Origin of the sequence: Micromonospora sp. SH-82, from assembly GCF_051132485.1 — a bacterium.
Taxonomy (GTDB): Bacteria; Actinomycetota; Actinomycetes; order Mycobacteriales; family Micromonosporaceae; genus Micromonospora.
The window spans coordinates 1,083,754-1,195,937 of sequence record NZ_CP148049.1 but is presented as its reverse complement, the minus strand read 5'-3'; the positions used below and the strand labels follow the sequence as shown (position 1 = coordinate 1,195,937).

General features: G+C 71.3%; 112 protein-coding genes, 2 tRNA genes and 1 riboswitch (2 of these 115 only partly in view). Of the genes, 47 read left to right on the top strand and 67 right to left on the bottom strand.

What is annotated here, in order from left to right; genetic code table 11:
• A protein-coding gene (locus WHN02_RS05550) for a DUF368 domain-containing protein (protein ID WP_434742358.1) crosses the window boundary here: on the top strand, positions 1–487 show its 3' portion. Its footprint begins 470 nt before the window's first position; only the last 487 of its 957 coding nucleotides appear in the window; its start codon lies beyond the left edge, outside the window; its stop codon occupies positions 485–487.
• A 72-nt stretch (positions 488–559) separates the two neighbouring features.
• On the opposite strand, the gene WHN02_RS05545 is transcribed toward WHN02_RS05550, so the two are convergent.
• The 14 genes from WHN02_RS05545 to clpB form a co-directional block, all read right to left on the bottom strand.
• Positions 560–937 (bottom strand): ArsR/SmtB family transcription factor, encoded by a 378-nt coding sequence (locus tag WHN02_RS05545; protein WP_007454255.1) that lies wholly within the window; start codon positions 935–937, stop codon positions 560–562.
• A gap of 57 nt (positions 938–994) precedes the next feature.
• Positions 995–1,534, bottom strand: a complete 540-nt coding sequence (gene pyrE, locus WHN02_RS05540) for an orotate phosphoribosyltransferase (protein WP_350896742.1) — start codon at positions 1,532–1,534, stop codon at positions 995–997.
• A 157-nt stretch (positions 1,535–1,691) separates the two neighbouring features.
• Entirely contained in the window at positions 1,692–2,501 is an 810-nt protein-coding gene (locus WHN02_RS05535) for an SDR family NAD(P)-dependent oxidoreductase (protein ID WP_434742357.1), read from the bottom strand.
• 86 nt (positions 2,502–2,587) lie between these two features.
• Complete coding sequence (locus tag WHN02_RS05530; RefSeq protein ID WP_434742356.1) at positions 2,588–3,169, bottom strand: hypothetical protein; 582 nt, start codon at positions 3,167–3,169, stop codon at positions 2,588–2,590.
• 138 nt (positions 3,170–3,307) lie between these two features.
• Positions 3,308–4,123: a hypothetical protein gene (locus WHN02_RS05525; RefSeq protein WP_434742355.1), complete on the bottom strand. Its 816-nt coding sequence runs from the start codon at positions 4,121–4,123 to the stop codon at positions 3,308–3,310.
• A 71-nt stretch (positions 4,124–4,194) separates the two neighbouring features.
• Positions 4,195–5,790, bottom strand: a complete 1,596-nt coding sequence (locus WHN02_RS05520; protein WP_434742354.1) for a polyamine aminopropyltransferase — start codon at positions 5,788–5,790, stop codon at positions 4,195–4,197.
• Positions 5,787–6,818, bottom strand: a complete 1,032-nt coding sequence (locus WHN02_RS05515; RefSeq protein WP_434742353.1) for a hypothetical protein — start codon at positions 6,816–6,818, stop codon at positions 5,787–5,789. The genes WHN02_RS05520 and WHN02_RS05515 overlap by 4 nt, the downstream gene beginning before the upstream one ends.
• Complete coding sequence (locus tag WHN02_RS05510) at positions 6,818–7,240, bottom strand: DUF350 domain-containing protein (RefSeq protein WP_434742352.1); 423 nt, start codon at positions 7,238–7,240, stop codon at positions 6,818–6,820. The genes WHN02_RS05515 and WHN02_RS05510 overlap by 1 nt, the downstream gene beginning before the upstream one ends.
• 40 nt (positions 7,241–7,280) lie before the next feature.
• Positions 7,281–7,712, bottom strand: a complete 432-nt coding sequence (locus WHN02_RS05505) for a DUF4247 domain-containing protein (protein WP_434742351.1) — start codon at positions 7,710–7,712, stop codon at positions 7,281–7,283.
• On the bottom strand, positions 7,709–8,212 hold the full coding sequence (locus tag WHN02_RS05500) for a DUF2617 family protein (RefSeq protein WP_434742350.1): 504 nt from the start codon (positions 8,210–8,212) through the stop codon (positions 7,709–7,711). Before WHN02_RS05500 ends, WHN02_RS05505 begins: the two co-directional genes overlap by 4 nt.
• A gap of 3 nt (positions 8,213–8,215) precedes the next feature.
• Positions 8,216–8,848, bottom strand: coding sequence for a DUF4178 domain-containing protein (locus WHN02_RS05495; protein ID WP_434742349.1), 633 nt, complete (start codon positions 8,846–8,848; stop codon positions 8,216–8,218).
• An 84-nt stretch (positions 8,849–8,932) separates the two neighbouring features.
• Positions 8,933–9,832, bottom strand: coding sequence for a hypothetical protein (locus WHN02_RS05490; RefSeq protein ID WP_434742348.1), 900 nt, complete (start codon positions 9,830–9,832; stop codon positions 8,933–8,935).
• A gap of 92 nt (positions 9,833–9,924) precedes the next feature.
• The gene (locus tag WHN02_RS05485; RefSeq protein ID WP_434742347.1) at positions 9,925–10,323 is read right to left on the bottom strand and encodes a VOC family protein; all 399 of its coding nucleotides are present in this window, start codon (positions 10,321–10,323) and stop codon (positions 9,925–9,927) included.
• 113 nt (positions 10,324–10,436) lie between these two features.
• The gene (clpB, locus tag WHN02_RS05480) at positions 10,437–13,028 is read right to left on the bottom strand and encodes an ATP-dependent chaperone ClpB (RefSeq protein WP_434742346.1); all 2,592 of its coding nucleotides are present in this window, start codon (positions 13,026–13,028) and stop codon (positions 10,437–10,439) included.
• A 179-nt stretch (positions 13,029–13,207) separates the two neighbouring features.
• On the opposite strand from clpB, the gene WHN02_RS05475 reads away from it, so the two are divergent.
• From WHN02_RS05475 to WHN02_RS05465, 3 genes are all read left to right on the top strand, one after another.
• Positions 13,208–13,708, top strand: a complete 501-nt coding sequence (locus WHN02_RS05475; RefSeq protein ID WP_350896729.1) for a cation:proton antiporter regulatory subunit — start codon at positions 13,208–13,210, stop codon at positions 13,706–13,708.
• A 1-nt stretch (position 13,709) separates the two neighbouring features.
• Positions 13,710–14,915 (top strand): cation:proton antiporter, encoded by a 1,206-nt coding sequence (locus WHN02_RS05470; RefSeq protein WP_434742345.1) that lies wholly within the window; start codon positions 13,710–13,712, stop codon positions 14,913–14,915.
• A 184-nt stretch (positions 14,916–15,099) separates the two neighbouring features.
• Positions 15,100–15,531, top strand: a complete 432-nt coding sequence (locus WHN02_RS05465) for a hypothetical protein (protein WP_434742344.1) — start codon at positions 15,100–15,102, stop codon at positions 15,529–15,531.
• 11 nt (positions 15,532–15,542) lie between these two features.
• On the opposite strand, the gene WHN02_RS05460 is transcribed toward WHN02_RS05465, so the two are convergent.
• The 5 genes from WHN02_RS05460 to dnaK form a co-directional block, all read right to left on the bottom strand.
• Positions 15,543–15,944 carry a hypothetical protein gene (locus WHN02_RS05460; RefSeq protein WP_434742343.1) on the bottom strand — a complete coding sequence of 134 codons (402 nt, stop codon included), beginning with the start codon at positions 15,942–15,944 and terminating at the stop codon, positions 15,543–15,545.
• Between the two features lie 129 nt (positions 15,945–16,073).
• A complete protein-coding gene (locus WHN02_RS05455; protein WP_434743826.1) occupies positions 16,074–16,460 on the bottom strand; it encodes a heat shock protein transcriptional repressor HspR in 387 nt (128 codons plus the stop codon).
• A 91-nt stretch (positions 16,461–16,551) separates the two neighbouring features.
• A complete protein-coding gene (gene dnaJ, locus WHN02_RS05450; protein WP_434742342.1) occupies positions 16,552–17,739 on the bottom strand; it encodes a molecular chaperone DnaJ in 1,188 nt (395 codons plus the stop codon).
• A gap of 79 nt (positions 17,740–17,818) precedes the next feature.
• The gene (gene grpE, locus WHN02_RS05445; RefSeq protein WP_434742341.1) at positions 17,819–18,571 is read right to left on the bottom strand and encodes a nucleotide exchange factor GrpE; all 753 of its coding nucleotides are present in this window, start codon (positions 18,569–18,571) and stop codon (positions 17,819–17,821) included.
• A 48-nt stretch (positions 18,572–18,619) separates the two neighbouring features.
• Positions 18,620–20,518 (bottom strand): molecular chaperone DnaK, encoded by a 1,899-nt coding sequence (gene dnaK / locus WHN02_RS05440; RefSeq protein ID WP_434742340.1) that lies wholly within the window; start codon positions 20,516–20,518, stop codon positions 18,620–18,622.
• Positions 20,519–20,714: 196 nt separating this feature from the next.
• Here dnaK and WHN02_RS05435 point away from each other — a divergent pair, with 196 nt between their 5' ends.
• From WHN02_RS05435 to WHN02_RS05425, 3 genes are all read left to right on the top strand, one after another.
• Positions 20,715–22,628: an ABC transporter gene (locus tag WHN02_RS05435; protein WP_434742339.1), complete on the top strand. Its 1,914-nt coding sequence runs from the start codon at positions 20,715–20,717 to the stop codon at positions 22,626–22,628.
• A gap of 37 nt (positions 22,629–22,665) precedes the next feature.
• Positions 22,666–24,366, top strand: coding sequence for a GTPase (locus tag WHN02_RS05430; protein ID WP_434742338.1), 1,701 nt, complete (start codon positions 22,666–22,668; stop codon positions 24,364–24,366).
• Between the two features lie 74 nt (positions 24,367–24,440).
• Entirely contained in the window at positions 24,441–25,664 is a 1,224-nt protein-coding gene (locus WHN02_RS05425; RefSeq protein WP_434742337.1) for a hypothetical protein, read from the top strand.
• A 69-nt stretch (positions 25,665–25,733) separates the two neighbouring features.
• Here WHN02_RS05425 and WHN02_RS05420 read toward each other — a convergent pair whose 3' ends face one another.
• Positions 25,734–26,426 carry a hypothetical protein gene (locus WHN02_RS05420; RefSeq protein WP_434742336.1) on the bottom strand — a complete coding sequence of 231 codons (693 nt, stop codon included), beginning with the start codon at positions 26,424–26,426 and terminating at the stop codon, positions 25,734–25,736.
• A gap of 467 nt (positions 26,427–26,893) precedes the next feature.
• On the opposite strand from WHN02_RS05420, the gene pdhA reads away from it, so the two are divergent.
• From pdhA to WHN02_RS05385, 7 genes are all read left to right on the top strand, one after another.
• Positions 26,894–28,087: a pyruvate dehydrogenase (acetyl-transferring) E1 component subunit alpha gene (gene pdhA, locus WHN02_RS05415; RefSeq protein WP_434742335.1), complete on the top strand. Its 1,194-nt coding sequence runs from the start codon at positions 26,894–26,896 to the stop codon at positions 28,085–28,087.
• Complete coding sequence (locus tag WHN02_RS05410) at positions 28,087–29,076, top strand: alpha-ketoacid dehydrogenase subunit beta (protein ID WP_434742334.1); 990 nt, start codon at positions 28,087–28,089, stop codon at positions 29,074–29,076. The genes pdhA and WHN02_RS05410 overlap by 1 nt, the downstream gene beginning before the upstream one ends.
• Positions 29,073–30,578, top strand: a complete 1,506-nt coding sequence (locus WHN02_RS05405) for a dihydrolipoamide acetyltransferase family protein (protein WP_434742333.1) — start codon at positions 29,073–29,075, stop codon at positions 30,576–30,578. The genes WHN02_RS05410 and WHN02_RS05405 overlap by 4 nt, the downstream gene beginning before the upstream one ends.
• A 245-nt stretch (positions 30,579–30,823) precedes the next feature.
• The gene (locus WHN02_RS05400; RefSeq protein WP_350898103.1) at positions 30,824–30,961 is read left to right on the top strand and encodes a hypothetical protein; all 138 of its coding nucleotides are present in this window, start codon (positions 30,824–30,826) and stop codon (positions 30,959–30,961) included.
• Between the two features lie 346 nt (positions 30,962–31,307).
• The gene (locus WHN02_RS05395) at positions 31,308–34,499 is read left to right on the top strand and encodes an LppU/SCO3897 family protein (RefSeq protein ID WP_434742332.1); all 3,192 of its coding nucleotides are present in this window, start codon (positions 31,308–31,310) and stop codon (positions 34,497–34,499) included.
• Positions 34,500–34,941: 442 nt separating this feature from the next.
• Positions 34,942–35,508 carry a hypothetical protein gene (locus WHN02_RS05390; protein WP_434742331.1) on the top strand — a complete coding sequence of 189 codons (567 nt, stop codon included), beginning with the start codon at positions 34,942–34,944 and terminating at the stop codon, positions 35,506–35,508.
• A 186-nt stretch (positions 35,509–35,694) separates the two neighbouring features.
• A complete protein-coding gene (locus tag WHN02_RS05385; RefSeq protein ID WP_434742330.1) occupies positions 35,695–37,533 on the top strand; it encodes an NHL domain-containing thioredoxin family protein in 1,839 nt (612 codons plus the stop codon).
• A 455-nt stretch (positions 37,534–37,988) separates the two neighbouring features.
• On the opposite strand, the gene WHN02_RS05380 is transcribed toward WHN02_RS05385, so the two are convergent.
• From WHN02_RS05380 to WHN02_RS05370, 3 genes are read right to left on the bottom strand one after another with little or no spacing between them, the layout of a single operon-like run.
• Positions 37,989–38,738, bottom strand: a complete 750-nt coding sequence (locus WHN02_RS05380; RefSeq protein WP_434742329.1) for a LamB/YcsF family protein — start codon at positions 38,736–38,738, stop codon at positions 37,989–37,991.
• Positions 38,722–39,609 carry a biotin-dependent carboxyltransferase family protein gene (locus WHN02_RS05375; protein WP_434742328.1) on the bottom strand — a complete coding sequence of 296 codons (888 nt, stop codon included), beginning with the start codon at positions 39,607–39,609 and terminating at the stop codon, positions 38,722–38,724. Before WHN02_RS05375 ends, WHN02_RS05380 begins: the two co-directional genes overlap by 17 nt.
• Entirely contained in the window at positions 39,606–40,226 is a 621-nt protein-coding gene (locus WHN02_RS05370) for a 5-oxoprolinase subunit B family protein (protein WP_434742327.1), read from the bottom strand. The genes WHN02_RS05375 and WHN02_RS05370 overlap by 4 nt, the downstream gene beginning before the upstream one ends.
• Positions 40,227–40,370: 144 nt before the next feature.
• Between WHN02_RS05370 and trhA the strand changes: the two genes are divergently transcribed.
• Positions 40,371–41,048, top strand: coding sequence for a PAQR family membrane homeostasis protein TrhA (gene trhA, locus WHN02_RS05365; protein WP_434742326.1), 678 nt, complete (start codon positions 40,371–40,373; stop codon positions 41,046–41,048).
• A gap of 80 nt (positions 41,049–41,128) precedes the next feature.
• Here trhA and WHN02_RS05360 read toward each other — a convergent pair whose 3' ends face one another.
• A complete protein-coding gene (locus tag WHN02_RS05360) occupies positions 41,129–41,416 on the bottom strand; it encodes a DUF6458 family protein (RefSeq protein ID WP_350898092.1) in 288 nt (95 codons plus the stop codon).
• Positions 41,417–41,532: 116 nt separating this feature from the next.
• Between WHN02_RS05360 and WHN02_RS05355 the strand changes: the two genes are divergently transcribed.
• A complete protein-coding gene (locus WHN02_RS05355) occupies positions 41,533–42,150 on the top strand; it encodes a SixA phosphatase family protein (protein WP_434742325.1) in 618 nt (205 codons plus the stop codon).
• A 27-nt stretch (positions 42,151–42,177) separates the two neighbouring features.
• Here WHN02_RS05355 and WHN02_RS05350 read toward each other — a convergent pair whose 3' ends face one another.
• The 3 genes from WHN02_RS05350 to WHN02_RS05340 all read right to left on the bottom strand — a co-directional run bounded on the left by WHN02_RS05350 (position 42,178) and on the right by WHN02_RS05340 (position 45,843).
• A complete protein-coding gene (locus tag WHN02_RS05350) occupies positions 42,178–42,447 on the bottom strand; it encodes a DUF6458 family protein (protein ID WP_350898090.1) in 270 nt (89 codons plus the stop codon).
• A gap of 281 nt (positions 42,448–42,728) precedes the next feature.
• Positions 42,729–44,585 carry an acyl-CoA dehydrogenase gene (locus tag WHN02_RS05345; protein WP_434742324.1) on the bottom strand — a complete coding sequence of 619 codons (1,857 nt, stop codon included), beginning with the start codon at positions 44,583–44,585 and terminating at the stop codon, positions 42,729–42,731.
• 130 nt (positions 44,586–44,715) lie between these two features.
• Entirely contained in the window at positions 44,716–45,843 is a 1,128-nt protein-coding gene (locus tag WHN02_RS05340) for a PP2C family protein-serine/threonine phosphatase (protein ID WP_434742323.1), read from the bottom strand.
• A 146-nt stretch (positions 45,844–45,989) separates the two neighbouring features.
• Here WHN02_RS05340 and WHN02_RS05335 point away from each other — a divergent pair, with 146 nt between their 5' ends.
• Entirely contained in the window at positions 45,990–46,553 is a 564-nt protein-coding gene (locus tag WHN02_RS05335; RefSeq protein WP_434742322.1) for a phosphoribosyltransferase family protein, read from the top strand.
• A 12-nt stretch (positions 46,554–46,565) separates the two neighbouring features.
• Here the strand turns inward: WHN02_RS05335 and WHN02_RS05330 are convergent, their stop codons facing one another.
• Positions 46,566–47,447 (bottom strand): LLM class flavin-dependent oxidoreductase, encoded by an 882-nt coding sequence (locus WHN02_RS05330; RefSeq protein ID WP_434742321.1) that lies wholly within the window; start codon positions 47,445–47,447, stop codon positions 46,566–46,568.
• Between the two features lie 83 nt (positions 47,448–47,530).
• On the opposite strand from WHN02_RS05330, the gene WHN02_RS05325 reads away from it, so the two are divergent.
• Entirely contained in the window at positions 47,531–47,932 is a 402-nt protein-coding gene (locus WHN02_RS05325) for a pyridoxamine 5'-phosphate oxidase family protein (RefSeq protein WP_434742320.1), read from the top strand.
• Here the strand turns inward: WHN02_RS05325 and WHN02_RS05320 are convergent.
• Entirely contained in the window at positions 47,921–48,202 is a 282-nt protein-coding gene (locus tag WHN02_RS05320) for a hypothetical protein (RefSeq protein ID WP_434742319.1), read from the bottom strand. The two genes, WHN02_RS05325 and WHN02_RS05320, sit on opposite strands and share 12 nt — an antisense overlap.
• A gap of 365 nt (positions 48,203–48,567) precedes the next feature.
• On the opposite strand from WHN02_RS05320, the gene WHN02_RS05315 reads away from it, so the two are divergent.
• The 6 genes from WHN02_RS05315 to WHN02_RS05290 all read left to right on the top strand — a co-directional run bounded on the left by WHN02_RS05315 (position 48,568) and on the right by WHN02_RS05290 (position 51,244).
• Positions 48,568–48,795, top strand: coding sequence for a GntR family transcriptional regulator (locus WHN02_RS05315; protein WP_434742318.1), 228 nt, complete (start codon positions 48,568–48,570; stop codon positions 48,793–48,795).
• Positions 48,796–48,906: 111 nt separating this feature from the next.
• Positions 48,907–49,104: a DUF397 domain-containing protein gene (locus tag WHN02_RS05310; RefSeq protein ID WP_434742317.1), complete on the top strand. Its 198-nt coding sequence runs from the start codon at positions 48,907–48,909 to the stop codon at positions 49,102–49,104.
• Positions 49,105–49,116: 12 nt separating this feature from the next.
• Positions 49,117–49,602 (top strand): hypothetical protein, encoded by a 486-nt coding sequence (locus tag WHN02_RS05305; RefSeq protein WP_434742316.1) that lies wholly within the window; start codon positions 49,117–49,119, stop codon positions 49,600–49,602.
• A 43-nt stretch (positions 49,603–49,645) separates the two neighbouring features.
• Positions 49,646–50,065, top strand: a complete 420-nt coding sequence (locus WHN02_RS05300) for a DUF6924 domain-containing protein (RefSeq protein ID WP_434742315.1) — start codon at positions 49,646–49,648, stop codon at positions 50,063–50,065.
• A gap of 126 nt (positions 50,066–50,191) precedes the next feature.
• Positions 50,192–50,560, top strand: a complete 369-nt coding sequence (locus WHN02_RS05295; protein ID WP_434742314.1) for an ArsR/SmtB family transcription factor — start codon at positions 50,192–50,194, stop codon at positions 50,558–50,560.
• Positions 50,561–50,593: 33 nt separating this feature from the next.
• Entirely contained in the window at positions 50,594–51,244 is a 651-nt protein-coding gene (locus tag WHN02_RS05290) for an SRPBCC family protein (RefSeq protein WP_434742313.1), read from the top strand.
• Between the two features lie 109 nt (positions 51,245–51,353).
• Here the strand turns inward: WHN02_RS05290 and WHN02_RS05285 are convergent.
• A tRNA-Gly gene (locus WHN02_RS05285) sits at positions 51,354–51,427 on the bottom strand.
• A 186-nt stretch (positions 51,428–51,613) separates the two neighbouring features.
• Positions 51,614–52,168 carry a pyridoxamine 5'-phosphate oxidase family protein gene (locus tag WHN02_RS05280; protein ID WP_434742312.1) on the bottom strand — a complete coding sequence of 185 codons (555 nt, stop codon included), beginning with the start codon at positions 52,166–52,168 and terminating at the stop codon, positions 51,614–51,616.
• A 111-nt stretch (positions 52,169–52,279) separates the two neighbouring features.
• On the opposite strand from WHN02_RS05280, the gene dcd reads away from it, so the two are divergent.
• A complete protein-coding gene (gene dcd / locus WHN02_RS05275) occupies positions 52,280–52,858 on the top strand; it encodes a dCTP deaminase (RefSeq protein WP_434742311.1) in 579 nt (192 codons plus the stop codon).
• Between the two features lie 254 nt (positions 52,859–53,112).
• On the opposite strand, the gene WHN02_RS05270 is transcribed toward dcd, so the two are convergent.
• The 4 genes from WHN02_RS05270 to WHN02_RS05255 all read right to left on the bottom strand — a co-directional run bounded on the left by WHN02_RS05270 (position 53,113) and on the right by WHN02_RS05255 (position 58,429).
• A complete protein-coding gene (locus tag WHN02_RS05270) occupies positions 53,113–54,111 on the bottom strand; it encodes an NlpC/P60 family protein (RefSeq protein ID WP_434742310.1) in 999 nt (332 codons plus the stop codon).
• 63 nt (positions 54,112–54,174) lie between these two features.
• A riboswitch (cyclic di-AMP (ydaO/yuaA leader) is annotated at positions 54,175–54,315 on the bottom strand.
• Between the two features lie 193 nt (positions 54,316–54,508).
• The gene (locus WHN02_RS05265; RefSeq protein ID WP_434742309.1) at positions 54,509–55,522 is read right to left on the bottom strand and encodes an NlpC/P60 family protein; all 1,014 of its coding nucleotides are present in this window, start codon (positions 55,520–55,522) and stop codon (positions 54,509–54,511) included.
• Positions 55,523–55,739: 217 nt separating this feature from the next.
• Complete coding sequence (locus tag WHN02_RS05260) at positions 55,740–57,911, bottom strand: (Fe-S)-binding protein (protein WP_434742308.1); 2,172 nt, start codon at positions 57,909–57,911, stop codon at positions 55,740–55,742.
• A 251-nt stretch (positions 57,912–58,162) separates the two neighbouring features.
• Positions 58,163–58,429, bottom strand: coding sequence for a cell division protein CrgA (locus WHN02_RS05255; RefSeq protein WP_434742307.1), 267 nt, complete (start codon positions 58,427–58,429; stop codon positions 58,163–58,165).
• A 229-nt stretch (positions 58,430–58,658) separates the two neighbouring features.
• On the opposite strand from WHN02_RS05255, the gene WHN02_RS05250 reads away from it, so the two are divergent.
• Genes WHN02_RS05250 through WHN02_RS05235 form a run of 4 tightly spaced genes read left to right on the top strand, consistent with a single transcriptional unit; the run spans position 58,659 to position 62,467 of the window.
• Entirely contained in the window at positions 58,659–59,465 is an 807-nt protein-coding gene (locus WHN02_RS05250; protein WP_350900140.1) for a DUF881 domain-containing protein, read from the top strand.
• The gene (locus WHN02_RS05245; protein ID WP_434742306.1) at positions 59,462–61,516 is read left to right on the top strand and encodes a class E sortase; all 2,055 of its coding nucleotides are present in this window, start codon (positions 59,462–59,464) and stop codon (positions 61,514–61,516) included. Before WHN02_RS05250 ends, WHN02_RS05245 begins: the two co-directional genes overlap by 4 nt.
• A gap of 4 nt (positions 61,517–61,520) precedes the next feature.
• On the top strand, positions 61,521–61,811 hold the full coding sequence (locus WHN02_RS05240) for a hypothetical protein (RefSeq protein WP_350900414.1): 291 nt from the start codon (positions 61,521–61,523) through the stop codon (positions 61,809–61,811).
• Positions 61,812–61,816: 5 nt separating this feature from the next.
• Positions 61,817–62,467, top strand: coding sequence for an aminodeoxychorismate/anthranilate synthase component II (locus WHN02_RS05235; RefSeq protein WP_434742305.1), 651 nt, complete (start codon positions 61,817–61,819; stop codon positions 62,465–62,467).
• Between the two features lie 34 nt (positions 62,468–62,501).
• Here WHN02_RS05235 and pknB read toward each other — a convergent pair whose 3' ends face one another.
• Genes pknB through WHN02_RS05200 form a run of 7 tightly spaced genes read right to left on the bottom strand, consistent with a single transcriptional unit; the run spans position 62,502 to position 71,638 of the window.
• Complete coding sequence (gene pknB, locus WHN02_RS05230; RefSeq protein ID WP_434742304.1) at positions 62,502–64,361, bottom strand: Stk1 family PASTA domain-containing Ser/Thr kinase; 1,860 nt, start codon at positions 64,359–64,361, stop codon at positions 62,502–62,504.
• The gene (locus WHN02_RS05225) at positions 64,358–65,845 is read right to left on the bottom strand and encodes a protein kinase domain-containing protein (RefSeq protein ID WP_434742303.1); all 1,488 of its coding nucleotides are present in this window, start codon (positions 65,843–65,845) and stop codon (positions 64,358–64,360) included. The genes pknB and WHN02_RS05225 overlap by 4 nt, the downstream gene beginning before the upstream one ends.
• A gap of 1 nt (position 65,846) precedes the next feature.
• Positions 65,847–67,352: a peptidoglycan D,D-transpeptidase FtsI family protein gene (locus WHN02_RS05220; RefSeq protein ID WP_434742302.1), complete on the bottom strand. Its 1,506-nt coding sequence runs from the start codon at positions 67,350–67,352 to the stop codon at positions 65,847–65,849.
• Positions 67,349–68,836 (bottom strand): FtsW/RodA/SpoVE family cell cycle protein, encoded by a 1,488-nt coding sequence (locus WHN02_RS05215; RefSeq protein ID WP_434742301.1) that lies wholly within the window; start codon positions 68,834–68,836, stop codon positions 67,349–67,351. Before WHN02_RS05215 ends, WHN02_RS05220 begins: the two co-directional genes overlap by 4 nt.
• Positions 68,837–68,864: 28 nt before the next feature.
• Complete coding sequence (locus WHN02_RS05210) at positions 68,865–70,325, bottom strand: PP2C family protein-serine/threonine phosphatase (RefSeq protein WP_434742300.1); 1,461 nt, start codon at positions 70,323–70,325, stop codon at positions 68,865–68,867.
• Entirely contained in the window at positions 70,322–70,807 is a 486-nt protein-coding gene (locus WHN02_RS05205) for an FHA domain-containing protein FhaB/FipA (RefSeq protein WP_434742299.1), read from the bottom strand. Before WHN02_RS05205 ends, WHN02_RS05210 begins: the two co-directional genes overlap by 4 nt.
• A gap of 6 nt (positions 70,808–70,813) precedes the next feature.
• The gene (locus WHN02_RS05200) at positions 70,814–71,638 is read right to left on the bottom strand and encodes a DUF3662 and FHA domain-containing protein (RefSeq protein ID WP_350898311.1); all 825 of its coding nucleotides are present in this window, start codon (positions 71,636–71,638) and stop codon (positions 70,814–70,816) included.
• 259 nt (positions 71,639–71,897) lie between these two features.
• Here WHN02_RS05200 and WHN02_RS05195 point away from each other — a divergent pair.
• From WHN02_RS05195 to WHN02_RS05175, 5 genes are all read left to right on the top strand, one after another.
• Positions 71,898–71,983 (top strand) — tRNA-Leu (locus WHN02_RS05195).
• A 115-nt stretch (positions 71,984–72,098) separates the two neighbouring features.
• The gene (locus WHN02_RS05190) at positions 72,099–73,172 is read left to right on the top strand and encodes an NAD-dependent epimerase/dehydratase family protein (protein WP_434742298.1); all 1,074 of its coding nucleotides are present in this window, start codon (positions 72,099–72,101) and stop codon (positions 73,170–73,172) included.
• Complete coding sequence (locus tag WHN02_RS05185) at positions 73,169–73,969, top strand: WecB/TagA/CpsF family glycosyltransferase (RefSeq protein ID WP_350898313.1); 801 nt, start codon at positions 73,169–73,171, stop codon at positions 73,967–73,969. The genes WHN02_RS05190 and WHN02_RS05185 overlap by 4 nt, the downstream gene beginning before the upstream one ends.
• A 75-nt stretch (positions 73,970–74,044) precedes the next feature.
• The gene (locus WHN02_RS05180; protein WP_434742297.1) at positions 74,045–74,215 is read left to right on the top strand and encodes a hypothetical protein; all 171 of its coding nucleotides are present in this window, start codon (positions 74,045–74,047) and stop codon (positions 74,213–74,215) included.
• An 18-nt stretch (positions 74,216–74,233) separates the two neighbouring features.
• On the top strand, positions 74,234–74,860 hold the full coding sequence (locus WHN02_RS05175) for a hypothetical protein (RefSeq protein WP_434742296.1): 627 nt from the start codon (positions 74,234–74,236) through the stop codon (positions 74,858–74,860).
• Here WHN02_RS05175 and WHN02_RS05170 read toward each other — a convergent pair.
• The 3 genes from WHN02_RS05170 to WHN02_RS05160 all read right to left on the bottom strand — a co-directional run bounded on the left by WHN02_RS05170 (position 74,828) and on the right by WHN02_RS05160 (position 76,562).
• Positions 74,828–75,232 (bottom strand): hypothetical protein, encoded by a 405-nt coding sequence (locus tag WHN02_RS05170; RefSeq protein WP_434742295.1) that lies wholly within the window; start codon positions 75,230–75,232, stop codon positions 74,828–74,830. The genes WHN02_RS05175 and WHN02_RS05170 overlap by 33 nt on opposite strands.
• A 257-nt stretch (positions 75,233–75,489) precedes the next feature.
• On the bottom strand, positions 75,490–75,711 hold the full coding sequence (locus tag WHN02_RS05165) for a DUF397 domain-containing protein (protein ID WP_434743825.1): 222 nt from the start codon (positions 75,709–75,711) through the stop codon (positions 75,490–75,492).
• On the bottom strand, positions 75,681–76,562 hold the full coding sequence (locus tag WHN02_RS05160) for a helix-turn-helix domain-containing protein (protein ID WP_434742294.1): 882 nt from the start codon (positions 76,560–76,562) through the stop codon (positions 75,681–75,683). The genes WHN02_RS05165 and WHN02_RS05160 overlap by 31 nt, the downstream gene beginning before the upstream one ends.
• Positions 76,563–77,214: 652 nt before the next feature.
• Here WHN02_RS05160 and WHN02_RS05155 point away from each other — a divergent pair.
• Entirely contained in the window at positions 77,215–77,505 is a 291-nt protein-coding gene (locus tag WHN02_RS05155; protein ID WP_434742293.1) for a hypothetical protein, read from the top strand.
• A 106-nt stretch (positions 77,506–77,611) separates the two neighbouring features.
• Positions 77,612–78,064, top strand: coding sequence for a hypothetical protein (locus WHN02_RS05150; RefSeq protein WP_434742292.1), 453 nt, complete (start codon positions 77,612–77,614; stop codon positions 78,062–78,064).
• 6 nt (positions 78,065–78,070) lie between these two features.
• On the opposite strand, the gene WHN02_RS05145 is transcribed toward WHN02_RS05150, so the two are convergent.
• On the bottom strand, positions 78,071–78,976 hold the full coding sequence (locus WHN02_RS05145; RefSeq protein WP_434742291.1) for a PASTA domain-containing protein: 906 nt from the start codon (positions 78,974–78,976) through the stop codon (positions 78,071–78,073).
• 171 nt (positions 78,977–79,147) lie between these two features.
• Here WHN02_RS05145 and WHN02_RS05140 point away from each other — a divergent pair, with 171 nt between their 5' ends.
• Complete coding sequence (locus tag WHN02_RS05140; RefSeq protein WP_434742290.1) at positions 79,148–80,629, top strand: hypothetical protein; 1,482 nt, start codon at positions 79,148–79,150, stop codon at positions 80,627–80,629.
• A gap of 149 nt (positions 80,630–80,778) precedes the next feature.
• On the opposite strand, the gene WHN02_RS05135 is transcribed toward WHN02_RS05140, so the two are convergent.
• A complete protein-coding gene (locus tag WHN02_RS05135; RefSeq protein WP_350898320.1) occupies positions 80,779–82,260 on the bottom strand; it encodes a glutamate--cysteine ligase in 1,482 nt (493 codons plus the stop codon).
• 237 nt (positions 82,261–82,497) lie between these two features.
• The gene (locus WHN02_RS05130) at positions 82,498–83,079 is read right to left on the bottom strand and encodes a YceI family protein (RefSeq protein WP_434742289.1); all 582 of its coding nucleotides are present in this window, start codon (positions 83,077–83,079) and stop codon (positions 82,498–82,500) included.
• Positions 83,080–83,179: 100 nt separating this feature from the next.
• On the opposite strand from WHN02_RS05130, the gene WHN02_RS05125 reads away from it, so the two are divergent.
• Positions 83,180–83,677, top strand: a complete 498-nt coding sequence (locus WHN02_RS05125) for a MarR family winged helix-turn-helix transcriptional regulator (RefSeq protein WP_434742288.1) — start codon at positions 83,180–83,182, stop codon at positions 83,675–83,677.
• A 165-nt stretch (positions 83,678–83,842) separates the two neighbouring features.
• Entirely contained in the window at positions 83,843–85,354 is a 1,512-nt protein-coding gene (locus WHN02_RS05120; protein WP_434742287.1) for a M48 family metallopeptidase, read from the top strand.
• Here the strand turns inward: WHN02_RS05120 and WHN02_RS05115 are convergent, their stop codons facing one another.
• From WHN02_RS05115 to WHN02_RS05070, 10 genes are all read right to left on the bottom strand, one after another.
• On the bottom strand, positions 85,355–86,509 hold the full coding sequence (locus tag WHN02_RS05115) for an acyl-CoA dehydrogenase family protein (protein WP_434742286.1): 1,155 nt from the start codon (positions 86,507–86,509) through the stop codon (positions 85,355–85,357).
• A gap of 28 nt (positions 86,510–86,537) precedes the next feature.
• On the bottom strand, positions 86,538–88,067 hold the full coding sequence (locus WHN02_RS05110) for an acyl-CoA carboxylase subunit beta (RefSeq protein WP_434742285.1): 1,530 nt from the start codon (positions 88,065–88,067) through the stop codon (positions 86,538–86,540).
• A gap of 255 nt (positions 88,068–88,322) precedes the next feature.
• Positions 88,323–89,249, bottom strand: a complete 927-nt coding sequence (locus tag WHN02_RS05105; RefSeq protein ID WP_434742284.1) for a hydroxymethylglutaryl-CoA lyase — start codon at positions 89,247–89,249, stop codon at positions 88,323–88,325.
• Between the two features lie 268 nt (positions 89,250–89,517).
• Complete coding sequence (locus WHN02_RS05100) at positions 89,518–90,216, bottom strand: hypothetical protein (RefSeq protein ID WP_434742283.1); 699 nt, start codon at positions 90,214–90,216, stop codon at positions 89,518–89,520.
• The gene (locus tag WHN02_RS05095; protein ID WP_434742282.1) at positions 90,213–91,445 is read right to left on the bottom strand and encodes a globin domain-containing protein; all 1,233 of its coding nucleotides are present in this window, start codon (positions 91,443–91,445) and stop codon (positions 90,213–90,215) included. The genes WHN02_RS05100 and WHN02_RS05095 overlap by 4 nt, the downstream gene beginning before the upstream one ends.
• A gap of 3 nt (positions 91,446–91,448) precedes the next feature.
• The gene (locus tag WHN02_RS05090) at positions 91,449–92,609 is read right to left on the bottom strand and encodes a nitric oxide synthase oxygenase (protein WP_434743824.1); all 1,161 of its coding nucleotides are present in this window, start codon (positions 92,607–92,609) and stop codon (positions 91,449–91,451) included.
• Between the two features lie 460 nt (positions 92,610–93,069).
• Positions 93,070–94,407 (bottom strand): acetyl-CoA carboxylase biotin carboxylase subunit, encoded by a 1,338-nt coding sequence (locus WHN02_RS05085; protein ID WP_434742281.1) that lies wholly within the window; start codon positions 94,405–94,407, stop codon positions 93,070–93,072.
• Between the two features lie 90 nt (positions 94,408–94,497).
• Complete coding sequence (locus WHN02_RS05080) at positions 94,498–95,535, bottom strand: hypothetical protein (protein WP_434742280.1); 1,038 nt, start codon at positions 95,533–95,535, stop codon at positions 94,498–94,500.
• A gap of 23 nt (positions 95,536–95,558) precedes the next feature.
• Positions 95,559–96,611, bottom strand: coding sequence for a hypothetical protein (locus tag WHN02_RS05075; RefSeq protein ID WP_434742279.1), 1,053 nt, complete (start codon positions 96,609–96,611; stop codon positions 95,559–95,561).
• Positions 96,612–96,701: 90 nt separating this feature from the next.
• A complete protein-coding gene (locus tag WHN02_RS05070; RefSeq protein WP_434742278.1) occupies positions 96,702–97,310 on the bottom strand; it encodes a TetR/AcrR family transcriptional regulator in 609 nt (202 codons plus the stop codon).
• A 211-nt stretch (positions 97,311–97,521) separates the two neighbouring features.
• Here WHN02_RS05070 and WHN02_RS05065 point away from each other — a divergent pair, with 211 nt between their 5' ends.
• Complete coding sequence (locus WHN02_RS05065) at positions 97,522–97,950, top strand: DUF7144 family membrane protein (protein WP_434742277.1); 429 nt, start codon at positions 97,522–97,524, stop codon at positions 97,948–97,950.
• Here the strand turns inward: WHN02_RS05065 and WHN02_RS05060 are convergent.
• The 5 genes from WHN02_RS05060 to WHN02_RS05040 form a co-directional block, all read right to left on the bottom strand.
• Positions 97,919–99,562 carry a hypothetical protein gene (locus tag WHN02_RS05060; protein ID WP_434742276.1) on the bottom strand — a complete coding sequence of 548 codons (1,644 nt, stop codon included), beginning with the start codon at positions 99,560–99,562 and terminating at the stop codon, positions 97,919–97,921. The two genes, WHN02_RS05065 and WHN02_RS05060, sit on opposite strands and share 32 nt — an antisense overlap.
• Before the next feature lie 154 nt (positions 99,563–99,716).
• A complete protein-coding gene (locus WHN02_RS05055) occupies positions 99,717–100,619 on the bottom strand; it encodes a sulfurtransferase (RefSeq protein ID WP_434742275.1) in 903 nt (300 codons plus the stop codon).
• Positions 100,620–100,722: 103 nt separating this feature from the next.
• Positions 100,723–101,538: an SGNH/GDSL hydrolase family protein gene (locus WHN02_RS05050; protein ID WP_434742274.1), complete on the bottom strand. Its 816-nt coding sequence runs from the start codon at positions 101,536–101,538 to the stop codon at positions 100,723–100,725.
• 129 nt (positions 101,539–101,667) lie between these two features.
• The gene (locus tag WHN02_RS05045; RefSeq protein WP_434743823.1) at positions 101,668–101,991 is read right to left on the bottom strand and encodes a hypothetical protein; all 324 of its coding nucleotides are present in this window, start codon (positions 101,989–101,991) and stop codon (positions 101,668–101,670) included.
• Positions 101,991–102,161, bottom strand: a complete 171-nt coding sequence (locus WHN02_RS05040) for a hypothetical protein (RefSeq protein WP_434742273.1) — start codon at positions 102,159–102,161, stop codon at positions 101,991–101,993. The genes WHN02_RS05045 and WHN02_RS05040 overlap by 1 nt, the downstream gene beginning before the upstream one ends.
• 160 nt (positions 102,162–102,321) lie before the next feature.
• Here WHN02_RS05040 and WHN02_RS05035 point away from each other — a divergent pair, with 160 nt between their 5' ends.
• From WHN02_RS05035 to WHN02_RS05015, 5 genes are all read left to right on the top strand, one after another.
• Positions 102,322–102,903: a helix-turn-helix domain-containing protein gene (locus WHN02_RS05035; RefSeq protein ID WP_434742272.1), complete on the top strand. Its 582-nt coding sequence runs from the start codon at positions 102,322–102,324 to the stop codon at positions 102,901–102,903.
• On the top strand, positions 102,891–103,076 hold the full coding sequence (locus WHN02_RS05030) for a DUF397 domain-containing protein (RefSeq protein WP_434742271.1): 186 nt from the start codon (positions 102,891–102,893) through the stop codon (positions 103,074–103,076). Before WHN02_RS05035 ends, WHN02_RS05030 begins: the two co-directional genes overlap by 13 nt.
• A 109-nt stretch (positions 103,077–103,185) precedes the next feature.
• Complete coding sequence (locus tag WHN02_RS05025) at positions 103,186–103,611, top strand: CBS domain-containing protein (protein ID WP_350896981.1); 426 nt, start codon at positions 103,186–103,188, stop codon at positions 103,609–103,611.
• A gap of 18 nt (positions 103,612–103,629) precedes the next feature.
• A complete protein-coding gene (locus WHN02_RS05020; RefSeq protein ID WP_434742270.1) occupies positions 103,630–104,061 on the top strand; it encodes a SufE family protein in 432 nt (143 codons plus the stop codon).
• A gap of 67 nt (positions 104,062–104,128) precedes the next feature.
• Complete coding sequence (locus tag WHN02_RS05015) at positions 104,129–104,764, top strand: DsbA family oxidoreductase (protein WP_434742269.1); 636 nt, start codon at positions 104,129–104,131, stop codon at positions 104,762–104,764.
• A 63-nt stretch (positions 104,765–104,827) separates the two neighbouring features.
• Here WHN02_RS05015 and WHN02_RS05010 read toward each other — a convergent pair whose 3' ends face one another.
• Together WHN02_RS05010 and WHN02_RS05005 are read right to left on the bottom strand one after the other, a co-directional pair.
• On the bottom strand, positions 104,828–105,379 hold the full coding sequence (locus tag WHN02_RS05010; protein WP_434742268.1) for a YbaK/EbsC family protein: 552 nt from the start codon (positions 105,377–105,379) through the stop codon (positions 104,828–104,830).
• Positions 105,380–106,370: 991 nt separating this feature from the next.
• The gene (locus tag WHN02_RS05005; protein WP_434742267.1) at positions 106,371–106,565 is read right to left on the bottom strand and encodes a hypothetical protein; all 195 of its coding nucleotides are present in this window, start codon (positions 106,563–106,565) and stop codon (positions 106,371–106,373) included.
• Positions 106,566–106,724: 159 nt separating this feature from the next.
• On the opposite strand from WHN02_RS05005, the gene WHN02_RS05000 reads away from it, so the two are divergent.
• Complete coding sequence (locus tag WHN02_RS05000; protein ID WP_434742266.1) at positions 106,725–107,252, top strand: RICIN domain-containing protein; 528 nt, start codon at positions 106,725–106,727, stop codon at positions 107,250–107,252.
• Here WHN02_RS05000 and WHN02_RS04995 read toward each other — a convergent pair.
• Both WHN02_RS04995 and WHN02_RS04990 read right to left on the bottom strand, forming a co-directional pair.
• Positions 107,245–108,615, bottom strand: a complete 1,371-nt coding sequence (locus WHN02_RS04995; RefSeq protein WP_434742265.1) for an MFS transporter — start codon at positions 108,613–108,615, stop codon at positions 107,245–107,247. The genes WHN02_RS05000 and WHN02_RS04995 overlap by 8 nt on opposite strands.
• Before the next feature lie 57 nt (positions 108,616–108,672).
• Complete coding sequence (locus WHN02_RS04990; RefSeq protein WP_434742264.1) at positions 108,673–108,933, bottom strand: hypothetical protein; 261 nt, start codon at positions 108,931–108,933, stop codon at positions 108,673–108,675.
• 154 nt (positions 108,934–109,087) lie between these two features.
• On the opposite strand from WHN02_RS04990, the gene WHN02_RS04985 reads away from it, so the two are divergent.
• Positions 109,088–112,184: the 5' portion of an HAD-IC family P-type ATPase gene (locus WHN02_RS04985; protein ID WP_434742263.1), read on the top strand. It continues 1,385 nt past the right edge of the window; 3,097 of the gene's 4,482 nt are visible here — the first part of the coding sequence; it begins with the start codon at positions 109,088–109,090; its stop codon lies beyond the right edge, outside the window.

Here is a 112,184-nt window from a genome sequence, read left to right as displayed (position 1 = left end):
CACACCGCACCCGCTCATCCTGCTGGTGGCTGCGGCAGTGGCGGTCTGCGCGCTGGTGATGCCCGGGGTCTCCGGGTCGTTCCTGCTGCTCACCGTGGGTCTGTACGAACCGACCATCACCGCCCTCAACGAGCGGGACCTCGGCTACATCGCAGTGTTCGGGACCGGCATGGTGATCGGCCTGGCCTCGTTCGTGAAGCTGCTCCAGTGGCTGCTGGACAAGCACCGCCGGATGACCCTGGCCGTGATGGCCGGGGCACTGCTCGGCAGCCTCCGCGCCCTGTGGCCGTGGCAGACCGAGGACCGGACGATGATCGCCCCCGGTGACAACCTGCTGCCGATCCTCGGACTCTTCCTGCTCGGCCTGGCCGTCGTCAGCCTGATGTTCGTCGCCGAACAGCGCCGCCTGCGCCGGGCCGCCGACACCCTGGCCAGGGAGTCGACGTACGAGCCGCCCGCGTCCTACCGGACGCCGGTCAACCGCTGACCCACGGACCGGCTGACGCCGCGTCCGGCCCCGGTGCCCGGCGTCAGCCGGTCACCGGGGTGACGGACACCGTCAGCGAGCCTTCTTGGTGGCCCGCTTACGCGGCGGGGTGAGCAGATCGGCGATCGTGGCGATCGCCGACGGCACCAGCCGGTAGTACGCCCACACGCCGCGCTTCTCCCGCTCCAGCAAGCCGGCCTCGGTGAGGATACGCAGGTGGTGACTGACCGTCGGCTGCGAGAGGCCGAGGGGTGCGGTCAGATCGCAGACGCACGCCTCTCCCTCCGGAGCCGACTGGATCAGACTGAGCAGCCGCAACCGAGCAGGGTCGGCGAGGGCCTTGAGCACCCCGGCCAGCCGCTCGGCATCGGCACGTTCGATCGGCTCGCCGGCGAGCGGCGAGATCTGAGGCATGGTCATTTCAGCCAACGCAGTTCCCACGTATTCCATCCTTCCACCAGCAGCATCGATCCGCCTGCATATCAGCAGATCCGAATCGGCAGACTTTTACGCCAGAAGGCCGAGGTCAGCCAACGTGTAGGCGGCTCGATACGGCAGTCCCGCGGCTCGTACCGCGTCCCCAGCGCCTCGATCAACAATAACCGCCACACCCACCACCTCGGCCCCAGCCTCACGCAACGCCTCGACTGCGGTCAGCACGCTGCCGCCCGTCGTCGAGGTGTCTTCCACCGCAAGAACCCGTCGTCCGGCCACGTCGGGTCCTTCGATACGGCGTTGGAGGCCGTGCGCTTTGCCTGCCTTGCGAACCACGAACGCGTCCAACGGCCGATCGGTCGTGGACGCGGCGTGCAACATCGAGAGCGCGACCGGATCCGCGCCCAGGGTCAGCCCACCTACTGCGTCGTACTGCCAGTCGGCAGTCAGGTCGAGCAGTGCCCGACCCACCAACGGCGCCGCCTGGTTATGGAGCGTGACGCGCCGCAGATCGACGTACCAGTCTGCCTCCCGGCCGGAGGAGAGCACTACCCGGCCGTGCACGACAGCCAGGTCAGTGATGAATTTACGCAGGTCGTCGTGGTCCCCCATGGGGGTAGAGGGTACTGCGCAAGTCTGGGAGCCGAGTGCAGGGTCCACCGGGATCAACCGAGCGGGCGACCGACGGCCGACTATGTATGGGAACTCTGAGTAATCAGAGTCTGCCTGTACGGGCGCGGGGGTCGGCGTACACCGTCGGCTTGGAGGCTCAGGCGGCGTCTCGGCGCAGGCGACCCCGAGTGTCGCGGGTCACGGCCTGCAACAGACGCCGGGGGGCGTGCCGCAACGCGGCGACGGCCACCTTGTACCGCCACGACGGGACACTGACGAACTTGCCTTTATGCAGGTCACGCAGGGAATCGGTGACGACGTCGTCGGCCTGCAACCAGGCCCAACCGGGCAGGCCGGAGGTGTTGATGCCGGCTCTGGAGTGGAATTCCGTCCGGGTGTAGCCGGGGCAGACAGCCATCACGCGGACGCCGAACGGACGCACGGACTGCCCGATCGACTCACTGAAGTTGGTCACCCAGGCCTTGCTCGCCGGGTACGTCGATCCGGGCATGATGGGCGCGAAACCCGAGACGGAAGAGACATTTATCACTGCCCCCCGACCTCGTTGCGTCATCGGGCGCAGCGCAGCGAGGCTCAGTCGCATCACGGCGTGCACGTTGAGCCGCAGCAGCCGGGTCTCCACCTCGGCCGTGGACTGCACGAACGACCGGTTGGCGCTGTGCCCGGCGTTGTTGACCAGCAGCTCCACCGGCGGCTCGGCGGAGAGTCGACGCTCCACCGCCGCACAGCCGTCCTCGGTGGACAGATCGGCGGGGATCACCTCGACCCGACGACCGTGTCGCCCGGTCAGGTCGGCGGCGACCGTGTCGAGCCGTTCGGCGTCCCGGGCCACCAGGACCAGGTCCCACCCGTCCGCAGCGAGCCGCCGGGCGTAGGCGGCACCGATTCCGGCCGTCGCCCCGGTGATCAGGGCCGACCCCGGCGACGGGCGCTGCTCTGACGACACTGGCGGGATCCTCACGGACGACGGACGGACGCGTTGTTACCGCACAGTACCGAACCTCGGTCGATGGGGACAGCACCGGACAGGAGTCATCTCCTGCGCAGGAAACGACGGGCGGCGGGGGTGGCGAGCAGGGCGACGGCGAGCAGGTAACCCAGCACCTGACCGACCGACAGGCCTGCGTTCAGCGGCAACCACCAGGCCGGATAGGCGTCCGACACGGCGGCCAGCAGCACCGCGTCCGCCGGGCGGTCACTGTCGACGGGCAGCGGCACGACACGCTGACCGACCAGTACGGCGACCGAGCAGCAGCCGCCGACGAGTCCCAGGCCACCGACGACCCAGACGGCCGTACGGGCACCGGGACGACCGGCGCGCAGCCCGACGGCGAGCCCCACGAGCAGGATCGACACCAGGACTGTCAGCAGGGCGGAGGACCAGACGACGGCACGTACCAGGGTCACCGCCGCGCCGACCTCGTCCGGGCCGGCCGCCGTACCGACGTCCGACCGGAACCGGTCCACGACGCCGGGCAGGCCGACCAGGGTGACGACAGCGGACCCGATCGCTGCCACCGCCATCACCAGCAGCACCGTCGCGGCCACCGTGACGGTGCCGGGCCGACGGTCCGTCGGGTCCGTCGGGGCGGCTGCCGGATCGGGGTACGACACGACTGATCCCTCCGATAGGTCTCGGACTGCAACCTATCGGAGGGATCAGTGACGGGAGGTGTCATCCGGTGGCGACTCTCCGCCGCCGGTCGTACCCCCGGGTGCCCTGGTGGGCGTCGCCCGCGTACCGGCTCCGGGTCAGGAGGGCCGGTCGGACGGGCCGTGCCCCTCGGTGCCGGACGCCGGCGGCTCGCCCGGCTGCGGGCCGGAGTGCGGCGGACCCGCCTGGCCGGACCCGAACTCACCCGGGGCCGACTGGCCGGGGGTGCCGGGGGTCTGCGGGTAGCCGGGGGTGGCCGGGTAACCCGGGTTCGCCGGGTAGCCGGGCTGACCCTGGCCGCCCGGGTACGACGAACCGGGCATCGGCGGCTCCCAGCCGCCGCCCTGCGGCTTGCGGAAGAACTCGTTGGCAGCCGGCAGGGCCAGCAGGACCAGTGCCCCGATCAGCGCGAGGAGGCCGATCACGCCCAGCGCGATGGTGAGGCCGTTGAGCCAACCGGGCACCGCCTCGGCCAGCCGACGCTCCAGCTCGGCGGTGTCCAGGTCCGGGCTGGACTGGTTGCCCATCCCGGCGGCACCGCTGATCAGGTTTCCGCCGGTGCAGCAGATCATGATGCCGCCGACCACCCAGGTGGTGATCCGCGACCAGTTCTTGCCCCGGTTGTTGAGCATCGCGAGGACGAAGAGCCCCACCGCGAGGAGCACCAGGAAGATGCTGGTGCCGATGGCCACCGCGATGCCCACGGTGGCGACGGCGCTGCCCACCTCCGGGTCGGGTCCGGTGTACGCCGCCTCGAAGGCGTCCCGGATTCCACCGATGGTGGTCAGGGACGCGATCATGCTGATGACCTGCGTGACGGCGAACAGGATGAGCAGATAGCTGGAAATGGTTACTACGCCTGGCCGGGTACGGGCGGGCGTGTTGTGGGGCTCGGCCACGGTACTCCTCTCCATGGATCAGGACACACCGTAGCCACTACCCACCACCCGAGCACGGCAAGCGCTCAAACGACCCGCCGCAGTGATCAATATCCGCGCCACTCGGTGCGGGCGTACTCCAGGAGCCGGGGGTTCAGCAGGGTGTTGGGCGGCACGTCGACCCGGCTCCGGTCGGCCGGAAACGTCTGGGCCGCCCGCAGCGTCGCCTCGTCGAGGAAGCGCAGACCGGGCACATCGTCCGGCAGGCCCAGCCGAGGGGGGTCGGCACCCGCCGTGGCGAGGTGGAAACCCCAGTTGCCGAAGGACGGTACGTCCACGTGGAACGGCACGCTGACGAGACCGGCCTCCTTCAGCGACGCCTCGATCGACCAGTACGACCGGGGCGCGAAGTACGGCGAACCGCTCTGCACCACCACCCGCCCGCCGTCGGCGAGCACCGCCCCGATCAGCGTGTAGAACTCGACCGTGTAGAGCTTCGCGGTCGCCGTCTCGTTCGGGTCGGGAAGATCCACCACCACCGCGTCGAAACGGTACGGGGCGTCCCGTAGCCAGGTGAAGGCGTCGGCGTGCACGACCCGTACCCGGGGATCGGTGAACGCGTCGCCGTTGAGCTCACGCAGCTGCGGTTTGCTGCGGGCCAGCGCGACCACCGCCGGGTCCAGGTCCACCACCGTCACCCGGCGTACGTCGGGGTATCGGAGCACCTCCCGCACCGCCAGGCCGTCCCCGGCCCCGAGGACCAGCACCTCGCCCCGGCTTCCGTCGAGCGCCGGATGCACCAGGGACTCGTGGTACCGGTACTCGTCGATCGAACTGAACTGGAGGTCGCCGTTGAGGAACATCCGCAGGTCGGTGACGTTCCGCCCGGGTTCGGCGACCGACCGGGTCAGCACGATCTCCTGGTACCTGCTGCGTTCGGCGTGCACCACCGGGTCGCGGTAGAGCTGCTGTCGGGCCGTCACCTCGAAGTCCTTCGCGGTGAACCAGGCGTACCCCAGGCAGAGGAAGACCACGACGGTGCCGGCGGAGAGGCCCACCAGGGCCCGGCGGCTCAGGTCCCGGCGGAACACCGTGAAGATCAACGCCACCCCGGCCACCGCGTTCACCGCCCCGACCACCAGTGCCCCCTTGAGCTGCCCGAACAGCGGCAGGAGGAGGAACGGGAAGGCAAGTCCGCCGAGCAGCGCCCCGACGTAGTCGGCGGCGAACAGGTCGGCGACAGCGCTCCCGGCCGCCTGCTGCCGGATCCGTTGCAGCAGCACCATCAGCAGCGGGATCTCCGCACCGATCAGCAGGCCGAGGACGAAGGCGGTGGCGACGAGCGCCGGACCGTACAGGTCGAGCCAGGCGAACGCGGCGTACAGGCCGAGCACGGAGAGGCCACCGAGCAGGGCGAGGGCCAGCTCGATCGCGGCGAAGACGGCGGCGGCCCGGTTCTGGAAGGGCTTGGCGGCCAACGCCCCGACGCCCATCGCGAAGACCATCACCCCGAGGACGATCGACGCCTGGCCGACGGTGTCCCCGACCAGGTAACTGCCGAGGGCGACGAGGGCGAGTTCGTAGACCAGACCGCAGGCCGCGCAGACGAAGACGGCGAGCAGCACCGCCGAGCGGGCCAGCCGCCAGTAGGGCCGCGGTGGTGTCGACTCCTCGACCACCTGCGGCGTGTCCGACACCGTCATCGACGCCCCGGCGGAGGGTACGGCCCCTGGCCGGGCGGCGGCACCTGCCCGGGTGGATCCGACTGCCGGTATCCCGGCGGAAGGATCAGACCCTGCGGCGGATGCGCCTGACCGGGGTGCGGGGGCGGATGCTGACCCGGTGGCGGCACCCAGCCGGGTCCGGGCCGCCCGGCGCCCGGTGGCGGCGGGCCTCCCGGCGGAGGCGTCTGCCTCGGCGGGCGTTGACGGTGTCGCTGGACCAGACCGACGACTATCAGCACGACCGCCACCAGCAGGAGGCCCGCCACCGTCAGCAGCTGCCCCCACCGGTCCCGCCACAGGTCGTTACCCGCCTCCGCCAGCGGCGGCACCTGCTCGGCGGGGACCGGGGAGGTGGTGGCCAACGGCTCGACCAGGCCGGTCTCGGCGACCAGCAGCGGCAGCATCGTCGCCGCCCGGGTCACCGCCCAGCCGGGGTCGTCGACGAAGACGTCGGGGCTCAGCCCGAACCGGTCCAGTCCGGCCCGCAGCGACGACACGCGAAGGTCGTCGAGGGTCGGCGAGGCGATGACCCGTACGCTCGCCGAGTCGGAACGCTCGCTGCTGGACGGGGTGTAGTCGACGTCGGCCTCGACCACCACCCAGCGCGGGCAGTCGGCACCCTCGTCGGCGGCCCGGCCCTCGCCCAGGTTGGAGCCGACGCTGACGGTACGGCTCCCGTCGACGAGCTTCCAGCCGTAGCAGATCCCGTGCTGCTCGGCGGCCCGGGCCAGGATCGGCACGGTGGCCGAGCTCTCGACATCGGCCGGGGGCGGCACGACCGTCGAACCGTCGTCCCGGTTGATCATGCCCAGTACGCAGCAGCCCACCACCACGCCGGCTATGACGGTCCACAGGACGACCGCCTGCGTCGCCGTGTTCTTGCCCCCGGCGGACGGCTGCGCCGTGATCCGGGCCCCCGGCTGCCGGGGCCGGCCACCCGCCTGCCGGGGCGGACGCCCCCCGTGCCGAGGCCGACCACCCGAGGGGCGTGGCCGCTTCGCCGCCATCAGATGATCGCGGCTGCGACGATCGCACCGACGGCGAGGTGGACGGTCGCCGAGACCCAGACCGCAGGGTGCGGCTCCGGGTCGACCAGGATCGCTCCGAGCTTGCCCGGGGTCGCCGCGTCCAGCAGCAGGAACGACACCGACATGATGACCAGCCCGAGGAGGCCGTACGCGCTGGCACCGATGATGCCCAGCACGAAGTCGTGCGAGCTGGCCACGATCGCGGCGACCACGATCGTCCCGACCCCGAGGAGGTTCGAGGCGAGCAGGACGGCGGCGTTGCGGTTGCGGTGGGTCCAGATCAGCTCGTTGAGTCGGCCGGGGGTGGCCACGTCGACGAGCACGTAGCCGATGGCCATCAGCACCGTACCGACCACGCCGTAGGCCAGCACGACCAGCAGGTCGTTGAGGAGGTTCTGCACAGGGGGCTCCAGGGTGAGGGTGTCGTGGGTCTTGCCGAGCTCACTTGCCGCTGCCGGGGCCGCCGCCCCGTACGGTGCTGCCGCTGGTGCCGCCCCAACCCCAGCCCCCACCCACCGTCGAGTGGTAGCGCGGGTAGGCGGTCCTCATCCGCTCCAGCAGGATCACCGAACCGGCGGCGATCGGCAGGATCACCACCGAGTCGTTGTCGTAGCGCAGGTAGACCCCGCTGCCGTCGACGTACTGGTCGGCCGGCCGCCAGGCGTCGGTGACCTCTTTGGCGACCTGGCTGGGCGGCCGGTTCGAGGTGTACGCCAACGCGTCCCGCCCGATGTCCCGGCTCGCCGCCCTCGCGTACCGGTCCTCGACGAACCCGCGTGCCGAGAAGTTGCCGAAGAACAGGGAGAACCCGGCGACCAACGCGCCGACCAAGGCGACGGCCACCCCCATCACGAACCAACGCCGGTACGTCATCGCAGTGTCACCACCGTCTCGGTCAGGACCAACTCACCGGTCTGCGGGTACGCGTGCCAGGTCCGCCACCCGACCGCCCCGTCCGTCGGCGCGGGGCGTACCGCCAACGCGGTCACCGCGTCCAGGTCGGACCCGAAGACCCCCACCAGGGCGTACGGGTCACCGGCGAGCGTGTCGCGCAGTTCGGTCACCCGCTCGGTGAAGGCGTCCGGGTCGAGCCGGAGCACCGAGGCGGTGAACCGGTGCCCGGCCGCCTCGTCGTACGCCACCGGCGGCAGCTGCGACCGTCCGGGCAGGCAGGCCACCGTCTCGCTCAGCTCGCCCCCGGCACTGCGCATGATGACCTGGTGGGAGGCGCCGAGGAGCCGCAACCGCAGCCCGACCGGGCCGGGCAGGGTCAGGTCGAGCACGTGCAGGGCGGGGCGCTCGGGGTCACCGACGGCGAGGCTGAGGTCGGCTGCCCGGGTGTCCACGTAGGGCGTGTCGAGGGTGACCAGCACGCCTCAGCCCACCTTCCCGGGTTCCCCCTGCGGGTAGATCATGACCTCGCCCCGGTGCAGCAGCTCGCCCTGGGCCGCCTCCCAGGCGGCGCCGTACGCCTCGAAGGAGAGCCGCGCCGGGCCGGGACCCCGGTAGTCGTGGTAGCGCATGGTGCCGTTCGGGTCCAGGCCGGTGCTCCCGACGGCGGTGAACCGGGCCTGGCCGGTCTCCTCCCACGTGTACCGGACGCCGCCGAAGTCGATCGTCGGCGCGCCCGGGGTGATCCCCTCGGCCGGTACCGCCGCCCAGAGCACCAGCTCCAGGTCGGGGTCCTCCTCGACCGAGACCCACCGCTTGACGCCCTGGGCGTCGTCGAGGAGGTGCTCGGCCCAGCTCCAGCTGCCCTCGACGAGGTGGATCGAGCCTCGGACGGAGTACGAGACGCCTCGCACCTCGACGACGTCCCCGGGGCGGAGCCTGCGCGGGTCGCCGCGCAGCGCGTCGGAGTCGCGGTCGCGGAACGGGTCGGCCCCCGCCCACTGCGCCGGCTTCTGCTTCTGCTTGGACTTCTGCAGCGCGACGATCGCGATGACCACACCGGCCACTGCGACAAGGCATCCCGCCGCCGTCAGCAAATACGCTACGGAACCGTTCATTTGCGACCACCTCCCCAGGTGCACCGGCGGTGACGGTAACAACCCCGCGCCAGCAGGAGAAACACCCAGGTGCCGAGTAATCGTTCAGGTACGGGGTGTCGCCTCGCCCGGCTCCTCGGGCGGCCCGTGCGGCGGTGCGGGGAGGTGCAGAGTGGGGTCGGGGCAGATCAGGTACCCCGGCGGTACGACCGGGCCGGGGCCGGGTCGGGAATGGTGCGTGAAGCCGGAGCCGGGGTGGTGCGGAAGGCCGGAGCCGGGGAACGGGTACCCGGGCCGGACCGGATGGGCGACCGGGGGTGCGGGGGTCCGGGTGGTACCGAAGAACCGCCCCGCCGGGGGCACCGTCAGGAGCAGGACGACGGCCACGGTCAGGACGGCCACGAGCAGGAGAACCAGGGCGAGGAGCGGGCCGAGGACCGCACCCAACGGATCCGGACTGCTGTAGAGGACCTCCGCGAACCTCGACTCCGCCCACACCTGGTCGTCGACCGACGGGTCCCCCGCCACGCCCTCGGGCGACTCCTCCCAGGGCTCGCCGAAGCCGAACACGAAACCGACGAAGAAGACCGTCAGGACGGCTCCGCCGAGCAGCGGCCCGCAGTAGAGCAGCGCCTGGAATCCGGCGGCGACCAGGAACAGGGTCCGGGCGAGGGGTTTGCCCCGGCGTACCCCCGGGGCGGTGCCCGCGATCCAGGCGGCCAGGATCAGCCCGAACGCGCCGGGCAGGACGGTCCCGACGACGTTCCAGGTCCGCTCGCCGCGTACCTCGTCGGGGTCGGCCTCCGGGACCAGCCGCACCGTCTGGTCGATCTTGGTGTTCCAGTCGACCGCGTGCCAGATCATCAGCCCGACCAGGACGACCAGGAGCCCGGCCGCGACCAGTTGCAGCCAGGACGCGACGGTCACCGACAGGGGTCGGGGTGGTCGCGGGGGCGGGGGCGACGGGTCCGGTCCCGCCCCACCGTCCTCAACGGAATCGATCACGGCCATGACGGTACGGCCGGACCTCCGGCACCGGCAGGTCCGATCAGCCGGACCTGCCGACGGGTCCGGCCGGGGCGTCCCCGGTGACCGGCTCAGCCTGCGACGGGCTCCCGGCGGTAGCTGGCGATCTCGATCAGGTTGTCGTCCGGGTCTCGGACGTAGAGGCTGGTCATCGGCCCCATCGCCCCGGTACGACGGATCGGCCCGGCCTCGACGGCGATACCCGCACCGCGCAGGTGTTCCTGCACCTCGGTCAGGGGTGTGTCGGTGACCAGACACAGGTCCCCGCTCCCGGGGGTCGGTCGGCCCGCCTTCGGGTCCGGCTCGTGCCCCGACGCGTACAGGTTGATCTTCTGTCCGCCGAAGGCGAGCGCCCGACGCCCCTCGTCGAACGCCTCCGCCCGCATGCCCAGCCCACGGGTGTAGAAGTCGACAGTCCGGTCGAGATCCGCCACTGTGAGCACCAGGTGATCGATCCGCTGGATTCGCATGCGTACATGCGTATCGCACTTCGTCCCGTCGGGGGCGACAAATCCGGATTGCGCGGTGTCGCCGCCCCCGTCCGATCCGACGGAGGCGGCGACACCCGAGGTACGCCCGATGGTCAGCCCGCGACGACCGACAGGCCGTCCTTGTCGTCGGCGAGATCGACACCGACCGTGTTCCCGTCCCGGATCTCACCGGCCAGCAGAGCCTTGGCGAGCTGGTCACCGATCGCCGACTGGACCAGCCGACGCAGCGGACGGGCCCCGTAGATCGGGTCGAATCCGTGCTCGGCGAGCCAGGTCCGGGCCGCGTCGGTGACCTCCAGCTCCAACCGGCGATCCGCGAGGCGGCTGCGCAGCCGGTCGAGCTGGATGTCGACGATGGCCCGCAGCTGTTCGCCCTGGAGGGTGGCGAAGACCACGATGTCGTCGAGACGGTTCAGGAACTCCGGCTTGAAGTGCGACCGGACCACCGCGAGGACCCCCTCCCGGCGCTGCTCCTCGGCCAGGGTCAGGTCGCTGATCATCGAGGACCCGAGGTTGGAGGTGAGGATCAGGATCGCGTTGCGGAAGTCGACTGTCCGACCCTGGCCGTCGGTGAGTCGACCGTCGTCGAGCACCTGCAACAGCAGGTCGAAGACGTCCGGGTGGGCCTTCTCCACCTCGTCGAGCAGGATCACCGAGTACGGGCGGCGGCGGACCGCCTCGGTGAGCTGTCCACCCTCCTCGTACCCGACGTATCCGGGCGGGGCACCCACCAGCCGGGCGACGGAGTGCTTCTCACCGTACTCGCTCATGTCGATGCGGACCATGGCCCGCTCGTCGTCGAAGAGGAACCCGGCGAGGGCCTTGGCCAGCTCGGTCTTCCCGACCCCGGTCGGGCCGAGGAAGAGGAAGCTGCCGGTCGGGCGGTCCGGGTCGGCGATCCCGGCCCGGGCCCGGCGGACCGCGTCGGAGACGGCGCCTACCGCCTCGGCCTGACCGACCACCCGTTCCCGCAGGGACTCCTCCATCCGCAGCAGCTTGGCGGTCTCGCCCTCCAGGAGCCGACCGGCGGGGATGCCGGTCCAGGAGGCGACCACAGCGGCGATGTCGTCCGCCCCCACCTCCTCCTTGAGCATGGCGCCGTCGGCCTGGAGCCGGGCCAGCTCCTCCTCGGCGGTGGCGAGTTCGGCCTTGAGCGCCGGGATCCGGCCGTACCGCAGCTCGGCGGCGCGCTCCAACTCGCCGTCACGCTCGGCCCGCTCGGCCTCGCCGCCGAGCCGCTCCAGCTCCTCCTTGGCGGTGGAGAGCTTGGTGATGTGTCCCTTCTCCAGCTGCCACCTGTCGGAGAGGGCGGTGAGCTGCTCGCGCTTGTCGGCCAGCTCCTTGCGGAGCCGTTCGAGCCGCTCGGCGGAGGCGGCGTCCGGCTCCTTCGCCAACGCCATCTCCTCGATCTCCAGTCGGCGGACCGCCCGCTCGATCTCGTCCACCTCCACCGGCCGGGAGTCGATCTCCATCCGGAGCCGGGAGGCGGACTCGTCGACCAGGTCGATCGCCTTGTCCGGCAGGAACCGGTCGGTGATGTACCTGTCGGAGAGGCCGGCGGCGGCGACCAGGGCGGCGTCGGTGATCCGTACGCCGTGGTGCACCTCGTACCGCTCCTTGAGGCCGCGCAGGATGCCGATGGTGTCCTCGATCGTCGGCTCGCCGACGAGCACCGGCTGGAAGCGTCGCTCCAGGGCCGGATCCTTCTCGATGTGCTCGCGGTACTCGTCGAGGGTGGTCGCGCCGACCATCCGCAGCTCGCCCCGGGCCAGCATCGGCTTGAGCATGTTCCCGGCGTCCATCGAGCCCTCGCCCTTGCCCGCGCCGACCACCGTGTGCAGCTCGTCGAGGAAGGTGATGACCTGGCCGTTCGAGCCCTTGATCTCTTCCAGGACGGACTTGAGCCGCTCCTCGAACTGCCCCCGGTACTGCGCACCGGCCACCATCGCCCCGAGGTCGAGCGAGACCAGCTTCTTGTCCCGCAGCGACTCGGGGACGTCCCCGGCGACGATCCGCTGGGCCAGCCCCTCGACGATCGCGGTCTTGCCGACTCCGGGCTCGCCGATCAGGACCGGGTTGTTCTTGGTACGCCGCGACAGCACCTGGATGACCCGGCGGATCTCGGAATCCCGGCCGATCACCGGGTCGATCTTGCCGTCCCGGGCGCTGGCGGTCAGGTCCACCCCGTACTTGGTCAGGGCCTGGTAGTTCTGCTCCGGGTCGGCGCTGGTCACCCGCCGGTCACCACCCCTGACGGTCGGGAAGGCGGCCACCAGGTTCTCCTCGGTGGCACCGGCCTTCTTCAGTGCCACCGAGACCGCGCCACCGACCCGGGCCAGGCCGGCGAGCAGGTGCTCGGTGGAGGTGTACTCGTCGCCGAGGGGCCGGGCGATCTGCTCGGCGGCGCCGATGGCGTTGACGAACTCGCGGGCCAGGGTGGGCTCGGCGATGCTCGACCCGCGCGCGGCGGGTAGGGCGTCGACCGCCCGCTGGGTGACCCGGCGCAGCTCGGCGGGGTCGGCCCCGACGGCGCGCAGCAGTCCGGCGGCGGTGGACCCCTCGGTGTCCAGCAGGGAGGCGAGCAGGTGCCAGGACTCCACGGTGGCGTGTCCGCGCTGGTTGGCCAGGGCGACGGCACCGGTGATGCTCTCGCGGCTCTTGGTGGTGAGACGTTCGGTGTTCATGAGGCTCCCCCGGATCGGCGTGTCCGACGACTAGGACGACACGAGAGTTGAGCGTATTCCACTCAACTCTAACCGGTGACCCAGGTAACGTCCGCCTCGACCGGGTCGCCCTCGACCCGCCACCGACACAGACCGACGAGATATCGGCGTACGTCGTGGTACGGGAGTAGCGTGAGCTGGTGCGCGTACGTGTCGAACAGACCGCCCTGCCGGGCATCGGCGTCCGTCACGAGATGACGACCGAGTCGGGCCGACGGCTCGGAGTGGTCTCCCACCGCAACGGTCGCCGGGACCTGGTCCTGTACGACCCCGACGACCCGGACTCCTGCCAGGCCGACGTCCCCCTCACCGACGACGAGGCCGAGGCGCTGGCCGACATCCTCGGCGCGTCCCTGATGCTCGGGCAGCTCTCCGGGCTGCGGGAGCAGGCCGCCGGGCTGCTCACCGAACAGATCGCGATCCCGGCCGGCTCGGCGTACGTCAACCGTCGACTCGGCGACACCCGGACGCGTACCCGGACCAGCGCCTCGATCGTCGCGGTGCTGCGCCACGGTGAGGTCATCGCCTCACCCGACCCCACCTTCCGTTTCGCCGCCGGTGACGTGGTGGTCGTGGTCGGCACCCGTCAGGGCCTCGACGGGGTGACCGCGATCTTCGCCGACGACGATCCGGACGGCTGAGATGCCCGAGGACACCTCGATCCTCATCGAGTTGGGCGCCCTCCTGTTCGGGCTGGGGCTGCTCGGTCGGCTCAGCCGCCGGATCGGGTTCTCTCCCATCCCGCTCTACCTCCTCGCCGGGCTGGCCTTCGGCCACGGGGGTCTCCTGCCGCTGGCCGCCAGCGAGGAGTTCATCGCCGTCGGCTCCGAGATCGGCGTGATCCTCCTGCTGGTCATGCTCGGACTGGAGTACTCGGCCGGTGAGCTGGTCGGCAACCTGCGCGCGGCCGCCCCGGCGGGCCTGATCGACGCGGTCCTCAACGCACTGCCCGGGGCCGCCTTCGCCCTGCTGCTCGGCTGGGGGTGGCTGGCCGCCGTGGTGCTGGCCGGGATCACCTGGGTCTCCTCCTCCGGCGTGATCGCCAAGGTCCTCGGCGACCTCGGCCGGGTCGGGAACCGGGAGACCCCTGTCGTCCTCTCGATCCTGGTCATCGAGGACCTCGCGATGGCCCTCTACCTGCCGCTGCTCACGGCGCTCCTGGCCGGTGTGGGTCTGGTCCGGGGCGGGATCGCGCTCGGCGTGGCGATGCTCACCGTGGGGTTGGTGCTGGTGGTGGCGCTCAGGTTCGGCAACCTGATCTCCTCCGCCCTGTCGGCGGGGGACCCGGAAGCCCTGCTGCTCGGCGTACTCGGGTCGACCCTCCTGGTCGCGGGGATCGCGGCGAAGTTGCAGGTGTCGGCCGCAGTCGGGGCGTTCCTGGTCGGCATCGCCCTCTCCGGGCCGGTCGCCCACCACGCCACCGAACTGCTCTCGCCCCTGCGGGACCTGTTCGCTGCGGTCTTCTTCGTCTTCTTCGGGTTGGTCACCGACCCCCGGGACATGCCGCCGGTGCTGCTGCCCGCCCTGGTGTTGGCGGTGGTCACGGTGGGGACCAAGCTGCTCACCGGATACCTGGCGGCCCGCCGGGTCGGGGTCGGCGAACCCGGTCGATGGCGGGCCGGGCTGGCGTTGGCCCCCCGGGGCGAGTTCGCCATCGTCATCGCCGGACTCGCGGTGTCCGCCGGGACCGTGGAGCCGAAGTTGGCAGCGCTGGCCACCGCGTACGTACTGATCACGGTGGTCACCGGCCCGATGCTGGCCCGCCTGCCCGACACCGTCTGGTTCAAGCAGTGGCTACGGGGGCGAGCCGACAACCGGGTACGACAACCGCTGCCCACCCCGGACTGACCTTGATCACTGCCTGCACCGAGTCGGCCGTACGGCCCGAACCGGTGACCCGACCGTCACCCGATTCTTCCCGACCGGAGACTTCCGCAGGTCACCGCTGCCGCGCTACCGTTCGGCCCGAGCATCGAGGATCTGCGGAACGGCCGGTACCTCCGCGGGCGGGGACGCGGGGAAGGTTGTCCGGTTGAGCGTGCAGGGATCGACCTTCCACGGGTTCGCCAATCCCGTCGACCCATCCCCGGCGGAGCTGCGGGCCTGGGCGTACCGGCCGGACTCGGTGCAGCTGACCACCATGCCCCAGGACTGGGACCTCCTGGTCGCCGGGGACCGGCTGATCACGACCCTCTTCGACCTGGCGATGGATCCGGCCTGCCCGGCCCGCCGGTTCGCCCTGCACTGCCTCTACATCTACGCCGGCGACGGGATCCGGACCGACTTCCGCGCCCAGCCCCGGCGTCGCCTCCGCAAACTCCTCGAACAGGCCGAACGCAACGGCGACGAACTCATGCTGACCTGGGCGTACAACGCCCGGACCCTGATGGCCCAGCCGGGCCTGTTCGTCTACCGGGACTGGTGCGAGGGCGGCCTGGTCCGGGAGAACCGCCGCCTCGGCTGACCCGGCCCGACCTACTGCTCGGCTCGGCCCGCCGGTCGCGCCCGTTCGTCGCTGCGGCCCGCCGGTGCCCGGTTGGCCGTCGGGGCCCTGTCGATCGGGGACCGGTTCAGCTGTCGACCCCGGTCGCCGGGGCCGTCACCCCGGGAACCGGTTGCCGTCCGGCCCGGCTCCGAGCCGACGGACTTCCCGACCGGAGCGGATGCGGTGGACCCGCCCGCCGTGGCAGCCCGGTCGGAGCCGGTGGGCCGGTCGGACGCCGTGGGGCGGTCGGCTTCTCGGGCCGGTTCGGGTCGGGGCCGTCGGTTGGCGAAGCGGTCGTCGCTGATCCGGTCGAACTTCTGCCGGATCGTCTCGGCGACCTGGTCGAGCCGCTCCTCGGCCTCCTGCGCCACCCGCTTGGCAGACTTGACCACGGTTCCCCCTCGCCGAGCGATTAGCCCGAATTTGTGCCATTAAGCCCGATACGAGGGTATACGGAACGGCCCGGTCCGCGCCGGAGAATCGGCGGACCGGGCCGGCGTACGACCGACGGGGTGGCGAGGTCAGCGCTCCGGCTGCCGCCGGGGCCGCCACACCACAAGCGCGGTCGAGGTCTGCGTGGTCTGGACCAGGTCACGCCCGGGGAACCGGGCCAACATCTCCAGCTCCGCCACCCGGCGGTACGCGGCGTCCAACTCCGCCTCCAGCCGGGCCGCCCGCTGCTGCGCCTGGTCCAGGAGTTGCTCCAGACCGATGATCCGTTTGATCCCGGCGAGGTTCACCCCGTCGTCCTGGCTGAGGCGCTGCACCTCACGCAGCAGCACCACGTCCCGGACGCTGTACCGCCGACCGCCACCGGCGGCCCGGCCCGGCTGCACCAGCCCCAACCTGTCGTACTGCCGCAGGGTCTGGGGATGCATCCCGGCCATCCGCGCCGCGACCGAGATCATCAGTACCTTGGCGTCGTAGGCAGGATCGTCCGAACCGGCGTACTCGTTCGACGTCACCGCGCTCACCTCCGCGTGCACCAACCACCATGGCTCATCCGTTGCGACGTACCCGGACGTCGAGATGTTCCCGGGCAGCCGAGGGCGTCTGCTCGTCGAACGCCTGCAACGCCTCCCTCGCGGTGTCGGAGACCGTCGCCGGCACCACCACGTCCAGGGTCACCAGCAGGTCACCGGCGGGTCCGTCCCGGCGGGCGACCCCTTTGCCCCGGGCCCGCAGGACCCGTCCGCTCGGGGTACCCGGCGGAACCCGCAGGGTCACCGCCCCGTCCAGGGTCGGCACCCGGAGATCCGTACCGAGGACCGCCTCGGGGAACGTGATCGGCACGGTCAGGGTCAGGTCGTCCCCGGTGCGGCCGAACAGGTCGTCCGGGCGGACCTTCACGTGCACGAAGAGGTCACCGGGGGAACCGCCCCGCTCCCCGGGCTCGCCCCGACCGGTCAACCGGATCCGCTGGCCGTCGGCGACCCCGGCGGGGAACCGGACGTTCAGGGTCCTGGTCTTCGTCACCCCGCCGGTGCCCCGGCACTCCGGGCACTTCTCGTCGACCACAGTGCCGACGCCCTGACAGTTGCGGCACGGCTCGGAGAAGGCGAACGCGCCCTGGTTCCGGGTGGTCACCCCGGCACCGTGGCAGACCTGACAGGGCCGTGGCTGGGTGCCGGGCTTGGCTCCGTCGCCACCACAGGTGTCACAGACCCCCGGGGCGCGCAGGGACAGCGGGAGCGTCACCCCGCGTACGGCGTCGGTGAAGTCCAACGCCACCTCGGCCTCGACGTCGCGTCCCCGGGTCGGACCGGCCGCCCGACCCGTTCCACCACCGGCACCGCCGGAGAAGATCGAGCTGAACAGGTCGGAGAAGTTCCCTCCCCCGAAACGCCTGTCACCGGCACCGGCGCCGCCGGCCGCCTGACCGAACAGGTCGGAGACGTCGAACGGCGCCCCGCCCTGACCGGTCCGGGCACCACGCCGGAACGCGCCGGAGCCGAACAACGAGCGCATCTCGTCGTACTCCCGGCGGCGTGCGGGGTCGGAGAGCACGTTGTACGCCTCGGACGCGGCCTTGAACCGTTCCTCGGCCCTCGGATCACCCGGGTTGTGGTCCGGGTGCGACTCGCGGGCCAGTTTCCGGTACGCCTTCTTGATCTCATCCGAGGAGGCGGACTTGTCCACACCGAGTACGGCGTAGAAGTCCTTCTCGATCCAGTCCTTGGAACTCAACCGTCCACCCCCTGCCAGACGTGACCCGGCCGTCCCGCCCGTCTGTCGACGGACGGGACGACCCGGCCACGGATTCGTACTATTCCGGGTCGGCGACAGCGACCATCGCCGGTCGCAGCAGCCGCTCGCCGAGCAGGTAGCCCCGGCGCATGACCTGGACGCAGGTCGGTTCGGTGACGTCGGCGGAGGTCTGGTGCGCGACCGCCTCGTGCCGGGTCGGGTCGAACGCGTCGCCCTGCTCACCGAAGGGCGTGAGCCCGAACTTGCCCACCGCCGTGGTGAGCTGTTCGGCGACGGTGCCGAACGGGCCGACCAGATCGCCGTGCTCGCGAGCCCGGTCCAGGTCGTCGAGGATCGGCAGGAGCGCGGCCAGCACGGAGCCGGTCGCCTGTTCCTGGACCACCGAACGGTCCCGGTCCACCCGCTTGCGGTAGTTGGCGTACTCCGCCGTCACCCGTTGCAGGTCCCGGGTCCGCTCGTCCAGGTCGGAGCGGAGCGCCTCCAGTTCCGCACCGAGCGGCGCGGCGGACTCCGTCGACTCCGCCGGCTTGGCGCTCTCGACCGGCTCGGCCGGAGCGTCCACCACCGCCGGACCGGCGGGGGCCACCTCGACCTCGATCTCGTCGACGACGACCTCGGCCTCCTCGACGAGACCCTCGGCCGGGGCCTCGGCGGCCGCGTCGGCCGCCACCGGCTCCACCGTCTCGCTGATCTTGCGATTGTTCCGGACGACGACCCGCGGCTGATCTTCGGCGGCGTGCTTGCCAGGCGCGGAGCCACCCGACCCCGAACCGGTCTCCTCCGGGTCGGCGGCTCGTGGCTTCTCCGTCATGGGGTCACCTCGATCCTTGTGCGATGAGTTCGGGTCGGGGACGGCCTGTCACTTCTTGTCCTCGTCCACGATCTCGGCGTCGACCACGTCGTCCGGGCCACCGGCGGGCTTGGTGCCACCGGCCGCACCGGCCGCACCGGTCGGACCACCAGCACCGGCGGGACCGGCCCCGGGGTCGCCCGCACCCGCACCGGGCTGCTCGCCCTGCTCGCCCTGCTGGGCGTAGAGCAGCGAACCGGCCTGCTGGGAGACCTGCGCCAACCGCTCGTGCGCCGACTTGATCTTCTCGATGTCGGTGCCGCCGAGGGCGCCACGCAGCTCACCGAGGGCCTCGTTGAGCTGGTCGCGGTTCTCCGAGGGGAGCTTGTCGCCACTCTCGGCGAGGAACTTCTCGGTCTGCCACTGGAGCGCCTCGGCCACGTTGCGGGTCTCGGCCTCCTCGCGGCGACGCTTGTCCTCCTCCGCGTGCTCCTCGGCGTCCCGACGCATCCGCTCGATGTCGTCCTTCGGCAGCGAGGAGCCGCCGGTGATGGTCATCTTCTGTTCCTTGCCGGTGCCCAGGTCCTTGGCGTGCACGTTGACGATGCCGTTGGCGTCGATGTCGAAGGTGACCTCGATCTGCGGCACGCCGCGCGGCGCGGGCGGGAGACCGGTCAGCTCGAAGGTGCCGAGCTTCTTGTTGTACGCCGCGATGTCCCGCTCACCCTGGAAGACCTGGATCAGCACCGAGGGCTGGTTGTCGTCGGCGGTGCTGAACACCTCGGAGCGCTTGGTGGGGATCGTGGTGTTGCGCTCGATCAGCTTGGTGAAGATGCCGCCCTTGGTCTCGATGCCCAGGCTCAGCGGGGTCACGTCGAGCAGCAGGACGTCCTTGACCTCGCCCTTGAGGACACCGGCCTGCAGGGCGGCACCGACGGCGACGACCTCGTCCGGGTTGACGCCCTTGTTGGGCTCCTTGCCGGTGAGCTGCTTGACCAGGTCGGTCACGGCGGGCATCCGGGTCGAGCCACCGACCAGGATGACGTGGTCGACGCTGGCCAGCTTGATCCCGGCGTCCTTGATCGCCTGCTCGAACGGGCCCTTGCAGCGGTCCAGCAGGTCCTGCGTCATCCGCTGGAACTCGGCCCGGCTGAGCGTCACGTCCAGGTGCAGCGGACCGGCCGAACCGGCGGTGATGTACGGCAGGTTGATGTTGGTGGTGGTGGCCGCAGACAGCTCGATCTTGGCCTTCTCGGCGGCCTCACGCAGCCGCTGGAGGGCCATCTTGTCCTGGCCGAGGTCGATCCCGTGCTCACCCCGGAAGGTCTTGACCAGGTGGTCGATGACCCGCTGGTCCCAGTCGTCACCACCGAGGTTGTTGTCACCGCTGGTCGACTTGACCTCGATGACCCCCTCGGCCAGCTCCAGCAGGGACACGTCGAACGTGCCACCACCCAGGTCGAAGACCAGGACGGTCTGCTCCTTGGAGCCCTTGTCCAGCCCGTACGCCAGGGCGGCGGCGGTCGGCTCGTTGACGATCCGCAGCACGTTGAAGCCGGCGATCTCGCCGGCCTCCTTGGTGGCCTGACGCTGACCGTCGTTGAAGTAGGCGGGGACGGTGATGACCGCGTCGGTGATCTGCTCGCCCAGGTACGCCTCGGCGTCCCGCTTGAGCTTCATCAGCGTCCGGGCCGAGATCTCCTGCGGGGTGTACTTCTTGTCGTCGATGTCGACGGCCCAGTTGGTGCCGATCTCCCGCTTGACCGACCGGATGGTCCGGTCCGGGTTCGTCACCGCCTGGCGCTTGGCGACCTCACCGACGAGAACCTCACCGTTGCGGGCGAACGCGACGATCGACGGGGTCGTCCGCGAGCCCTCAGCGTTGGCGATGACGGTGGGCTCACCGCCCTCGAGAACGCTGACGCAGGAGTTCGTCGTGCCGAGGTCGATACCGACCGCACGTGCCATCTTCGCTTCCTCGCTTCTACCGTTGGGGCTGGCGGGGGCCCCGACCGGAGCGGACCCACCACAAGTTGAGTGACTGTGACTCAATAGTGCCACGCCACCGCCGGACGTCAAATCGGACTTGAGCGGACCCGACGCAACTTCACGTTCGGGCACCCTGCTGTTGTCTTCCGTTGCATCGGTCGGGCACGCTTTAGCGGTGATCCCGCATGGCGAGTCCGCCACCCCTACCGGCGTGCCCACCGTCGCGGCCGACGCAGGGCGACCGGGCGACGGGCCGGACCGGTCGGATCACCCACAGGACCCACCCGCGCCCACTCCCGCCCCCTCGGACCCGGCGCGGAGTGAGACGGATCACCCCCCGACCCCGGAGCCCACCGACGGCGACGGGCTGCCCCCGGCACTCGCCGGGCTCCGTTCCGTGCTCGACGGCGCCCGGTTCCCCCTGGAACTGCCCTCGGCGAGCCCGGCCCGGCGTACCGCGACCGCCCTGGTCAACCAGCTCGACGACTACCTCCTACCCCGGTTGGCCCAGCTCGACGCCCCGTTGCTGGTGGTCGTCGGCGGCTCCACCGGAGCGGGCAAGTCCACACTGGTCAACAGCCTGGTGCAGGCCCGGGTCAGCGCTGCCGGGGTGCTGCGGCCCACCACCCGGTCCCCGGTGCTGGTGTGCAACCCGGCCGACTCGGCCTGGTTCCGCCAGGGCGACCTCCTGCCCGGCCTGACGCGTACCAACGAGCCCAGCGAGGACCCGGGGACACTGCAACTGGTGAACGCCCCGGCCCTCCCTCCGGGGTTGGCCTTCCTCGACGCGCCGGACATCGACTCGGTGGTCGACGCCAACCGGAACCTGGCCGGTCAGCTCCTCTCCGCCGCCGACCTCTGGCTCTTCGTCACCACCGCCGCCCGGTACGCCGACGCGGTCCCCTGGGAGCTGCTGCGGACCGCCCAGGCCCGGGGCACCGTGATCGTCATGGTGCTGGACCGGGTGCCGCCGGAGGCGATCGACGAGGTCGCCGCCCACCTGTCGGAGATGCTCGCCGAACAGGACCTCGGGTCGGCGCCCCTGTTCGTCCTGCCGGAGACCCAGGTCGACGGGCAGGGCATGCTCCCGGACTGGGCCACCCTGCCGATGGCCACCTGGTTCAGTCGGCTGGCCGCCGACGCCGACGCCCGGACGGCGGTGATCCGACAGACGCTCGACGGCGCCTTGGCCGCCCTCCTGCCCACCCTCGAAGAACTCGCCGCCGCCGCCGACGAGCAGACCGCCGCCGCCGAGGCGCTGGACGAGCGGGTACGCGCGGCGTACCGCAGCGGGCACCGCACCGTCGAGCAGGGGCTCCGTGACGGTCGACTGCTCCGGGGCGAGGTGTTGGCCCGCTGGCAGGAGTTCGTCGGGACCGGGGAGTTCTTCCGCAGCCTGGAGGCCCGGATCGGGCGGCTGCGGGACCGGCTCGTCGCCACTGTCACCCGCCGCCCGGCGCCCGCCACCGAACTCCGGACCGCCATCGAGTCCCAACTGGTCACGCTCCTGCGCGGGGTGGCCGCCGAGGCGGCCGAGAATGCGTACACCGGGTGTCGGGCCCATCCCGCCGGGGCGGAACTCTTCCCCGCCGAGCTGGCCCACCCCTCCGACGACCTGCCCGAACGCGCCGAACGTCTGGTCCGGGACTGGCAACGGGGGGTCCTGGAGCTGGTCCGCGCCGAGGGCGGCGACAAGCGGTTCGTGGCGCGGACCGCCGCGTACGCGGTGAACGCCACCGGGCTGGCCGTGATGATCGCGGTCTTCGCCTCGACGGCGTTCATCCCCACCGGGGCGGAGGTGGCCACCGGAGCCGGCACCACCGTCGCCGCCCAGGCCGTCCTCCAGGCGATCTTCGGCGACCAGGCGGTACGGACCCTGGCCGCCAAGGCGCGGGCCGACCTGCTCAAGCGGGTCCGTACCCTCCTCGACGAGGAGGCGGCGCGCTTCCTGACGCGCACCGAGCAGGCCCGCCCGGAGCCGGCCACCGCCGCCGAGCTTCGCGGCGCGGCAGCCTGGGTGGAGGTCACCCGTCGGCACAGCGGACTGGTCGAGGCGGCGCCGACCCCCACCGAGGGCACCGGCACGTGAACCGGACAGCCGCCGACGAGAACGGAAGGTAGTTCCCTTGACGGGCATCGTGGGTCGGGTACGGGACGCGCTCCGGGGTGACCAGCGGGTCGACGCCGACGAGCTGGTCGGTCGCCTGGACCGGATCCGGCACTTCCTCCGGGTGGTCGACGGTCACCTGCCGGACGCCCGACTGGTGTCCGCACACACGCTCGTGGAGCGGGCCGGAACCCGGTTGGCGCTCTCCCGCGACCACACGGTCGTCGCCCTGGCCGGGGCGACCGGGAGCGGGAAGTCCAGCCTGTTCAACGCCCTCGCCCGGATGGACCTCTCCCCGGTGGGGGTGCGTCGACCCACCACGGGGGTGGCGCACGCCTGCGTGTGGGGGCCGCTGGACGGGGCCAACCGGCTGCTCGACTGGGTGGGCGTACTGCCCCGGCACCGGTTCGTGCGGGAGAGCGCCCTCGACGGTGACGACGAGACCGCCCTGCACGGGCTGGTCCTGCTCGACCTGCCCGACTTCGACTCGGTGCAGCGGTCGCACCAGCTGGAGGTGGACCGGCTCCTCGGCCTGGTCGACCTGGTGGTCTGGGTGGTCGACCCGCAGAAGTACGCCGACCGCGTGATCCACTCCGGGTACCTCAGCGAGTTCCACAGGCACCGGGACGTGACGGTGGTGGTGCTCAACCAGGCCGACCGGCTGCCCGGACACGAACTGCCCCGGGTCCTCGACGACCTGCGCCGCCTCCTCGACCGGGACGGTCTGGGCGGGGTGCCACTGCTGCCCACCACCGCCATCGACCCGGACGGCATGGTCGGGTTGCGGGAGGTGTTGGAGCGTACCGTCGCCGAACGGCAGGCGGTGCTGCGTCGCCTCGCCGGTGACGCGGACACCGTGGTCGCCGGGCTCGACGAGTTGGTCGGCACGGCGACCTCGCGGACCGGGCCGGACCCGGCGGCGACCCGTGCCCTGACCGGCGCGCTCGCCGGGGCGGCCGGGGTCCCGGCGGTGACCGAGGCGGTCCGGCAGGCGTACCGGCGACGGGCCGCGCTGGCCACCGGATGGCCGGTGGTGCGGGGCTGGCGACGGCTGCGACCGGACCCGCTCAACCGGCTGCACCTGCCCGGGACGGGCGGTACCGCCGCTGTCGATCCGCAGGCCGGGACCGACGACCGCAAGCTGCTCGCGGCGACCTCGGTCCCGGAGGCGACCGCCGCCCAACGGTCGGCGCTGGGGCTGGCGATCCGCACCGTCGCCGACCGGTCCGCCGAGGGGATGCCGGAGGGCTGGTCGACTGCGGTGACCGCGGCTGCCCGGTCCCGCCTGGCCGACCTGCCGGACGGACTGGACCGGGCCGTCGCCGGCACCGACCTGGGCGTCCCCGAGCGGCCGGTGTGGTGGCGGCTGATCGGCGGGGTGCAGTGGCTGGTCACCGTCGCCGCCGTCGCCGGGCTGGGCTGGCTGGTGCTCGGGTACGCGCTGCGGGTGCTCGGTCTGCCCCCGCCGGAGGGTCCGCAACTCGGTCAGGTGCCCCTGCCCACCGCGCTCCTGCTCGGGGGGCTCCTCGCCGGGCTGCTGTTGACGGCGGTCACCGGTCCGGTGGTGCGCTGGGCCGCCGAACGGGTCCGCCGACGGGCCGACCAGCGGCTCACCGCAGCCGTCGGGGAGGTCGGCGAGGAGTACGTGCTGACCCCGGTACGGGCCGTCCTCACCGCGTACGAGGAGGCGGGCTCGGCGTTGCGGGCCGCCCGCCGGTGACCGGGCCGGTGGTGTCGGGGCGGGGCGGGTTCGCAACTGGTGTCGCCGGGCCGGTGTGGGCGTAGGGTCTGGACATGGCCACGCCCAAGACCCCCTACGACGCGGTACTGCATGCCGCCCGCGACGTGACCAGGCTGGACTGCGCTCTCGACGCCGAGATGCTCGGCACCGCCCTGCTCGGCAGCGTGTACGCGATCGCCGAAACCGACCGGAACACCGCCGTACGCGAGTTCGTGACCGGATTCCTGGCCGCCACCGCGCGTCGCCGGACCTCCGCGGCGACCACCATCCGCTCGGTCTTCGCCGCTCTCGTGCCGGATGCCGAGGGGGCGGCCCGGGTCCGTCCCGGAGCCCAGGCACCGACCTGGTCGGGGCAGCTCGGCCGGGTCCACCTCACCGGCACCTGGTCCTACGGCGACGTGTACGGCGACCAGACCTCCTACCTGGCGACCTTCGCGTACGACGAGGAGGGCGGTGGGCCGGAGCACGCCCTCGTCGCCCTCGTCGACCACAACATCGGCATCACCAAGGACGTCTTCGTCGGCAACCCGGCCGAGCCGATCGTGGCCCAGGTCCGCACGCTCTGCGGGGCCGACGAGTTGACCTGGTTCCGGGAGGAGGACCCGGCCCGGATGCGGGACGAGGTGACCCGGCACCTGGCGATCACCGACGACCTGGGAAACCTCCCCGCCGAGGGGTCGCTCGCCACCGACCGGGCGTTGGTCGGGGCACGGCTGGCCCTGCTGCCCGGCCGGGCCACCGAACCGCCCCCGACGGTGGAGCCGCCGACCGCCGACGAGCGCACCGAACTGGTCCGTCGGTTCCTCGGCGGGCCGGAGGCCGCCCGGTTCGGGCTGACCGACCTCGACGGCGACGAACTGGCCTCGTTGCACTTCTGTCTGAGCCTGGTGCTGGACCACGCGGCGGGCTTCCCGGACGCCGACCCGATGCGGTGGAGTCCGGCGGTGGCCGGGCTGTTCCTGCTCGACTGGGTGCACCGACGGGCGGTCCTGGACATGGACGACGCGGCGATGCTCCCCCGGGTGCTGCGGGCGTGGGCCGGACACGCCGGACGGCTTCGGGGCCTGCCGGAGTCGGCGCTCACCCAGACCGACACGGCGATCGAGGAGATGGTGCCGGAGTTCGCCAGGCTCTACTCGACGGGTGAGCGGCGGAGCCCGGCGACGGCTGCGGTGGCCCAGTTGATGGCCGACGGGGTCGACCCGGACGACCCGGCGGCGTTGGACGCCTGGATCGAGGCGAACCGGCACCGCCTCACCGACGAGGGCACCGGCTAGTCACCTCCGACGTCCCGGCTGGCCGGTTCCGACGAGGGGACGGGCTGGTCGTTTCCGGCGGGCATCGGGTCAACCGGTGCCCGCCGGTTCGGTTCCGGCGGGTTCGCTCGGTGCGGCGCTGTCGGCGTGGGTCGGTTCCACCAGTCTGGACGGTTCCGGCGCCGGTGCCGATCCGGTGGCTGTCGGTTCGGCGGTGGGTGTCGGAGTGGGGGGCGACGTCGGCCCGGAGGAGGGCACCGGCCCGGGGGACGGACTCGGTGACGGTGACGGCCGGGGTGTCCGCGTCGGTCGGGGCGCGGGGGTCCGCGTGGGGGGCGTGGGGGCCGGCAGCGCCCCGGGGTTCGGGGCGGGCCGGTCGGCGACGTCCGCGTCACCGGTGGGCGGGAGCGGCATGAGCGGGGTGCCGGCCGCCGACGGTGACTCTGGGACGAGGCTGGTCGGGGAGGTCTCGGGGCGGGCCGTGGTGGGCGCGGGTTGACTGGCCACCGGCATCGGGATCACCACCGGCCCGGCCGACGCAGGCGGGAGGAAGGGCGGGGCGCTCTCCGGGAGGGCGGTGCTGCCGACGGTCGCCGATCCGGTGCTGATCGCGGCGATCAGCGGCATCGAGGCGGTTCCGGCGAGCAGGGCGACGGTGAGCAGGTAGCCCCGGCTGGGGCCGGGGGTGCCGGGTGCCCGGTGCGCCCCCACCACCCGTCGGTAGCCGTCCGGACGTCGCCCGCCGCCCGGCGAGGCTCCGGATCTCCCACCTCGTACGGACACCGGGCTCTCCTCTTCTCTCCGGTCCCGTCACCAAACCGGAAGATTGCTCGTATTGCTGCCATTCGGCACCAATCAGCCTCCACCAGTGACGCTGAGTTGACCAGCCCCCTACCGCGTGTCGACACGCGGATCTTCCATCGACCACCTGACAAAGACCAGCAAATGTCGTAAAGGCGCCGGTAGATGAGTCTGTGGACGGACGTACTGTGGGCCGGCTCACCCTTTCTGCGAATATGGACACGACGGCGACGCAGCCGCGACCTCCGCGCACCGCGCGGAGGGCACGACTCGACGCCGGCGCCCCGAGCCGGGTTCGGCCATCCGAGCCTGACTCACGTCGCGCGGCAACCCCACCCGGGCCAGGCGCGGCGGCCAGGACCGCCCCCGGCAGCAGCTGGACCGGCGACACGAGTTGCGCGGCCGGGTGACCCCCCGCAGCCGACGCAGACGAGACAGGGGAGAGACGCATGGCACAGGGCGACCCCGGGGTCACCACCCGCAGCACCCGCGCCGCACCACGGTCCCGCAAGGGCGGCGGTACGAAGAAGGCCACCCCCGCCCAGACCGACCTGGTGCAGCTGCTCACCCCCGAGGGCGAGCGGATCGACGCCGTCACCGGCCCGGACGGCACCGAGTACCGCGTCGACTTCACCGACGACGAGTACCGCGGCCTCTACCGCGACCTCGTCCTCGTCCGCAAGCTGGACGCCGAGGCGACCGCCCTGCAACGCCAGGGTGAGCTGGGCCTGTGGGCGAGCCTGCTGGGGCAGGAGGCGGCCCAGGTCGGCTCCGGGCGGGCCCTGCGTACGCAGGACATGGCCTTCCCGACCTACCGCGAGCACGGGGTGCTCTACTGCCGGGGAATCGACCCGATCATGCCGCTCGGCCTGTTCCGCGGCGTCGACCAGGGCGGCTGGGACCCCAACGAGTTCAAGTTCAACATGTACACGATCGTCATCGGGGCACAGACCCTGCACGCGACCGGGTACGCCATGGGCGTCACCATGGACGGCAAGACCGGCTCCGACGACGGCGAGGCGGTCATCGCCTACTTCGGCGACGGCGCCACCAGCCAGGGCGACGTCAACGAGGCGTTCGTCTGGTCCAGCGTCTTCAACGCCCCGCTGGTCTTCTTCTGCCAGAACAACCAGTACGCCATCTCCGAGCCGCTGGAGCGGCAGACCCGCGTCCCGCTCTACCAGCGGGCGGCCGGGTTCGGCTTCCCCGGTGTCCGGGTCGACGGCAACGACGTCCTCGCCACGTACGCGGTCACCCGGCACGCGTTGGACAACGCCCGGCTCGGCCAGGGTCCCAGCCTCATCGAGGCGTACACGTACCGGATGGGGGCGCACACCACCTCCGACGACCCGACGCGCTACCGGATCGCCAGCGAGGTCGAGGCCTGGCAGGCCAAGGACCCGATCGCTCGGATGAAGGCGTTCCTGGACCGGCAGCAGCTCGCCGACGAGTCGTTCTTCGCCGAGGTCGACGAGCAGGCCCGGACCGAGGCCGTGCACCTGCGCGAGCGGGTGCTCGCCATGCCGGACCCGGAGCCGGTGACCATGTTCGACCACGTCTACCCCCACGGCTCGCCCGAACTCGACGCGCAGCGGGCGCAGTTCACGAAGTACCTGGAGTCGTTCGAGGGGAGTGCACACTGATGGCCACTGAGACGCTCACCCTCGGCAAGGCCCTCAACATCGGTCTGCGTCGCGCCCTGGAACACGACCCGAAGGTCGTCGTCATGGGCGAGGACGTCGGCAAGCTCGGCGGGGTCTTCCGGATCACCGACGGGCTGCAGAAGGACTTCGGCGACCAGCGGGTGATCGACACCCCGCTGGCCGAGTCCGGCATCATCGGCACCGCCGTCGGCCTGGCCGTCCGGGGGTACCGGCCGGTCTGCGAGATCCAGTTCGACGGTTTCGTCTACCCGGCGTACGACCAGATCGTGTCCCAGGTGGCGAAGATGCACTACCGCTCGCGGGGCAAGCTGAACATCCCGATGGTCATCCGGATCCCGTACGGGGGTGGGATCGGGGCGGTGGAGCACCACTCCGAGTCCCCGGAGGCGTACTTCGCCCACACCGCCGGACTGAAGGTGGTCACCTGCGCCAACCCGCAGGACGCGTACGTCATGATCCAGCAGGCGATCGCCTCGGACGACCCGATCGTCTTCCTCGAACCGAAGCGCCGGTACTGGGAGAAGGGGCAGGTCGACCTGGACGCCCCGCTGTCGCAGGCGGACCCGCTGCACGCCGCCCGGGTGGTCCGGCCCGGCACCGACGCGACAGTGCTGGCGTACGGGCCGATGGTCCGCACCTGCCTGGACGCGGCGACCGCCGCCGCCGAGGACGGCAGGGAGTTGGAGGTCGTCGACCTGCGCACCCTCTCCCCCCTGGACCTGACCGCCGTGTACGAGTCGGTCCGACGGACCGGCCGGGCAGTGGTGGTGCACGAGGCCCCGGGCAACCTGGGCCTGGGGGCGGAGGTCGCGGCCCGGATCACCGAGGAGTGCTTCTACTCGTTGGAGTCCCCGGTGCTGCGGGTGACCGGTTTCGATACCCCCTACCCGGCGGCCCGGGTGGAGGAGGAGTACCTTCCCGACCTCGACCGGGTGCTCGACGCCGTCGACCGCACCTTCGGCTGGTGAGCGACGTGTCCCGGATCAAGGAGTTCAACCTGCCCGACCTGGGTGAAGGGCTGACCGAGGGAGAGATCCTCGCCTGGTTGGTCAAGGTCGGCGACGTCATCGAGCTGAACCAGCCGATCGTCGAGGTGGAGACGGCCAAGGCGGCCGTGGAGATTCCGGCGAAGTGGGCCGGCCGGGTGCAGTCGATCTTCCACGCGGAAGGCACGACCGTCGAGGTCGGCGCCCCGATCATCGCGATCGACACCGACCCGGACGCCGGGCCGGTCGAGGAGCCCGCAGCGACCCCGTCCACGGCGGCGGTCGAGGTGGCCCCGAGCGAGGGTGCCGTGGAACCGGGCCTGATCGGTGGCCCCGCCCCGGGTGGACGGACGGCGGTCCTGGTGGGCTACGGCCCCCGGACCACCGCTGCCACCCGTCGCCCCCGCAAGGCCACCGCCCCGCCCCCGGCGGTTCCGGCGGTTCCGGCGGTTCCGGCCGTCCCGACGACGCCGGCGGTTCCGGCTGCCACCTCGGTTCCGACCGCGCCGGCTGCCCCGGCGGTGCCCGCCGCCCGGGTCACGCCCGTCTCTCCGGCCACGGCGACGGCCTCCACGTCGGTGAACGGCAACGGCCGTCACGTCGGTGGGGTGGTGCTGGCCAAGCCGCCGGTACGCAAGCTCGCCCGGGATCTCGGCGTCGACCTGGCCGGGCTGACCGGCTCCGGTCCACTGGGCTCGATCACCCGTGCGGACGTACAACAGGCGGCGACGACCACCACGGCCGCCGAGCCGTCGGCGGCGGCTCCGGGGGCGAGCCTCGGTGCGGACCGTGAGCAGCGCATCCCGGTCAAGGGGGTACGCAGGCTCACCGCGGAGAACATGGTCCGTTCGGCGTTCACCGCACCCCACGTGACGGAGTTCCTGACCGTCGACGTGACCCGGTCGATGAAGGCGTTGGAGCGGCTTCGCGGTCGGCGGGAGTGGCGTGAGGTCCGGGTGTCGCCGTTGCTGCTGGTCGCGAAGGCGGTGCTGCTCGCCGTCCGGCGGCACCCGTTGGTCAACTCGACCTGGACCGGCGACGAGATCGTGGTCAAGGACTACGTCAACCTGGGGATCGCGGCGGCCACCGAGCGGGGCCTGATCGTGCCGAACATCAAGGACGCCGGGCGGTTGAGTCTGCGGGAGTTGGCCGACGAGTTGACCGGATTGGTGCAGACGGCGAAGGCCGGGCGGACCTCCCCGGCCCAGATGAGCGGCGGCACGCTGACCATCACCAACGTCGGGGTGTTCGGGGTGGACACCGGTACGCCGATCCTGCCGCCCGGGGAGTCGGCGATCCTCGCCTTCGGTTCGGTACGCCCGATGCCGTGGGTGCACCGGGGGAAGGTGAAGCCGCGCCAGGTGACCACCCTCGCCCTCTCCTTCGACCACCGGATCATCGACGGTGAGCTGGGTTCGACGTTCCTGCGGGACGTGGGCGAGTTCCTCACCGACCCGGAGGCGGCCCTGCTGGCCTGGACCTGACCGTTTCGTCCCACCTGCCACGGCCGGTGTGCCCGGGTTGCCCCCGGAGCGCACCGGCCGTGTCCGTGTCAGCACCGGGTGCACTGTGGCCGCCACCACAATCTTCAGCCTTAACGGTGGCTAACTTACGATCCTTAGGCAGGTGTCTCAGCTCACCTAATAATCAATGGCGATCAACCAGGTCTCCGCGCTTCAATAGAACCAACGACGGGACGACAACCGAATAGCCAGGAGGAGAGAGACCCATGAGCATGATCAAGCGAATCCGTGACCGCCGCGACGCCAACCGCCGCGCCCGTGCCATCGAGCACGCGCTGCGCAGCGTGAACTCGCCCTCGGTGCGCAACGAGATCCTCGCGATCGCCCAGCGTCACGGCGGCTGACGCCGACGCCCCTCTCGCGCAGCCTCCAGCAGAGCGACGGACCCGCCTGAACCATCAGGCGGGTCTTCGACGTTCGTGCCTCTGGCACCGGCATTCCACACCGCTGCGCCGCCCGGTACGGTGGTTCTCGGTCGCCACGACGGCCGACGAGCCGGATCGAGCCGATAGAAGCCCCTCGAAACGGCCCGGCAACGGGGAGTGACGGCCCGATGCTCCCAGGCTGCCACGGGCGGCCACCGGTTAGGGTGCGGGAAGTCCGTACGGCCGGGACAGCTGGCGACGCCGGCAGCCAAGCAGACGAGACTCGACTGATGCCGGCGGCCGACATGAATGAGGAGGCGCACCGATGACGTCCGAGGGCTCGCACCACCCCGGCCGGGAGCCGGACGAGGTGTCGCCGGGCGCCGGCGGACCGGCGCCGTACGGCGACCGGCCAGCGCAACAGCACGACAACAGCTACGGAAACGCCCCCGACCTCGGCTGGGCACCCCCGCCGCCGGCCGCCCGTCCGAACCAGCCCACGGCACCGGGCTGGGCGCCTCACGACGAGCAGCCCCCGACCGCCAACTGGGCGGCGCAGGGCGAGCCGGCCCCCTGGGGCGGCCCCGGCCAGCCGCAACCTGCCTGGGCCGCGAGCCAGGCCGAGCCGGGCGGCCCCGGTCGCGCCGCCGCTACGGCCCCGCCGCAGGGCGAGCCGGGCCAGCCCGCCTGGGCACCCGCCGGACAGCCTGCCCCGGACTGGGCACAGCAGCACCCGCAGCCGGGTGCCCGGGGTGCCGCATCCGTGCCGCAGCAACCCGCACCCGCCCACGACAACTGGTCCCCATCGGACGGCCCGACCCCCGGCGGCTGGACTCCCCCGGCCAACTCCCCATCGGACGACTCCGCCCACTCCGGCGGGTGGACCCCGAACAACCCCGGTGCCGACGCCGCCCCCGCCGCCGGTGGATGGGCACCGAACGCCCCCGGCAACGAACCCGTCCCCGCCGCCGGCGGATGGAACCCGAACACTCCCGGCAACGACCCCGCGCCCGGCGGATGGAACCCCAACGGTCCCGGCAACGACCCCGCGCCCGGCGGATGGAACCCCAACGGTCCCGGCAACGACTCCGCGCCCGCCGGTGGGTGGGCACCCGGCGCGGGTACGCCCGCCGCCGACCCGGCCGGACCCGGCGGTTGGGGTCCCGGCACCGGCGGTGACCAGGCCCGACCCGGCAGCTGGAACCCTCCGGCCCAGGAGGGCTCAGCGCCCCCGGCCTGGGGTCCGCCGCCGAACCAGGCCCCGGGTGGCTGGGAGTCGCAGTCCCGCGACGAGCAGGCCGACCCGAACGCCTGGGCCGGAGCCCCCGCCCCAGCACAGAACGACCGGCCGCAGGCCGACCAGTGGCCGTCGCCCGAGGCCGGACAGCCCGGCGGCTGGCCCGCACCGTCCCACTCGGACGATCGTCCGGAGCCCGCCCCGTGGACGCCCGGCGCGCCCCCGCCCAGCCGGGGCAGCGCCTCGGTCCCCGGCCACAACCCGGGTGCGGGGAAGGCCCAGGTGCCCGGTGCCGCCCCGGTCCCGGGTGGCGCGCCCGGACCGACGGCCGGTAACACCTCGGGTCCGGCCGGTGAGGCCCCCGCATGGAACGGCGGCGGCGCCGAGAACCAGCCCCAGTGGGCGGGCACCGACCGCCCGGCGCTCCCGGAGGCCGAGCCGTGGGACCCCAACGAGGCGTGGGGTCGCAACGACGCCGCACCCGATCGGGCTCCCGAGTCCCCGGACTGGGCGGCGAACCGCTCCGAGGAACCCCCCGCCTACCAGCCCGCTCCCGGTCCCGGGATCTCGGCGGGGAACGCCATTCCCCTGCCGCCGGGTCAGGAACAGCGGGTCCCCGGCGCGAGCCTGGCCGCCGCACCACCGGCCGACTACGCCCCGCCCGCCGCCTTCGGTGGACCGCAGCCCTTCGACCAGGGCAACGCCGGACCCCAGTCGTACGGCTCCGGCGGCGGCTGGTCCCCCGCCGACTCCGGCCACGAGCAGCCGCAGTCGCCCGCCGGACCGATGGTCCCGGCTCCGCGTACCGCGCCCGAAGGGGGTGCCGGACGCGCCGTCGTACCCTCGGCGGAGGGGGCGGAGCCCGCTCAGGGTGCCGTCTCGGCCAGCGCCTCGGTGCCGACGGCCAGCCGAGTCGCCCCGACCGACCAGGCCCTGCCGCCCGGCGGTTCACCAGCGCCCCAGCCCCGGGTCTACGGTCGCCCGGCCCGACCGGAGGCCGACGAGGCGAACACCCCGGACGCCGGCTACCCCGCCGAGCAGCCGCAGTTCGACCAGAACCCCGGCGGGTTCGACCAGCGTCCCGGCTCCTTCGACCAGGGACCGGACCGGTTCGACCAGGGACCCGGTTCGTTCGACCAGCGTCCCGGCTCCTTCGACCAGGGACCGGACCGGTTCGACCAGAACCCCGGCGGATTCGACCGTGGTTACCCGCCCGCCTCGGACCGCCCCGACCAGGGCGGCGACCGGTTCGGCCAGGCTCCGGAGCAGAACGACAGAGGCCCGGAGCCGTACGGCCGCGCCCCGAACCAGTTCGACCAGGGTCCTGGCGGGTTCGACCAGGGACCCGGTTCCTTCGACAAGGGTCCCGGTGGGTTCGACCAGGGTCCTGGCGGGTTCGACCAGGGACCCGGCTCGTTCGACAAGGGACCGGACCGGTTCGATCACGGGACGGAACGGTTCGAGCACGGCGCCGGTGGATTCGGTCAGGGGGCCGGTGGCTTCGGCCCGGGAGGCGACCGGTTCGGGGCAGGCCCCGGATCGGAGCCCCGCTTCGACGGCCACGACCGCACCCCCGGCCACCCGCAGGGCTTCGGCGAGCAGAGCGGCCCCACGTCCGCCCCGTCGGCCTTCCCACCTGCCGCGCCGCCGGCGTTCGGCGAGCCGAGCAACACCACCCGCCCCATGAACGGGGTACGCCCGCACGACGCCCCTGCGCCGCACAACGACCCCTTCGGTGGCGCCCAGTCCCCGGTGGTCGGGGGCACTGCGGTACAGAACCCCGGACCCGGTTTCGCACCGGGCAACGATTCGGGGCCGGGCGGGTTCCCGCCGCCGTACCCGCCCGGGGGGCAGCAGTCCGGCCCGGGTTGGCCGGGTGCCGGGTCCGGCAACGAAGCCGACCAGGGGCGCTTCGACTCGTTCAAGCCCGAGGCCGACGAGTCGAAGACCGAGGCACCGCCGCCGAAGGTCCGCAACGGGCGCGTACTGGCAGCGGTCCTGGTCGCGGCGGTCCTGATCCTCGCCGTACCGCTGGGTCTGTTGCTGTTGCTGGGCAAGATCGGCGGCGGGGACGACCCGGCCGCCTTCGACCCGGCGGTCAACTCCTGCGTCAAGCAGTCAGGTGAGGGCGCGTCGGAGGCCGACTGCGGCGACGAGGGCGCCTTCACCGTCGTCTCCAAGGTCGACAACCAGAGCAAGTGCGAGGACCCCGGTCAGCCGCACGTCGTGCTCCGCAGCAACGTACCCAACAAGGTGCTCTGCCTGAAGCCGGCCGAGTAACGCGACGTCCAACGGCGGGGGCTGCGGTGTTACACCGCAGCCCCCGCCCACGTCTCTCCCCCTCCCCCTCATCCCCATTAATCTTGGACAGTTCCTGTCAGCTCCTGACAGGAACTGTCCAAGAACCACTTCTGGGTGTACGCCTCCGCAGCGATCGAGGCAGCTGGGCGGCGGCTCGGTGCGGGGGACGGGTCGGGGTGGCTGCCGGTCCACGTTTCCGCTTCATCGCTGCCCGCCGCCTCGGCCGCGTGCGACGGCGGGCGCTGTACGGGGCGAGGGCGCCTGCTGCACACCCTCACCGGAGACGTCCCGGGTGATCCCACCGGCATCGACGTGCAGTTCCCCGTCGTGCTGCCGCCCTGCACGGCCCGGACCGTTGAACCGGTGACCACCGCTGCCCGTAGTGGGGTCACACGAGTCGACCGACCGGAGAGGGGGCAGAGTGCCTCAGGAACAGGAGCCGCCGGCGCGGAACGGCTCGGAGGCGGAAGTCTTCGAACTTCTCGCCGCTTGCCTCTCCGCCGACACCCGGCAGGCATTGAAGCTGCTCCCGCGATCCGAGCAGCTCGCCTTCGCCACCGATCCGTCGGCGCTGAGGATCCTCGATGCGATGGAACAGAACTTCACCGCCGCCAGACTGGGAGAGCAGCGGCTCGAAGCGTCTGCACAGCTTCCCGACCCTCGACTGCGTCACTTCCTGGGCCACTACAGCGTCATGGACATCGCAAAGGAGCAGTTCGGCTCCTGGCGCGACGTGTTGGACCGGCACGTCAATGACAGGATCGCGGAGATCCACCGACAGAGCAGTCGGAGAGCCGGCCCGGGATCGCCGTCCTCGACGGCACTCACCGAACCGTTCGCGGCCACCTCGACGGCACTCACCGAACCGTTCGCGGCCATGAGGATCCAGGGGGGCGACCGCCTCCCTCGACAGTCCCAGCTCGCCCCGCCTCCGGGGTTCGACGAATCCACCCCCCGGCAACACTCCCACCAGGGTCGACGACGCTGAGCAGCCGGTGCCCCTTGGATCTTGGCGGGAATCGGCCCCGCTGGGGGCCGCAACGTTCCAGGATCTGCGGCGACCCGAGACGTGAGGGGACAGGTGCTGCATCCGAGTCGGCGTCGTGGGTGATCCGACGAACCTGTCACCGGGGGCGTCGGGCGGGGTGAGCAGGGGCGTGGCAGGGTTGGTCGCATGGTTACCTCGCCCCGCGTCCGTGCGCCCGAACTCAGGGGCCGTCGGTGGTTGAACACCGGCGGACGGGATCTCACCCTTGCCGACCTGCGTGGGCGCATCTCGATCCTGGACTTCTGGACCTTCTGCTGCATCAACTGTCTGCACGTGCTCGACGAGCTGCGGCCGTTGGAGGAGAAGTACGCCGACGTCCTCGTGGTGATCGGCGTGCACTCGCCGAAGTTCGAGCACGAGAAGGACCCGGAGGCCCTCGCGGCGGCGGTCGAGCGGTACGGGGTGCACCACCCGGTCCTCGACGATCCCGAGCTGGACATGTGGCAGCAGTACGCGGCCCGCGCCTGGCCGACGCTGGCCGTGGTCGACCCCGAGGGGTACGTCGTGGCCACGATGGCCGGGGAGGGACACGCCGAAGGGCTGGCCCGGCTGGTCGACGAGCTGATCACGGTCCACGAGGCCAAGGGCACCCTGCACCGGGGCGACGGACCGTACGTGCCGCCCGCCGAGGCGGCGACGATGCTGCGGTTCCCCGGGAAGGCGGTGCCGCTGCCGGACGGGAACCTGCTGGTCTCGGACTCGGCCCGGCACTCGCTGGTGGAGTTGGAGCCGGACGGGGAGACCCTGGTCCGCCGGGTCGGCACCGGGGACCGGGGGCGGGTCGACGGGCCGGCGGAGTCGGCCACCTTCTCCGAGCCGCAGGGGTTGTGCCTGCTCCCCCCGCACGTCGCCGAGGTGGCCGGGTACGACCTCGTCGTCGCGGACACCGTCAACCATCTGCTGCGCGGCGTACGCCTGGCCACCGGTGAGGTGACGACGGTGGCGGGTACGGGACGGCAGTGGCGCTCGACTGTGGACGACCACTCCCACGACGCGCTCGCCGTCGACCTCTCCTCCCCGTGGGACCTGGCCTGGTACGACGGCCGGATGGTCGTGGCGATGGCCGGGATCCACCAGCTCTGGTGGTTCGACCCGATCAAGCGGACCGCCGGGACGTACGCCGGGACGACGGTCGAGGCGTTGCGGGACGGTCCCCTGCCGGACGTGTGGATGGCCCAGCCGTCAGGGCTCTCCGTCTCCGCCGACGGGGTCCGCCTGTGGATCGCCGACAGCGAGACGAGTGCCCTGCGCTACGTCGAGAACGGCGTCATGGGCACCGCCGTCGGGCAGGGCCTGTTCGACTTCGGGCACGTGGACGGCCCGGCCGGGCAGGCGTTGATGCAGCACCCGCTCGGGGTGTGTGCACTGCCGGACGGCTCCGTGCTGGTGGCTGACACGTACAACGGTGCTGTTCGCCGGTTCGACCCGGCGACGGGCCTGGTCGCGACGGTGACCGACGGGCTGGCCGAGCCGAGCGACGTGGTGCTGACCGGGGACGGGTCGGTCCTCGTCGTGGAGTCGGCGGCGCATCGACTGACCCGGCTCGCCCCGGGGGCGCTCACCGCCACCGGGGCGAACACGGTGGCCGGTCCCCGGCACCGGGCCGAGCGCCGCCCCACCGACCTGCCCGCCGGGGAGGTGACACTGGACGTCGTCTTCACTCCCGCCCCGGGGCAGAAGCTCGACGACACGTACGGGCCGTCGACCCGGCTGGTGGTCTCCGCGTCCCCGCCGGAGCTGCTGCTCTCCGGGGCGGGCACCACCACCGACCTGTCCCGGCAGTTGGTGGTGAACCCGGAGGTCACCGAGGGGGTCCTCCAGGTGGTCGCCCAGGCGGCGACCTGTGACGCGGACGTGGAACACGCCGCCTGTCACCTGACCCGGCAGGACTGGGGCGTCCCGGTCCGGGTGGTCGACGGTGCGCCCGCCCGGCTCCCGTTGGTCCTGCGGGGCCTCGACACCTGAGTCGGGTCAAACGTGACGCCTCACCGGCGTCTCCGTCGAGCAGAGTCGGTAGTCGGTTCAGGAATCCGTCGAGCGTCGGTCGCACATCGGGGGGACAGTCGAGGGGAAGGCCCTGCTGTTCGGCCCTGTCGAGCACCACCCCCGAGCGAATCGGGTGGGTGCCGTCGGCACGGATGGAATGGTCCCGGTTGGCCAACAACCTCGCCCGGAAGGGGTCGTCCCAGGCCCGCTCGGCGTAGTCCGCCAGGACCCGCCACTGTTCCGGGGTCAGCGATTCCTCGCGATGGTTCCGGCCCTCGGTGTTCCGATCCCCACCACGGGACGGTCCGGAGCGGGACGATTCACCCGGTTCCTCCCCGTAGATGTACGGTGCCATCCTCGTACTCCCTCATGGCCGACGGTACGACCTGATGACGGGGCCTGGCGGACCTCGGTTCACCGGTGTGGGCTGCCACCTACGCGAACGGGGTGACGGTGACGCCCGCGTCGGTGAGGGCGGACCGGACCCGTTTCGCGGACTCGACAGCGCCGGGGGTGTCGCCGTGCAGGCAGATCGACTCGACGGGGCAGGAGACGACGGTTCCGTCGACGGCGACCACCGTCTGCTCGGTGGCCATCCGTACCGCCTGGGCGGCGATCTCGTCGGGGTCGGTGAGCAGGGCACCGGGGGCGTTGCGCGGGGTGAGCCGACCGGTGGGCAGGTAGCCCCGGTCGGCGAAGCCCTCGGCGACCACCCGGAGTCCGGCCCCGGCGGCGAGTTGGGCCAGCACCGATCCGGGGGAGCAGAGCACCGGCAGTGAGCCGTCGACGTCGCTGACCGCCGCCACCACCGCCGACGCCTGGGTCTCGTCGGTCGCCGCCGCGTGGTAGAGCGCCCCGTGCGGTTTGAGGTAACGCACCCGGGTCCGGAACAGCCGGCAGAACCCGTCCAGCGCCGCGAGCTGGTACGTCACCTCGTCGCGCAGTTCCGCGTAGTCGTAGGCGATGTGTCGGCGGCCGAACCCCGCGAGGTCGCGGTATCCGACCTGGGCTCCGACGGCGACCCCGCGTTCGGCGGCGGCTTCGCAGACCCGGCGCATCGTCGACGGATCACCGGCGTGGAAGCCGCAGGCCACGTTGGCGGAGGTGACGACGTCGAGCAGCGCCTCGTCGTCGCCGAGCTGCCAGATGCCGAAGCCTTCACCGAGATCAGCGTTGAGGTCCATGGAACGTCACCGTAGTCCCCGGCCGCGCCTGGGCGAGCGGGGTCACGTCGGTGACCACCCCGATGACCGGGTACCCGCCGGTGGTCGGATGGTCGGCGAGGAAGATCAGCGGTTGACCGTTCGCCGGCACCTGCACCGCCCCGAGCACCAGCCCCTCGCTGGGCAGTTCCCCGGCCACCGCGCGGGTCAGCGCCCGACCGGTCAGCCGGACGCCGACCCGGTTGCTGTCCGGGCTGACGGTGTACGGAGTGTTGAGCAGCCGGTGCACCGCCTCGGGGGTGAACCAGTCGTCCCGGGGGCCGAGGGTCAGGGTGAGCCGTAGCGCGGTCGGGACGACCCCGTCGACCGTGAAGTCCACCCCGGCGGGGAGCCCGAACGGGCTGCCCAGTGGCAGGCGGTCGCCGTCGCGGAGGACGGCCGGGCCGAGCCCGGAGAGCAGGTCGGTGGAGCGGCTGCCGAGCACCGGGTCGACGGCGACGCCCCCGGCGACTGCCACGTAGCTGCGTACCCCGCGCAGGGCCGGTCCGATCCGTACCGGAACCCCCTCCGGTACGGCGACGGGGCGTCCCACGTCGGCGGGGCGGTCCCCGACCCTCACCCGTGCCACCGCCCCGGTGACGGCCACCGTCCCGGCCCGATCCAGTCGGAGGTCGCACCCGGTCAGCGTGGTCTCCAGCCCGGCAGCGGATTCCGGGTTGCCGACGAGCCGGTTCGCCAGCCGCAGGGCCGCCGGGTCCAGCGCCCCCGACCGGGGCACCCCGAGGTGTGCCCACCCCTGACGGCCGAGGTCCTGCACCGTGGTGGACGCCCCGGCCCGGAGCACCTCGACAGTGGCGGCAGTCGTCGTTGCGAGCGGGTCGACGCGCGTCATGTCGGCACCAGGCGGACCCGGGTCCCGGGGGTGAGGCGGGCGGGCGGGTCGGCAGCCACGTCGAACAGCTGCATGTCGGTCCGACCGACGAGCTGCCACCCGCCGGGCGACTCGGTGGGGTAGATCCCGGCGTACCGTCCGGCCAACGCCACCGACCCGACCGGCACCCGGGTACGCGGGCTGGCCAGCCGGGGCACCGACCACTCCTGCGGAAGACCGCTCAGGTACGCGAACCCGGGTGCGAAGCCGCAGAAGGCCACCCGGAACCGGAGGTCGGTGAGGCGGCGTACCACCTCGGGGACGTCCGTGCCCCAGTGCTCGGCGACGGCGGCCAGGTCCGGCCCGTCGTACACGGTGGGCACCAGAACCTCGGCGGTGTCGGCCGCCGACGGTCCCGCGCCCGTCTCGGCGGGGTTCCAGTCGGCGAGGAGGGCGGCCGTCAGTGCGGGATCCGGCACCCCGTCGAGGAGGACGGTCCGGGCACCGGGGACGATCTCGGCGGCGGTCACCTCACCGGTCTCCCGACGTCGCCACAGTTCGGCTCGAACCGCCTCGACCTGTTCCGGGTCGGCGCAGTCGAGCAGCAACGCGTGCTCACCGACGGACCGTAACCGCATCCCGCCATCCTGCCAGCCGCCCTCAGGGCCGGGCTGCCCCTGCCCGGCACGGCGATCGACCGAGCCGGGTACGGTACCGACGGCGGCGGATCCGTGACCGGAACCACTACCTGTAGGTAACCTACGGTGTCGTAACCTCTAGGCGTGACCACCTCCGCTCCGCTTCGTCTGAAGCCGGTCGACATCGGCAAGCCCCGGATGCGCGGCTGGCTGCACACCTACGCGTTCTTCGTCGCCCTCGTCTGCGGAGTCGTGCTCTGCTCGATCGCGGCCTTCCGTCCCGGCTGGGCTCCCCTGATCAGCTGTCTGGTCTACAGCCTCACCGTCTGCGGGCTGTTCGGCACCAGCGCGCTGTACCACCGGCGCGTGTGGTCGCCCCGGGGCTACCAGATCATGCGCCGGATGGACCACTCGATGATCTTCCTGTTCATCGCCGGGACGTACACCCCGTTCTGCGCGATGCTCCTGGCCCCCCGCCCGGCCGCAGCCATGCTCAGCCTGGTCTGGGGTGGGGCGCTGGGCGGCGTGGCGATCAAGGTGGTCTGGCCGCACGCCCCCCGCTGGGTCTCCGCCCCGCTCTACCTGGCCCTCGGGTGGGTATCGGTGGCGATGGTGCCGGAGATTCTGCACGTCGGCGGGGTCACCGCCTTGGTCCTGCTGGTCGTCGGCGGGGCGATCTACAGCGTGGGGGCGGTCTTCTACGCCCTCCGCAAGCCGAACCCGTGGCCCGCCGTCTTCGGCCACCACGAGTTCTTCCACGCCTGCACGCTGGTGGCGGCGGTCTGCCACCACATCGCCATCTACTTCGCGATCTTCGCCTGACCGTCGGGGGCACGGCGCGCGTACACACGAAGGCTCTGCCCTCCCTCGGGAGCGCAGAGCCTTCGCTGTCGGTCGGAGGGTCAGACGGTGTGGCCAGGACGACGGACCTCGCGGTACTCCTGGACCACGCGGTCGTCCCGGACCGGGACGGTCCGCTCGGCGACGACCCGGTCCTGGGTGGCCGGCGCGGCGACCACGGTACGACGGCGGGTGTTCCAGAAGTAGAGAGTGGTGATCAGCCCGGCCACCCCGGCGAGCATCAGCACGTAGCCGACGACGCTCAGGTTGAGCCACCCGAGGTTGGCCTCCACGGCGAACGCGAAGATCGCGCCGAGCGCGATGAGGAAGATACTGCCACCGATGCCCATCTTGTCGCCTCCTTGGCGTCCAGCTGGCGTTGCCTACCGCCGCGGCCACGGGTGAGGGGTGCGGCACCCATCGACATACCCCGGCACACTGATCACCAATCCGGCAAGCTGGCCCCATGACGGACGACAGGGGACGGAACCGCACGCTGGTGCTGCTGCGACACGCCAAGGCCGAGACGCCCGGGGAGGAGATCCTCGACGTGGACCGACCGTTGGTCGCACGGGGGCGGGCCGCCGCCGTCGCGGTCGGCACCTGGCTCGACCGGTACGGGCTGCGGCCCGACGTGGTTCTCTGCTCACCGGCGTTACGTACCCGCCAGACGTGGGCCGGGGTGGCCGACGGACTCACCCGCCAGACGTCGGCCGGGGCGACCGACGGACCCGCCTGGCGACCGTCGGCCGGGGCGGCGGACGGACCCGGCGCGGGCTCCGGCAGCTCACCCCAGGGCGACCCGACACACTCGGACCCGGACGTACGCTACGAACCGGACATCTACGAAGCCCTGCCCGGTACCCTGCTCACGCTGATCAGGTCGGTGCCTGCGGAGGCGTCGACGGTGCTGCTGGTGGCGCACAACCCTGGCGTCTCGCTGCTGAGCGGGCTCCTCGACCCGACCCGGCCGATGCACGACGGCCTGTCCACCGCCGAGCTGGCGGTGCACCGTACCCGGGGAGCCTGGGCTGACCTGTCACCCGGCGACGCGACCCTGGTGGAACGTTCACGCCCCACATGAGCGCCAGGTCCTGCAGGTCCTGGCTGGTCAGGACGGCGGGGCGGTCGGGGGTGGCGGGTCGGGTGGGGGCGGCATCATCGCGGTGGGATGCGACAGCCGGTTCTCCTCGACGATCAGGGTCCGGGCCCGCTTGCGTCGGTCCTGCCAGAACCAGAGCGTGGTGAGCAGCACGGAGAGTCCGGCCAGGATGAAGACCCAGCCGACCGCGCGCAGGTCGACCCACCACACGTTCGCCCGTACGGCGAAGGTGAGGATCGCGCCGATGGCGATCAGGAAGATTCCGCTGCCAACTCCCATGTCTGCTGCACTCCCCCGTGCGGTGACCTCCGAGCTGCGCCCGGACGACCCGCCCCGCTTACCCACCCCTCCCACCCCCAACCCCCACCCCCGTCCCCTCCGCCCCGCCCCCGCCCCGCCCCCGCCAGGCGTGATCAAGGGGTTTGCGTCACCGGTGACCACCGGAATGACGCAAACCCCTTGATCACGCGACGCACAGCCGCGACATCGCGCGACGTCGCGCAAAGGTGCGATGTCGCGGGGAAGCCGCGCGGAGGTGCGCGATGTCGCGGGTGGGTGGGTTAGAAGGAGTCTTCGGGGAGGTCCATGAGGTCGAGGTCGCAGGCTTCCACTGTGCGCCGGTCGGCGCCGACCCGGGGGAGGATCTCGCGGGCGAAGAACTTCGCAGCGGCCACCTTTCCGGTGTAGAACGCCTGGTCAGCCGGGGTCACCTCATCGGCCAGCGCCTTGAGGGCGACGTCGGCCTGACGCTGGAGCAGCCAGCCGACGATCACGTCACCGAGGGCCAGGAGGAACCGGCGGCTACTCAGCCCGACCTTGTAGAGGGCGCGCTCGTCACCGGCCTGGGCCTCGCCCAGCCAACCGGTGAGGAGGCCGAGGATGCTCTGGAGTTCGGTGAGCGCCTTGCCGAGGGCCTGTCGCTCCTGCTTGAGCTGACCGTTTCCGCCCTCTGCGGCGATGAACTCCTGGATCTCCCCGGCGACCGCCGTCAGGGCCTTGCCGTTGTCCCGCACGATCTTGCGGAAGACCAGGTCGAGGCTCTGGATGGCGGTGGTGCCCTCGTACAGGGTGTCGATTTTGGCGTCTCGGACGTACTGCTCCAGGGGGTAGTCCTGGAGGAATCCGGAGCCGCCGAAGGTCTGCAACGACTCGTGGCCGAGGATTTCGTACGCCCGCTCCGAACCGACCCCCTTGACCAGGGGCAGGAGCAGATCGTTCACCCGCTTGGCCAGGGCGACGGCCGGCTCGTCACCGGTTGCCTCGGCGATGGCCACCCGGTCCTGCCAGGAGGCGGTGTAGCAGACCAACGCCCGAAGCCCTTCGGCGTACGACTTCTGGAGCATCAGCGAACGGCGGACGTCCGGGTGGTGGGTGATGGTGACCCGGGGGGCGGTCTTGTCGGACTGCCGGGTCAGGTCGGCGCCCTGCACCCGGTTCCTGGCGTACTCCAGGGCGTTGAGGTAGCCGGTGGAGAGGGTGGCGATGGCCTTGGTGCCGACCATCATCCGGGCGTACTCGATGATCATGAACATCTGCCGGATGCCGTCGTGCCGGTCGCCGAGGAGCCAGCCCTTGGCCGGTACGCCGTGCTCGCCGAAGGTCATCTCGCAGGTGTTGGAGACCTTCAGGCCCATCTTGTGCTCGACGTTCGTGGCGTAGACCCCGTTGCGTTCGCCCAGCTCACCGGTCTCGGAGTCGAAGTGGAACTTGGGGACCACGAAGAGCGACAGCCCCTTGGTGCCGGGGCCGCCGACGCCTTCCACCCCGACCGGGCGGGCCAGGACGTAGTGCACGATGTTCTCGCTCAGGTCGTGCTCACCCGAGGTGATGAAGCGCTTGACGCCCTCGATGTGCCAGGAGCCGTCGGGCTGCGGGACGGCGCGGGCGCGACCGGCCCCGACGTCCGATCCGGCGTCCGGCTCGGTGAGCACCATCGTGGAGCCCCACTGCCTGTCGATGAAGAACTTCGCCCACCGCTGCTGCTCCTCGGTGCCCTCGACGTGCAGGACGTGGGCGAAGGAGGGGCCGGAGGCGTACATCCAGACCGGGGCGTTCGAGCCGAGGACCAGCTCGGCGAGCGACCACCAGAGGGTACGCGGGGCGGGGGTGCCGTCCATCTCGGGCGGGAGGTCCAGGCGCCAGAACTCGGAGTCCATGAAGGCCTGGTACGACTTCTTGAACGACTCCGGCAGGGGCGCGGTGTGGGTGACCGGGTCGAAGACCGGTGGATTGCGGTCGGAGTCCGTGTAGCTGGCGGCGAGGTCCTCCCGGGCGAGGCGGTCGACCTCGGTGAGGAAGCTGCGCGCGGTGTCGACGTCCAGCTCCGAGTACGGCTCCTGGCCGAACGCCTGATCCGCTCCGAAGACCTCGAACAGGTTGAACTGGAGGTCCCGGAGGTTGCTCTTGTAGTGGGTCATGGTCGCTGGCCCCGCTTCCGGACAGGTGTTACCGATCAGTAACCCCGACTGTATTACTGACGGGTAGGAACCGACAACCCGTAAGGCTGCGGGACCCCGGCCGAAAGGCCGCAGTCGAGTGTGATACCGGTCACCCCTCTGTCGCGCCGACCTCCCAACTCGGGACCGTCAACGCCGCACCGGTACGCGAACCGGCGTACTCCATCAGGACCAGGGCGATGTCGTCGTCGAGCTGACCGTGCACCCACTCGACGAGGGCGGTCTCCAGGGAGGCCAACCCGTCGGCGACGGTCCCGTGGCCGAGCAGCCGCCAGGCCCGGTCCACCGTCGGGAAGAACTCCCCGTCCCGCCGCGCCTCCCCGAGCCCGTCGGTGAACAACAGCAGCCGGTCCCCCGGTTCGAGACGCTCCACCCGGGGCTGCACGGTCGGCATGAACCCCAACGGCGGCGCGGTCGCCGGTGGCTCCAACGAGATCACCGCCCCCCGGCGCAGCAGCAGCGGCGGTGGGTGCCCACAGTTGACGATGGTGAGGGTCCCGCCCCGCTCCTCGACCAGGGCGGCGGTCACGAAGTCCTCGTCCCCCACGTTCCGGGCCACTGCCCGGTCCAGGTCCGCCACTATCGCCCGCAGGTCGGCCCGCTCGTACGCCACGTGCCGGTAGGAGCCGAGCACGATGCTGGCCAGCCGGACCGCGTCCAACCCCTTGCCCCGGACGTCCCCGATGATCATCCGTACGCCGTACGGGGTGTCGATCGCCTCGTACAGGTCGCCGCCGATCTCGGCGGTCGCCGTCGAGGAGATGTAGCGGCCCGACACTGCCAGGGCACCCACCTGCGGGCCGAGCGGACGCAGCACCGCCTGCTGGGCGACGTGCGCCAGTTTGGAGAGTTCGGCCAGCTGGTCGGCCTGCCGTTGGCGGATCGCCGCCCACCCCGCCCCGACCGCACTCGCCAGGGCGACACCGGCCACCCCTGTCGCCGTGACCACCGACGTCGTCGGCTCGGCGAGGGCGAAGACCGTACCGGCCAGACTCGCGGCGGCACCCACACCGACCACCATCCGCCACGAACCCGTCATCGCGGTGAGCAGCGGCGCCACGGCCATCAACGGCACGTACCCGACCTCACGGCCGTCGGTCAGCTCCAGCAGACAGACGAACGAGAGCAGAACGAGGGCCGCGCCGAGACCGGCGCGGGATCCGGGGCTCAGCGGGCCACGGCCCGACTGCGAGGTGTGGGTACGTACGAGGGACAGCATGCCTGATACTCGTGAGCGGGTGAATGAACCTGGCCCGTCGACCGAGCAGGTTCTGACCGCCCGGGCCGTACGGCCGATCCGATCGCGGACCCGGCAGAGCGAGACCGGCACCTCCGACCGCCCGGTCCACACGTGAGGGGAGGCCGATGGCCGATCCGTCACCTCACAGCGACCTGGTCGCCCGGCTGGTGGACGGGTTCCGCTGGGTCGACCCCGGCCCGACCAGCACCCACCTGGTCAGCGACGTCTCCGGGTGGTGGCGCGACCCGCAGATCCTCTCCGCCCTCGGCCCCGCCCTGGTCGCCCCGTTCCGGACCGCCCGGCCCACCGTCGTCGTCTCCCCGGCCGTGACCGGCCTGATCGTCGGCCCCCTCGCCGCGACCGCCCTCGGCGTCGGGTTCACCCCCGCCCACAAACGGAACGACACCCGGACCCGCCCCGGCCGGGTCACCTGGGCGACCGGGCCACCCGACTTCCGGGGACGCCGGATCGAACTGGGCGTCCGGGACGACCACCTGCACCCCGGCGACCGGGTCCTGGTGGTCGACGACTGGGTGGCCACCGGCGCACAACTACGCGCCGTCGCCGAGATCTGCGCCGCCCGCCGGGCCACAGTGGTCGGCACCGCCGCCGTGGTCGCCGACGCGCCGGACGAGATCCTCACCGACCTCCGGGTGACAGCCCTCCTCCACGCCACCCACCTGGTGTAAGGAAGGAACGGGTCAGGCCGTACGCAGTTGCGGCAGGAGCCGGGTCGCCACGTCCACCAGGACCGCCTCGTCACCGGCGTACCAACTCGACTCCCGCGGCCAGTGCGTCACCACGTCGGTGAAACCCGCAGCGGCGGCCCGGCCCACCTGGTCGGCGAAGAAGTCGGCGCTGCTCAACGAGAAGACCGGGGCCGAATCGAGCAGGAGGTACCTGTCGAGGGTCGCCGGGTCGCGGCCCTCCCCCTCCACCACCCGGTCCAGGCGCTCGCCCAGGTCCGCCACGCTCCGCCACCAGCCCGCCAGGTCGTCGGCCTCCAACCCGGTGGTGACCCACCCCTGACCGTGCCGGGCCGCCACCCGCATCGCCCGGGGACCGTTCGCGGCGACCACGAAGGGCACCCGTGGCCGCTGCACACAACCCGGGTCGTTGCGGGCGTCCACCGCCGTGTACCACTCACCACGCCAGGTCGTCCGCTCCTCACGGAGCACCCGGTCGAGCAGCCCGGTGAACTCGGTGAACCGGTCCACCCGCGCCCGCGCCGGCAGCGTCTCACCGCTAAGGACGGTGGCGTCGAACCCGATCCCACCAGCCCCCACCCCGAGCAGCAGCCGCCCGGCGGAGATGTCGTCGAGGGCTGTCACCTGTCGGGCGAAGGCCACCGGATGCCGGAAGTTCGGCGAGGCCACCAACGTCCCCAGCCGGATCCGCGAGGTCACCGTCGCGGCGGCGGTCAACGTCGGCACCGAGTCGAACCACGGGCCGTCGACGAGGTCCCGCCAGCCCAGATGGTCGTACGTCCAGGCGTGGTCGAACCCCCACTCCTCCGCCTGCCGCCACCGCGGCCCGGCCTGCGCCCACCGCCGGTCCGGAAGAATCACCACACCGATCCGCATGCCCGCCACCCTACGACCCGCCGTGCCGAAGGCCCCCTGTCGACGCCCGGGGGTGGGAAGCCCTCCTTCCCACCCCCGTCTGCTTGGCTGAGTCGATGACCGACGCCGCCCCGACACCTCCCGACGTGACGTCACGCCTGGCCCACGATCGCAACGTCTGGCTCTGCACCCTGCGTCCGGACGGCTCCCCGCACGTCACCCCGGTCTGGTTCGTGCACACCGACGGCACCTGGTGGATCGGGTCCGACGGGCGCAGCGTCAAGGTCCGCAACGTGACCGCCGACCCCCGGGTCTCCCTGGCCCTCGAAGACGGCGACGCCCCCGTCGTCGCCGAAGGGCACGCCCGGGTGCACCGCAGCGACTTCCCGCAGCCGGTCGTGACGGCCTTCGCCGCGAAATACGACTGGGACGTCCGCGCCGGGCAGGACCGGGTCCTGCTTGAGGTGTCGGTACGCCGCTGGCTGCTGGCCGGGTCAGCGCAGTAGCCCCCGCCCGGCCCCGACCAGTACCGGCGCAACGAACCTACGGAGCCCCGCACGCTGGACGAAGACCCTCCGCCTCTCGACCGCGTCGCCCCTGCGGTCGAGGGAGTACCCGTCGAGCCAGACCCACCCGTGGTACGTCTGCCACTCGGTCCGCACCCGGATCACCCGCAGGACGATCGGCCGCCGACGAAACTGGACACTCGCCTCCCCGGCGACGTACAGGACGTCCCCGGGCTTGATCTCCATCATCACGGTCCGTACCGCCGCCAAGCCCCGATCCGGGTACGCGCCAAACGCACCGCCGGACAACCACCGACAACCCCGCACGACGGGCAGACGTGCCGCCAATGCTCCTCCAACACCTGCCAGGCAGCCCGGATCAACACCGGCTCCCGTCGCCGGGTCACCTCTGCCACCGAGCCCACCACCGGCCGACAGAGGCCGAAGCCACCTGGTCCAGCGGCTCTGTCCGGTGGTGTCGCCTGACCGATCCGAACCTCATGGCCCACTCCTGCGAGTCGGTTTACTCATGCTCACAGAAGGTAACCCAACTTGTTCATAACGTCCAGACTCGTACAGCTCGTCTAGGACGTACCCCACGTCTGGACGTCCAGAACGTCAGCAAGGGTTGGAGAATGGTCGATCCCTTGTCCCCGACGCCGCTCTACGTTCAACTCGCCGACGTCATCGCGAAGCAGATCGAGGAGGGCAAGCTGGAGTCCCGTCGCCCCATCCCGAGCGAATCCTCGCTCCGACAGGAGTACGGCGTCAGTCGCGGGACCGTCCGTCAGGCGGTGGCGCTGCTACGGGAACGGGGCCTGGTGGTCACCGTGCCCCAACGCGGCACCTACGTGGCCTGGTAGCCGCCACGCTGCACCCGTCTCGCGGTGTCGACCCGATCTCGCCCTGGCACCCACCCCACGCCAGATACGCTGCGAGCGATCGCAGCAGAGCTGACCAAGTAGGGGGACGACATGGACCTGACTCGCGCGAGCTGGCGCAAGAGCACCAGGTCCGGTTCGAGCGGAAACTGCATCGAGATCGCGGACGGCCATCCCGGTGTGGTCGGCGTACGGGACTCCAAGGACCAGCAGGGACCGGTGCTGTCGTTCACCAGTGGCCAGTGGTCCGATTTCGTTCAGAGCATCAAGGCCCGCCAACTCGACATCTGAAAGATGGCGTACATGTTCACCGTCGTGCTCGATCGGCAGCCTGCCGACGACGAGATCGACACCCTGTTCACCATCGGGTGCGACGACGCCACCTTCGGTACGGAGGCCAACCTTCCGGTCGTCGAGTTCGATCGGGAGGCAGAGACCATGGCGGACGCGATCGCCTCCGCCGTACATCACCTCGACCGGGCAGGGTTGGCGGCGATCCGAGTCCTTGATCAGGATCTGGTCACGCTCGCCGACGTGGCCGAGCGGTTCGGACAGAGCCGGGAGTCCGTGCGGCGCTACACCACGGGAGATCGAGGGCCGGGCAACCTCCCACCCCCGGTGAATCCCGCCCCAGATGGCACGGTGTTCTACCGATGGAGCGAGGTGGCACCGTGGGCAAGGACGCATCTCAAGATCCAGGTGCCCGACGTGGACCCGGCACTGGTGGTGGCGAACCTGGTCCTGCAGGCGAGGCAGCACTTCACCCGGTGCCGCACATCACGGCCCTGACCGACCTCCTCGCTGCCTAGCCACCACCCTGACCTCACCTGCGATGAATCCGCTGCCCAGACCCGTCGACCTCAGCTCGTTGGTGCTCCGCACGGACTTCACCGATGACGGTGCCTGGAAGGCCGTCATGGACGACTTCCGCAGGTGGGGGTGCAGCACCACCTGCGTCGACGATCCCGTGTACCGCAGGGTGACGGTCAATCGGTTGGTCGAGGCCAATGCCCCCAGGTACGACGGAGGCTGGCTGCCCTACCTGTTCGTCGCCGACGCGACCACGATGACCGACGGCGAGCACCCCCTGCTCGCCGTCGACCTGGACCGGGAGCCTGGACGCACCTTCCGGGTCCCTCCACGCTGGTACCCCGAGGTCTCGGACAATCTCGCGCTCGCGAACGTGGACTTCGCCGACTTCGCCAGGTCCGTAGACCCCTCCGGCACGTTCCGGGGATTCGAGGAAGCCTGATCGGTCGAGCGGCACCACTGTTGGCACGCCACTGCCACCCGGTGTCGATGGGCGCTGACACCGCGAGAGTCATCAAAAAATACCAGCGCGAGCTTATATAAGTGGATCCTGGTAAAATCTGATCTCGTGAACGCGTTCGACGTCCTCGGCGACCCGGTGCGTCGGCGCATCCTGGAGCTGCTCACCGACGGTGAGCAGACCTCCGGTGCGATCACGGACGTGGTCCGGGTCGAGTTCGCGCTGTCGCAGGCTGCTGTCTCCCAGCATCTGCGCGTTCTTCGTGAGCACGGGTTCACGTCGGTCCGGGCGGAGGGGGCTCGTCGGTTCTACGCCGTGGAGGCCGGGCCGTTGAGCGAGGTCGACGCGTGGTTGGACCGGTTCCGCACGTTCTGGGACCAGCGACTCGACGCGCTGCAGACCGAGCTCGCCCGCGGCAGGCGTACTGCCCGGAAAGCGGCCGACGACGAGCCTGGCAGGCCCGACGAGGCAGCGTAGGCACGTGGGTTCCCTACCGAACGGAGCATGACGATGAGAGACGTACTCGACGAACTGTCCGCGGCCCGCCGGAAGATGGGCACGGCCACCCTGCCCGCCGGTGAGGCCTACACGATGGAGCTGAGACGTCGCTACGACGCGGATCTCGACGACGTGTGGGACGCCATCACCAACCCCGAGCGACTGAGTCGTTGGATGAAGCCGGTCACCGGCGACCTGCGCCTCGGCGGGGCGTTCGAGCTGGACGGCGGCGAGCATGGCGAGATCCTCCGGTGCGAGCCGCCGCGCCTGCTGCGGGTGTCCTGGATGTTCGGGCCAGGCGCGGACGAGTGGCCGGGCACGAGCGAGGTCGAGGTGCGCCTGTCTCCCGGATCGGCCGGGGACACCGAGTTCGAACTGGTCCACGCTGCGGCCGTCGGAGAGCCCATGTTCCCGACCTACGGTCCCGGTGCGGGCGGCGTCGGCTGGGATCTGCATCTCCTCACCCTCGCCGGCCACCTGGGCGACGGCGAGGTCCTCGACCACGAGAAGTTCGGGGCGTCGCCCGCCGGACGCGAGTTCACCCGGCGCAGCGCCGCCGCCTGGGGCGAGGCCCACCTGGCAGGCGGTGGCGAACCGGGCCACGTCGCGGCCGCAGTCGCGGCCACCACCGCGTTCTACCTGCCCACCGAGGATGAGCGATGACGTACGCCGCCTCGCTCGGCCACCGACCACACCCGTAGCGGCTGTTCGACGTGGCTCTGCAACGACGAAAGCCCTGACCGGATGCGATTCCGGGTCAGGGCTTTCGTGGTGGAGCGGGTGACGGGAATCGAACCCGCACTGTCAGCTTGGGAAGCTGATGTTCTGCCATTGAACTACACCCGCAGGCCGCCCCACTGTACCCGAACCGGCCGCCACCGCACCACGCCACCCCCGAGCCGTGCCTCGCCCACTCGCACCCGGGTCGATCATGAGGGTCGGCGGGTGGTCGGAAGATCCACAGGGCCGCCGACCTCATGATCGACGCGAGCGTCCTCGGCGGCAGGGCCGGTGACGTGAAAGGACGAGGGTTCAGGCGGCGGTGACGTGGGCTCGGCGGGCGGGAGGCCACGGGTCCGGGGTGGTGGCGGAGTCGGGCCGGGTGCCGTGGCTGGCGCGCGGGTCCAGCCACACCTGGACCGCCGGACGTCGGGGCGGCGCACCGGGAACGTCCAGGCCGCCCAGGTCGCGTCGGGTGAGCATGGCGACGTCGATGGTGAACTCGAACAGCCGCCAGTCGGCGTCGGGGGAGGCGCGGCCGACGTCGGCGAGCCGGGAGATCCGGGCCCGGTCGGTCACCGGGCTGGCCTGGCCGGCGACGTACGCCTCGTCGTCGCTCTCCTCCGGGGGGAAGGAGTGCAGGGCGTACCGGCCGTCGCGTTCGAGGTCACGGCGTTTGGGCGAGTCGATGACGAAGCAGAAGAGCCCCTCGTCGGTGATGACCGGGGAGACCGGGTGGACCCGGGGTCCACCGTCGGCGCGGACGGTGGCCAGGTAGCCGAAGCCCGGCCCGTACTGCTGCATGAGGAGGCGAATCCCGTCGGCGAGTCGGGGGTCGTCGGCGGCGAAGTCGGACCAGGAAGCCATGTCCACATCTTATCGAACACCTGTACGAGAATCGACCCGACACGCTGGTCACCCGGCACGATCACCGGCACCCGATCGGGTGCCCCGGAGCGTGCTCGATAGGGTTGCCAAATGCTTCTCTCCGACCGTGACCTGCTGATCGAGATCAAGACGGGCACGCTCGCGTTGGAGCCCTTCGAGCCCTCCCTGGTGCAACCTTCGAGCATCGACGTACGCCTCGACCGGCTCTTCCGGGTCTTCAACAACCACCTGTACACCCACATCGACCCGGCGGCCCAGCAGGACGACCTGACCTCCCCGGTCGAGGTGCCCGAGGGCGAGCCGTACGTGCTGCACCCGGGCGAGTTCGTGCTCGCCTCCACCCTTGAGGTGATCACCCTCGGCGAGCAGCTCGCCGGTCGACTCGAAGGGAAGAGTTCCCTGGGCCGACTGGGGTTGTTGACCCACTCGACGGCCGGGTTCATCGACCCGGGCTTCTCGGGTCACGTCACGCTGGAACTGTCCAACGTGGCGAACCTGCCGATCACCCTCTGGCCGGGGATGAAGATCGGACAGCTCTGCATCTTCCGGCTCTCGTCCCCCTCGGAGCACCCGTACGGATCGGCCGTCTACGGCTCCCGCTACCAGGGGCAGCGCGGCCCGACCCCGAGCCGCTCCTGGCAACACTGGCGCACCTGGCCGACCCGCTGACCCAGGGCCGACACCCGGCCCGAAAGCACCGGCCCGCCGGCACCGACCAGCAGCCACCGAAGGCCACGGCGCCCCGCCGGGGGACGTGAGCGGGCACGGGACGGACCGCCGGGGGAGGACCCGGCGCCGCCCCCGCGGGACCAGCGGGGGCGGCGCGCAGGGCACCACCGCGACAGCGGTACCCGGGCCTGCCGTCGGCAGGGACACCACGTCGGTCTCACGGGCCGACGTGCACTCGCCGACAGCCGGAACGGTCAGCCCTTGCCGGGGCGACCGAAGCTGTGGATCGGGGCGTCACCGAGGCGCTTCATCCGCACCGGCACCCCGGACCGGGCGGCGTGCACCACCCAGCCGTCACCGACGTACATCCCCACGTGGTGCACGTCGCGGTAGTAGAAGACGAGGTCGCCGGGGCGCAGGTCGGCGCGGCCGACCGGGGAGGTCACCTTCCGCTGCCGGGCGGCGTTGTGCGGCAGCGCCACACCGCCCTTCGCCCAGGCCGCGAGCATCAATCCCGAGCAGTCGTACGCCTTCGGCCCCTCGGCGCCCCAGACGTACGGCTTGCCGATCTGGGCGCAGGCGAACCGGACCACGTCACCTGCCGTACCCCCGGGGTAGGTGACGGGGCAGGGCGCCGGGCGGAGCGGCCCACCGGCACCGCTGTCGTACGCCCGCAGCCGCAGCTTCTGCAACCTGGCGATCTCGGCGTCGATCTGTCGACGGCTCGCGGCGAGCCCCCTCTCCGCCCGGGTGAGTTGAACGATCATCCGGTCGAGTCGGGTCTTCCCGGCCGCCAGTTCGTCACGCAGGTCCCGGACGGCCCGGACGTCCTCCTGCCGGCGGTGGGCGAACCGGTCCATCAGCTCGATCCGGCCGACCAGTTCACCGGGGGTACGCCCGGAGAGCATCAGGTTGAGCGCCGAGAAGCCCTCACCCTTGTACGCCCGCACGGCCAGGTCGCTGACCTGCTTCATCGCCGCGTCGACCTGGCGTTGCAGCGGGTCGATCCTGGCCGCCAGGGCGGCGGCCTCCCGACGCTTGTCGGCGAGGTCCTGCCGGACGGCGTTGTGCCGTTCGATGAGCGGTTCGAGTCGGTGCCAGTCCCTGTCGATCTGCCGTTCGAGATCTGTCACCGACGGTTCGGCGTACGCCGGGCCGGGGACCCCGAGGACGGCGGCCCCGACCAGGACCGCAGCGGTCGCGGCCAGTGCTGTGGTGCAACGGAACGAGCGTGGGCGCGGCCCAGCCGGCACCGGGTCGACCTGCGCCGACCTGGTGGACGGTGGCCGCGGGGCATGAAGTGCCACCGGGCTCGGTACTCCTTCGACGGAACCGCCTACCGGGTCAGCTGACGGGTTCGGGCGGAAGGGGACGCCCTACCGCAGCGGACTGCGGATTGACCCCGACGTACCTGGGTTCCCGGATCACCCCTGCGGGCGACTCGGCGGTGTCGTTCGTGACCGCCCGGGTTGGACGGTTCTGCTGCCGACCGACGGTTCACCAGCGTAGAGAGACGACCGCCTATCCGCAACGGAGCGATACGTGACACTCCGTCTCACGTTCGTTCACTCTCGGGCGCGGCGCGGCCCACACACGAAGGCCCTCCGTCGTCTGGTGGTCGACGACGGAGGGCCTCGGGTACGCCGAGGGTCAGCCAGGTCGTCGGAACCCGGCGACCGGCATCGTGTTGATGCTGGAGACGTTGACCGGGACACCGGCTCTCGCCGCGTGCACCATCTTGTCGTTGCCCAGATAGATGCCGACGTGACTGAGGTCGCTGCGGAAGAAGACCAGATCGCCGGGGCGGGCCTCGTTACGCGGGATCGCCCGTCCCTCGTTCCACTGTGCCCCGGTGAAGTGGGTGAGGCTGATGCCTGCGGCCCGGTACGCGTACTGGGTCAGTCCGGAGCAGTCGAAGGAGTTCGGCCCGGTGGACCCGAACACGTACGGCTTGCCGATCTGCGCACAGGCGACCCGGATGGCGGTACGCGCCGCCGCGTTCACCACCCCGTTGATGGTCGGGCAGTTGGCGGTCTGCACTGTGGTCTTCGGCATCGACGCCCGGAGGGTCTTGATCTCACCCTCGATCTTCTTGCGCCGGTTCGCCAGATCCTTCTCCTGCTTGACCTGGGTGGTGACGAGCGTGTCCAGCTTCTCCTTCTGGGTGTTGAACCTGGCCTGGACGGCCAGGACGTCCTCGATCTGCCGACGCTGCTCGGTGGCCACCCGGTCCAGCAGGGTGAGCTGTTCGCCGAGCTGCCCGGGGCGGCTGTTCACCAGCACCGCGCCCAGCTCGTACGAGGGGCCGATGATGTAGTACCGGGAGGCGAGTTCACCGATCCGGTTCAGCGCCAACTCGCTTTCGAGCTGCAACGGCTCGATCTTCTTGGCGAGGTCGTCGGACTTCTTGCGGTTGACCCTCAGCTCGGACCGCACCTTGTTGTACTGCTCGATGGTGGGTTCCAGCTGGCGCCACTGCTTCTCGATCTGCGCTTCGATCTCCTCGACCGTGGGCTCCGCCTGCGCCGGTACGGCGAGCATCCCGGCGCCGACGATCACGGCAGCACACAGGGCTGTCAGACGCGCCAATGCCCGTCGCGCGCCGCGTACTCGGGCGGGCGTTTTCGGGACACGACGATGAGGGGGCAGGCTCGCCACCGGCACCGACTCCTTTGCCGACCGGCCGCCGGGCGCCTCGCGAGGAGGGGAGGGCGAGACAGACGACCCACAAGCGGCCGGTGCCCAACATTAGGGAAGCAAAGCGATCGGGGCAAGAAGACAATCTTCACCATTACGGTGAAGCAATCGCTTGCACACCAACGGTATCCACTATTCGGCGATCGAGGGGTACCCATCAATGTGGGGGTCGGTCACCCTCCGGTCACTCCGGCCGGACCGAGCGGAGCAGGACGCTGGCCACGTCGACCACCTCGACCTGTTCTCCGGCAGCCTTGCCGTTGACCCCGTCGTTGAGCATCGTCGAGCAGAACGGGCAGCCGACGGCGACCGTCTTCGCCCCGGTGGACATGGCCTCCTCGACCCGGTCCACGTTGATCCGCTTGCCGATCCGCTCCTCCATCCACATTCGCGCGCCCCCGGCACCGCAGCAGAACGAGCGCTCGCTGTTGCGCGGCATCTCGATCAGGTCGGCGTCGCCCGTGCCCCCGCCGATGGCGCTGCCCAGGACCTCACGCGGCGGGGCGAAGACCCGGTTGTGGCGGCCCAGGTAGCACGGGTCGTGGTAGGTGACCCCGCCGTCGACCGGCTGGACCGGGGTGAGCTTGCCATCGGCGACCAGGTGGGCCAGGAGCTGCGTGTGGTGGACCACCTCGAACTCGCCGCCGAGCTGGCCGTACTCGTTGCCCAGGGTGTTGAAGCAGTGCGGGCAGGTCGCAACGATCTTGCGCTTGGCCGGTTCCCGCCCCTCGAAGACCTCGTTGAGCGTCTCGACGTTCTGCTGGGCCAGCATCTGGAAGACGAACTCGTTGCCGATCCGGCGGGCCGGATCGCCGGAGCAGGTCTCCCCCTCGCCCAGGATGGCGAAGGAGACACCGGCCTCGTGCAGCAGCGTGGCGACCGCCCGGGTGGTCTTCTTGGCCCGGTCCTCGAACGCACCGGCGCAGCCGACCCAGAAGAGGTACTCGAAGTCCTCGACCTCACCGACCCGGGGCACCTCGAAGTCCAGACCCTTGGTCCAGTCCTCCCTGGTGTTCGGCGGGGCACCCCAGGGGTTGCCCTTGTTCTCCAGGTTGCGCAGCATCACGCCGGCCTCGGACGGGAAGCTCGACTCGATCAGCACCTGGTAGCGCCGCATGTCGACGATGTGGTCGACGTGCTCGATGTCGACCGGGCACTGCTCGACACAGGCACCACAGGTGGTGCAGGACCAGAGGACGTCCGGGTCGATGATCCCCCCGGACTCGGCGTCGCCGACCAGCGGCTTCTCCGCCTCGGCCAGCGCCAGGACGTCCATGTGGGCCAGCTGCGCGGCGGTGGCCTTCTCCTCGCCGGTGAGGTCCTTGCCACCCCCGGCCAGCAGGTACGGCGCCTTCGCGTACGCGTGGTCGCGCAGGCTCAGGATCAGCAGCTTGGGCGAGAGCGGCTTGCCGGTGTTCCAGGCGGGGCACTGCGACTGGCACCGCCCGCACTCGGTGCAGGTGCTGAAGTCCAGCAGCCCCTTCCAGGTGAACTGCTCCACCTGTGAGACCCCGAACTGGTCGGTCTCCGGGTCGGCCTCCTCGAAGTCGAGGGGCTTGCCCTGGCTCGTCATCGGGCGCAGCGCACCGAGACCGGAGTTCGCCTCGGCCGGCTCCCGCTTGAAGAAGATGTTCGGGAAGGCCAGGAAGCGGTGCCAGGCCACGCCCATCGTGACGTTCAGGGCGATCACGATGACCCAGGTCATCGAGATGGAGATCTTGATGAGGGCGGCGATGCTGACGCCGTTCTCCCAGTCGGGCAGGACCGCGCCGACGGCGTGACTGAGCGGGGTGGCCCAGGTCGGGTACGCGAAGTGGTCGGTGGCGACCTTGAAGCCCCGGATGACGAAGCCCATCACCAGGACCGCGAGGACCACCGCCTCGACGAAGTAGCCCTGCCACATGGTGGACCCGGTGAACCGGGACTTCCCGCCAGTGCGGGTCGGCCGGTTGCGTACCCGGATGCCGATCAGGACCAGGATGCTGATCGTGCCGAGGATGCCGATCGCCTCGGTGAGCAGGCCGTACAGGGCCCAACCGCCGACCAGTGGCAGACCGCCGGTGGGCGAGACGACCTCGAAGTACGCCTCCAGCACCAGCAAAGACAGCACGACGAAGCCGACCATGACGAACCAGTGCGCGGCTCCCACCACGCTCCACCGGAGCATCCGGGTGTGGCCGGCGGTCTCGGCCAGCATGACCTTGGTGCGGGCACCGACGTCGGTGGAGCGTGACGGGTCCGGCTGACCCAGCCGGATGACGGCCACCATCTGCATGACCGCGCGTACCGCAAGCCACACCGCAACGGCGGTGATGGCGGCCGCGAGGATCGTGGTGACGATCTGGACGCTGCCCATCGAGTTGGCCTCCCGGTTGCTGCCTGTCGAGCGGCTCGGCGACCGGAGGTACGGCTCAGCGGGTGACCGGCGTCACGCCGCACCCGCGGATCCGACCTGTCGGTCGATGACCTCGCTCCGCTCGGTCATGCAGTGCAGCCTACGCGCAAGGTTACCCATCGGTAACGTGAGACTCCTCGCACTCGGGGCCACGCCGCCCTGCGGACACCTTAGGCGGCGGGGACCGAAAGCGCTGAGCAGGGGCTACCCGGTCAGCGCCAACGGGAGAGCACGATCAGGGACCCGACCATGGCACCGAACCCGACGGCCAGGTTCCAGTAGCCCCAGGACATCACCGGGTACGCCTGCTCGGAGAGGTAGTAGACGACCAGCCAACCGATGCCGAGGACGATGAGGGAGACCGCCAGGGCGGGCAGCCACACGGGGCTAGGCTTGGTGCGCGCCGACGCGGTCGTGGTCGGACGCACGTCCGTCGGTGGGGTGTACACCTTCTTCTTGCGAACCTGAGACTTGGGCACGACGCTCTCCTGAGGGATGACTACCCGGCCGGCCTGGCAACCGGGCGCGGGGGCGACGGTCCATGGCCAATAATGTTCGACAGCTAGCGTAGTCAACAGAACCCGCCCAAGCCACGAATAGTGCCGGTCCGCCACACGCGGTGACCGAATTATGGAGGACTGTTCGGGTCCGACCACTGATCGACAGGCTCCGGACGGGCCGACCGATCGACCACGGGAAGGAGCGCACGTGGAGTACACCTCCGGCGCGGCCTCCTGGCGCAAGGTGCTCCGGCGGGCGGTCGCCGGGCTGGTGCCACGACGGCCACGCCAGCGACGACCGGGGTGGTCGATCTTCGTACCCATGATCGCTCTGGCGGCGGGGTTGCTCTTCACCACCACCGCCACCACTGCCGGTGGCACCGCCCTGCGCGAGGACCGCCGCCCCGAACTCAAGCAGGTCATCGAGGATCGGCGGGAGCAGGTCGAGACCAGCGAGCGGCGGGCCGCGGAGCTCCGGGCCGACGTCGAGAACACCACCGGCGCCCTGGGCGAGTCGGACGGCCCGATCAAGGAGCAACGGGAGCGCAGCGACGCGAGCCGGCAGAGCGCCGGTTTCACGGCCCTCACCGGGATGGGCGTGACCGTCGAGCTGAACGACGCCCAGCGCCTCGGCGACCAGGCCCTGCCCGACGGGGTGAGCAACGACGAACTGGTCGTCCATCAGCAGGATGTCCAGGCGGTGGTGAACGCGCTCTGGGCCGGCGGTGCCGAGGCCCTGTCAATCATGAATGTCCGCGTGCTCGCTACCAGCGCGGTACGCTGCGTCGGTAACACCCTGCTGCTACACGGCCGGGTGTACTCTCCACCGTTCAAGATCGTAGCAATCGGCGATCCGGCCGCGCTCCAGCAGGCCCTCGCCGGCTCCAAGGGAGTCCGGTTGTTCAAGGAAGCGGTCGACGACTACCAGCTCGGCTACAGCGAGACCGTCTCCCCGGTCACCGTGCCGGCATTCGAGGACTCGACCGCCCTGCGCTCGGCGACGGTGCCCCGGTGAGCCACGACGACTGGCGGGACGAGCGCGACGGCCGCCACGACGACCCGCTCAACGAGGCCACCGCCTTCCTCGCCCCCGTGACCCGGCGTGACCCCGCGCAGGACCCCCGTCGCGCGCCCCGCAGCCCGTGGCCGGACCCGACACCGACGGCCCGACCGGTCCACCCGGAGCGACGCACCCGCCCCACCCTCGGACCCGACCCGCAGGCACGGCCCGCCGCCGAGGCCGACCAGCGCGGCCGGCCCACCGCCCCCGACCGGCGCACCCGTCCCGCTGCCGACACGGACCGCCCGGCCCACCGGCCCACCGGACCAGATCCGCACGCCCGGCCCCCTGCCGAAACGGACCAGCGCGGCCGACCCACCGGACCAGAGCCGCACGCCCGTCGCTCTGCCGACGCCGACCTCCGCGCCCGTCCCACCGGACCAGACCTGCGGGGACGGCCCGCCGGCGGCCACGACCAGGCTGCCCGCCCCGACGACCGTGACCGAACGGTCCGCCCGTCGAGCCCCGACCGGGCGATGCGTCAGTCGAGCCCGGACCGGCCGATCCGGCCCGCGAGCCCCGACCAGCAGCCGCCGTCCGGCGGACCCGGCCCGCGAACGTCGGCAGGCCGAGCAGGCGGCGGCATCCCGGCCGTCCCGACGAACGCGGCACCCCCGGCCTGGCCCGGCCGACCGACCGAGTCGACGGCCGACCGGCGCTCCACCGCAGCGGCCTGGTCGGGTGGGATCGGCGGAGACGACCAGGGCCGGGACGAGCCACCCCGAACTGCCCGTCGCCCCGAACCGACCGACGCCGCCGCCGCACGGCGCAACGACCAGTCCCGGCGGGAACAGCCCGGGTACGGCGACGACTCCGCGCCTCGGCTCGGCAGCCCCGGCAACAGCGGACCGACCCGGACGGGCACCCCGGACAGGCCCGGCCACGCCCAGGACACCCCGAGAAGGGCCGAGGGCGGCGCGGAGAGCCCCACCGCCTTCATCGACCGGGTGGACCCCTCGGCGACGGCGATCCTTCCGACGGTCACCGCCCGGAGCCGACGCGACACCGACCGCACCGCAGCACAGCCCGCCGGTGGTGGTGCTCGACACTCCGACCCGCGTCCTGCCCAGCCGGGCCACGGGGGGAACCTTCCGCCGCACCTGTCCGGCCGGTCGCCGGAGCGCCCCCCGGCCATGGACTCGACCGCCCTGATGGGCGCGGTGCCCCAGGTCGACCCGGTCGCCCCCACCGGGGTTGACCCCACCACCGGCGAGGAACACCGCCCGCGTCGTGGGGAGCGGGTCGTCCAGCTCCGACCGGAGCAGACCGGCGAGGGTTACAAGAGCGTCTACTCCGAACTCACCCGCCCCACCTTCTGGTCCCGGGTGCGTACCGGGATCCGGTTCTCCGGGGAAATCCTGATCACTTTCGGCCTGGTGGTGATGCTCTTCGCCGGGTATGAGATCTGGGGCAAGTCGGCGAAGGTCAACGCCCACCAGGACGACCTCTCCGCGCAGCTGGCGCAGGAGTGGGCACCGACCGACGACCCCACCGTCGTCCCCTCGGCCCGGCCGTCCGCCTCCGCCGCGCCGGAGACCCCTGCACCGCCGGTGCAGGGCAAGCCCATCGCCGGGCTCTACATCCCGAAGCTCGACAAGAGCTGGATCGTGGTGGAGGGCGTCAGCCAGCAGGACATCAGGTACGCCCCCGGGCACTACCCGGACACCGCGCTCCCCGGTGAGGTGGGCAACTTCTCCGTCGCCGGACACCGCAACCGGGCCACCTTCTGGCGGCTCGACGAACTACACGACGGCGACGCGATCGTGACCGAGTCGAAGACCGAGTGGCACGTCTACCGGGTCACCCGCAACCACATCGTCAAGCCCTCCCAGGTCGAGGTGGTGGCGGCGGTCCCAGGTCGCCCCAAGGCCAAGCCGACCAAGGCGATGCTGACCCTGACCACCTGCAACCCGAAGTTCGACAACTACGAACGGCTCATCGTGCACGCCGAGCTCGACCGTAAGGTGCCGAAGTCCGAGGGTCGTCCGCCGGAACTGGGAGGCTGACGACGTGTACGCGTGGATCTGGCGCAAGCTCCCCTTCGGGGTGCCCGGGAAGCTGGTCGGCAGCCTCCTGTTGGCCACCGCCACCGTCTACCTGCTGTGGGCGGTGGTCTTCCCCTGGGCCGAGCCGTTGCTGCCCTTCGACGACGTCCAGGTGGAGCAGCCGGCCGGCGAGAACGGTGGCCCGGGCGGCGGGGACCCGGACCTCCCCGGCCAGGACGCCCCCTCCGACGACGACCACGACCTGCCGTACGACACTGATCAGAACAACACTCCGCCCTCCGACCGGGAACGGTGACGACGATGCGTGTCCTGGTGATCGACAACTACGACTCGTTCGTCTTCAACCTGGTGCAGTACCTGGGTCAGCTCGGAGTCGACTGCGAGGTACGCCGCAACGACGAGATCGACGTCGCCGAGGTCGGACGGCTCGGTGCCGACGGGGTGCTGCTCTCCCCCGGCCCGGGAAGCCCGGACCGGGCCGGAATCTGCCTGGACGTCATCCACCGGTACGGCGGTGAGCTGCCGATCTTCGGGGTCTGCCTCGGCCACCAGGCGATCGGGGAGGCGTTCGGTGCCACCGTGGACCGGGCCCCCGAACTGCTGCACGGCAAGACCTCCGAGGTCCGGCACAGCGACGTCGGGGTCCTCGCCGGGCTCCCGGACCCGTTCACCGCCACCCGGTACCACTCACTGACCGTCCGACCGGAGACCCTCCCGGACGAGCTGGAGGTCACCGGCTGGACCGGTTCCGGGGTGGTGATGGCGATGCGCCACCGTACGTTGCCGATCGAGGGGGTGCAGTTCCACCCCGAGTCGGTGCTGACCGAAGGCGGTCACCTGATGCTGGCGAACTGGCTGGCCGGTTGCGGCCACCCCGAGGCGCTCGACCGGGCTCCGGAGCTGGCCGCCGAGGTCGACGCCCGGCGTCTGGCCGCCTTCGCCGCCGCCTGACAGCGACGGGTCGCCGGCCTCGGCCGGGTGCCGGTCAGTCGACGGAGCGCCAGGTCGCGGTCTGCCGGAACAGCAGGCCGCCGCCCTCGCCACCACCGTCACCGTTGCCGTTGCCGTTGCCGTTGCCGGGCGGCGTCGGGGTGCCCGTCGGATCATCCGGGCTGGGGCTCTCGCCGGTGGGCTCCGGGTCGGGCTCCTCCGGCACGCTGACCTCGATGGTGACCCGCTCACCCACCTTGGCGTTGCGGCCCGCCGCCGGGTTCTGCCCACTGACCCGACCGGCCTGGTCCGGTGGGACCGCCTCACCGTCGACGACCCTGGCCACCAAACCGAGCTGCTCCACCTGCCGGACGGCCTCGCTGCGACTCAGCCCGTCCAGGTTCGGCACCTTCCGGATGTTGCCCCTGGAGACGTTGACGACGACCTTGGTGCCCTCGGCGACCTTGGTGCCCTCCTCCGGGTCGACCTTGACGACGGTCCCCTCCGGCTGGGCGTTGTCCACGTCCCGGCGTTCGACCACCAGCTTGCGGTCCTCGATCTGCTGCTCGGCGTTGTCGAACGGGGAGCCGACCACCTTCGGGACGTCGACCTCCTGCGGGCCCCCGCAGATCTGGATGGTGACGGTCTGCTGGGGCTCCAGCTGGGTGCCCGCCGCCGGTTCCTGCTCGACGACCTGGTTCTTCTCGCAGCTGCTGTTGAAGATCTGATCGCCGACCACCGGGTTGAACCCGGCGGCGCGTAACTCCTCGACCGCCTGGTTCTCCGTCTTCCCGGTCAGCACCGGTACGGCCACCCGGCTGTCCACCGGATCGTTGCTGTCGGGAAGCAGCGCCACGACGAGCGCGATCACCGCCAGGACCCCGACGGCGGCGAAGAGGGCGATCAGCCAGGACGAGGTCCGTCGACGTCGGGCGTCGCCGACCCGGGCCGCAGGAGCCGTCCGGGTCGCCGCCGCACCGGCGGCGGACGGGTAGCCGACCGCCGCGGTCTGGGCGACGACGTGCGTCGCCTCTTCCTCCTCCCGCATGACCGGGGTGGCCAGCACCGGCCGACCGGCCGCCGCACGGAGGAGGTCGGCACGCATCTCGCCGGCGCTCTGGTAGCGGTTGAGCGGGTTCTTCGACAGCGCCTTCAGCACGATCGCGTCGATCGCCGGGGTGACGTCCGGGTTGATGTCGCTCGGCGTCGGCGGCGCCTCCCGTACGTGCTGGTAGGCGACGCTGACCGGGCTGTCCCCGACGAACGGCGGATGTCCGCAGACCAGCTCGAAGAGCACACAGCCGGCCGCGTACACGTCGGAACGGGCGTCCACGGCCTCACCGCGCGCCTGCTCCGGGGAGAGGTACTGGGCGGTCCCGATGACGGCGCTGGTCTGCGTCATCGTGGTGGCCCCGCTGGCCAGTGCCCGGGCGATGCCGAAGTCCATCACCTTGACCTGACCGGTCAGGGTGAGCATCACGTTGCCCGGCTTGATGTCCCGGTGGATGATGCCGTGGCGGTGGCTGAACTCCAACGCCGCGCACATGTCGGCACAGATCTCCAGCGCCCGGCGCGGCTGGAGCCGCCCCTCGGCGCCCAGGACCTCCTTGAGGGTGCGCCCGTTGACGAACTCCATCACGATGAACGGGAGGGTCTCGCCGGTCGGGCCGGTCTCCTCGCCGGTGTCGTAGACGGCCACGATCGCCGGGTGGTTCAGGGAGGCGGCGTTCTGTGCCTCCCGCCGGAACCGCATCTGGAAGGTCGCGTCCCGAGCGAGGTCGGCGCGGAGCATCTTGATCGCGACGTCCCGACCGAGCCGCAGGTCACGACCGTGGTGGACCTCAGCCATGCCGCCGTAGCCGAGCAGGTCGCCGACCTGGTAGCGGCCACCGAGCAGGCGGGCCTGCGCTGTCATCGGGTCTCTCGTCCTTCGCTCGTCGTCGTCTCGCCGTCATTCGGCAGTAGCCGTTGCATCCGACGGTACGACGTCTGGACCAGATCGTCGCGTTCCCCGACGGCGTGCTCGCCGGAGATCACCGTGGGTGTACGCGGCCCGGCGGCGAACAGGTCGCTGTTACGCCAGTAGGAAACCACGCCGGAGCAGAGCAGGACCAGCGCGGCCAGGAGGATGACGAAGAGCACCGCCGTCGAGCTGGACCGACGGGGCTCGGCGGGTGGGACCGGTGGGCGGGCGTACCCGAAGGACCGGTCGGGGGGCGGCATCCCCGGCTGCATCTGCGGGGCGTGCTGCATATGGTGGTGCCCCATCCCGGTGGGCGCCACCGGCGGCCGAGCCGGTGGGGGCGCGACCTGCGGTCGGGGCGGGGGCGACACCTGCGGCCGGTGCGGGGGACCGGCCATCGGCGGTCGTCCGGGCTGGGCGGGCGGCCGGGCCACCATCGGTGGACGGGGCTGGGGCGAGATCGGCTGGGAGGCGACCGGCCTGGGCTGGTTCACCGGGGGGCGGGGTGGCTGGCGGGACGCATTGGGCACCTGGGCCCGCCCCGGGGGCGGGGGTGCCGGGGAGGACGGCACGCCGGAGATCGGCCCGACCGGCCCGCCGCCCCGGTTCTGCTGCTGCGACATCGCCTGCTTCGCCTGGCGGGCCACCCCGGCCAGGGCGGCGGCACTGGGCCACCGGGCCGCCGGGTCCTTCGCCATGGCCCGTTCGACGATCGCCCGGATCGGGGGCGGGATGTCACCGGGCAACGGCCGGGGGTTGTCCCGGACGTGCTTCATGGCGATCTCCAGGGGGTTGTCCCCCTCGAACGGCCGTCGACCGGCCAGACACTGGTACGCGACCACACCGAGCGCGTACACGTCGGAGGCGGCGGTGGCGACAGCACCGGTGGCCTGCTCCGGGGAGATGTAGGAGGCGGTCCCGAGCACCGAACCGGCGGCGGTGAGCTGACCCACCAACTCCGAGCGGGCGATGCCGAAATCGGTCAGGACCAGGGTGCCGTTGGGCCGGACCAGCAGGTTGCCGGGCTTGACGTCCCGGTGCACGATCCCCTTCTGGTGCGCGGCGTGCAGCGCGTCGGCGGCCTGTGCCACCAGGGCCATCGTCCGGGCCGGGGTGAGTCGACCGACGCGGTTCAGGGTGGAGGAGAGCGCGTCACCCTCCACGTACTCCATGATCAGGAATGCGATCTGCTGGTCGCTGCCGAAGTCGTAGACGTCCACCACACCGGGGTGGTTGATGGTCGCCATGGTCCGTGCCTCACCGCGGAACCGCTCGGCGAAGCCGGGCTCGTCCAACAGCGCCGGCAACAGGCTCTTCACCGCGACGGTACGGCCGAGCACCTGGTCGGTCCCGCGCCACACGTCGCCCATGCCGCCGCTGGCGATCCGCTCGTCGAGGAGATAGCGGTTGCCGAGCTGAACACCGGGGCTCAGCATGTCAACGTCCCCCGGAGTCGGAGACCGCCGCCCGCATGATCCGTCCGGCGATCCGGGCCGCCTCGGCGCTGCCGCCGCTGCCGGCCTCCTCCAGCACCACGCAGACCGCGGAGACCGGGGTCCCCTTGGAGTCGAGGGCGAACCCGATGAACCAGCCGTGGTCCGCGTTCTGCGGGCCGGACTGGGCGGTTCCGGTCTTGCCTCCGACGGTGTAGCCGTCGAACGCGGCGTTGCGACCGGTCCCCTCCCGGACCACGTTCACCATCATGTCCCGCAGGTCCCCGGCGACCTTCGAGCTGACCGGCTGGCGCAGCTCCCGGGGGCGGGCGGTGTAGTAGTCGGTGGTCCGGTCCGGGGCGAGCAACTGCTGGACCAGGTACGGGCGCATCTGGGCGCCCCCGTTGGCCACCGCTGCGGAGATCAGCGCCCCCTGCAACGGGGTCATCCGGACGTCCCGCTGCCCGATCGCGGACTGGCCGAGGGCCGCCTCGTCGGTGCCCCCGTCGGGGTTCTGGATGTCGCCGGTCCGGCTGGGGGCCACCCGGTGGCCGCCCTCGCCGAGGTGACCGACGGTGAGGTCCTCCTGGTCGAACCCGAACTGCCGGGCCTTCTCCTTGAGGGCCTCCGCGCCGATCCGGACGCCGAGCTGGGCGAACCCGGTGTTGCAGGAGTCGGTGACAGCCTTCATCAGCGTCACCTCGGACTGGGGGCAGATCGACGGGACGGCGTTGGTGATCGTGTTACCGCCGGTGGACGCCCGCCAGCTCGACCCGGCCGGGATCCGGGTCTGCGGGGTGACCCCGTCCTCCAGCGCGGCGGCGGCGACCACCATCTTGAAGGTGGAGCCCGGGGGCAACACCTCCGCCAGCGCCCGGTTCTTCAGCGGGCCCGCCGGGTCCTGCTCGTACTTGTTGTAGGCCGCGCTGGCTTCCCTGGTGTCGTGGCTGGCCAGCGGGTTCGGGTCGAAGCTGGGCATGGAGACCAGCGCCTGCACCGCGCCGGTACGGGGGTCCAGCGCCACCGCCGCACCCCGCTTCACGCCGTTGTTGTTGTTGCGCAGCCCGTCGTAGGCGGCCTTCTGCGCGTTCTTGGAGATGCTGAGCAGGACGTTGCCGCCGCCGCTCTCGTCCCCGGTGAACATGTCCTTGACCCGGTCGGCGATGAGCTGGTCGCTGGTGCCGGCGAGGAAGTCGTTCTCCAGCCGCTCGATCCCGGTGTCGCCCAGGTTGACCGGCTTGTACCCGATGACATGGGAGTACTGTGCCCCACCAGGGTAGGTGCGCAGGTACTTCAGGTTGCCGTCGGTGGCCTGGCTGGTGGCCAGGGCCGTACCGCCGGCCTCGATGTTGCCACGCTTGCGGTCGTACTCGGCGACCTGGACCCGACCGTTGTAGTCGCTGGTCCGGTACTCGTCGGCCTTGTACGCCTGGACCCAGTTGAGGTTGGCGAAGAGCAGGCCGAACAGGACCATGGCCACCACACCGACACGGCGCAGGGGTGCGTTCACGGGCGGATCACCTCCGTTTGGGCACCGTGCAGCTGCTCCGGAGGGCCACCACCCGGCCGGGAGGTCGTTCCACGACCGGTGACGACCGGGCGGCGCGCCGCATCGGAGATCCGCAGCAGCACCGCGACGAGCAGCCAGTTCGCCATCAGCGACGAGCCACCGGCGGACAGAAACGGCGTGGTCTGACCGGTGAGCGGGATGAGTCCGCTGATCCCACCGACGATCACGAAGACCTGGAGGCCGAGGGTGAAGGAGAGCCCACCGGCGAGCAGCTTGCCGAAGGAGTCCCGGACGGCCAGGGCGGCGCGCAGTCCACGCTGCACGATCAGCAGGTAGACGACGAGCAGCGCGGAGAGCCCGAACAGCCCGATCTCCTCGCCGATCCCGGCGAAGATGAAGTCGTTCTGCACCTCGGGGAGGATCCCCGGCTCACCACCGCCCGGCCCGGCCCCGAACAACCCGCCGGTGCCGAGTGCCAGCAACCCCTGGACGAGTTGGTAGCCCTTGTCCGTGGGGTCGGCGAAGGGGTCGAGCCAGATCTCGGCCCGGACGTAGAAGTTGGCGAACGGCCCGCCGACCGTACTGCCGAGGAAGTACGCCAGGTACGCCCCGACGGAGAAGAGCAGCAGACCGATGATCAGCCAGCTGACCCGTTCGGTGGCGATGTACAGGGTCACCACGAACATGCCGAAGTACAGCAGCGAGGTGCCCAGGTCCTTCTGGAAGATGAGCACCATGAGGCTGACCGCCCAGACCACGAGGACCGGACCGAGGTCGCGGCCCCGGGGGAAGTCGACGCCCAGGAACCGGTGGCTGGCCAGGGAGAGCACTTCGCGCTTTCGCACCAGGTAGTAGGCGAAGAACGCGAGCAGGGCCAGTTTGGCGAACTCACCCGGCTGGATGGAGAAGCTCCCGACCCGGATCCACAGCTTCGCGCCGTTGATCTCGGAGAACCGCGCCGGCAGCACCGCCGGGATCATCACCAGCACGATGCCGGCCAACCCCAGGGTGTACGCGTACCGCGAGACGGAGCGGTGGTCGCGCATCAGCACCAGCAGCCCGGCGGCGAGCAGGACCGAGATGAGCGTCCAGAGCAGCTGCCGCCCACCGATCCCGGCGAAGGTGGCCAGGTCGGCCCGGTCCGCCGGGGCGGCGTCGTCCAGGTCGAGGCGGCGCAGGAAGCCCACGCCGAGCCCGTTGAGCAGGGCCACCGCCGGCAGCAGCGCCGGATCCGCGAACGGGGCGAGGAACCGGATGACGACGTGTACGCCGACGAAGACGGCGGTCAGCGCGGCGGCCGGCACCCAGAAGTCCGAGGTGACCGTGTCCAGCACGTTCGCCTCGATCATCGCCTGGTACGCGGCCGTCAGCACCATGGCCAGCAGCAGCAACCAGAGCTCGGAGTTGCGTCGTGACCGGGCCAGGCGTACGCCGGATTCCTCGCCCGTGCTGGGCGAGGTCACCGGGTTGGCCGCTGCGGTCACGCGTCGTTCCTCGGGATCGAGCCGGCGCTCACTCGGCCGACCGGCAGCCTGCCGGATCGAACGCCGGCGGCAGGTCGGTCGAGAGTGCGTCGGGTGTGATGGTCGGTTCGGCGGTGGCCGTCGGTCGGGGGGTCGCCCGTTCCTCGTTTGCCACGGCGCTGCCGCGCGGGGTCGGCGACGCGTCGTCCTGCCCCGGGGAGGGGGATCCGCTCGACGCCGGGCTCGGCGACGGGCTCGACGGCGGCGGGGTGGGCGCCGGCGGGCAGAGCGGTTTCAGGTTCGGATTGGCCGGGTCCTCGTCGGTCAGGTCGGCCAGCCGACGTTCGGCGTCACTCTCGCTGCGGGCCTGGATGCCCTGCTTGACCTGCTCCTGCGCGGCGGCCGTGAGGTCGTCGAGCTGGACCGGGCTGGTGAAGTGCACGCTGCTGAGGTCCATCCCGGCCACCTGGCCGGGCACCCCCCGGAAGACGGCCAGCTGGCCGGACTCGGTGGCACCGACGTAGTACTGCCGCTGCATGTAGGTCCAGCCGGCGAAGACCGCACCGCTGAGGATGACCAGCAGGGCCAGCGCCATCGCGACGGTCCGGACCGGACGCCGCTTGGGTTGCTCCGGGTCGTCGTCCCGGTTGGCCGTCGGCTCGTCCGGGGCGGGCGGGCGCGGCGCGGAGAGCGCCGAGGCACGGGCGGCCGGGGTGGAGTCGTCGGCGGAGGTCGCCATGCCCCGGTCCCGGGCGGCGGCGCCGCCCACGATCGGGGAGGACTCGACGATGTCCCGGTCGGTCGCGTCGGCGATGATCACCGTGATGTTGTCCGGGCCACCACCGCGGAGTGCGAGCTGGACGAGTCGCTCGACGCACTGCTGCGGGTCTGTGTACTCCCGCATGGTGTCGGCGATGGTCTCGGCGCTCACCACACCGGAGAGACCGTCGCTGCAGATCAGGTAGCGGTCGCTGGGCAGGACGTGACGGACGCTGTACTCGGGGTCGATGTCGCGACCGTCGAGCGCCCGGGTGAGCAGCGAGCGCTGGGGGTGGCTGCTCGCCTCCTCGGCGCTGATCCGGCCCTCGTCGACGAGCATCTGGACGTACGTGTCGTCCTTGGTGATCTGCGCGAACTCGCCGTTGCGCAGCAGGTAGGCCCGGGAATCACCAATGTGGACCATTCCGAGCTTGCTGCCGGAGAAGAGGGTCGCGGTCAGCGTGGTGCCCATCCCCTCCATCTGCGGATTGGCGTCCACGGTGTCGCGGAGTTGTTGGTTGGCGGTGCCGACGGCGGAACGCAACGCGTCGACGAGTGCGTCCCCAGGGACGTCCTCGTCGAGCGGCGCCAAGGCACCGATGACGATGTTACTGGCGACGTCACCGGCGGCCATGCCGCCCATACCGTCGGCGACGGCGAGAAGCCGCGGTCCGGCGTAGACGGAATCCTGGTTGCCGTCTCGGATCAGACCGCGGTCGCTGTGGGCCGCATAGCGCAGGGTCAGAGTCATGGCCGTAATTCGAGAGAGGTGCGGCCGATCCGGATCGGCACGCCGAGGGGGACGGGGGTAGGTCCGGTGACCTTAGCGCGATCCAGGTAGGTGCCGTTAGTCGAGCCGAGATCCTCGACGAACCACTGCCCGTCACGCGGGACCAGCCGGGCATGTCGGGCCGAGGCGTAGTCATCGGTGATGACCAGGGTGGAGTCCTCAGCCCGGCCGATGGTGATCTGCGCTTCGCCGAGGGTGATCCTGGTGCCGGCGAGTTGCCCCGCCGTCACCACCAGTTGCCGGGCGGCGCGACCCCGCTTGACCTTCGCGGGCTTGGCCGCCGGACCGGCCGGCGTTCCGACCGCGCGGGGCGGGGCCACCAGTCGCCCGGACTTGGCACCCGCGAACAGGTCCCGCCGGATCACTCCGACCACCGTGAACACGAAGATCCACAGCAGGATCAGGAACCCGAACCGGGCGACGGTGATGACGAGTTCGGGCAAGGCGGGTCAGCCGTCCACGCGGAAGGTCAGGGTGGTGGTACCGAGCTGGATCATGTCACCCGGGTTCAGGGCCACAGCGGATACCCGCTGACCGTTGACCATGGTCCCGTTCGTCGATCCGAGGTCGGTGAGCACCACCTGCCCGCCGTCGAAGTCCAGCCGGGCGTGCCGCCGGGAGATGCCGACGTCGGGCAGGCGCAGGTTGGCCTGGTCGCCTCGGCCGATCACGGTGGAGCCCATCTGCAACGGGTAGGTACGGCCGTCGCCGGAGACCAGCCGGACGTTGCGGGTGCCGCCGTGTCCCTGCTGCTGTTGGCCGTAGCCGCCGCCCTGGTCGTACGCGGGGTAACCGCCGGGCGCGCCTTGGTCGTAGCCACCCTGGTCGTACCCGCCCTGGTCGTAGCCGGGCGCGGAGACCGGGGCCACGTCACCACCGGTGTAGACCTCGGCGGTCACCCGGAACATTCCGGTGTCCAGGCCCTCACCCCGCTCGACCTCGACTATCACGTCGCCGTAGACCGTCCAGGCCTGCTCACCGATGAACTCCGCCTGCGACTGGGCCAGTTCCTGGGCCAACGCGGCAGCGTACGGTGCCAGCCGACTGTGGTCGTACGGCGAGAGATCGATCACGTAGCGGTTGGGCACCAACGTGCGCCCACCGGCCAGGATCGCCTTGTGCGCCTCGGCCTCCCGCTGCATGGCGTTGAGGATCTCCACGGGGTGGACCACCCCTTTGAAGACCTTGGCGAAGGCCCCTTCGACCAGGCCTTCCAGTCGCTTCTCGAAGCGTTGCAGCACGCTCACCGGCTCCTCCTCGGGTCCCGAGGACATGATGGTATCCGGCCGAAGCGCTCGCAGCTCACACGCCGCTCGGCCGCCTGTCGTCGGCCCGCTCGGACGGGCCCACGCTGTCGTGCTACTCTTTCGTCCGCCACGAACGGTAACCGAACACCGAACAGTGACCCACGTCGGGTAGCTGACGTTGGGTACGGTAACCGATCGAGGCAACGGTCAGGGACAGCGTAGGGTGTGCCGAGCCCGCTGGAAACAGCGGAGATCGGACCGGATACAGTGTTCCCGGTCGAGCCACGGGGAAGTGGCGGAATGGCAGACGCGCACGGTTCAGGTCCGTGTGCCCGAAAGGGCGTGGGGGTTCAACTCCCCCCTTCCCCACCACAAGCCAAGGGCTCCGCAGCGATGCGGGGCCCTTGCTTCGTGTCGGGGTCCTCCGGGCACCACGCTATGCTCCGGTGGTTTTGTCCCTAGGCTCCGAATGAACCAGGAGTGGCGTGTGGCTGTCGCGTTGGTGACCGGATCGGGCGGTCTGATCGGTTCGGAGGCGGTACGGCACTTCGCCGGCCTCGGTCTCGACGTCGTCGGCATCGACAACGACATGCGGCAGGAGTTCTTCGGCGCCGAAGCGTCGACCGCATGGAACGTGCGCCGCCTCGCCGACGAGTGTGGCTCCGCGTACTCGCACCACAGCATCGACATCCGGGACCGGGACTCGCTGGCGAAGCTCTTCGCCCGGTACGGCCGCGACGTCGCCGTGGTGATCCACACAGCCGCGCAGCCGTCCCACGACTGGGCGGTGCGCGACCCCTTCACCGACTTCGACGTCAACGCCGTCGGCACCCTCAACGTGCTCCAGTGCGTCCGCGAGCACTGCATCGAGGCGCCGGTGGTCCACTGCTCCACGAACAAGGTCTACGGCGACCGCCCCAACAGCCTGCCGCTGGTGGAGCTGGAGACCCGCTGGGAGATCGAGTCGGGGCACCCGTACGAGCAGGGCATCCGGGAGGACATGTCGATCGACTCCTGCCTCCACTCGATCTTCGGGGCCTCCAAGGTCGCCGCGGACGTGATGGTCCAGGAGTACGGCCGCTACTTCGACATGCGTACCGCCTGCTTCCGGGGTGGCACCCTGACCGGCCCCGCGCACTCCGCTACCGAACTGCACGGCTTCCTCGGGTACGTGATGCGGGCCAACATGGAGCGCCGGACGTACAACATCTACGGCTACCAGGGCAAGCAGGTGCGGGACGCGATCCACAGCTCGGACGTGGTCTCGGCGTTCGAGGCGTTCTTCCGCGACCCGCGTTCGGCGGCGGTCTACAACCTCGGTGGCGGGCGGCACTCGAACGTCTCCAACCGGGAGGCCTTCGCCCTGGCCGAGCAGATCACCGGCCGGGAGATGGTGACCGAGTACGTCGAGGCGAACCGGATCGGCGACCACAAGTGGTGGATCGGATCCAACGAGGCGTTCCAGAACGACTACCCCGACTGGAAGCAGGTGTACGACGTTCCCATGATCATGCGGGAGATCTACGAGGCCAACGTCGACAAGTGGGTGCCCGGGGCATGAACACCAAGCGCAACGTACTCGGTGTCCTGGTCGACGCCACCGACTACACGGCCGCCACCGAGCAGGTGGTGGCCGCCGGCCACGAGCGGCGTCCGCTGGCCCTGACCGCGCTGGCCGTGCACGGGGTGATGACCGGGGTCCTGGACCCGGCGCACAACGCCCGGCTCAACTCCTTCGACCTGGTCACCCCGGACGGACAGCCGGTCCGGTGGGCGCTGAACCTGCTGCACCGCGCCGGCCTGTCGGACCGGGTCTACGGTCCGACGCTGACCCTGCACGTGCTGCGCCGCTTCGCCGAGGAGGGGCTGCCGGTCTACCTGTACGGCTCGACCGACGAGACCCTGGCCAGGCTCATCCCGGCGTTGGAGCGGATGTTCCCGACCCTGCGGATCGCCGGGGTGGAGGCGTCGAAGTTCCGCCAGGTCCAGCCGGGTGAGGACGTCGAGATCGCCGACCGGGTCCGGGCCAGCGGGGCGCGGCTGCTCCTGGTCGGGCTCGGCTGCCCCCGCCAGGAGGTCTTCACGTACGCGATGCGTCCGCTGCTGGACATCCCGATGATGGCTGTCGGCGCGGCCTTCGACTACCACGCCGGTCTGCTCAAGCAGCCCCCGCCGTGGATGCAGAAGGCGGGGCTGGAGTGGTTCTGGCGGCTCGGCCTGGAGCCGAAGCGCCTCTGGCGCCGCTACATCATCCTCAACCCGGCCTACCTGGGTCGCCTGGCGGCCCAGAAGACCGGTCTGTGGAAGGCGCGTCCACCGGCTCCGGCCACCGAGCGCCCCCCCACCTTCGCCGTCTGACAGGCTCCGCACCGAGCGCACCTTCCTGGTCGCCGTGGCCGCCCGGCCACCACGACCCGGGGAGGTGCGCTCGTCGTGGTGCCCCGGCACCGGTTCCCGGGCCGACGGCCGCCCGCACCGGCACGACCCACCGTCGCCACCGTCGCCACCGTCGTCTCCGGAGGGGTCGTCGTCGCCGGTGGCAGCCCCCTACGGGTCGGCTCCGGGGCAACCGGGGGTGCCGTCCCGGATTCGCCCGCCGCCTGAGTGGGCAAGGGTATTCACATGGACAGTCATCTCATCGTGCTGGTGACGGTCGCCGCCGTCTGGCTCACCGCTGGAATCGTCGCCGACGGTATGCCCCGGCTGCACCGGGCGTACACGCTCCGTCGCCGGGTCCACTGGCTGTTCGCGCTCACCCTGGCCGGTCTCGGCCTGACCGGCGGGGTCCTGATGGCCGGGTTGCAGAGCCCCGGGGCGGCCCCCGTCGACCGGGCTGCGGCCGGGCTGGCCCTGGCGACGGTCCCCGCCCTGGTGGTGGCGGTCTGCACCGTACGCCGACTGCGTCGGCTCAGCGCCGGGGCCGCCGCCTTCGCCGCCGCGCCGCGTACCCCCGCCCCGCACGGGCTGAGGGCCGCCGCCGCCCATCCGTTGATCGGGCTCCCGCTCCAGGCCACCGGCCTGGCCGCAGTGGTCGGGGTGTTCTCCGTGAACGGCTTCGACCTGCTCGACGGAGCGGGTCTGACCGGTCCGGCGGTCACCGTCGGCCTGCTCGTGGTCACCGCGATCGCGGTCCGGCACTCCCTGCGGCACAGCCGCCTGGCCGAACGGGCCGTGGCGGAGCCGGACGCCGGGGCACCGGCAGAGCCGGTCCTCACCTCACCGCGGACGCCCGACGCCCTCCACGTATAGCAGTTCCAGGATCGACCTGGTCGCCTCGAACCAGCGGTCCAGCCAGCCGGGCGGGGGGATGCTCCCCCGGGGCGGCAGTTCGAGCAGCAGACCCCGCATCAGCGGGTGGTCCACGAGCGTGTCGTTCGGGTCCATCGGCCATCCTCCTGTCGGATACGACGGCTCCCGGAGCGGGCCGGACTCCATGGAGGGCAACGACAGGGGTGAACCGGGTTGCTCCGGCGCGGGCGCCATACCCCGGCCGTCGAGTTCGCTGTCACCCGTGACCACCTCGGTGAGGACCGTGTCGCGGCGGGAGCCTCGGTACTTGCCACCGAACCGCTCCTGCTTGCCCGGACCGTTTGTGTGGTTGTCTGACCCGATCGTCGTCATCCGTCTCGCCTGCCTCGCTCGGTTACGCATTCCTGCGGCCGGTTGGTCGACCAGCGCCGTACCGAGTGGTTCAACGACACGGGCCGGAAGTGGCGACGGGGTGAATCCTGTCCACGACGGACATAAGCCCTGTTCGGCGTCGTGTGGAGCGGTGTTCGACGACCCGGTGGCCGGGGCGGGTGCGAGCGCACGAGGGGCGCGGAACCGATCCGGCGACACTGCCGGAGAGTTCCGCGCCCCTCGATCTGGCCGGTGGGTCAGTACCGGCCGAACACACCCTTCCTGGCACCGGCGACGAAGGCGTGCCAGTCACCCGGAGCGAAGATCAGCGCAGGTCCGGACCGGTCCTTGGTGTCCCGGACCCCGACCGCGCTGCTCGCGTACGCCACCTCCACGCAGTTGTCACAGTTCGGACCACTCTTGGAGCTCTTGAACCAAACTGCCTGCGTCAGGTCCTCGGGGAACCCCTTGGTCGCCACTTCCACAACGGCTCCTCTGCCAGTGTCGCGATGTGTGCAATGGACTCCTCCGGTCCGATGGCCGCTGCTCGAACGTTCTCGAAGATGAGGTCGTACTTCTTCAGCTCCTCGCCCTTTTCGAGGAAGAGCCCTCCCATGGCGTTCTCCGCGTACACGACATCGGGGTCACCGGGCTCAGGGAAACTGAGAATGGTGAAGGTGCCGTCCATACCGGAGTGTGCTCCCGCCGCGAACGGCAACAACTGGATCGTCACGTTCGGTAGCTGGGCAACCTCCACCAACCGCTGGAGCTGGCCACGCATCACCGCGTCCCCGCCCACCGGCCGGCTCACCACGGCCTCATCGAGCACCACCCATAGATTGACCGGATCGTCCTGCGTCAACAACGACTGGCGTCCCATTCGGACACGCACTTTCTGGCGGGCCTCCTCGACCGGGAGATCCGATCGACCCTGCCGGATCACCGCGTCGGCGTACTCCTCGGTCTGCAGGAGACCCGAGACGACCTGCTGTTCGTACGTCCTGATGGTGCGGGCGGCGTCCTCCAGTCCCACGTACGCGCCGGAGAGGACGTTGTTGTACGGGTACCACCAGCCCTTCTGCCGGGCCTCGCGGGCGAACTGCACCAGTTCGTCGCTCTCCTCGTCCACCACCCCGTAGATCCGGAGCATGTCCCGTACGTCGCGGGGTGTGGCGGTGGTGTGCCCGGTCTCGATGCGGGACACCTTCGAGGCCGAGCACTCCAACTGCTCGGCGACGGCTTCGATCGTGATGCCCGCCGACTCGCGGCGGCGGCGAAGTTCCGCGCCGAGTCGGCGGCGTCGGATCGTGGGGCTGCGTCGCTCACTCACGGCTCGCCCCAGGGGCTGCTGGTCCGGAACGCTGGACACTCGCGCTCACCCGAGCTACCTCCGGTAGATCGCGCCTACGTCGACTCCCGCCGGGGGCGCGACCGTCGAACGGCGGGCGATCGTTCGCGGCATGGGGGTGAAGCCGTTCGTCGGCCGGCCGCGACGGCGAAACGGGCGTCCAGTGTGCCGCTCTGCATCGAGAGCTTCAAGCGGGATGCCGTGGCGTGTTCACGTATCGATGTCGCCGCCCGTTCACGCATCGGCAAAAGTCGACGTGCAACTTGCATGCCGGACGACACTGATGCACTCTGTCCGTATGGCTCGGGTTACTCACCGTTCCGGTCGACCACCGGACCAGTGTGTCGAAACCGCCTCGAACGGGGCCACAACGGCGACCTTGAGCTGCGAGAACACGTGATCGGTCCGTACCGGGAGTGACTCGCCGCCACCGGCTGAAACCGGAGCAGCGGGAGGGGTAACCGGGTGGAACCGGGTGCAGGTCGGGTGTCGGCGCGCCACCAGCGGGCCCGGCCGGACCAGCACAGTTTGCACCAAAGCCGGTCAACGAGGGCACGACCTCTCGCCGGGATGTGACACCCCCCGTCCAGCCGCCGCCGGCGTGCCGCCGGCCCACGATCCTTCAGGAGCCCATGTGCTTCCCCGCTCCGGTGACGTTCTGCACGTGACTCGCGCGGCGAGCGTCCAGTTCAAGCGACGCCCCATCAAGTTCCGGGTGATCCGGGTGCTCGACTGGCCGACGTACCACGGCTGGCTCTGGCTCGAGGGTTACGAGCTGGACGCGACCGGGGACGCGGTCCGCCGCCGGTCGATCTTCGTCCAGCGCGCCGGGCTGGAGCAGATCTCGGCCGCCCCGCAGCCCCGCCCGCACACGGCCCTACGGCCTCGACGGCCCGTCGTCCGCACCCCGGTCCGGGTCGGCTGACCTTCACGTTTCGCCTCCGGCGGGTGGGCCTCTGCCATAGACTTCGGTACGCCCACCCCGGCATGTAGCACCCCGCGCGGCCTCAGACCCCGAACCTGGGATGGCCATGCTCAGTCTGCCCGCCACACGGCTCGACCCGCTCGGCACTCACCACCGACACCGTGTCCGGATCGGCTCCATTCTCGGCCTGCTGGCGATGTTCGGCACCGCGACCGCGATCCTGGTCGCGGCCCCGGATCCGGCCGGATCCACAGACCGCGTCCAGCACCCGTCACCGGCACCGGCGATCTTCGTGGTCGAGGAGTCGGCCCCGGTCACCGACCTCGACCCGTACTCCACCGGGACACCGGCGGGGACCAGCACGTACCCGCCCGGACCGGTCCGTACGCCGGGCGCGGTACCGGCCGGGGTCGGCGGCGGGTCGGCCGTCGGCGACCCCCGCAGGGGTGGACGGGCCGGCGACGAGGTGCCGTCCTCACTGTTCTGGTCAGGGGTGGGCGGGCTCGTCGTCTCCCTGACCGGAATGTCGATGCTCGGGGTACGACGCCGGATGTGGTGATCCCGGTCAGGGGATCGGAGGCACCTGCGGCCCGGTGGGAGTGACGGTCGGGGTGGGGGACTCGGGTGCCGCAGCCACCACCACCGTCACCTCCTGCCCCGTCGGCACCGGTTCACCGGGAGACGGGTCGGTTGCCACCACGGTTCCGGGGCTCTCGGCCGACTCCCGGTACTCCACCCGGTAGGCCACCCCGAGCCGGTCCAGCAGGGCCCGCGCCGTTGCCTCGGCGAGCCCCACCAGCGGCGGCATCGGCACCTCGTCGACCGGCGGGGTGGTCGGCGCGGCGCTGGTGGCGGCGGTCGTCGCCGGGGTGGTGGCGGGCGTGGCGGAAGGCGTGGCCGAGGTCGGCGCCGCAGAGGTCGGCGCCACGGTCGGCGGCGGTGTGGGCGTCTCCTCGGGACCCTCCACCGAACGCCCCACGAACCACGCCCCGACGGCCACCAGAGCGGCCACCAGCAACCCGACGACCCCGAGCAGGATCGGGGTCCACCAGCGCCGACCGGCCGGCTCCTCGCCGTACCACTCGGGTTCCTGGTAGTCGCCGGGCCGAGGGGGCGGCACCCCCGCCCGACCCGACCAGACCGCCGGTCCGCTCGTCTCCCCCGGCACCCGGTCCTGCGCCCGGGTCGACTCCGTCGCCGGCAACGGCGCGGTCCGGTCCGCCGGTGGCGGTGGCTGGCCGACCCGGTCCGGTGGTGGCGGGCCGACCCGGTCCCCGCCGCCCGTCGGCGCGGGCGGGGGATCACCGGCCGGTGGTATCCGTCGGGTCTCGTCGTCGGACGAGAACAGCCAGGTCACGTCCGCGCCCTCCGGGGATATCCGGCGGGTGGCGTCGCTCTCGTCGCCGGGCGGCAACCCCCGGGTCCGGTCGTCGTCGTCCCCGGTGGGTGGCTCCCGGCGGTCGTCGCTCATGGCACGTCCCCTCGGAACGGGCGCCCCGGCCCTCGTGGATCCACGCTAACCCTCCCCGGCGGTATCGGCCGGGATCAGCGCGGATCACCGCGCGTCACGAAGGACTCTCTTCTCGTCACCGGCCACCACCACGACTCGCCGCACGAGCCCGGGACCGTTACGCTCCCCCGCATGGCCAGGGGCTGGGGAGGATCCATCGCCACCGCCGTCGGCGTCGCCGCCGGCGCGGGCGCGGCTCAACTCGGCTTCGGCTACGGGCTGGGCATCATCACCTGGGCTCCGGCCGGGGCCGCACCGCAGGAGGCGGGCTGGGTCGCCAGCCTCGCCTGGGCGACCTGGATCGCCGCCACCTCGACCATCGCCGGGGCGGTGTGCGCCCAACGACTACGGGGACACCCGACTCCCGGCACCGACCCGGGTCCCGGCCCGGTCCGACCGGACCCCGGGTTCCTCGGGGCGTCGGTCCTGGCCGTCGCCGCCGCACTGGGCGGGCTGACCACCGTCCTGCTGGTGGCGGTACCGGCCCGGGCGGCCGACATGCCGTTCGTCTCGTCCCCCCAGACCGTCGCCGCCGGATACGCGGGCGCGGGGGTCCTGCTCGGACTCCTGGCCGCCCTCTGGGCGCTGAACTCCCCCGCCGCCCGCATGAACCTGATCGCCACTGCGGGGTGGTTGTGGCTGCTCGCGGCGGTCGCCGTGGTGGACGGGGTGATCGCCGGTCGGGGCCTGACCAGCGCCCAGCTCGGCATCTGGCAGCTGAGCGCCGACAACCCCGGATTCTGGGTACGCGACTACTTCTACTGGCCGGGCGCGGTCCTCTCGCTGGTCTCCGCCCTGGTCATCGGCGCCCTCACCGCCCGGCGGTACGCCCGTGACCCGCTCCGTCGGGTCGGCACCACGGTCTCCGGGGCGGCCGGACCACTCCTCGTCGCGGTCGCCTACTTCCTGGTCGTGTCGAGGTTGGCAGCACTCGACCCGGAGCAGGTCTCGGCCCACCTCGTCGCCCCGTACGCAGTAGTCGTCGGGGCCGGTGCCTCGGCGCTGCTCACCGCACTCGCCCAGCGCACCGCCACCCGGTCCGCCCGGGCCGACGCCGAACCCGACCAGGCCGCCGTCGAGGCGGGCGGGGCCGCCACCGCCACCGAGCCCGCCGAGGTGACCTCGACAGGTGGACCGGCCCGGCTTCCCCGGCAGCGCAACGCCGAGCCGGGATCGTCGAGCCCCGAGAAGGACCGGGCGGACGCGGTCGTACCGTCCGATGCGGCGGCGTCGTCCGCTGGGGCCGGATCGCCTGACGTGGCCGGGTCGTCCACGCCGGACGGGTCGTCCACGCCGGACGGGTCGTCCGCACGGGGTGGGTCCTCCGCTCGGGCGGGGTCGTCCGTGCCGGGTGGGGTCGCGGGCAGCGCCGAACCGGCTCCCCCCGCCGACCCGCCGACCACCGCACGGTCCTCCCGGTCCCGGTCCGCGACGTCGACTGCCAAACGGAAGCCCCGGACCCGGACCACGGAGTCCGAGGATCCGACCTCCTCGTCGGCGGCCGAGCCGACGTCGAAGCCGACCGGGGCGGACTCCACCGCCGACCAGGTCACCGACGTCATCGCCAGCCCACCGGTCACCCCCCGCCCACGCCCCGGCCGCCGAGACCAGTGACCCGAACGGACCGGTGACCAGCCCGGGCCGGGTCGGTGGTGCCGGGGCAAGATCGGCGCCTCGGGCCGGGTCGGTGAGCCGGCCCGGACCGGCGAGCGAGCCCGGGTCGGGTGTGCAGGCGGCCGTGGGGGTGTCCCGGTCGGGGTCCCCTAGGCGTCGACCGGCCAGGTGTGCACCGGCTCGTTGCCGGCCTGCAGCTCCGCGTACCGCTGCACCATGTGGTGCAGGGCCGCACTCCGGTCCATGCCCCGCTTCCGCTCGGCCGCCCACACCGTCTCGGTCTGCCAGACCGCGCCGTTGCGCCCGGTACGGCAGCGCTGCTCGATGATGCCGAGCAGCCGGTCCCGTTCCGCCGCCGCGACACCGAACCGGTCCAGACCGGCCGCCGCCTTCGGCAACAGCACGTCGAGCACGAGCTTGGTGACCGGCACCTCGCCGAGGCGGGGCCAGTGCAGGACGGCGTCCATGCCCCGTCGGGCGGCGGCGTGGAAGTTCTCCTCGGCGGCGCTGAAGGTGAGCTGGCTCCAGATCGGCCGGTCCGCCTCGGCCAGCCCCCGGGCCAGTCCGAAGTAGAAGGCGGCGTTGGCGAGCATGTCCACCACCGTCGGCCCGGCCGGGAGCACCCGGTTCTCCACCCGCAGGTGTGGGCGACCGTCCATGATGTCGTACACCGGGCGGTTCCACCGGTAGACGGTCCCGTTGTGCAGTCGAAGCTCGGCCAGTTGGGGGACCCCACCGGCGTGCAGCACCTCGACCGGGTCCTCGTCCTCGCAGATCGGCAGCAACGGCGGGAAGTACCTGACGTTCTCCTCGAACAGGTCGAAGATCGAGGTGATCCAGCGCTCCCCGAACCACACCCGGGGGCGTACCCCCTGGGCTTTCAGTTCGTCCGGGCGGGTGTCGGTGGACTGCTGGAACAGGGCGATCCGGGTCTCCGCCCACAGCTGGCGGCCGTACAGGTAGGGGGAGTTCGCGCCGACCGCGACCTGGACCCCCGCGATGGCCTGGGAGGCGTTCCAGTAGTCGGCGAAGCTGTCCGGGGCGACCTGGAGGTGGAACTGGAGACTGGTGCAGGCCGCCTCCGGGGCGATCGAGTCGGTGTGGGTTTGGAGCCGTTCCACCCCCTGGATGTCCAGCTCGATGTCCTCGCCCCGGGCGCCGACGATCTGGTCGTTGAGTGCCCGGTAGCGCTCGTTGGTGGAGAGGTTGTCAGCCACCAGGTGTCGTTCGGTGAGCGTGGGCAGGATGCCGACCAGGAGGATCCGGGCGTCGGACTTCGCCGCCTGGTTCTCGGCCCGGGACAGACTGCTGCGCAGGTCCCTCTCGTAGTCACCGAACCCGGTTCCCTCGATCAGCCGGGGCAGGGCGTTCAACTCCAGGTTGAACTGACCCAGCTCGGTCTGGAACAGCGGGTCGGCGATGTCGGCGAGGATCTCCTCGTTGCGCATGGCGGGTCCGGCGTCCGGCTCCGCGAGGTTCAGCTCGATCTCCAGCCCGGTCATCGGCCGGTCGGCGTCGAACCCGAAGTCGTCGAGCATCAACGCGAACACGTCCAGACATCGTCGGACCTTCTGCCGATACCGGACGCGATCCTCCCGGGAGAAGGCGCCGTGCGCGACGTTCTTGCCCATGTGTCCTCCAGGAGGGTCGTGCCTGCGGAACGCGCCGTCCCGAGAGCACATCGTGAGGTTCTCCACGTTAGGTGAAAGGAGGGGCACCCGGTTAACACCGACCGGGAAGAAGGGAAGGCATCTCACATTCCACCGACGGCTGCCGCGGCGATCCCGGCGGCCCGCCGCACGGGTCGACCTCACGAACGCGAACCGGCCCGCGTGCCGTCGAGGCAGCGCGGGCCGGTCAGGAGGAGGTCAGGCCTGCCGGATGGCCTCGCCCTCGATCTCGATCTTGATCTTCTTGCCCACCAGCACGCCGCCGGTCTCCAGCGCGACGTTCCAGGTGAGGCCGAAGTCCTCCCGGTCGATCTCGGTGCTGGCGGTGAAGCCGAAGATGTCCTGGCCGAACGGGCTGCGGCCGACCCCCTCGAACTCGACCTCCAGGTCGACCGGGCGGGTGACGCCCCGGATGGTCAGCTCACCGGAGAGCACGAACTCGTTGCCGTTATGAGACTTCACACCGGTGCTGCGGTATTCCAGGGTCGGGTGGTTCTCCACGTCGAGGAACTCGGGGCTACGGAGGTGCCCGTCCCGGTCGTCCTGGGCGGTGCTGATGCTGGCCGCCTGGATGGTGGCGTTGACGGCGGAGCCCAGCGGGTCCTCGGCGACGGTGACGGTGGCGGTCGCCTCGGTGAACTCACCCCGCACCTTGCTCACCATCATGTGCCGTACGACGAAACCGACCCGCTTGTGCGCCGCATCCAGGGCGTAGGTGCCCGGGGTGGGGATGGTGAGGCCGTTCCAGTCGCGGGTGACCCCGTCGGTGTTGACGGTCATGACACTGCCTTCCAGAGAGGGGGACGTGCGATCAATCAGTTGCAGAAGCAACTATAGCTACAGCAATATTCCTCCTGTCAAGCACTGCTATGCTGGGTGGGTGGACCAGAACGTGTTCGACGACCCCCGGATCACCGCCGTCGGGCTGCTCGTCGAGGCGCACGCCGGCCTGTCGGCGCGTTTCGCCGAGCAGTTCGAAGAGCACGGCCTCTCCCCGGTCGAGTTCGAGGTGTTGACCCGCCTCGCCCGCTCACCCGGCAACCAACTCCGGATGACCGACCTGGCCGCCCAGACCTCGCTGTCCACCAGCGGGGTCACCCGGGTGGTCGACCGGATGGAACGGGACGGCCTGCTCTGTCGGCGGGCCTGCCCCAACGACCGCCGCAGCTCGTACGCGGTGGTCACCCAGACCGGGCTGGAACGCCTGGACGAGACCCTCCCCGGCCACCTGCGGATCATCGAGCAGTGGTTCACCGGGCAACTCGAACCCGCAGCCCTGGCGAACCTGCTGGAGGGCCTACGCCGGGTACGCGACGCGGTGCACCCGGGGGCGACCGCAGGCAGCACCGACCCGGCCCACGGCACCCCCCACTGCTGACCCGGCACGACACCCGGCACCCCCCACTGCCGACCCGGCACACTCCGCTGCCGACCCGGGCACCCGGCACCCGACAGTCGCTGCCGGCCTGCCGGATGGGTGGACAGCGCTCTTCCACCGAACGACCAATGATCATCAGCTCTGCCGACCGGCAGGATCCCCGGCATGAGCTACGACGAACTACCGGGTGGCCTCGGCCGGTGGCGAGCCCGCTGGCTGGTGGCCCGGCACAACGGAGCACTCGGCCCGCTGGCGTACGGCGGGATGCTCGTCCTCCTCGCCCCGGTGGTCCTGTTCGCCCCGGTGATGCTGCTCTGGTTCGCCGTGCAGGCCCTGTACGAACTCGGCGCGGCCCGGTGGGGGAACCGGGGTGGAGTCCCCGTCACCGCCGACACCCATCCCGAACTCACCGCCCTGGTCGACGAGGTGGCCCGACGGGTCGGGGTTCCGCCACCCGACCGTGTCCTCCTCACCGCCGACCCGGTGGTCACGGTGGAGGTCGTGGGCGGCCGACGGTTCCTCTGCATCGGTCTACCCCTGCTCGCCTGCCTCGACCGGCACGAACTGCGGGCCGTCGTGGCCCACCGGCTGACGCTCCTGAGATACCGACCGGCCCGCCTCGTCGACTCCCTCTTCGACCTCTGGGCGGAGGCGACCGAGACGATCGAGATCGAGACGGCCGCCGCAACCGAGACGGCCGGATTCGATGAGGCTGCCGCAACCGGGACGACCGAGGGCGGGTCGCACCGGGCGGGTCGGCGGTTGCGTCGGGCCGAGGCGCTCCGTCGTGAACTCGACGCCTTCGCCGCCGTCCTGCACCGGGACGCCGACGCGGCGGCCGTCGACGCCGCCGGGGGGACCCGCGCCGCCGCCCTGGCGTTCGCCCGGTCCAGCCTGGTCCCCGACGAGTACGACCGGCTCCACGACGGGGTGCCCCGACGCAGCGCCCTCCGGTCCGGGGTGGGGATCCGGGACCTCGACGAGGGCTGGCGTCGGCTGCTGCGACACGGGATCGGACCGTCGGACTGGGACGAAGACGCCGCTGCACTCCAGGCGAAACACCATCCCGCCCTCGCTGCGGCGTTCCGGGAACTCGGGACCGGACCGGTGGGGCTCACGCCGGCAGCCGACCCGGTACCGACCGCCCCACTCACCCCACGTCAACAGCGTCGGGTCGTACGCCGACTGTTGGGCGTCCCGTACCCGCAGTACCTGGGCTGGACGACCTGGGCCGACGCCCCACCCGCGTGGTGGCGGCGGCGGGCCGCCGAGGACGCCGACGCGTTCCGGGGCCACGTGACGGCCCTCCTCGGGCGGCGGCCGGTCGACGACGTGGAGGTCGGCGAGGTGATCCGGGACCGGTCGGCGGAACTGCTGGCCATCGCACTCGACGTACCGCCGTCCGCTGTCGAGTCGGAGCCGTACGACGAGGACGACCCGCCGAGCGCCCTGATCCGGCTGGTCGAGGCGAACCTGCTGGGGGCGGGCTGGCGGCTGGAACATCCGGCGGTCCGGGACGTCCTGGTCGGGCCGGACGACACCCGGGTCGACGCCCGCCGGTTGGTCCTCGACTCGCGGGGTGACCTGGACACCCTCCGCCCCCACCTCACCCCCGTCGCCCACCTCACCCCCGTCGAACGGCACGCGAACGGAGGAGGGAGCCCGGGGCAGGGGTGATCAGAGGCCCAGGTCGCGGGCGATGATCATGCGCTGGACCTCGGAGGTGCCCTCGCCGATCTCCAGGATCTTGGAGTCCCGCCAGAATCGGGCCACCGGGTACTCGTTCATGAATCCGTACCCGCCGTGGATTTGGGTGGCCTCCCGGGCGTTGTCCACCGCCACGGTGCTGGCGTGCAGCTTGGCGATGGCGGCCTGCCGCTTGAACGGCTCACCGGCGAGCATCCGGGCCGCCGCGTCGTAGTACGCCAGGCGGGCGGTGTGCGCCTTCAGCTCCATGTCGGCGATCTTGAACTGGATCGCCTGGTAGTTGCCGATCGGCTGGCCGAAGACCTGACGCTGTCTGGCGTACGAGATCGACTCGTCGACGCAGCCCTGAGCGAGCCCGACCGCCAGGGCGGCGATGGCGATCCGCCCCTCGTCGAGGATCCGGAGGAACTGGGCGAAGCCCCGACCGCGTTCGCCGAGCAGGTTCGCCGCCGGCACCCGGCAGTCGTCGAAGGTCAGCTCGTGGGTGTCGGAGGCGTTCCAACCGACCTTCGAGTAGCCGGGGGCGACGGTGAATCCGGGCGTACCCGAGGGGACGATGATGGTGGAGAGCTCCTTGGAGCCGTCCGGTCGGGTGCCGGTCACGGCGGTCACGGTGACCAGGGCGGTGATGTCGGTGCCCGAGTTGGTGATGAACGCCTTCGACCCGTTGATCACCCACTCGCCGGTGGCCTCGTCGAGCACCGCCCGGGTCTGGGTGCCCCCGGCGTCGGAGCCGACACCCGGCTCGGTCAGCCCGAATCCGGCCAGCGCCTCGCCGCTGGTCAGCTTCGGCAGCCACTGGGCCTTCTGTTCCTCGGAGCCGAACCGGTGGATCGGCATCGCGCCGAGGGAGACCGCCGCCTCCAGGGTGATCGCCACGCTGGAGTCGATCCGAGCCAGTTCCTCCAAGGCCAGGCAGAGGGCGAAGTAGTCGCCGCCCATGCCGCCGTGCTCCTCCGGGAAGGGCAGCCCGAACAGGCCCATCTTCCCCATCTGCCGGACGACCTCGTACGGGAAGGTGTGCTGCTCGTAGTGCTCGGCGATGACCGGGGCGACGACCTCGCGGGCGAAGTCCCGGACACTGTCCCGCAGCGCCTCCTGCTCGTCGGTGAGCCGGAAGTCCATCTCGTCCTCCTCTGTGGGCAGCCGTCGGTCAGACCGGGGTGACGCCGTGCCGACGTCGGGAGAAGTGCCGCTCCTTGCTCCGGGCGGCGGCGAACCGGCGGACCAGTTCGGCCCGCAGGTCGTGCGGCTGGACGATCGTGTCCACCACCAGCTCGCTGGCGAGCCTGACGACGTCGATGTCCTGTTCGTACTCCTCGCGCCTGGCGGCGACGAAGGCCTTCCGTTCGGTCTCGTCGTCGATCGCGGCGATCTTGTTGGCGTAGACCGCGTTGACCGCGGCCTCCGCACCCATCACCGCGATCTTCGCGGTGGGCAGGGCGATCGTCGCGTCGGGCTCGAATCCGGGGCCGGCCATCGCGTACAGGCCCGCGCCGTACGCCTTGCGGACCACCACGCAGATCTTGGGCACCGTGGCCTCGGAGATCGCCGTGATCATCTTCGCCCCGTGGCGGATGATGCCCTGCTTCTCCACAGCACTGCCGACCATGAACCCGGGTACGTCGGACAGGAACAGCAGCGGCACGTTGAACGCGTCGCAGAGCTGGACGAACCGGCTCGCCTTGTCGGCCGAGTCGACGAAGAGGACCCCGCCCTTGAACATCGAGTTGTTGCCGACCACCCCGACGACCTCGCCGTCGAGCCGACCGAACCCGATGGTCAGCTCCCTGGCCCAGAGCGCCTGGATCTCGAAGAAGCTGCCCTCGTCGAGGAGGCCCTTGACGTACCGGCGCATGTCGAACGCCTGCCGTTCACTGGTCGGCACCAACGCGGCGAGGTCGACCTTCGCGGGCGCGGGCACCGCCTCGACGGCCGGTGGCGTCTGGGTCCAGCTCCCCGGCAGGTACGACAGGTAGCGCTTGACCACGTCGAGCGCCTCGGCCTCGGTCTTGCAGAGGAAGTGCCCGACGCCGGACTCGGTGCAGTGCACCTTCGCCCCGCCCATCGCCTCCAGGGTGGTCTTCTCCCCGGTGACCATCTCGACCATCCGGTCCGAGCCGAGGTACATGCTGGCGTTGCCGTCCACCATCGCCACCACGTCGCAGAACGCCGGAATGTACGCCCCGCCCGCCGCGCTCGGCCCGAACAGCGCGCAGACCTGGGGGATCGAGCCGGAGGCGCGTACCTGGTTCCAGAAGATCCTGCCGGCGCCGCGTCGGCCCGGGAAGAGCTCGACCTGGTCGGTGATCCGGGCCCCGGCCGAGTCGACCAGGTAGACCATCGGCACCCCGGTCGAGTACGCCCGCTCGATGGTCCGGATGATCTTTTCGACGGTACGGGCGCCCCAGCTGCCCGCCTTGACAGTCGAGTCGTTGGCCATCAGGCAGACCTGACGCCCCTCGATGGTGGCGGTGCCGGTGACCACCCCGTCGGCGGGCAACCCCTCGGCGGTGGCGTTGGCGTAGATCCCGTCCTCGACGAAGGACCCCTCGTCGACCAGGTACGCCACCCGCTCCCGGGCGAAGAGCTTGCCCTTGGCGGCATTGGCCGCGTGGTACTTCTCCGCACCGCCGCCGAGTACGCGTTCGCGCAGCTGTTCCAGCTCCACACCGACCCCCACCCACCCAGAGCATCCCTGAACGATCGTTTAATCTACCCCACCCACCCCCATTCCCCCACACCTCCCGACCCCTTGATCGCCCCCACCCCACCCCACCCCGTCCGGCTCCCCGCCCCGTCCTGGTGATCAAGGGATTTGCGTCAGGAATCGCACTGCCGCTTGACGCAAATCCCTTGATCACCAGGCGCAGGGACCGTCAGGGCGCAAGGGGGGGTGGGGGTCAGGGGGTGGGGGGAGGGGGGTGGGGGGTGGGGGTCAGGGGGTGGTGGGGAGGGGGGTGCGGGGGGTGCGGGGGCCGGCTCGGAGGATGGCGGAGGGCAGGGGGGTGCCGACGATCCGTTCGGCCAGCTCGGCGGCCTCGATCAGGGCGGACAGGTCGATCCCGGTGTCGATGCCCATGTCGTGGAGCATGTGCACCGCCTCCTCCGTGGCCAGGTTCCCGCTCGCCCCCGGGGCGTACGGGCACCCGCCGAGCCCTCCGACGCTGGCGTCGAACTCGGTCACCCCCAGCTCCAGCGCCGTCAACAGGTTGGCCAGGGCGGTGCCCCGGGTGTTGTGGAAGTGCAGCAGGACCGGGACGTCGGCGTTGCGGTCGCGTACCTCGGTCAGCAGCTCCCGGACCCGACGTGGAGTCCCCATCCCGGTGGTGTCGCCGAACGCCACCCGGTCGGCACCGTCGCGGACCACCCGGTCGACGATGCCGGCCACCCGCTTCGGATCCACGTCCCCCTCGAACGGGCAGCCGAAGCTGGTCGCCACGATCACCTCGACCGTCGCCCCCGCCCCGTGCAGCAGGTCGACCAGCTCGGCGATGTCGTCCAACGACTCGTCGGTGCCCCGGTTGACGTTGCGCCGGTTGTGGGTGTCGCTGGCCGAGACGACCACCTCGATCTCGGTGAACCCGGCGGCAAGTGCCCGCTGGGCGCCTCGGGTGTTGGGCACCAACGCCGAGTAGCGCACCCCGTCGACCCGGGTGGCCCGCCGCCACACCTCGTCGGCGTCGGCCATCTGCGGAATCGCCTTCGGGTGGACGAAGGAGACCGCCTCGATCCGTCGGACACCGGTCCCGGAGAGCGCGTCGAGCAGCCGTACCTTGGCCTCGGTCGGGATCGGATCCTCGTTCTGGAGCCCGTCGCGGGGGCCGACCTCGCGGATCGTCACGGAGTCTGGGTAGTGGGTCATGTGTCACCTCGCTGCGACCGGGCGCGGCCACTCGTGACGGCCACGCACCTGGGTGTCGTCTACAGCGAAGCAGAGGCGACGGCTCCCCGCCACCGTCGGCGGGCCGTCACTCCTCGATCGCGTCCCGGAGCCGCCGGCCCGCCGGGACCGCGGTCACCGCTCACTCCCTGATCCCGGCCTGGAGCCGTCGGCCCGCCGGGAGCGCGGTCACCGCTCACTCCCTGATCCCGGCCTGGAGCCGCCGGCCCGCCGGGACCGCGAACACCGCTCACTCCTTGATGGCGGCCTGGAGCCGTTCGCTGGCCGTGGCCGCGGTCACCGCGTTGGCCTGCAACTGCTCGGCCTGGGCGGTGAGGTAGGTCTGCCACTGGCTCAGGTGCTGCTGGGCGCTGTTCGCGGCGGCGAGCACTGCGGCATGCCGCTCCCGCAGCTCCCGGAGCTGTCGTTGCAGGTCGGCGACCTGTCCGGCCGGGAGGTCGGGGGTGGGCGGCGCGGCCGGGCCGGTGGGTTCGGGCTCCGACCGGGACGGGAGCCGGGCCAGCCGGTTGGCCTGCTGGTGAGCGGCGGCGATGATGTCGTCGGCCTGACGACGGGCCTCGGCCAGGATCTCCGCGCCCTCGTCGCTGGCGTCACCGATGGTCCGGTTCGCCTCCTCCTGCGCCCGCATGGTCAACTCGACCACCATCGGGTCGGCCCCCTGGGGTGCCGCGCTGGGCAGCGTGCCGTGCCGGAGCATCTCCACCTGCCGGGTCAGGGTGGTGATCTCCCGCCCCTTCCGGTCGAGGTCACCCTGCAACAGTCCGATCCGCTCGTCGGCGAAGCGCACCACCTCTTCGAGGTCCTCGACGGCGTACCACTGGGTCCCCCGGGACCGGCGGCTCGCCACCAACCGCAGGCGTTGGGCCACCTCGCCGGGCATGTCGGCGGCGGTCTGCGGGGCGAGGTGACGGGCGCCTTGGTCAGTCATCGGGATCCTGTCCAGCTGAAGTCACGCGACGCCGGCGCGGCGGTCGCCTTGACGGGTGGGTAGACGGTGTGGTCGTAGCTCTCGGTCAACACCTGTTCGGCCCGTAGCCCGTTGCTGTGCAGGGTGCCCACCGTGGCCCGGGTCATGGCCGGGGAGCCGCAGACCAGGATGTCGGCGTTGTTCCAGGAGCCCAGCCGCAGCGCGGTGTCGACGGCCCGCCCGACCTCACCGTCCCACCCCCAGCTGTTCTCCACCGTCGGGACGTACCGCAGCCATCGGTCGTCCCCGGTGCCCGGCCGCAACCCGGCGGGCGGGGTCGCCGCCAGCTTGGTCAACGCCAGGTGGTCGTAGAGGTCGTCAGGGGTCCGCCCGCCCACGACGAGGGTCACCGGTCGACCGGAACCCTGCTGGATCGCCTCCAGGACGGCACGCAGCGGTGCGACACCGGTCCCACCGGCGATCATCAGCAACGGGCGGTGCGGGGCCCTGTCGTACGACGACAGTTCGGTCCCCATCGGGTGCCCGAGCAGCAGGGTGTCCCCGATGGCCAACCGGCGTACCAGGTGGGTGGAGAACCGGCCGGTGGCCCGGACGTGGAACTCCAGGGTGCCGTCGGCGCGTGGGGCGTTCGCCGGGGACAGGTACCGCCAGGTGTGCAGGGACGGGAGCTGGGCGGGGAGGGACTGACCCGGCAGGTAGTTGCACAGGTAGTTGGGCCGGACGGTGAAGACGCAGATGTCCACCCGCCGACGTTCCAGGTTGACCACCTCCGCCTCCCAGTACGGCGGGGCGGACCGCTCGGACTCGGCGGCCCCGGTGAGCATCATCTTGGCCACCGCCTCGTACGCCGCCGACCACTCGGCCTTCAGGGCCGGGGTCCAGCGTGGACCGAGGAAGTGCTCCAGGGTGCCGAGCAGCGCCTGCCCCACCCACATGTAGTGCCGCTCGGCCAGGTGCACCATCCGGCCCTGCCGGTCCTCCCCGTGGAACCGCCGGTGGTCGGCCCCGAGCCGGTTGGCGAACGCCGTCAACGCCTCACCGTCGTCGAGGGAGGTGATGATGTGTCCCAGCGAGGCCAGGAGTTTGTCCTCCTGGTGCTGCATGTTCGGCGGGAACATGGCCCGGGTCTCCGGGGCGATGACGAACAGGGTGGCGTAGAAGAACCGGGCTGCCTCCGGTCCGGCCACGGCCAGCTGACTCCAGCTCTGGCGCAGTGCGGCTATGTCCATGACTCAGTGCACCCGCTGACCGGTCGGATGGTGCCGGTCCCGAAGGCTGGGCTCCAGCGTCTGGGTGGACGGGGTGCCGGGCCAGAAGTTCGGGTTCGGGACCCTGGTGTCGTAGTAGCGGTGGTGCACCGGGTAGAGGGCGGCCCAGCCGACGCTGCCGTTGATCCAGGACCAGTCGCCGTACACCGGGCGACCGGCGCGCTTCTCGGCCTCGCAGAACCGCATGAACAGCTCGGACTCGGTGTGCGGGTCGGAGATCCGTACGTCGGCGGCGCGGAAGCTGTGCAGGACCGCCTGGTTGAGCACCAGGACCGCGTGCTCACGCCACAACGTGGACTCGTCGCTGGTGTCCAGGTCCAATCCGGCGGCGACCACCCGCAGTTGGTCGTACCTGTCGGCGTCGCCCATGTTGCGGGTGCCGATCTCGTCGCTGAGGTAGTGCCCGTTGAACGGGGCACAGCTGTAGTCGATCCCGCCGATCCGCAGCCGCATGTTGCTGATCACCGGCAGAGCGTGCCACCGCAGCCCGAGGTCGGCGAACCAGGCGTGGACGGGATGGCTGAGGGCGACCTCACGGACGAGGTGCCTGGGGACGTCGACGAGGGTCGGATCCTCGTCGGTGGTCTCGATGACCCAGGGCAGCAGGTCGAAACGGCTCGGCTCGGCGGGCGGTCGCCAGCCGAGGCGCACTGCGGCAGCGGTCATGGTCACCTGCGCGGGGTCCCCGAGCACCTGGTCGTCGAACTGCCAGCCACAGTAGCGGACGAGCTGGTCGTTCCAGATCCGGGCCCGGGGGCCGGCGGTCGGGTGGTCCGGGGCGAACACGGTGATGACCGACTGGATCCGCCCGCCGTTGTCCCCGGCCACGAGGTGCTCGGCGAGTTCGGTGGCGATGTCGGCGGTCCGGGTGACGGTACGCCGGTCGCGGACCTTGAGGCCGGCCCATCGGACGCGGCCGATGCACCGGGTCGACTGCCGCCAGGCGAGTTTCGCGCCGTAGGTCAGCTCCGACTCGGTCTGCCAGTACGCCCCGGTGTGGGCGATCTCGTCCAGCACCTGGTCGATCCGCTCACGGAGCCCGGGAAGCCGACGCTCGGAGTAGTAGGTGGTGAGGAACTCGATCGCCTCGGTGGCGACGTCGCCCTCGTGTTCCACCGGCGGCACCGTGCCGCCACCGAAGGGGCACCTGAGCTGCTGGTCAGTGGCTACACTGCCGGTCGTCAATGTGGACTCGTCTCCGGTCGTTGGCAGGTTCGGCGCGTCGTCGCATACCCGCCGGTCGAACGTGGCCCACCTGTCGCCAGCTACGCACAGTGAGCATATCGACGCGGCTGGCTAGGTGCGGCAACCACGATTCCCCGGAACGATCAACATGTCAATAGCGGGGACCACTGGTCAGAGCGAGTGTCGACGCTCAACGGACCGGCCGAAATTGCCTGACCGACAAGTCAGGGCACGGTGCCGTACGGCAGTCCGGGCCACCCGGATCCCGCCGCTTCCGCCGCCACACAGCATAAGGAACATCACAGCAACCCGACTACTCTCCGCACACGCTAGAACCCGGAAAGCCACATCGCATCGGCGACCAGCCACTTCGCACAGTGGCCGCACCTCGCCGTCCACTTCACCTCATCCGGGCGACGATGCCGGTGTCGTAGTCGCCGGAGCGGAACTCGGGGTTGTCGAGCAGCTCGGTGAAAAAGGGCAGGTTGCACTTCGGACCGGCCACCTCGAACCCGGCCACCGCAGCACGGGCCCGCTCGATCGCCTCGTCCCGGGTCTCCGCGTACACGATCAGCTTGGCCAGGAGGCTGTCGTAGAACGGAGTCACGGTGTTGCCGCGGACGTACCCGGAATCCACCCTGACCCCGACGCCCGACGGCTCGTTCCAGGTGGTGATCACCCCCGGGCCGGGGAGGAAACGCTTCGGGTCCTCGGCGTTGACCCGCAGCTCGATGGCGTGGCCCTGTGGGGCCAGGCCGTCCGGGTCGAAGGTGGGAGTGAGCCCGGCGGCCACCCGCAACTGCTCCTCGACCAGGTCCACCCCGTACACCAGCTCGGTCACCGGGTGCTCGACCTGGAGCCGGGTGTTCATCTCCAGGAAGAAGAACTCGCCGGAGGTCGGATCCAACAGGCACTCCACGGTGCCGGCGTTGCGGTAGCCGACCGCCTCACCGGCGCGGACCGCCGCCGCCAGGAGACGTTCGCGCAACCGGGGGGAGACGGCCGGGGAGGGCGACTCCTCGACCAGCTTCTGGTTGCGTCGCTGGACCGAGCACTCCCGCTCGCCGAGGGCCACCACCCGGCCGTCGGCGAGGCCGAGGATCTGCACCTCGACGTGGCGTACCCGGGGGAAGTAGCGCTCGATCAGCACCGACCCGTCGCCGAACATCCGCCCGGCGAAGGCGCGGACCTTGTCGTACTCGGTGCGCAGCGCGGCCTCGTCGGTGGCCACGCCCATCCCCATCCCGCCTCCACCGGCGGCGGCCTTCACCATCACCGGGTAGCCGATCTCCCCGGCGGCGGCCACCGCCGCGTCGAGGTCGGCAGCCGGTTCGGTGGTGCCGGGGGCGACCGGCACCCCGGCGTCGGCCATCAGGTTCCGGGCGTTGATCTTGTCGCCCATCGCGGTGATCGCGTCCGCTCCCGGCCCGACCCAGACCAGCCCACGACCCTCGACGGTACGGGCGAACTCCGCGTTCTCCGACAGGAAGCCGTATCCGGGGTGGATCGCCTGCACACCCGTGGACTCGGCGGCGGCGAGGATCGCCTCGGTGTTCCGGTAGCTCCGCGCGGGGTCGGCCGGGCCGACGCAGACCGCCTCGTCGGCTTCGGTGACGAACGGCAGCCCGGCGTCGGCCTCGGAGTGCACAGCGACGGTCCGGATCCCGAGCCGTCGTGCGGTACGGACGATCCGACGAGCGATCTCGCCCCGGTTGGCGACGAGCAGCGACTCGATCATGTTCCCTCCAGCGTCCAAGGGGTGGTGGACGCCAGTAGCGAACCACGATCACCCCCTGTCCCACCAGCCGGGACAGGGGGGTCGTGTGGGTCACCGGCTCCGGCCGCCGGACACCTGCGGGGGAATATCGGGCCGCGCCGGAGCCGGAGTGGAGGGTCGCGCCCCCTGAGGCAGTGCCCCCGCCCAGGGATCGGCCGGTGCGCCCGGATCCGAACCGGGTACGAAACGTGCCGTCGCCTGCGCGACCTGGAACCTCGGCTGCTCGTACCCCGCCTGCAGGACCCGAGCACCGCTCGCCTGAGCCTTCGCCTGCTCTCGGACCTGGGTCAGGTACGCCTCGATGGGCGGGGAGAACGGCAGATCGGGGTAGTTGACGCCGACACCGGCGGCTCTGGCACTCTGCTCGGCCTCCGCGCTAGGCTGCCGATAGCCCTCGATCTGGCGCACGTAGTCGCCGTACTCGAATTTCGGGGGATTCGTGATCAGGTCACGGATCTCCTTCCTCACCTCACCCTTCGCATTCAGCACGGGCTCCGCCTGCCACCCGAATCCCTGATACGTCGTCAGACGCTGGAAGTGGTTCGAGTCGTGCTGGTAGAAGGAGCCCGAGATGCTCTTCAACTCACCTGCACGGTGGAGGCCGGCGAGGGAGGGGTTGGCGGAGATCCACTCCTTGAGCTTCTCCGCCACCGCCTTACGAACCACCAGATCATTTTCGAGAGACTGCTCTCGGCCGAACATCGGCGAGACGTTCCCCGGCAACAGGTACGGCCCCATCCCGATGTACTTCGTGTCGGTGGACGGGCCACCGAACCTGTCATAGGGCGGCCGGGAGACGAACCTCCAGTCGAACTGGATGAGTGGCTTGCCTCGGAGCCGCCCCGCCAGGTTCTTGACAGTGGATCTGACCTTGCCGCTCCGGCTCGGCTCCTGTTGCAACGCGTGGTGCCTGTCGTCGACGAACCTGACCGCCGCCCTGACGTCCCTGGACTGAGCGCTCCACCGCGAAGTCTCGTCCTTCATCCGCCCGACGTCCTGCCGGAGCAGCCAGACCGCCAGCCGTTCGACGTTGGCGCTGAAGAGAGGGTCCTCGCGCCCCGGCCCACTTCCCACACCCAGACCGCCCATCTCACTCCCTCAGACCGTGCCTACTACCGACTCTGCCCGGTTCCCGGCCGGCTGGCCGCCTGGTCGTACGGCGCTCCCGCCCCCTGGCCCCGGTTCTGCCGGTACGGATTGTTCGAACCGAGTTCCGGCCGCTGCGACCGGCGATCCGAGGACGGATTCGTCGACGAGCCGGTGGGGCGGAAACTCGACGTCGCCTGGTCGATCCGGAAATCCGTCGGGTTCGCCAGGCGAGTCGACGGAGCCGACGACACCGGGGCGGGCACCCGCCTCCCCTCCGCGAGGTACGCCTCGATGGGAAACTCGACCCGCTCGGCACGCCAGCGTCCCACCTGGGCGAAGGACGTCGAGTTCCTCGACTCCACCGTGGCCACGTAGTACCGGTAGTCGAACGAGGACAGGTCCTCGGAGGCCAGTTCCTTGAGCGTCGGGTTCAGCTCACCCCTGGCGTCGAAGACCGGACCACGTTCCGGCTCACTGCCCCCACTCGGCCCGGGCTGACTCCCCGGCCCGGCCTGGCGTTCCGGCCCGGGCTGGCGTTCCGGATGACCGCGGTAGAGCGCCGAAACCTGCTCCAGCCTTCCCGATTCATGCAGATCACGGAGATTTTGGTTGACTGACAACCAATCGTTGATCTTCTGCGCCACCGCGATCCGGATACGCAGATCATTCTCGACGTTGAGATCGAGACCGACGATGGGGGATTCCGGCTTCGACATCCCGTACGGGGGCTCGAACTGTCGATGGTCGGAAACCGGATTCGGTTTACTCCTGTCGCCGTACGGCGGAGGATCGATTCGCGCCCAGTAGAGATGGGTGTCCTCTGAATTACCCTTCATCTTGTTGAGGAACTTCCGGGCAGTGGAGTCCGGCCGGTCGCTGCGCCGTTGATCCGGGAAAATCGATTTGTGCGTCTCTTCGAGGAACGTGACGACCGCCTTCACCTCCGCTGACCTCCCCGCCAGCACTCGCTCCTCGTCGAGGGCACCGAGATCCTGCCGGAGCACCCGGAGTGCGAGTCGTTCGATGTTGACGTCGAAGTTCCGCTCCACCTCGTCCGATGACACGTCGCCTGCCATGAACCTCTCCCCCACCGTCGGCATGTTGACGCCGGTTCTACGGTCGGTGGGGTCGGGTGGTTCACTCCGCTTCCGCGCCGGAAGCGGTCGCTACCGGCGCGGGTGGTCCAGGAGGGCGGCGAGGGTGGCCCCCCGGAGCAGCTCGGCGCAGCGGAGTCGGTCCACCTCACCACCGAGGAAGGGCGTCGAGTTCATCAGGCCGAACGCAGCATGGGCGAGCACCCGGGCCTCGGCGGCGGGAAGCCCCTCGTGTAGGGCGGTGAGCACCGTCACCCACTGCTCGACGTAGAGCCGTTGCAGCCGCCGGATCTCCCGGCGGGGCTCCTCGGGCAGTCGGTCGAGCTCGTGCAGGTGCAGTGCGATGACGGCCGGGTTGGCCAGGGCGAAGTCGACGTGGAACCCGATCAGGGACTCGACCGCCGCCCGGGGGTCGGCGGTGTGGCGCAGGGCCCGTTCCCGACCACCGTCGAGCAGCCCCTCACTGACCGGGACCAGGGCGGCGACAAGCATCGCCTCCTTGCCGGCGAAGTGGTGGTAGAGGGCGGGGCCGGTCACCCCGGCGGCGGCACCGATGTCGTCCATCGACACCCCGTGGTAGCCCCGGGCGGCGAAGAGCCCGACCGCGATCTCCAGGATCTCGTCCCGCCGGGACCGCCGCCGGCTCCCGGCGGCACCCCGGGTCTGCTGCTCGACAGTCACCCGGCAAGCGTAGACCCCCGACGACCCGGTGTGGTCGATCGGACGCGCTGCGGTGTGATCTCACGTGCCTGTCCGTCGGACACCGTCTGCGGGGTGACCACCGACGACGGGGCTGCGGATCGTTCGGGTGGCCGGATACCTGTCGGAAAATCTCCTAACCTGGGGTCGTGGCCATGACCGGTACGCGACGGCGGGCGCCGACGTGGTGACGGTGCCGCCCCCGTCGGCACGCCGGGGCCGCCCGCTGGTGCTGGCGGGGCTGCTCCTCGGTGGAGCCGGCCTCTTCGACCTCCTGGCCGGGGTCGGCGACTTCACCCCGGACCGGTACGTCAGCCTCACCGACGAGGGCGTCGTCGGACACGATCTCGCCGGTTGGCTGTGGGTGCACCTCGTGGTCGCCGGACTGATGGTGGTCGGGGGCACCGTCGCACCGCTGGGCCGGGTCTGGTCCACCTGGCTGGCCCTCACCGGCGTCGTCGGCGGTGTCGGCCTGCACCTGCTCATCTGGCCGTACCAGCCGCTGCCCGCCTCGATCGTGGTCGGGTTGGCGCTGGCCGCCGCCCGACTGCTGATCAAGCACGGGCGGTTCCGGAAACCATCAGGTTCTGTCACTTCTTCGGCTGGCAGACCTTCCCGGTGAAGGCCGGGTCCGACTCCCGGCCTTCGGGCCACGCCGGGTTGAGGTGGATCGCCAGCGGTGGGGCCTGCCAGGCCGCGGTGAGCCGCTGCAACACCGGGTACTCCCGACGCTGCCGCTCGATCGGCTGGCCCGCGACGAACTCGACCAGCCGCTGTTGGACCTGGGTCTGGCCGAGCAGGCTTCCGTGCACCCCCGGCTGCTGGTAGACCGGGATCTCGGTGTAGTCACCGGGCGGGGCCTCGACGGCGGTGGTCGTCGGCAGGAAGGCGAGGATCCGTACTCCGGGCACCGGGCACATCAGTTGGTTGCGGTAGAACGGTGCGTCGTCGAGCAGCGAGCGGATGAACGGCTCGTCCGGACCGGTGTCGGGCGACCGGATCAGGTTGACGGCGCCGAAGACGACCCGCAGCAGCCACCCCGTCGCCACCCCCCACCCCTCCTGGTCGTGGGGCGGGGGATAGTAGGCCCGACCCGCGTTGACCAACGGACTGAACATGGCCAGGGTGTCCACCGCCGGGTGTCGACGTTCGGCCAGGTAGGTCCGGGCGACCATCGCCCCCTCGCTCTGCCCGATCAGGGTCACCGGGCGGTCGGTCCGCTCGTGCAACAGCTGCACCTGGGTGGCGAGCCGGTCGACGCTGGCGTCCACCGACTGGAAGGTGTCGAGGGGTTCGTACGGCAACGGTCGACCGTCCGGGGCCAACCCCCGGTAGGAGAAGCGCTGCACGTTGGGGTCCACCGGCTGCGTCCCGTCGTACGCCGAACCGAACCCGGCCAGGACGATCACCGCGTGTCCGACGCTGTGCGGGAGGGGCTCGGTCAGCACCGACTCCTCCACCTTCGTGGACCCGCCGGGCACGAACCGGACCAGCGCCGGAATCATCAGCGGTACGGCGAGGGCGAGGACGAAGACCAGTGGGGTGACGGGCACCCGGGCCCACCGGTAGGTGGGTTCCAGGACGGCGTCGCGTACCGTCCGCTGCCACAACAGACCGTTGAACATTCCGGCCACCCCGGCCACCGGCACCGTCCACCACCCGGGTACGGACCAGCAGATCGCCCCGGCCACCGTGATCACCACGAAGTTCAGCAGGGACCAGCCGACCACCGGCAACGACGGGAGCCCTCGCCACCACTTCCCGATGACGGCGGCCCGTTGCAGGAACGGCGCGAGCAGGAACATCGGCAGGAGCGAGGCGAACAGCAGCCAGGACAGGGCCACCACCGAGGCCGCCACCGAGATCACCGCCCAGGGGGCGACGAGTCCCGCCACCGCCGCCGACAGCAGGACGCTCCGCCTCAGCAGCCAACCGACCGAGGGACGCTGGACCTCCCGGGGCCAGGAGAGCACCACCAGCCCGGTGGAGAGCAGGGCACGCAGCAGGATCGCCGCCACCATCAGGACCCCGAAGCTCGTCCAGGAGTTGTGGTAGACCAAGATCCACCGCAGGTCGTGATAGGTGTCGTACGGCCAGAGCGAGCTGCTCTGCGGTGCCAGGCCCTGAGCTGCGAGGAAGCCCTGCGAGACCAGGAAGGTCGCCTCCACCACCGGCGGGAGGGCAGCCAGTACGAGCAGTGCGGCGAACCGTGCGTCGGGCAGTCGCACCCCCATCTCCCTCCGGTCGGCGGGACCCCTGCGAGCAGACTCCCCCGCCCGACCGGCCCACGGGTGGCCAACCGGCAGATTCCACCGGGCAGTGTGGTGCGTCGCCATCGGGAGAGGCCGCCGGGCGGTGTGGTGCGTCGCCGGGCGGTGTGGTGCGTCGTCAGCGGGTGAGGCCGCCGGGCTGGTCACCCCGGACGACGGGAGCGCGGACCAGGTTGCCCCACTCGGTCCAGGACCCGTCGTAGTTGCGCACCTGCGGGTAGCCGAGCAGGTGCCGCAGGACGAACCAGGTGTGACTCGACCGCTCGCCGATCCGGCAGTAGGCCACCACGTCGTCGGACGGGTCCAATCCGAGCCGGTCGGCGTAGATGGTGCGTAGCTCGTCGGCGGAACGGAACGTACCGTCCTCGTTCGCCGCCGACTTCCACGGCTGGTTGACCGCCCCCGGGATGTGCCCGCCGCGCAGCGCGCCCTCCTGGGGGTAGTCCGGCATGTGCAGCATCTCGCCGGTGTACTCCCCCGGCGACCGGACGTCGACGAGCGGACGACCGGCGGCGACGTGCCCCATCACCTGCTCGCGGTACGCCCGGATCGGGGTGTCGTTGCGCTCCGGCACCGGGTACGCCGCACGGGGGCGGGTCACCCGGTCACGACTCAGTTCCCGGCCCTCGGCGATCCACTTCTGCCGCCCACCGTCGAGCAGCCGGACGTCGGGGTGGCCGAAGAGACCGAACACCCAGAGGGCGTACGCGGCCCACCAGTTGAAGTTGTCGCCGTAGAAGACCACAGTGTCGTCCCGACCGATGCCCTTCTCGGCGCACAGCTCGGCGAACCTGGACGCGTCCAGGTAGTCCCGGGTCACCTGGTCGTTCAGCTCGGTGTGCCAGTCGACCTTCACCGCCCCGGGGATGTGCCCGGTGTCGTAGAGCAGCACGTCCTCGTCCGACTCGACGACGACGAGCCCCTCATCGCCCAGGTGCTCGGCCAGCCACCCCGTGGTGACCAGCCGCTGCGGGTCGGCGTACGCCTGCAGACGCGGATCCGGATCCCCAGAGACACCCATACCCCCCAACCTACGCCGCCTCGTCCTCCCCACCCCCCGTACCGAAGCGTTGATCAAGGGAAATGTGTCACCTCGGGGGCTGAACCTGACGCAAATCCCTTGGTCAACGCTCCGGGGCCGGGGGGAGCGGGAGAGAGGGGGGAGGGGAAGCAGGTGGGGGGAAGGGGGTGAGGGTGGGGCGTTTGGCGGTGATGGTGTCGCCGGAGGAGCGGCCGGTGAGGCGGCGCGTGATCCACGGGGCCAGGTGTCGACCCGCCCAGTTCAGGTCGGCCGCGCGGGCCGCCAACCACGGTGACGGCTCGGGGTGCGGCGGCACCAGCATCCACTGCTCGTCACAGCCGACCCCCAGGGCGTCGAGGACCTGGGCGGCGACCCGCCGGTGCCCCATCTCGGACAGGTGCAACCTGTCGGTGCTCCACAGCAGCGGGTTCAGGTACGTGTCGTCGGCGTACAGGTCGACGAGGATCGCGCCGTGCCGCTCGGCGGTCTCCCCGACCACCCGGTTGAGCAGCTCGACCCGGGGTGCCACCAGCCGCTGACCGGGCAGCCGGGCCATCAGGTCGGCGAACCGGAACAGGATCACGTCGGCACCGTTGCCCCGCAGGTCACCGACGACCGTCTCGAACCGGGAGATCATCGTCTCCGGGTCGAAGGTCCGCCGGAGGATGTCGTTCCCCCCGGCAGCGAAGCTGATCAGGTCGGGTTTCATGGCCAGCGCCAGCGGCACCTGCTCGCCCACCACACCGGCGAACCGCCGCCCCCGGATCGCCAGGTTGGCGTACCGGAACTCGGGTCCCGCCTCGGCCGCGAGCCGGGTGGCGACCAGATCCGCCCACCCCCGGTACGTCCCGTCCGGGTACGCGTCGTCCATCCCCTCGGTGAAGCTGTCCCCCACCGCCACGTAACTGCCCCAACGCACGAGCAACCCTCCGCCTCGCGGGTAAGGAGGGGCCCCTTGTTAACGCGTACAGTCGAGAGGGGTCCCCTTCTCACAGATCCACCGCACGACAGTTTGGCACGGGGTCACCGGCGTCGGCCGTGAGGGTTTTCACGTGGCCTTCCGGCGGTACGGCGCCCACGACACGAACCGCTCGAACAGTTCCCGGGGCGTCGGTCCGTCGTACGGATTCAGTCGGAACAGGTCGTGCGACGCCTCGTGGTAGAGACCGGACAGATAGATCGCCAAGCTGATCGGCTGGTCCGCGTACTCCTCGACCAGGAGCAACCGGGCCTCGGCGCACGGCCACGGCCCACCGCAGGCCCGGCACATCCAGATCGGCCGCATCGGCAGGTGGGGCGGTCGGCCTGCGGCATGCCCGCGCGGCCGATCGGGGTACGGCCCCAGCCGGGGCACCGGCATCCCGGACGGCATCACCACCGACCCCCGTTCGCCCGCCACTGCCGCCCCGGCGTCAACCGCCCCGGGTAGCCGGGCGGAACGGTCGGCAGCGCCCGGGTCGGCCCCCGCATCCAGTCGGGTGGCACGGGGTACGCGCGCCGGGTCTGTCGGGCGGCGCGCCATCGACGGAAAAGGTTGCTCATCTCGTCCTCCGGGGTCAGCGGGGTGGTAGCCCTCCGTGACAGCCTGATTACCCCAGGACTGCCGTCGGAAGCCGCCGAAGCCGGTCGGGGGGACGGCCGGGAGGCGGCTCGGCTCCGCACGACGCGACCTCGAAGTGGAATGACGAATCGTGGAGGGACTGTGGAAAGTGAATCGACCTCGGAGTTGATCCGGTCGCAGCTGCGCCGGTTACGACTCAACGCCGACCTGAGTCAGGAGGAGTTCGGCAAACTCGTGCACTACTCGGGATCCCAGGTGTCCGCCGTCGAGTTGGGACACCGCCCCCTCGACCGGCTGTTCCTGGAGCGGCGGCTCGGCGTCCGGATGGACCGGCAGGCGGTCCTGACCAAGCCGAATCCGCCCAAGCTCGTCGCGGTGGTGGAGGAGACGGTGCTCCGCCGGGCGGACGAGGGCTTCCGGGGGATCATGACCCAGCAGATCGCCCACCTGATCGAGTGCGGCGAACGGGCGAACGTCAGCGTGCACGTCGTACCCGCCGACGTCAGTGGACACGTCGGGCTCGCCGGTCCGTTCACCCTGGCCCGGCAGGTCGACGGTGGGTGGGTCGGCTATCTGGAGAACCAGCTCGACGGCACGTCGATCGATCGGGACGACGAGATCGCTATCCTCCAGGCACGGTGGGAGAGCGTCCGAAGTGAGGCCCTGCCGCACGGGCAGTCGGCCGTGCTGATGAAGGAAGTGATGATGTCGTGGACGATCTGAGCGGCGCGACCTGGCGCAAGTCCACCCGCAGCGGCAACAGCGAGTGCATCGAGGTCGCCGACGGCCTGCCCGGTGTCGTCGGGGTCCGGGACAGCAAGGACCCGGACGGGGCGGTCCTGACCTTCGACCCACGAGCCTGGCGGGCCTTCGTCGACCGCACCAGGCGGAGCTGACCCGACGACCACCCGAACGGGTGCTCGGCACACTGTCACCCGGGTGTAGCGATCACGTGACCGGGTAAAAGTGGGGAACCCCCTTTTCGGTGCGCTTCGGAGGCTTCCCATGACCGTTTACCGGGTCAGCGACGTGATGACCAAGCAGGTCGTCTACCTGCCCGCCGAGACCACCTTGGACGAGGCGGCGCGGGTGATGAAGGAGGCGGACATCGGCGACGTGGTGGTCACCGACGGGGCCACCCTCGCCGGGCTGGTGACCGACCGGGACATCGTGGTCCGGGCGGTGGCCGAGTGCAGCGACCCCCGGGTGACCACCATCGGTTCCATCACCACCCGGGAGGTGGTGATGATCGAGCAGAACTCGGCGGCGGGTGAGGCGGCGGCGCTGATGCGGGAGCGGGGCATCCGTCGGGTCCTGGTCTGCGACGTCGAACGCAAGCTCGTCGGGATCGTCTCCCTCGGTGACCTGGCGATGCAGCTCGACCCCCGGTCGGCGCTGGGGGAGATCGCCGAGCACGCCCCGAGCGTCTGACGGCGGTAGCCTGGCCTGATGCCGGAGATGCCGACCAAGCTGGCCGAGATCGTCGACGAGTTCGCGACCGCCCCTCGTGACGTGGTCCTGGAGATGCTCCTCGAATACTCCGACGCCATCCCGCCCCTGCCCGCCGAGTTCAGCGGGCGGGAGGGGATGGAGCAGGTCCCGGAGTGCCAGACGGCGTTCTTCCTGCGTGCCGAGGTGACCCCGGAGGGGACCGTCACCACCTGGTTCGACTGCCCGCCGGAGGCCCCCACCACCAGGGCGTTCGCCGGCATCCTCGCCGAGGGGCTGGCCGGGGCGACGGTCGGCGAGGTCCTCGCCGTCCCCGGTGACCTCTACCACCGGATGGGGCTCGACAAGGCCATCAGCCCGCTGCGGGTGCGTGGGGGGACGGCGGTCCTGGCCCGACTCCAACGCCAGGTCCGCGAGCAGTCCGCCTCCTGACCCCGACCCCGGGGGTACGCCACCAGGTCGGGGAACAGACCTGCCGGGGCGGGTGTTGTCCCGGGTCATGGAGATCGAGATCTACTCCGACGTGGTCTGCCCGTGGTGCTGGATCGGCAAGCGCCGCCTGGAGCAGGCCCTGGCGTCGTACGACGGTCACGTGCCGGTCCGGTACCGCCCGTTCCAGCTCGACCCGTCGCCGGTGGCCGAGCCGACCCCGCTGGTCGACGCCCTGGGGGCGAAGTTCGGCGGCCGGGAGCGGGCCGAGCAGATGGCCGACCAGGTCACCCGGGTCGGCGCCCAGGTGGGGCTGGCGATGAACTTCGACCGGGCGGTCACCGCCAACACCTTCGACGCGCACCGCCTGATCCGGTACGCCCACACCCAGGCCAAGGGTCCCGAGGTGGTGGAGGCCCTGCACCGGGCGCACTTCGGCGACGGGGTGGACATCGGTTCCCGGGCGGCGTTGGCCGAGGTCGCAGCCGGTGTGGGTCTCGACGCCGAGGCCGTCCGGGGTTACCTCGACTCCGACGCCGGATCCGCCGAGGTCACCGCCGACCTGGCCGCCGCGCGGGAGATCGGGGTCAGCAGCGTCCCGACCTTCGTGATCGCCGGAAAGTACGTGGTGACCGGCGCCCAGGAGCCGGAGACCCTCCTCGCCGCCCTCGCCGAGGTGGAACGACGGGAGTCCGCACCGCTCTGATCAGCGGCGGAGCAATGTTTCACGTGCAACGACATCGAGGATGACGGATCAGGTCGGCTCGGCTCACTGAGCCGGCCTGGCCAGCCCCTCGACCACCTGGGCACCGGGGAGGACCCCGAGGGCCGGGCCGGGCAGCGCGATCTTGCTGTGCCGTACGCCGGATCCGATGATCACGTGCGGGGTGGCGATCACCCGGGAGTCGACAAGGATCGGCCACTCCTCGGGGAGCCCGATCGGGGTGATCCCGCCGTACTCCATCCCGGTCAGGTCGACCGCGTCGGCCATCGGGGCGAAGCTCGCCTTGCGTGCCCCGAGCAGCTTGCGGACCACCCCGTTGACGTCGGCCCGGGTGGTGGCGAGGACGATGCAGGCGGCGTACCGGACCTGCCCCTCCCGCTTGCCGGCGACCACCACGCAGTTCGCCGAGACGTCCAGCCCCACGTCGTACGCCTCGCAGAAGGCGGCGGTGTCGGCCAGGTCGGCGTCGATCGGTGCCACCAGTACGTCGTCGACGTGCACCGGGGCCTCGGCAGGCCACTGGCCGATCGCGGCGGCGACCGGCGGGGCGAGCAGGTCGAGGCGGGTCCGGGCGGGCTCGGTCTTCAGCGTCCCCATCACGTGACGATCCTCGCACCCCCGTGCCCCACCCACCCCCACGGACCCCCGACGTCCGACCGGCAGGCGAGACGGACCGACTTTCCTTGAACCGATCCGCGCCTGGCGACGTCGAGCTACGGAGACCCACGCAGGTGGATCGTGAACCCGATGTCCCCTGCCGTCTTGCCCGCGTCGAACGAGGAAACCGGATGTCACACCGCGATCCAGAGCACAACGCCAGCCCACCGCAGTCACCCCCACCCTCACCCCGCGCTGATTCGGTATTCAGTAATGATGATCAGCGCAGCGTGGACTCCCGCCCTGAATCCCCTCCCCCTCTTCCCCCTGCCTTCCGAGCCGCCGGCCCAATTGGAGCTCCTATTGGAGCTCCAATAACGGCGGTGGGGCGGGCAGCGCCGGTTCTCACGTACCATTATCATCAGCCAAGCGCTTCGGCCGCCGAGCCCGATCCAGAAGGCATCTACGATGCCACCCCACCGCCGTCGCGCCCGCCGTCTCCCGCCGATTCGGTATTCAGCAATGATGATCAGCGCAGCATGATCTCCCGCGCCGAAACACCTCCCCCTAACCACCATGCGCAGCCGCCGCTACGACCGCCAGGATCAGGGGTGGACGGACAACTCCCCAGGAGATGACTTCGCTCAGGGATTGGATGGAACGCCACTCCCCAACCGTAGGCATGCTGCCGATGCCGCCGGCAATTGCCGAGCAGTTGGCGAGGCACGGTGTGCACCCTGCTGAACCCTCGCAGGGCGTTTCTCGACAGCAGACCGCTTCGGCCGCCGGGGCAAGGTCTCCGCAAAATCCGAGCAACGCCCAAGGGTAACCGCCAGCGGACTCCGAGCCGCGCCCGCCGTCGAACCAGCGGCAGAACCAAAGACCGGGGCAGGGACAGGGCAATTCGCAGGCGCACTGAAGTGTCGCTGCCCGCACGTGCATGAGCCTGTAGCAGACCGCACTGTCGGGTGATCGCCACCCGACAGTGCGGTCAGTTGTTGGTGAGGAACGCGTTGTCCTGCACGAAGGCGCGGTCCCGTTCGGCCGCCATCCGCTCCATCCGGAGCGCCTCGGCCCGCCGGTTCTCCAGGTCCTCCATGGCGTGCCGGACCGACACCCGGATCAGCCCGTAGAGGAAGACGAAGCCGAAGACGTACAGGATGACCATCGTGACGAGTGTGAGCATGGCGTCACGGTAGGAGAACCCGGGCGGAGGACGGACCGGTCTGCGCGCCTCCTCCCCCGACCGGGTGATCCGACGAGGCGCGAGGAAATCCCGGCACCTGTTGAACCGGAAGGTGATCGCCGTCGTCGTGGTGGCGCTGCCCCACGACGAGGAGATTCCGTGAAGAACGTCAGATCCATCCGGTCCACGCTGATCCGAGCCGCGAGTGGACTCGCCATGGCCGTCGGTGTGGCCGGGGCTGCGGTGGCGGTCGTCCCCACCCCTGCCGTGGCGAACCCCCAGGGTTCCGCCCTGGTCAGGGTCATCAACAACGCCACCAACAAGTGCCTGGACAGCCGGGGTGGCGACGTCTACACCAAGACCTGCACCGGGAACAACAACCAGCACTGGGTCATGGTCACCCTCGACGGGGGACAGCACGTCATCTTCCAGAACCTGGCCACCGCCCGGTGCCTGGACAGCAACGCCGCAGGGCGGGTCTACACCAACCCCTGCAACACGAAGAACCACTACCAGCAGTGGCGGTTGACCTCGCTGACGATGCCCTACACCTTCGTCAGCCGGGCCACCGGCCGCGCCCTGGACAGCAACTTCCACAAGGCCGGCCACCCGGACCGGGACCTGGGCGACGTCTACACCCTGCCCCGCAACGGCGGCAACCACCAGAACTGGCGCGCTTTCAAGTGACCGGGGTCGGCACCACCCGGCCGGCGAGGAGCGCGCCGAGCAGGGCACAGCCGACCGCCACCGACAGCATCGCCAGGTAGGTGCCGGTGCCGGGGGCGGCACCGGCGGCGAGGACCGTACCGGTCAGGGCCAGCACGACAGCCGTACAGAGGTTGTCGCCCAGTTGCAGCGAGGAACTGTTGCGCCCCTGCTCACCCGGGCGGGACAGGGCCAGGGTGAGCACCGACAGCGACGGGAACGTCAACCCCGTACCGAGTCCGGCCAGCGCCCACCCGATGACCCCCACGGCCACCGGCACCTGCGGCAGGACGGCGACCGCCACGGTCGCCGTCCCGAGGGTCATGACGGTCATCCCGATCCTGGGCAGAGTGGCCCGGGACCGGGGTGGCGGCATCCGTCCCTGCGCCCACGAGCCGAGCGACCAGGAGACCGCTCCGACGGTGAGGACCATCCCGGCGGCGGTCGGCGAGAAACCCCGCTCCCGGGAGAGCATCAACGGGATCACCACCTCGGAACTGGCGAAGGCTGCGGCGCACAGCCCGCGCAGGCCGATCACCGCGGGCAGTCCCCGGGCCGCCCGCAGGAACCCGACAGGCAACAACCGGGGTACGGCCACCGCCAGGCCGACCAGCGCCGCCCCGACCACGATCACGGCGTGCGCGCCGCGCTGCTGCCCCCCGTAGTGCAACAGCGCGGCGCTCACCCCCGCCACACACGCCCAGGCGATCCGTGCCCGTGCGTCGGTGGCCGTCTCACCGGGGGCCGCCGGCCCGACCCCGCGCAGACCCCGCTCCACCAGCAGCGCCGCCGGTAACGCCAGCACCGGCACCGCCAGGAAGACCCACCGCCAGCCGAGGTGCTCGACCACCAGACCGGCCACCGCCGGTCCGACCAGCGACGGTACGACCCACGCCGCGGCGAAGGCGGCGAACATCCGGGGCCTCAACTGCTCCGGGTACGCCTGCCCGACCGTCACGTAGAGCGCGACGATGAGCAGCCCGCCACCGACCCCCTGCACCATCCGCCCGACGACGACGAGGTGCATGGTCTGGGCGGTCCCGGCGACGACGAGTCCGACCAGGAACCAGCCCACCCCGTGCCGGATCGGGGCAGCGGGTCCCCGGTTGTCGCACCAGATGCCCGCGACGACCATGGCGATCACGCCCGCCGCGAACGTGCCCCCGAAGGCGAGGCCGTACAGGGCCAACCCGTCCAACGCCTGGGCGACCGTCGGCATGGCGGTGCCCACCGCCAGCGCCTCGAAGGCGAGCAGCGACACCAGTGCGACGCTGCCCACCGTCATCGCCCGCAGCGGTGGGGCGTACAGCCGATCCCCAACGGGAGCCGGCGCATCGAGAGCCATGACCGTCAGCCTGCGACGTCAACCGGGCTTCAGGTCAAGCGGATGTGAGATTGTTCGTCAGGCCGTCTCCATCGCCTCGCCGACCCCCCGGGCCAGCCCGGAGAGGTGCTGGTCGGCGAGGAGGTGACCGGCGGTGATGACCAGGGCCAACGGCCACTCGATCACCCCGACGACGGCGAGCACCCCCACCCCGGCGTAGTAGGCGAGCTTGTCCGGCGACGGCACGGCCACCTCGCCGAGCAGCGGGACCTCCATCCGGTGGGCGTACGACCGGACCGTCTCGTGCGCGTGGTGCAGGTGCTGGGACCTGGTGTTCATGTCGGCCTCCCCGGTGACTGACGACCCTTGCCGGATTCCACCCCCGCCCCGGTCCATGCCTCCGACCCGGGTCGAGAAACCCCCCTCGGGCAGGAATGGCCGACGCGACGACGGGAAGGCAGGCGGCCGGACCAGGCGGGACGGGGAGGCAACAATGGTGCAGGTCAGTGACCGGATCACCGGCCTGCTTCGCGCCTCCACGGGGGTGCCCGCGCTGCCGTTCGTACCTCGGCTGGTCACCGAGGCCACCCGGGCCGCGACGACCGCGACGACCCGGCTGACCCGGGCGGCCGGGTTGAACCGACGCCGGGTCTGGTCGACCGACGGACGCCACCACATCGAGGTCCACGGGGTCTGCCAGGACGGCGGGGACGTCCTGGCCCGTCAGGTAGAGGCCGCCCTGGAACGGATGCCCGGGGTGACCTGGGCGCGGGTGAACGCCCCGTCCGGTCGGGTGGTGGTCGCCGTCGAGGAGCCCCGCCCCCGGCTACGGGACCTGATCTCCACGGTCGTCCGGGCGGAGACCCGGTGCGACCACGAACCCGACCCGGACATCCCCCCGCCGCACCCACCTGAGGAGGGGCCGCGTACCGCCCGGACCCTGGGTGCCCTGGTCTCCGACGGTCTCGGCCTCACCCTCGCGGCGGCCACCCGGATCCTGCCCCTCACCCCGGTCCCCGGTGAGGTGGCCGGGCTGCTCACCGCCGTCGACCTGCACCCCCGGCTGCACGATCTGGCCAGTCGGGGACTCCGCGCCGACCCCCGCGCCGACGTGCTGTTCCCACTCGCCGAGGCGGTGGTGCAGGGGTTGACCGGCGGGTGGACCGGGATCGTCCTGGACGGTGCCCAGCGGATCGTCCAGTGGGGTGAGGCGCGCGCCCAGCTCCGTACCTGGGAACAGGCCGAGCCCGACCTGACCGGCACCCCGGAACGGGCCAAGGCGCGGGTCCCGGACGGGGAGCGCCCCCGGCCGAAGCCCGACGGACCGGCCGAACGTTACGTCAAGCAGGCGCTCGCCGCCGGGGCCGTGGCCGGGGCCGCCGCAGTGGCCTCCCTCGGCGGGAAACGGGCCGCCGCCCTCGGGCTGTCCACCCTCCCCAAGGCCCCCGGAAGCGGCCGGGAGGGGTACGCCGCCCAACTCGGTGCCCTGCTGGCCCGGCGGGGCGTGATCGCCATGGACCGCAGTGTCCTGCGGGAACTGGACCGGATCGACACCGTCCTGGTCGACGCCGCCGTCCTCGGATCGGACCGGAGTTCCCTGGCCGACCTGGCCCCGCTGGCCGGTGCGGAGACCGGGCGGGTGGCCGCCCACGCGTTCGCCCTCTTCGACCCCGACGCCCCGGACCGGATCCAGCAGGCCGACGGGTGGCGGCTGGGTCCCCTGGCCGGGCTGGACGCCACCGACCCGGGGGACACCGACCGGAGCCGGGAGCTGCGGGCCGGTGGCGGGCACCTCCTCGGCCTGGCCGAGGGCGACACCCTCGCCGCCGTACTGCGGTTGGAGGCGCAACCGGCAGCGGGGGTGGAGGCGTTGCCCGCCGCCGCCCGCCGGGCCGGGTTGCGCCTGGTCGTCGCCGCGAAGGACCACCCCGACCGGTACGGCTACGCCGACGTCGTCCTCCCCGACGGTCCCCGTCTCGCCGAGTCGGTCCGGCAGCTGCAACGGGACGGGGCGGTGGTCCTGGTGGTCTCCGGGGACCGGTCTGCGCTGGCGGCGGCGGACTGCGGCCTCGGGGTCGCCGGACCCGACGACCCCCCACCGTGGGGGGCGCACCTGCTCGTCGGGGCCGACCTGCGGGTGGCGGCCCTGGTCGTCGAGGCGACCGGGGTGGCCCGTCGGATGACCAGGCAGAACATCCGGCTGGCCATGGCGGGCACCGGACTGGGGACGCTCAACGCGTTCACCGCCCCACCGGAGACGCTGCCGGGGCGTACCCTCGGGGCGGTCAACGCGGCCGGGGCGCTGGCCTTCGCGCACGGGGTGTGGCGGGCCCACCAGCTGCCCGCCCCCGCCGACACCCCCGTCGCACCCACCACCGCCTGGCACCTGATGCCGGTGGCGACCGCCCTGCACCAGCTCCGGGCGGACCGGTCCGGGTTGACCTCGGCGGAGGCGGCCCGGCGGCACGGCCGTGGCGCCGGGCCGGAGTTCGGACCGGCCGGACTGCTCCGGGCCTTCGTCGAGGAACTCGACAACCCGCTCACCCCGGTCCTGGCCGCCGGTGCGGTGCTGTCCGCATCGTTCGGCTCGGTGGTCGACGCGGCCCTGGTAGGCGGCGTGGTCGGCGGGTCCGCGCTGGTCGGCGCGGTGCACCGGCGACGTACCGAACGGTCCCTGGCCGAGCTGCTGTCCCGCTCGGCGGTCACCGCCCGGGTACGGCGCGACGGCGCGGAGCAGGTGGTGCCCGCCGAGGAGCTGGTCACCGGGGACGTCGTGGTGCTGGCGCCCGGTGACGCGGTGCCGGCCGACTGCCGGGTGCTGGAGGCCGTCGGGTTGGAGGCCGACGAGTCCTCCCTGACCGGGGAGTCCCTCCCGGTGTCGAAGACCGACGAGCCGGTGGTCGCCGCCGTGGTCGCCGAACGTCGGTCCATGCTGTACGAGGGGACCACTGTCGCCGCCGGTCACGGCTGCGCCCTGGTCGTCGCGGTCGGCTCGGACACCGAGGCCGGACGGAGCATGGCCCTGGCCCGGGGCGGGAACCCCGCCGGCGGGGTGGAGGCCCGGTTGGGTCGGCTGACCGACAAGTCGGTCCCGTTGGCTGTCGCGTCGGCGGTCGCGGTGGCCGGGGCCGGGGTGCTCCGGGGCGTACCGGTGGCCGAGACGGCGGCGACCGCCGCGAACCTGGCCGTCGCCTCGGTCCCGGAGGGGTTGCCCTTCATGGTCAGCGCCGCGCAGCTGGCGGCGGCCCGGCGGCTGGCCGAACACGGTGCCCTGGTCCGCAACCCGCGCACCATCGAGGCGCTCGGCCGGGTGGACGTGCTCTGCTTCGACAAGACCGGCACCCTCACCGAGGGACGGCTGGTCCTCTCCGGGGTGGGCGACGGCGACCGGTACGCCCCCACCGACGACCTCGACGGCCACCTCCGACGGGTGCTGGCGGTCGGACTCCGCGCCACCCCGGCCGCGGACGATCCCGAGGAGCTGCCCGAGCAGACCGACCGGGCGATCCGCCGAGGTGCCGGGGCCGCCCGGGTCACCGAGCAGGTCGACGCCGAGGCGTGGCGGCCGTCCGGGAGTCTGCCGTTCGAGC

What these genes read in the sequence shown, in the direction of transcription:
- WHN02_RS05545 (WP_007454255.1), bottom strand. Translation starts at nt 937, where the DNA reads ATGGAATACGTGGGAACTGCGTTGGCTGAAATGACCATGCCTCAGATC.
- pyrE (WP_350896742.1), bottom strand. Translation starts at nt 1,534, where the DNA reads ATGGGGGACCACGACGACCTGCGTAAATTCATCACTGACCTGGCTGTC.
- WHN02_RS05525 (WP_434742355.1), bottom strand. Translation starts at nt 4,123, where the DNA reads ATGGAGAGGAGTACCGTGGCCGAGCCCCACAACACGCCCGCCCGTACC.
- WHN02_RS05520 (WP_434742354.1), bottom strand. Translation starts at nt 5,790, where the DNA reads ATGACGGTGTCGGACACGCCGCAGGTGGTCGAGGAGTCGACACCACCG.
- WHN02_RS05515 (WP_434742353.1), bottom strand. Translation starts at nt 6,818, where the DNA reads ATGGCGGCGAAGCGGCCACGCCCCTCGGGTGGTCGGCCTCGGCACGGG.
- WHN02_RS05505 (WP_434742351.1), bottom strand. Translation starts at nt 7,712, where the DNA reads ATGACGTACCGGCGTTGGTTCGTGATGGGGGTGGCCGTCGCCTTGGTC.
- WHN02_RS05495 (WP_434742349.1), bottom strand. Translation starts at nt 8,848, where the DNA reads ATGAACGGTTCCGTAGCGTATTTGCTGACGGCGGCGGGATGCCTTGTC.
- WHN02_RS05485 (WP_434742347.1), bottom strand. Translation starts at nt 10,323, where the DNA reads ATGCGAATCCAGCGGATCGATCACCTGGTGCTCACAGTGGCGGATCTC.
- clpB (WP_434742346.1), bottom strand. Translation starts at nt 13,028, where the DNA reads ATGAACACCGAACGTCTCACCACCAAGAGCCGCGAGAGCATCACCGGT.
- WHN02_RS05470 (WP_434742345.1), top strand. Translation starts at nt 13,710, where the DNA reads ATGCCCGAGGACACCTCGATCCTCATCGAGTTGGGCGCCCTCCTGTTC.
- WHN02_RS05455 (WP_434743826.1), bottom strand. Translation starts at nt 16,460, where the DNA reads ATGATCTCGGTCGCGGCGCGGATGGCCGGGATGCATCCCCAGACCCTG.
- grpE (WP_434742341.1), bottom strand. Translation starts at nt 18,571, where the DNA reads ATGACGGAGAAGCCACGAGCCGCCGACCCGGAGGAGACCGGTTCGGGG.
- dnaK (WP_434742340.1), bottom strand. Translation starts at nt 20,518, where the DNA reads ATGGCACGTGCGGTCGGTATCGACCTCGGCACGACGAACTCCTGCGTC.
- WHN02_RS05425 (WP_434742337.1), top strand. Translation starts at nt 24,441, where the DNA reads ATGGCCACGCCCAAGACCCCCTACGACGCGGTACTGCATGCCGCCCGC.
- pdhA (WP_434742335.1), top strand. Translation starts at nt 26,894, where the DNA reads ATGGCACAGGGCGACCCCGGGGTCACCACCCGCAGCACCCGCGCCGCA.
- WHN02_RS05410 (WP_434742334.1), top strand. Translation starts at nt 28,087, where the DNA reads ATGGCCACTGAGACGCTCACCCTCGGCAAGGCCCTCAACATCGGTCTG.
- WHN02_RS05400 (WP_350898103.1), top strand. Translation starts at nt 30,824, where the DNA reads ATGAGCATGATCAAGCGAATCCGTGACCGCCGCGACGCCAACCGCCGC.
- WHN02_RS05395 (WP_434742332.1), top strand. Translation starts at nt 31,308, where the DNA reads ATGACGTCCGAGGGCTCGCACCACCCCGGCCGGGAGCCGGACGAGGTG.
- WHN02_RS05385 (WP_434742330.1), top strand. Translation starts at nt 35,695, where the DNA reads ATGGTTACCTCGCCCCGCGTCCGTGCGCCCGAACTCAGGGGCCGTCGG.
- WHN02_RS05380 (WP_434742329.1), bottom strand. Translation starts at nt 38,738, where the DNA reads ATGGACCTCAACGCTGATCTCGGTGAAGGCTTCGGCATCTGGCAGCTC.
- WHN02_RS05375 (WP_434742328.1), bottom strand. Translation starts at nt 39,609, where the DNA reads ATGACGCGCGTCGACCCGCTCGCAACGACGACTGCCGCCACTGTCGAG.
- WHN02_RS05370 (WP_434742327.1), bottom strand. Translation starts at nt 40,226, where the DNA reads ATGCGGTTACGGTCCGTCGGTGAGCACGCGTTGCTGCTCGACTGCGCC.
- WHN02_RS05360 (WP_350898092.1), bottom strand. Translation starts at nt 41,416, where the DNA reads ATGGGCATCGGTGGCAGTATCTTCCTCATCGCGCTCGGCGCGATCTTC.
- WHN02_RS05355 (WP_434742325.1), top strand. Translation starts at nt 41,533, where the DNA reads ATGACGGACGACAGGGGACGGAACCGCACGCTGGTGCTGCTGCGACAC.
- WHN02_RS05350 (WP_350898090.1), bottom strand. Translation starts at nt 42,447, where the DNA reads ATGGGAGTTGGCAGCGGAATCTTCCTGATCGCCATCGGCGCGATCCTC.
- WHN02_RS05345 (WP_434742324.1), bottom strand. Translation starts at nt 44,585, where the DNA reads ATGACCCACTACAAGAGCAACCTCCGGGACCTCCAGTTCAACCTGTTC.
- WHN02_RS05340 (WP_434742323.1), bottom strand. Translation starts at nt 45,843, where the DNA reads ATGCTGTCCCTCGTACGTACCCACACCTCGCAGTCGGGCCGTGGCCCG.
- WHN02_RS05335 (WP_434742322.1), top strand. Translation starts at nt 45,990, where the DNA reads ATGGCCGATCCGTCACCTCACAGCGACCTGGTCGCCCGGCTGGTGGAC.
- WHN02_RS05330 (WP_434742321.1), bottom strand. Translation starts at nt 47,447, where the DNA reads ATGCGGATCGGTGTGGTGATTCTTCCGGACCGGCGGTGGGCGCAGGCC.
- WHN02_RS05315 (WP_434742318.1), top strand. Translation starts at nt 48,568, where the DNA reads ATGGTCGATCCCTTGTCCCCGACGCCGCTCTACGTTCAACTCGCCGAC.
- WHN02_RS05310 (WP_434742317.1), top strand. Translation starts at nt 48,907, where the DNA reads ATGGACCTGACTCGCGCGAGCTGGCGCAAGAGCACCAGGTCCGGTTCG.
- WHN02_RS05305 (WP_434742316.1), top strand. Translation starts at nt 49,117, where the DNA reads ATGTTCACCGTCGTGCTCGATCGGCAGCCTGCCGACGACGAGATCGAC.
- WHN02_RS05300 (WP_434742315.1), top strand. Translation starts at nt 49,646, where the DNA reads ATGAATCCGCTGCCCAGACCCGTCGACCTCAGCTCGTTGGTGCTCCGC.
- WHN02_RS05290 (WP_434742313.1), top strand. Translation starts at nt 50,594, where the DNA reads ATGAGAGACGTACTCGACGAACTGTCCGCGGCCCGCCGGAAGATGGGC.
- WHN02_RS05280 (WP_434742312.1), bottom strand. Translation starts at nt 52,168, where the DNA reads ATGGCTTCCTGGTCCGACTTCGCCGCCGACGACCCCCGACTCGCCGAC.
- dcd (WP_434742311.1), top strand. Translation starts at nt 52,280, where the DNA reads ATGCTTCTCTCCGACCGTGACCTGCTGATCGAGATCAAGACGGGCACG.
- WHN02_RS05260 (WP_434742308.1), bottom strand. Translation starts at nt 57,911, where the DNA reads ATGGGCAGCGTCCAGATCGTCACCACGATCCTCGCGGCCGCCATCACC.
- WHN02_RS05235 (WP_434742305.1), top strand. Translation starts at nt 61,817, where the DNA reads ATGCGTGTCCTGGTGATCGACAACTACGACTCGTTCGTCTTCAACCTG.
- pknB (WP_434742304.1), bottom strand. Translation starts at nt 64,361, where the DNA reads ATGACAGCGCAGGCCCGCCTGCTCGGTGGCCGCTACCAGGTCGGCGAC.
- WHN02_RS05225 (WP_434742303.1), bottom strand. Translation starts at nt 65,845, where the DNA reads ATGCTGAGCCCCGGTGTTCAGCTCGGCAACCGCTATCTCCTCGACGAG.
- WHN02_RS05210 (WP_434742300.1), bottom strand. Translation starts at nt 70,325, where the DNA reads ATGACTCTGACCCTGCGCTATGCGGCCCACAGCGACCGCGGTCTGATC.
- WHN02_RS05200 (WP_350898311.1), bottom strand. Translation starts at nt 71,638, where the DNA reads ATGTCCTCGGGACCCGAGGAGGAGCCGGTGAGCGTGCTGCAACGCTTC.
- WHN02_RS05185 (WP_350898313.1), top strand. Translation starts at nt 73,169, where the DNA reads ATGAACACCAAGCGCAACGTACTCGGTGTCCTGGTCGACGCCACCGAC.
- WHN02_RS05175 (WP_434742296.1), top strand. Translation starts at nt 74,234, where the DNA reads ATGGACAGTCATCTCATCGTGCTGGTGACGGTCGCCGCCGTCTGGCTC.
- WHN02_RS05170 (WP_434742295.1), bottom strand. Translation starts at nt 75,232, where the DNA reads ATGACGACGATCGGGTCAGACAACCACACAAACGGTCCGGGCAAGCAG.
- WHN02_RS05150 (WP_434742292.1), top strand. Translation starts at nt 77,612, where the DNA reads ATGCTCAGTCTGCCCGCCACACGGCTCGACCCGCTCGGCACTCACCAC.
- WHN02_RS05145 (WP_434742291.1), bottom strand. Translation starts at nt 78,976, where the DNA reads ATGAGCGACGACCGCCGGGAGCCACCCACCGGGGACGACGACGACCGG.
- WHN02_RS05140 (WP_434742290.1), top strand. Translation starts at nt 79,148, where the DNA reads ATGGCCAGGGGCTGGGGAGGATCCATCGCCACCGCCGTCGGCGTCGCC.
- WHN02_RS05135 (WP_350898320.1), bottom strand. Translation starts at nt 82,260, where the DNA reads ATGGGCAAGAACGTCGCGCACGGCGCCTTCTCCCGGGAGGATCGCGTC.
- WHN02_RS05130 (WP_434742289.1), bottom strand. Translation starts at nt 83,079, where the DNA reads ATGACCGTCAACACCGACGGGGTCACCCGCGACTGGAACGGCCTCACC.
- WHN02_RS05120 (WP_434742287.1), top strand. Translation starts at nt 83,843, where the DNA reads ATGAGCTACGACGAACTACCGGGTGGCCTCGGCCGGTGGCGAGCCCGC.
- WHN02_RS05115 (WP_434742286.1), bottom strand. Translation starts at nt 86,509, where the DNA reads ATGGACTTCCGGCTCACCGACGAGCAGGAGGCGCTGCGGGACAGTGTC.
- WHN02_RS05105 (WP_434742284.1), bottom strand. Translation starts at nt 89,249, where the DNA reads ATGACCCACTACCCAGACTCCGTGACGATCCGCGAGGTCGGCCCCCGC.
- WHN02_RS05100 (WP_434742283.1), bottom strand. Translation starts at nt 90,216, where the DNA reads ATGACTGACCAAGGCGCCCGTCACCTCGCCCCGCAGACCGCCGCCGAC.
- WHN02_RS05095 (WP_434742282.1), bottom strand. Translation starts at nt 91,445, where the DNA reads ATGGACATAGCCGCACTGCGCCAGAGCTGGAGTCAGCTGGCCGTGGCC.
- WHN02_RS05085 (WP_434742281.1), bottom strand. Translation starts at nt 94,407, where the DNA reads ATGATCGAGTCGCTGCTCGTCGCCAACCGGGGCGAGATCGCTCGTCGG.
- WHN02_RS05080 (WP_434742280.1), bottom strand. Translation starts at nt 95,535, where the DNA reads ATGGGCGGTCTGGGTGTGGGAAGTGGGCCGGGGCGCGAGGACCCTCTC.
- WHN02_RS05075 (WP_434742279.1), bottom strand. Translation starts at nt 96,611, where the DNA reads ATGGCAGGCGACGTGTCATCGGACGAGGTGGAGCGGAACTTCGACGTC.
- WHN02_RS05060 (WP_434742276.1), bottom strand. Translation starts at nt 99,562, where the DNA reads ATGGGGGTGCGACTGCCCGACGCACGGTTCGCCGCACTGCTCGTACTG.
- WHN02_RS05055 (WP_434742275.1), bottom strand. Translation starts at nt 100,619, where the DNA reads ATGGGTGTCTCTGGGGATCCGGATCCGCGTCTGCAGGCGTACGCCGAC.
- WHN02_RS05045 (WP_434743823.1), bottom strand. Translation starts at nt 101,991, where the DNA reads ATGCCGTCCGGGATGCCGGTGCCCCGGCTGGGGCCGTACCCCGATCGG.
- WHN02_RS05040 (WP_434742273.1), bottom strand. Translation starts at nt 102,161, where the DNA reads ATGAGCAACCTTTTCCGTCGATGGCGCGCCGCCCGACAGACCCGGCGC.
- WHN02_RS05025 (WP_350896981.1), top strand. Translation starts at nt 103,186, where the DNA reads ATGACCGTTTACCGGGTCAGCGACGTGATGACCAAGCAGGTCGTCTAC.
- WHN02_RS05020 (WP_434742270.1), top strand. Translation starts at nt 103,630, where the DNA reads ATGCCGGAGATGCCGACCAAGCTGGCCGAGATCGTCGACGAGTTCGCG.
- WHN02_RS05015 (WP_434742269.1), top strand. Translation starts at nt 104,129, where the DNA reads ATGGAGATCGAGATCTACTCCGACGTGGTCTGCCCGTGGTGCTGGATC.
- WHN02_RS05010 (WP_434742268.1), bottom strand. Translation starts at nt 105,379, where the DNA reads ATGGGGACGCTGAAGACCGAGCCCGCCCGGACCCGCCTCGACCTGCTC.
- WHN02_RS05005 (WP_434742267.1), bottom strand. Translation starts at nt 106,565, where the DNA reads ATGCTCACACTCGTCACGATGGTCATCCTGTACGTCTTCGGCTTCGTC.
- WHN02_RS04995 (WP_434742265.1), bottom strand. Translation starts at nt 108,615, where the DNA reads ATGGCTCTCGATGCGCCGGCTCCCGTTGGGGATCGGCTGTACGCCCCA.
- WHN02_RS04990 (WP_434742264.1), bottom strand. Translation starts at nt 108,933, where the DNA reads ATGAACACCAGGTCCCAGCACCTGCACCACGCGCACGAGACGGTCCGG.